Below are 115,343 nucleotides of genomic sequence, written 5' to 3' on the forward strand. Positions count from 1 at the left end.
GCCGGCGCATCACCACGCTTGCCCAACGAGAACATCATCCGCGAAGCCGTATACAGCGCCGAGTTCAGGCAGCTCGTGACCGCCACCAGGACGACGATATCGACGATCAGTTTGGCATTGGGGATGCCCATGCGCTCCAGCACCGTCTGGTAGGAACCGACGCTGGCCAGGATCGGATCGTTCCACGGCACCAGGGCGACGACGATGAAGATGGAGACGAGATAGAACAAGCCAATCCGCCAGATGACCGAGTTGGTCGCCTTGGAAATCTGCTGGCCCGGGTTCTTCGATTCGGCCGCCGCAATGGTCACGATCTCGGTGCCCATGAACGAAAACATGGTGGTCAGGATTGCCCCCAACACCGCGCCCATACCGTTGGGCAGGAAGCCCTGGGTGTCGAACAGGTGCGAAACACCGCTGACCTGGCTGGTGGGCAGCAAGCCGAAGATCGCCATCGCACCCAGGCCAATGAAGCCGATGATCGCCACCACCTTGACCAGGGCGAACCAGAATTCGAATTCCCCGTAATTCTTCACGCTGAACAGGTTGGTGACCGTCAGCAGCAGGGTAATGACCAAGGTGAAGGCCCAGATTGCCACGTTCGGAAACCAGGCATGCAGGATCGTCGCGGCGGCGTTGGCCTCCAGCGGAATCACCAGGACCCAGAACCACCAGTAGAGCCAGCCGATGGTGAAACCGGCCCAATGACCAATCGCACGGTCAGCATAGGTCGAGAAGGAACCGGTGTCCGGCGATGCCACCGCCATTTCACCCAGCATCCGCATCACCAGTACCACCAGGGCACCCGCGGCAGCGTAAGCCAGCAGCACGGCTGGACCGGCCGCTGCGATAGCGTGGCCGGAGCCAACGAAAAGGCCAGCGCCGATGACGCCGGCGATGGATAGCATCGTCACATGCCGGGGTTTGAGCCCTTGCTCCAGATGATTGGAAGTTTGCGTACCGCTCATTGAGACTACCCTTGGTGTTGGATTTATTCGTGTCACCTCGTACCCACCGTTCCCCTGTCAATTTAAAGAAACGATGTGTAATTTATTTAACACGCAAGTTCTGCGCCAGAAAATCTGAGGCCCCGTTATCCGGGGCTCTCACCCAATTCCTAACCTATTGAGCATGAAGGCTTTGTGCCAAGGTGTTACCGAGTTACCCCGTTTTTTATCCACAGGCCTGAAAAGGGTGCACGTTTTTCAAACGTAAAAAAAAGCCAACGCATAAGCGTTGGCTTTTTTTTGGAGCGGTGCTGCTGAAGGGATCAGAAATCCAGGTTGGATACCGCCAACGCATTGCTCTCGATGAAGTCACGACGAGGCTCGACCGCATCACCCATCAGGGTGTTGAAGATCTGGTCCGCGCCAATGGCGTCTTCGATGGTGACTTTCAGCATCCGGCGCGAGCCTGGATCCATGGTGGTTTCCCACAGCTGATCCGGGTTCATCTCGCCAAGACCTTTGTATCGCTGGATGGTGTGGCGCTTGGTGCTTTCGGCCATCAGCCACTCAAGGGCTTCCTTGAACTCGGTCACGGCCTTCTTGCGTTCACCACGTTGGATGTACGCACCTTCGTCCAGCAGCGTGCTCAGTTGCGCGCCGAGGGATACGACGGTCTTGTAGTCGTTGCTGCCGAAGAAGTCGCGGTTGAAGGTGACGTAGTTCGACAGGCCGTGGGAGATCAGTTCGACCTCCGGCAGCCAGACGTTACGTTCACGGTCTTCACGCAGGCTGGCTTTGTAGACCAGGCCGGATTTCTCGACAGTGCGCAAGCGCACTTCGTACTGGGCCAGCCAATCCTGCATCGCTGCGTGATCGGACAGTTGCTCCAGGCTCACGGCTGGCAGGTAGATGAAGTGCTCGGTCAGTTCCTGTGGGTACAGGCGCGACAGACGCTTGAGGGTCTTCATCACCAGGCGGAAGTCATTCACCAGGCGCTCAAGGGCTTCACCGGAAATGCCTGGGGCATCTTCGTTCAGGTGCAGGCTCGCGTCTTCCAGGGCCGACTGCGTCATGTACTCTTCCATGGCGTCGTCGTCTTTGATGTATTGCTCTTGCTTGCCTTTCTTGACCTTGTACAGCGGCGGCTGGGCGATGTAGATGTAGCCGCGCTCGATCAACTCCGGCAACTGACGGAAGAAGAATGTCAGCAGCAGCGTACGGATGTGCGAACCGTCGACGTCAGCATCGGTCATGATGATGATGTTGTGATAGCGCAGCTTGTCGATGTTGTACTCTTCGCGGCCAATACCGCAGCCCAACGCCGTGATCAAGGTGCCGACTTCCTGGGAGGAAATCATCTTGTCGAAGCGCGCCTTCTCGACGTTCAGGATCTTGCCCTTGAGCGGCAGGATGGCCTGGGTGCGGCGGTTGCGACCCTGCTTGGCGGAACCGCCAGCAGAGTCACCTTCCACCAGATACAGCTCGGACAGGGCAGGGTCCTTTTCCTGGCAGTCGGCCAGTTTGCCCGGCAAGCCGGCGATGTCCAGCGCGCCTTTGCGGCGGGTCATCTCACGGGCCTTGCGCGCCGCTTCACGGGCACGGGCGGCGTCGATCATCTTGCCGACCACCAGCTTGGCTTCGTTCGGGTTTTCCAGCAGGAAGTCGGAGAAGTACTTGCCCATCTCCTGTTCAACTGCGGTCTTCACTTCGGAAGACACCAGCTTGTCCTTGGTCTGGGAGCTGAACTTCGGATCCGGCACCTTCACCGAGATAATCGCGGTCAGGCCTTCACGGGCATCGTCACCGGTGGTGGCGACTTTATGCTTCTTCGCCAGGCCTTCCTGTTCGATGTAGTTGTTCAAGTTGCGGGTCAGCGCCGAACGGAAGCCCACCAGGTGGGTGCCGCCGTCGCGCTGCGGGATGTTGTTGGTGAAGCACAACAGGTTCTCGTTGAAGCTGTCGTTCCACTGCAGGGCGATTTCCACGCCGATGCCGTCTTCACGCTGGACGTTGAAATGGAACACCTGGTTGACCGGGGTCTTGTTGGTGTTCAGGTACTCAACGAACGCACGCAGGCCGCCTTCGTACTTGAACAGCTCTTCCTTGCCGCTGCGCTCGTCCTTGAGGACGATGCCGACACCGGAGTTGAGGAAGGACAGTTCACGAATCCGCTTGGCCAGGATGTCCCAGCTGAAGTGGATGTTCTTGAAGGTTTCGCTCGAAGCCTTGAAGTGGATCTGGGTGCCTGTGCTTTCGCTGTCGCCAACGATCGCCATCGGTGCCTGGGGCACGCCGTGGATGTAGGTCTGCTCCCAGATCTTGCCGCTGCGGCGAACGGTCAGGACCAGTTGTTCGGACAGCGCGTTCACTACCGATACACCTACGCCGTGCAGACCGCCGGATACCTTGTAGGAGTTGTCGTCGAACTTACCGCCTGCGTGGAGGACGGTCATGATGACCTCGGCGGCGGAAACGCCTTCCTCTTTATGCACGTCTACCGGGATGCCACGGCCGTTGTCGCGAACGGTGATGGACTCATCCGGGTGGATGATGATGCTGATGTCGTCGCAATGGCCGGCGAGGGCTTCGTCGATGGAGTTGTCGACCACCTCGAACACCATGTGGTGCAGGCCGCTACCATCGTCGGTGTCACCAATGTACATACCGGGACGTTTGCGTACGGCATCCAGGCCTTTCAGCACTTTAATGCTCGTTGAGTCGTACGTATTTTCTTCGCTCAATGCCTTCACTCCCGATGGTCGTGGGTCTGGGTGATACGGCCCTGTTCCACGTGGAACAGAGCGACTGGCGTTTCCGTCTGCCAGCCTTCCCTCAATAATTCGTGGTCTACACAGGTGATGAACACCTGGCAGCGTAAGTCTTCCAGCAAGCGGCATAGCGCGCGGCGGTGGGCTTCGTCCAGCTCGGACGGCAAGTCATCCACCAGATAAATACACTGACCACGGCGGGCCTGGCTGACCAGATGCCCCTGGGCTATGCGCAAGGCACACACCACCAACTTCTGCTGCCCCCGGGACAAGATGTCCGCGGCGTTATGTGCGCCCAATCTGAGACGCAAGTCAGCACGTTGTGGTCCGGCCTGGGTATGGCCCATCTGCTGGTCCCGCTGCAGCGAGCCAGCCAACACGGTGCTCAGTTCCCGGTCCTTGTCCCAGCCTCGGTAATAGCTGAGCGTCAGGCCCTCAAGCTCAACCAGCTCGCTCAAGGTCTGCTCGAAGACCGGTTTCAAGGCTTTGATGTAAGCGCGGCGGTATTCATCGATTTCAGCGCTGGCCTGGCACAGTTCCCTGTCCCAAACCGCTTGCGAAACGGCGTCAAGTGTACCATGTCGCAGCCAAGAGTTTCGCTGGCGCAGCGCCTTCTGCAGGCGTTGCCAAGTCGTCATGAAACGCGGTTCCACGTGGAACACGCCCCAATCGAGAAATTGCCGACGAATCTTCGGTGCCCCCTCCAACAGACGGAAGCTGTCCGGGTTGATCAACTGCAATGGCAGGATCTCGGCCAGCTGTGCCGCGCTACGGGCGTTCTGCCCATCGATGCGGATCTGGAACTCGCCTTGCCGGTCCCGCGATATCCCCAGGGCACTATGGCCGCCTTCTGCCAGTTCCACCTGCCCGAACACGGTGCATGCCAGTTGATCGTACTGGATGACTGGTAATAGGCGGGTGCTGCGAAACGAACGGGCAAGCCCGAGCAGGTGCACGGCTTCCAGGACGCTGGTTTTGCCGCTGCCGTTGGCGCCGTAAAGGATATTGATGCGGGGGGAGGGGGAGAAGGTCACCGGGTGCAGATTGCGCACCGCGGTGACCGAGACGCGACTTAAGGACATCTAGCTTCTGCTGGGCATGATTACAGACGCATCGGCATGACAACGTAAGCCGAATCGTCGTTATCGGACTCTTGCACCAGCGCACTGCTGTTGGAGTCGGACAGGATCAGACGCACTTGCTCGGTGGTCATCACGCCAAGCACGTCGAGCAGGTAGCTGACGTTGAAGCCGATTTCCAGGGAGCCGCCGTTGTACTCAACGCCTACTTCTTCTTCCGCTTCTTCCTGCTCCGGGTTGTTCGCCTGGATCTTCAGCTGACCATTGGCCAGTTGCAGGCGGATGCCACGGTACTTCTCGTTGGAGAGAATCGCGGTACGGCTGAAAGCTTCGCGCAGCGCCTGGCGATCGCCCAGGACCAGCTTGTCGCCACCTTTTGGCAGCACGCGCTCGTAGTCAGGGAATTTGCCGTCTACCAGCTTCGACGTGAAGGTGAACTCGCCGGTGGTGGCGCGGATGTGGTGCTGGCCCAGCACGATGCTGACGTTGCCGTCCGGCTCGGTCAGCAGGCGGGCCAACTCTAGGATACCTTTGCGCGGCACGATCACCTGGTGGCGATCCGGCTGACCAATATCGGCCTGCATCGAGCACATGGCCAGGCGGTGGCCGTCGGTGGCGACGGCGCGGATGACGCCAGCCGACACTTCCAGGAGCATGCCGTTGAGGTAATAACGCACGTCCTGCTGGGCCATGGCGAAACTGGTGCGTTCGATCAGGCGACGCAATTTGCTCTGGTCCAGGCTGCAGGTCAGCGAACCCGGGCCTTCTTCCACAGTCGGGAAATCGTTGGCTGGCAGCGTGGACAAGGTGAAACGGCTGCGACCGGCCTTGACCACGAGCTTCTGCTCATCGACCTTGATGTCGATCAGCGCGTCGTTGGGCAGGCTCTTGCAGATGTCCATCAGCTTGCGCGCCGGCACGGTGATGGAACCCGGATCGGCCGGTTCTTCAAGTTGCACACGACCGACCAGCTCGACTTCCAGGTCGGTACCGGTCAGCGACAGTTGCTGGCCTTCGACAACCAGCAGCACGTTGGAAAGTACCGGCAAGGTCTGGCGGCGTTCGACGACGCCTGCGACCAGTTGCAGGGGTTTCAACAGGGCTTCGCGTTGAATGGTGAAATGCATGGTCTAGTCCCTTGCCTTAATAAGCTGCGCTGGTGGTCATCAAGTGGTCAGTGTACGCAGCAGGTTCTTGTAGTCCTCGCGGATGTCCGCGTCGGATTCCTTAAGTTCGTTGATCTTGCGGCAGGCGTGCAGCACGGTGGTATGGTCGCGTCCGCCAAACACATCGCCGATTTCCGGCAGGCTGTGGTTGGTCAGTTCCTTGGACAGGGCCATCGCCACCTGACGCGGACGTGCTACCGAACGCGAACGGCGTTTGGACAGCAGGTCGGAAATCTTGATTTTGTAGTATTCCGCAACGGTTCGCTGAATGTTATCCACAGAAACCAATTTGTCCTGAAGTGCCAACAGATCCTTCAAGGATTCGCGAATCAACTCGATGGTAATGTCGCGACCCATGAAGTGCGAGTGAGCGATCACCCGCTTGAGGGCACCTTCGAGCTCACGCACGTTGGAGCGAATACGCTGAGCGATGAAGAACGCGGCGTCGTGAGGCAGCTCGACCTTGGCCTGGTCGGCTTTCTTCATCAGGATCGCGACCCGGGTTTCCAGCTCGGGCGGCTCGACGGCCACCGTCAAGCCCCAGCCGAAACGCGACTTGAGGCGTTCTTCAAGGCCTTCGATTTCTTTCGGGTAGCGGTCACTGGTGAGAATGACCTGCTGCCCGCCTTCAAGCAACGCGTTGAAGGTGTGGAAAAACTCTTCCTGGGAACGCTCCTTGCGGGCGAAGAACTGAATATCGTCGATCAGCAAGGCGTCCACCGAACGGTAGAAACGCTTGAACTCGTTGATCGCGTTCAGCTGCAGCGCCTTGACCATGTCGGCCACGAAACGCTCGGAATGCAGGTACACGACCTTGGCATTCGGGTTCTTCTTTAATAGATGGTTGCCCACCGCGTGCATCAAGTGGGTCTTACCCAAGCCTACGCCACCATAAAGGAACAGCGGGTTGTAGCCGTGCTTGGGATTATCCGCGACCTGCCAGGCTGCCGCGCGGGCCAGTTGGTTGGATTTACCTTCGACGAAATTCTCGAAGGTAAAGGTCCGGTTCAGGTAGCTGGTGTGCTTGAGCGCACCTTCGACCTGGACGGTGCGCTGTTCGGCCCGCACTGGCGCCTGCTGGGAGCTGGCACCGGCCATCGGGTCGAAGCTGTCCCGGGAGGGTTCTTCGCTGACCTCGGCGACCTTTTGTGCGTTGCGTTTGCTCGGGGCGGGCGCGGGTGCCGGGGCAGCATGGTTGTTAACCGGTGCCGTTGCAGCCTGCTGGGCCTGTGACGCCGCGGCGGCCAGCGGCGCGTTGGGTGCGGCGCGCGGTGCCGAGCTGCGCTTGCTGCCTATTAATAAGGACAACGCAGGCGCCATGCCATTGCCATGCTCGTCGAGCAGTTCCATGACCCGGCCCAGGTACTTTTCGTTGACCCAGTCGAGAACGAAACGGTTCGGTGCATAGACACGCAACTCGTCGCCTTCGGCTTCGACCTGTAGTGGACGGATCCAAGTGTTGAATTGTTGGGCAGGCAGCTCATCGCGCAAAAGCTCCACGCACTGCTGCCAAAGTTCCACTGACACGGATATCCCCTAAGTTGAAAGCCGGTGAGGCAAAAACAAGCGGCCATTGTAGCGATCAGACGCCCACTTATCCACATGCAGCTTGCTGATCGCCCATGATTTATCAATGCGTTAACTGCAAGAAAGACGACGGGCGGTCGGTGGATAAGCTCTGTGGATAACCGGGTCTGAGGTCGTTGCACAAGTGGGGGCGAAAGTCGGTGGATAACCGGCCTGTGGATAACCACCCATTCCACACACAGCTTATCCGACAGCGCAGCACAGGCTGGCCACTGCTTTCCCCTGTAGTTGTCATTCTCTGTACATGGCGGATTACAAGGCCTGAGCATGGTTATCCACAGACAGATGGCTGCCTTGCTTTTATAAGCTTTACAGAAAAGCTTTAAATAATTCCCTTCTTTATTTCTATATCTAGCGTCGTGTGATGAATCCGCCCAAGCGCCTGGATATCTATTTAAAGGAAACGCTGGTTGGAAATTGACCTAGAGGCTTGCTTTCTCTAGAATCCCCGGTCTCTTAAAACGGGGGCCATTCCGGCCCGTTGTGGACGAACCAGGTAACACGACATGAAACGTACTTTCCAACCAAGCACTATCAAACGCGCTCGTACCCACGGTTTCCGTGCTCGCATGGCTACCAAGAACGGTCGTGCCGTCCTGTCGCGTCGTCGCGCCAAAGGTCGTGCGCGTCTGGCAGTTTGATAATCCGGCACTGGAGGTGAGTCAGGACTTCAGTCGGGAAAAGCGTCTGCTTACACCCCGGCATTTCAAGGCAGTCTTTGACTCCCCTACCGGCAAGGTTCCGGGGAAAAATCTCCTGCTCCTTGCGCGCAGTAACGATCTCGATCACCCCCGACTAGGGCTGGTTATCGGGAAAAAGAGCGTCAAGCTCTCTGTTCAGCGCAATCGCCTCAAACGTCTGATGCGCGAATCGTTTCGCCTTAACCAGGATTCACTGGTTGGATGGGACATTGTTATCGTCGCGCGCAAAGGTTTGGGTGACGTAGAAAACCCCGAATTGATTCAGCATTTCGGCAAGCTCTGGAAGCGTCTGGCCCGCAACAAGCCAGTACCAGCAGTCAACACCGAAACTGTAGGGGTAGACAGTCCTGATGCGTAAACTGGCACTCGTTCCGATCCAGTTTTACCGCTATGCCATTAGTCCTTTGATGGCCAGTCACTGTCGTTTCTACCCCAGTTGTTCCTGCTACGCGTACGAAGCCATAGAAAATCATGGCCTACTGCGCGGTGGCTGGCTGACCTTTCGTCGTTTAGGTCGCTGTCATCCGTGGAATCCCGGCGGTTATGACCCGGTTCCGCCTATCCCTACCTCCCGTTCTTCTTCGATGGCCGAGTAATCATGGATATCAAACGCACGATCCTGATCGTCGCCCTGGCAATCGTGTCCTACGTCATGGTCCTTAAATGGAACCAGGACTATGGCCAGGCTGCCCTGCCGACTCAGAATGTTGCAGCCAGCAATACCGCACCGAGCCTGCCGGATGCCCCAGTTGGCAACAACGCTGCCAGCAATGACGACATCCCGCGCGCGGCAAGCGATACCAGCGCTCCCGCCGAAGCCCCCGTGGCCGTAAGCAAAGATCTCATCCAGATCAAGACGGACGTGCTCGAGCTGGCAATCGATCCACAAGGTGGTGACGTCGCCCAGCTGAAGCTGCCGCTGTACCCGCGTCGCCAGGATCATCCGGAAATCCCGTTCCAGTTGTTCGACAACGGTAACGAGCGTACCTATCTGGCCCAAAGTGGCCTGATCGGTACCAACGGCCCGGATTCGAACCCGGCCGGTCGCCCGATCTACTCCGCCGAGAAGAAGACTTATCAACTGGCTGACGGTCAGGACCAATTGGTCGTGGACCTGAAGTTCAGCAAGGATGGCGTCAATTACATCAAGCGTTTCACCTTGAAACGTGGCCTGTATGACGTAACCGTCTCTTACCTGATCGACAACCAGAGCGCACAGCCCTGGTCTGGTGCGATGTTCGCGCAATTGAAGCGTGACGCCAGCTCCGATCCTTCTTCGAGCACTGCCACCGGCACCGCGACTTACCTGGGCGCCGCCCTGTGGACAAGTTCGGAGCCGTACAAGAAAGTGTCGATGAAGGACATGGACAAGGGCCCGCTCAAGGAAACCGTCCAAGGTGGCTGGGTTGCCTGGCTGCAGCACTACTTTGTAACAGCCTGGATCCCGCAGAAAGGCGACAGCAACGTCGTCCAGACGCGGAAAGACAGCAAAGGCAACTTCATCATCGGTTACACCGGCCCGACATTGACTGCCGCGCCAGGTGCGAAAGCCGAAACCAGCGCCATTCTGTATGCCGGTCCTAAAAGCCAGGCCGTGCTGAAAGAGTTGTCCCCAGGTCTGGAACTGACTGTGGACTACGGTTTCCTGTGGTTCATTGCCCAGCCGATCTTCTGGCTGCTGCAACATATCCACAGCATCGTCGGTAACTGGGGCTGGTCGATCATTTTCCTGACCATGCTGATCAAGGGTCTGTTCTTCCCATTGTCGGCCGCCAGCTACAAATCCATGGCTCGCATGCGCGCTGTGGCCCCGAAACTGGCCGCGCTGAAAGAGCAACATGGCGATGACCGGCAGAAAATGTCCCAGTCCATGATGGAGTTGTACAAGAAAGAGAAGATCAACCCGCTGGGTGGATGCTTGCCGATTCTTGTACAGATGCCCGTGTTCCTGTCGCTGTACTGGGTGTTGCTGGAAAGCGTGGAGATGCGTCAGGCACCGTTCATGCTGTGGATTACCGACCTGTCGATCAAGGATCCGTTCTTCATCCTGCCGATCATCATGGGCGCGACCATGTTCATCCAGCAGCAGCTGAACCCAACGCCTCCGGATCCGATGCAGGCGAAGGTCATGAAAATGATGCCAATCATCTTCACCTTCTTCTTCCTGTGGTTCCCGGCTGGTCTTGTGCTGTACTGGGTTGTGAACAACGTGTTGTCCATCACTCAGCAGTGGTACATCACGCGTAAGATCGAAGCGGCTACGAAAAAAGCCGAGGCGTAACTTGCTCTGTGGATAACCACACAAAACGCCCCCTAGTGGGGCGTTTTGCTATCTGCCACTTTTGTCTGGATATCGCTTTATGAGCGCACCGCGTGAAACCATCGCCGCCGTTGCCACTGCCCAAGGTCGCGGCGGTGTCGGCATCGTCCGTATTTCGGGGCCCTTGGCCAGTGTTGCGGCCAAGGCAATCAGCGGTCGTGAACTCAAGCCGCGGTTTGCTCATTACGGTCCGTTTTTCAGTGATGACCAGCAGGTCCTCGACGAGGGGCTGGCCTTGTATTTCCCTGGGCCGAATTCGTTCACCGGCGAAGACGTACTGGAACTGCAAGGGCATGGCGGCCCCGTCGTGCTGGACATGCTGCTCAAGCGTTGCCTGGAACTGGGCTGTCGCCTGGCGCGGCCGGGTGAATTCAGTGAACGGGCATTCCTCAACGACAAGCTCGACCTGGCCCAGGCCGAGGCGATCGCCGATTTGATCGAAGCCAGTTCTGCGCAGGCGGCACGCAACGCATTGCGTTCCTTGCAGGGCGCGTTTTCCCTGCGTGTGCATAACCTCACCGAACAGTTGATCGGCCTGCGGATCTACGTCGAGGCCGCGATTGATTTCCCGGAAGAAGAAATCGACTTCCTAGCCGATGGCCACGTGCTGAGCATGCTGGATAAAGTGCGCGATGAGTTATCCACAGTACTGCGCGAAGCCGGGCAGGGTGCCTTGTTGCGCGATGGGATGACCGTGGTGATCGCTGGGCGGCCGAATGCCGGCAAGTCCAGCCTGTTGAATGCCCTGGCCGGTCGTGAAGCGGCGATTGTCACCGAGATCGCCGGCACCACCCGGGACATCCTGCGTGAACATATCCACATCGACGGCATGCCGCTGCACGTAGTGGATACCGCAGGTTTGCGCGACACCGAGGACCAGGTGGAAAAGATCGGCGTTGAACGGGCGCTCAAGGCCATCGGTGAAGCCGATCGGGTCCTGCTGGTGGTGGATGCCACCGCACCGGAAGCGGACGATCCATTTGCCCTGTGGCCTGAATTCCTCGAAGTCCGCCCGGATCCGGCAAAAGTCACCTTGATCCGCAACAAGGCCGACCTGACCGGGGAAGCGATTGTCCTTGAGGTCAGCAACGACGGCCATGTGACCATCAGCCTGAGCGCGAAGGCGGCTGGCGAAGGCCTGGAATTGCTGCGTGAACACCTCAAGGCCTGCATGGGTTACGAGCAGACCTCGGAAAGCAGCTTCAGCGCCCGCAGGCGGCATCTTGAAGCCTTGCGCCATGCCAGTGCCGCCCTGGAACACGGTCGCGCGCAGCTGACCTTGGCGGGGGCGGGTGAATTGTTGGCCGAAGACCTTCGCCAGGCCCAACATTCCCTTGGGGAAATTACCGGGGCCTTCAGCTCCGATGACTTGCTGGGGCGGATCTTTTCCAGCTTCTGCATCGGTAAATAACCCCGCCTTTCAAACCGGGTTTGCCCTCGAAGCCTCTCGAGTCCAACGCAAACCCGGTTCCTCTCCTCTGTTTTTGACACGATTGCCCTTGATGGCGGCTTGCCTGTGGACGCTGCGGCGGTCCATCGCTGCGGTTTTCTGTGGATTAAGCCCTGTGAATAACTGCCATTGAGGTCGGTTGATAAACCCCCTTCAAAACTGAAGATAACCGCCTCTGTGGATAACAGGCCCATTCATCCACAGGCTTACACCGGTTATCCAAGCCCCTCATTGCCACCTGACCACAGGGTTTTGAATCTCTGTACATATTGAAAATAAAGGCCTGTGCAACGTTATCCACAGATAGGTGGCTCAGTAAGAATAAACATAAAAACAAAGATTTTATAAATTTCTTTCTTTTTAATTTCTTTAACCGCGAGTTTTCCACAGCTGGTTAAATTTTGTGCAAAGGGTTCTTTAGGAAAGGGGAAGTCCCTATACTTGCCGACCTGGCTCGAAAAACGCTCTGGCCAGGCTCAAGACCTATTTCCGAATTACCTGAATTAAGCAGGCACGAGGTGCGTGGTGGATTTCCCTTCCCGTTTTGAAGTGATCGTCATCGGCGGCGGTCATGCCGGTACCGAGGCAGCACTTGCATCAGCACGCATGGGGGCAAAAACCCTGTTGCTGACGCATAACGTGGAAACCCTCGGTGCCATGAGTTGCAACCCTGCCATTGGTGGGATCGGCAAAAGCCACCTGGTCAAGGAAATCGATGCCCTAGGTGGCGCGATGGCCATGGCCACCGATAAGGGTGGTATCCAGTTTCGCGTATTGAACAGCCGCAAAGGCCCAGCCGTGCGCGCTACTCGCGCCCAGGCCGACCGAGTCCTGTACAAGGCCGCTGTCCGTGAAATCCTGGAAAACCAGCCGAACCTGTGGATATTTCAACAAGCGGCCGATGACCTGATCGTCGAGCAGGACCAGGTACGTGGTGTCGTCACGCAAATGGGCCTGCGGTTCTTCGCCGATTCCGTGGTATTGACCACCGGGACCTTCCTCGGCGGACTTATCCACATCGGTTTGCAGAATTTTTCCGGCGGTCGCGCCGGTGACCCGCCGTCGATTGCTCTGGCTCACCGTCTGCGTGAGTTGCCATTGCGTGTCGGGCGTCTGAAAACCGGTACGCCACCTCGCATCGACGGCAAGTCCGTGGATTTCTCGGTGATGACCGAACAGCCTGGCGATACGCCGATCCCGGTGATGTCGTTCATGGGCAACAAGGAACAGCATCCACGGCAAGTCAGTTGCTGGATCACCCACACCAACGCCCGCACCCACGAAATCATCGCGGCGAACCTCGATCGTTCGCCGATGTATTCCGCTGCCGGTGAAATCGAAGGTGTCGGCCCGCGCTATTGCCCGTCGATTGAAGACAAGATCCATCGCTTTGCCGACAAGGAAAGCCATCAGGTGTTCATCGAACCGGAAGGTTTGACCACCCATGAGTTGTATCCGAACGGGATATCCACAAGTCTGCCCTTCGACGTGCAATTGCAGATCGTGCAATCGATCCGTGGCATGGAGAACGCGCACATCGTGCGTCCGGGTTATGCGATCGAGTACGACTACTTCGATCCGCGCGATTTGAAGTACAGCCTGGAAACCAAAGCTATCGGCGGTCTGTTCTTCGCCGGGCAGATCAACGGCACCACCGGCTACGAAGAAGCTGGTGCCCAGGGTTTGCTCGCCGGAGCCAACGCCGCACTGCTCGCCAAGGGCAAAGAAGCCTGGTGCCCGCGCCGCGATGAGGCGTACATCGGTGTGCTGGTGGACGACCTGATTACCCTGGGAACCCAGGAACCGTATCGGATGTTCACCTCCCGGGCCGAATATCGCCTGATCCTGCGTGAAGACAACGCCGACCTGCGCTTGACCGAGAAAGGTCGCGAACTGGGGTTGGTGGACGACGCGCGTTGGGCCGCGTTCTGCAAGAAACGCGAGAGTATCGAGCTGGAAGAGCAGCGCCTGAAAAGCACCTGGGTTCGTCCCGGTACCGAGCAGGGCGATGCCATTGCGGCGAAATTCGGCACGCCGCTGACCCACGAATACAACCTGCTCAACCTCTTGAGCCGCCCGGAAATCGACTATGCCGGGCTGGTGGAAGTGACCGGCCAGGGCGCGGAAGATCCACAGGTGGCCGAACAGGTCGAGATCAAGACCAAATACGCCGGTTACATCGACCGCCAGCAGGACGAAATCGCCCGTCTGCGCGCCAGTGAAGACACCAAGCTGCCTGTGGATATCGATTACACCGGCATTTCCGGGTTGTCGAAAGAAATCCAGAGCAAGCTCGGTGCGACCCGTCCAGAGACCCTGGGCCAGGCCTCGCGCATTCCCGGCGTCACGCCGGCGGCGATTTCCCTGTTGATGATTCATTTGAAAAAACGCGGCGCCGGCCGCCAGTTGGAGCAAAGCGCTTGAGTTCGATGGTCACCTCGCAACACGCTGAAGAGTTATCCACAGGTGCCCGTCAGCTCGGCGTCAGCCTGACCGAAGCCCAGCACGCGCAATTGCTGGGTTATCTGGCGTTGTTGATCAAATGGAACAAGGCCTACAACCTGACCGCCGTGCGCGATCCGGACGAAATGGTCTCGCGCCATTTGCTCGACAGCCTCAGTGTCATGTCCTTCGTCGAAAACGGTCGCTGGCTGGATGTCGGCAGTGGCGGTGGCATGCCAGGAATCCCGCTGGCGATACTGTTTCCCGACTCGCAAGTGACCTGCCTGGACAGCAACGGCAAGAAAACCCGCTTCCTGACCCAGGTCAAACTCGAACTCAAACTGGATAACCTGCAAGTTATCCACAGCCGCGTCGAAGCGTTCCAACCTGCCGAGCCGTTCAACGGGATCATCTCCCGGGCGTTCAGCAGCATGGAGAACTTCAGCAACTGGACTCGCCACCTGGGCGACGCCGATACGCGCTGGCTGGCAATGAAGGGCGTTCATCCGGCCGATGAGCTGGTAGCATTGCCGGCAGACTTCCACCTCGATAGCGAACACGCCTTGGCCGTACCCGGTTGCCAAGGCCAACGCCATCTGCTGATACTGCGCCGCACGGCATGATTGGGAACACAAGCAAGAATGGCTAAGGTATTCGCGATAGCGAACCAGAAGGGTGGTGTGGGCAAGACCACCACCTGTATCAACCTCGCAGCATCCCTGGTCGCGACCAAGCGCCGGGTGCTGTTGATCGATCTCGATCCACAGGGCAACGCCACCATGGGTAGCGGTGTGGATAAACATGGCCTGGAAAACTCCATCTACGACGTCCTGATCGGCGAATGCGATCTGGGCCAGGCCATGCACTTCTCCGAACACGGCGGTTATCAACTGCTGCCGGCCAACCGTGACCTGACGGCGGCCGAAGTGGTGCTGCTGGAAATGCAGATGAAGGAAAGCCGTCTGCGCAGCGCCTTGGCGCCGATCCGGGAAAACTACGATTACATCCTGATCGACTGCCCGCCGTCGCTGTCGATGCTGACCCTCAACGCCCTGGTGGCGGCCGATGGGGTAATTATCCCCATGCAGTGCGAGTACTTCGCATTGGAAGGGTTGAGCGACCTTGTGGATAACATCAAGCGCATCGCCGAACTGCTGAACCCGGACCTGAAGGTCGAAGGCCTGCTGCGGACCATGTACGACCCGCGCCTGAGCCTGATGAACGATGTTTCGGCCCAGCTCAAGGAACACTTCGGCGAGCAGCTCTACGACACGGTCATCCCGCGTAACATCCGTCTGGCCGAAGCGCCGAGCTACGGCATGCCGGCCCTGGCCTACGACAAACAATCCCGTGGCGCGCTGGCTTACCTGGCCCTGGCGGGCGAGATGGTTCGCCGTCAGCGCCGCAATCCACGCACCGCTGCAGCCCAGCCAACTTAAGGAAACCCCATGGCCGTCAAGAAACGAGGTCTCGGACGTGGACTGGATGCACTGCTCAGCGGTCCCACTGTCAGCTCGCTGGAAGAGCAGGCCGTCCAGGTCGATCAGCGTGAGTTGCAGCATTTGCCGCTGGACCTGATCCAGCGCGGCAAATATCAGCCGCGCCGGGACATGGATCCGCAGGCGCTGGAAGAATTGGCCCAGTCGATCAAGAGCCAGGGCGTGATGCAGCCGATCGTGGTCCGGCCGATCGCCAATGGGCGCTTCGAGATCATTGCCGGCGAACGTCGCTGGCGCGCCAGCCAGCAGGCCGGCCAGGAAACCATCCCGGCGATGGTCCGCGATGTGCCGGATGAAACGGCCATCGCCATGGCGCTGATCGAGAACATCCAGCGTGAAGACCTCAACCCGATCGAGGAAGCCGTGGCCCTGCAGCGCTTGCAGCAGGAATTCCAGCTGACCCAGCAACAAGTTGCCGAGGCGGTGGGCAAGTCCCGCGTGACCGTGGCCAACCTGCTGCGCCTGATTGCGTTGCCGGAAGTCATCAAGACCATGCTGTCCCATGGCGACCTGGAAATGGGTCATGCCCGTGCATTGCTCGGTTTGCCGGAAAATCAACAGGTTGAAGGGGCGCGACATGTTGTCGCACGCGGTCTGACTGTGCGCCAAACCGAGGCACTGGTTCGCCAGTGGCTGAGCGGCAAACCGGCCCCTGTCGAGGCACCCAAAACCGATCCTGATATCGCTCGCCTGGAACAACGCCTGGCCGAGCGCCTGGGCTCTGCGGTGCAGATCCGCCACGGAAAGAAGGGCAAGGGACAATTGGTGATTGGTTACAACTCCCTCGATGAGCTGCAAGGTGTCCTTGCACACATTCGCTGAAACAATTGCTCTTGTAGCGCGCAGTCGGAAATCACTACCTGACAGTTGAATAGGGGCAGAACCGCCCCTATACTCTGCGCGCATTTTGTCGGCACAAATTATGCCAAGTTATTGAATTATGGCGGCCGACTATTGGAGAGCAAAAGCGATGGAAACCCGCACGCCAAACCGCTTGCCGTTCCATCGTCTGGCAGTTTTCCCGGTTTTGATGGCCCAGTTCACCGTTGTACTGATCGCCGCATTGGCGCTCTGGCAATGGAAAGGAGTCGTCGCCGGATACTCAGGGCTTTGCGGAGGCCTGATAGCCTTGCTTCCCAATATTTACTTTGCTCACAGGGCCTTTCGGTTTTCCGGCGCCCGAGCAGCCCAGGCTATCGTCCGGTCTTTTTATGCCGGTGAGGCGGGGAAACTGATTTTGACGGCAGTGCTGTTTGCATTGACGTTCGCAGGTGTGAAGCCACTGGCGCCGCTGGCTGTATTCAGCGTCTTCGTGCTGACCCAACTGGTTAGCTGGTTCGCTCCCCTGCTAATGAGAACAAGACTTTCGAGACCTTAGGGCGTTTGAGGCAACCATGGCAGAGACAACCGCTTCGGGCTATATCCAGCACCACTTGCAGAACCTGACCTTCGGTCAGCTACCCAACGGCGGCTGGGGCTTTGCCCACACCGCAGCAGAAGCCAAGGAAATGGGTTTCTGGGCTTTCCACGTCGATACCCTCGGCTGGTCGGTCGCATTGGGTCTGATCTTCGTTCTTCTTTTCCGCATGGCGGCAAAGAAGGCGACTTCCGGTCAGCCTGGTGCACTGCAGAACTTCGTTGAAGTACTGGTCGAATTCGTCGATGGCAGCGTGAAAGACAGCTTCCATGGCCGTAGCCCGGTGATCGCACCGCTGGCACTGACCATCTTCGTCTGGGTGTTCCTGATGAACGCCGTCGACCTGGTACCGGTCGACTGGATTCCTCAGCTGGCCATCCTGATCTCCGGCGACCACCACATCCCATTCCGCGCCGTGTCGACCACCGACCCGAACGCGACCCTGGGCATGGCCTTCTCGGTCTTCGCACTGATCATTTTCTATAGCATCAAGGTCAAGGGCATCGGCGGCTTCATCGGCGAACTGACCCTGCACCCGTTCGGCAGCAAGAACATCCTGGTTCAAGCCCTGCTGATCCCGGTGAACTTCCTGCTGGAGTTCGTGACCCTGATCGCCAAACCGATTTCTCTGGCACTGCGTCTGTTCGGCAACATGTATGCCGGCGAACTGGTGTTCATCCTGATCGCTGTGATGTTCGGCAGCGGCCTGCTGTGGCTCAGCGGCCTGGGTGTAGTCCTGCAATGGGCGTGGGCTGTGTTCCACATCCTGATCATCACCCTGCAGGCGTTCATCTTCATGATGCTGACCATCGTCTACCTGTCGATGGCGCACGAAGAAAACCATTAAGGCCAGTCTCGACTAGTCTGATGTCCTTCCCGGTCAAACGGGAAGGAGCCCGAACCGGGCTGAGAAACGATTTGTTTTACCGCTTTAATCTAAAAAACCTAAACCATACGACGTAAAAGTCGGGAGGAAAGATGGAAACTGTAGTTGGTCTAACCGCTATCGCTGTTGCACTGTTGATCGGCCTGGGCGCACTGGGTACCGCAATTGGTTTCGGCCTGTTGGGCGGCAAGTTCCTGGAAGGCGCAGCGCGTCAGCCAGAAATGGTTCCAATGCTGCAAGTCAAAATGTTCATCGTGGCCGGTCTGCTCGACGCCGTGACCATGATCGGTGTTGGTATCGCTCTGTTCTTCACCTTTGCGAACCCGTTCGTTGGTCAAATCGCTGGCTAATTACTCGGATGTCTCGAGTAGATTGGTGTGATGGACAACGTAACTGCGAGGTGTTGGCGTGAACATTAATGCGACCCTGATTGGCCAGTCCGTTGCGTTCCTGATTTTTGTACTGTTCTGCATGAAGTTCGTATGGCCTCCGGTCATTGCGGCATTGCACGAACGTCAAAAGAAGATCGCTGATGGTCTGGACGCTGCCAGCCGTGCAGCTCGCGACCTGGAGTTGGCCCATGAGAAAGTGGGTCAGCAACTGCGCGAAGCGAAAGCTCAGGCAGCTGAAATCATCGAGCAAGCCAAGAAACGCGGTACCCAGATTGTCGACGAAGCCCGTGAACAGGCTCGCGTCGAAGCTGACCGTGTGAAGGCTCAGGCTCAAGCCGAGATCGAACAGGAACTCAACAGTGTCAAAGACGCGCTGCGTGCCCAAGTGGGTGCCCTGGCCGTTGGCGGTGCTTCGAAGATCCTGGGTGCCACAATCGATCAAAACGCGCACGCAGAGCTGGTTAACCAACTGGCTGCTGAAATCTAAGCGAGGGCGATCATGGCAGAACTGACCACGTTGGCCCGACCTTACGCTAAGGCGGCCTTCGAGCACGCTCAGGCCCACCAGCAACTGGCCAATTGGTCAGCCATGCTCGGCCTGGCTGCAGCGGTGTCGCAAGACGACACCATGCAGCGCGTGCTCAAGGCCCCGCGACTGACGAGCGCAGAAAAGGCCGCCACGTTCATTGACGTGTGCGGCGACAAGTTCGATGCCAAGGCACAGAATTTCATTCACGTCGTTGCCGAAAACGACCGTCTCCTGCTTCTGCCGGAGATCGCCACTCTTTTTGACCTGTACAAGGCCGAGCAAGAGAAGTCGGTAGACGTGGAAGTGACCAGTGCTTTCGCATTGAACCAAGAACAGCAAGACAAACTCGCCAAGGTTCTCAGTGCACGACTCAACCGGGAAGTGCGCCTGCAAGTCGAGGAAGACAAGTCCCTGATAGGGGGCGTTGTAATCCGCGCCGGCGACCTGGTTATCGATGGCTCGATTCGCGGCAAAATCGCGAAACTTGCCGAAGCATTGAAATCTTGAGTTTGAAGGGGCAGCAGAGCAATGCAGCAACTCAATCCTTCCGAAATAAGTGAAATTATCAAGGGCCGCATCGACAAGCTCGATGTGACCTCCCAAGCCCGTAACGAAGGCACTGTCGTCAGCGTATCTGACGGTATCGTGCGGATTCACGGTCTGGCCGACGTCATGTACGGCGAGATGATCGAGTTTCCGGGCGGCGTCTACGGTATGGCCCTCAACCTGGAGCAAGACTCCGTAGGTGCCGTTGTACTGGGTTCCTACCAGTCGCTGGCCGAAGGCATGAGCGCCAAGTGCACCGGCCGCATCCTCGAAGTTCCGGTTGGTAAGGAACTGCTGGGTCGCGTTGTCGACGCACTGGGTAACCCTGTTGACGGCAAAGGTCCGCTGAACAACACCGAGACCGACGCGGTCGAGAAAGTTGCTCCTGGCGTGATCTGGCGTAAGTCGGTAGACCAGCCTGTACAGACTGGCTACAAGGCTGTCGATGCCATGATCCCTGTCGGCCGTGGCCAGCGTGAGCTGATCATCGGTGACCGTCAGATCGGTAAGACCGCTCTGGCGATCGACGCGATCATCAACCAGAAGAACAGCGGCATTTTCTGCGTCTACGTAGCCATCGGTCAGAAGCAATCGACCATCGCCAACGTGGTTCGCAAGCTGGAAGAAAACGGCGCCCTGGCCAACACGATCATCGTGGCAGCCAGCGCATCGGAATCTCCTGCGCTGCAGTTCCTGGCACCGTACTCCGGTTGCACCATGGGCGAATACTTCCGCGACCGCGGTGAAGACGCGCTGATCGTTTATGACGATCTGTCCAAGCAGGCAGTGGCTTACCGCCAGATCTCCCTGCTGCTGCGCCGTCCACCAGGCCGTGAAGCCTACCCAGGCGACGTGTTCTATCTCCACTCCCGTCTGCTGGAGCGCGCATCCCGCGTTTCGGAAGAGTACGTAGAGAAGTTCACCAACGGCGCAGTGACCGGCAAGACCGGCTCCCTGACCGCTCTGCCGATCATCGAAACCCAGGCTGGCGACGTTTCCGCGTTCGTTCCGACCAACGTGATTTCCATCACCGACGGTCAGATCTTCCTGGAATCGGCCATGTTCAACTCCGGGATCCGTCCTGCTGTGAACGCCGGTGTTTCGGTATCCCGTGTGGGTGGTGCCGCTCAGACCAAGATCATCAAGAAGCTGTCCGGTGGTATCCGTACCGCCCTGGCCCAGTACCGTGAACTGGCGGCATTCGCCCAGTTCGCTTCTGACCTGGACGAAGCGACCCGTAAGCAACTTGAGCATGGTCAGCGCGTTACCGAGCTGATGAAGCAGAAGCAATACGCACCAATGTCGATCGCTGACATGGCGCTGTCGCTGTATGCCGCTGAGCGTGGGTTCCTGACTGACGTTGAAATCGCCAAGGTCGGCAGCTTTGAACAAGCGCTGATTGCTTACTTCAACCGCGATCACGCCGACTTGTTGGCCAAGATCAACGTGAAGGGTGACTTCAATGACGAAATCGACGCTGGCATGAAAGCCGGTATCGAGAAGTTCAAGGCCACCCAAACCTGGTAAGCCGCAGCGGGAGTCGCAAGGCTCCCGCTTGCTAACCTGATAGGTGTTACATGGCAGGCGCAAAAGAGATTCGCAGTAAGATTGCGAGCATCAAAAGCACGCAAAAAATTACCAGCGCCATGGAAAAAGTGGCGGTCAGCAAAATGCGCAAGGCACAAATGCGCATGGCTGCTAGCCGCCCTTATGCGGAGCGCATCCGCCAGGTTATTGGTCATCTGGCCAACGCCAACCCGGAATATCGCCACCCGTTCATGATCGACCGTGCTATCAAGCGCGTCGGTTACGTCGTGGTGAGCAGTGACCGTGGTCTGTGTGGTGGCTTGAACACCAACCTGTTCAAGGCCCTGGTCAAGGACATGGCTGTAAACCGCGAACAAGGCGTCGAGATCGATCTGTGCGTGATTGGTAGCAAGGGTGCGGCTTTCTTCCGCAACTTCGGCGGCAACGTCGTCGCTGCTATCAGCCACCTGGGTGAAGAGCCGTCGATCAATGATCTGATCGGCAGCGTCAAGGTGATGCTGGATGCTTACCTGGAAGGCCGGATTGACCGCCTGTCCGTGGTATCCAACAAGTTCATCAACACCATGACGCAACAGCCAACCGTGGAGCAGTTGATTCCACTGGTGGCGACCCCGGAACAGGAACTCAAGCACCACTGGGACTATCTCTACGAACCGGATGCCAAGGAGCTGCTTGACGGCTTGATGGTCCGCTACGTGGAGTCGCAGGTCTACCAGGCGGTGGTCGAGAACAACGCAGCTGAACAAGCAGCGCGGATGATCGCGATGAAGAACGCTACCGACAACGCCGGTGATTTGATCAGCGATTTGCAGCTGATCTACAACAAGGCGCGTCAGGCTGCGATCACCCAAGAGATCTCGGAAATCGTCGGCGGCGCTGCCGCGGTTTAACGGTTCAAATATTCAGAGGATCCAGCTATGAGTAGCGGACGTATCGTTCAAATCATCGGCGCCGTTATCGACGTGGAATTTCCACGCGACAGCGTACCGAGCATCTACAACGCGCTGAAAGTACAAGGCGCGGAAACTACCCTGGAAGTTCAGCAGCAGCTGGGCGACGGCATCGTTCGTACCATTGCGATGGGTTCTACCGAAGGCTTGAAGCGCGGTCTGGACGTTATCGACTCTGGCGCTGCCATCTCCGTACCGGTCGGTAAAGCGACCCTGGGCCGGATCATGGACGTACTGGGTAACCCGATCGACGAAGCGGGTCCGATCGACACCGAAGAGCGCTGGGGCATTCACCGTCCTGCGCCATCCTTCGCTGAACAGGCGGGCGGCAACGACCTGCTGGAAACCGGCATCAAGGTTATCGACCTGGTTTGCCCGTTCGCCAAGGGCGGTAAAGTCGGTCTGTTCGGTGGTGCCGGTGTGGGCAAGACCGTAAACATGATGGAACTGATCCGTAACATCGCCATCGAGCACAGCGGTTATTCCGTGTTCGCCGGTGTGGGTGAGCGTACTCGTGAGGGTAACGACTTCTACCACGAGATGAAGGATTCCAACGTTCTGGACAAAGTGGCACTGGTCTACGGCCAGATGAACGAGCCGCCGGGAAACCGTCTGCGCGTAGCCCTGACCGGCCTGACCATGGCCGAGAAGTTCCGTGACGAAGGTAACGACGTTCTGCTGTTCGTCGACAACATCTACCGTTACACCCTGGCCGGTACCGAAGTATCCGCACTGCTGGGCCGTATGCCTTCGGCAGTAGGTTACCAGCCGACCCTGGCTGAAGAGATGGGCGTTCTGCAAGAACGTATCACTTCGACCAAGGAAGGTTCGATCACTTCGATCCAAGCGGTATACGTACCTGCGGATGACTTGACCGACCCGTCGCCAGCGACCACCTTCGCCCACTTGGACGCCACCGTCGTTCTGTCCCGTGACATCGCTTCCCTGGGTATCTACCCAGCGGTTGATCCACTGGACTCGACTTCGCGCCAGCTGGACCCGAACGTGATCGGCCAGGAGCACTACGACACCGCTCGCGGCGTCCAGTACGTGCTGCAGCGCTACAAAGAGCTGAAGGACATCATTGCGATCCTGGGTATGGACGAGCTGTCGGAAGCCGACAAGCAGTTGGTATCCCGCGCTCGTAAGATCCAGCGCTTCTTGTCGCAGCCGTTCTTCGTGGCTGAAGTCTTCACCGGTGCCTCGGGTAAATACGTTTCCCTGAAAGACACCATTGCTGGCTTCAAAGGCATCCTCAACGGTGACTACGACCACCTGCCAGAACAAGCGTTCTACATGGTCGGCGGCATCGAAGAAGCGATCGAGAAAGCCAAGAAACTGTAATCCCGGCGCCCGGCAACGGGCGCTAATTTAGGTTGAGGCAATCAGATGGCTATGACAGTCCATTGCGATATCGTCAGTGCGGAAGGGGAAATCTTCTCCGGTCTGGTCGAGATGGTGATTGCGCATGGTGAGCTGGGTGATCTTGGTATCGCTCTGGGTCACGCACCGCTGATCACTAATCTGAAACCGGGTCCGATCCGCTTGATCAAGCAGGGCGGGGAAGCCGAGGTGTATTACATCTCCGGTGGTTTCCTCGAGGTTCAGCCGAACATGGTCAAGGTCCTTGCCGACACTGTGCAACGTGCTGCCGACCTGGACGAAGCCTCCGCTCAGGAAGCCGTCAAGGCTGCCGAGAAGGCCCTGCACGAGCGAGGCGCGGAGTTCGATTACGGTTCTGCTGCTGCACGTCTGGCCGAGGCCGCAGCCCAGCTGCGTACCGTCCAGCAGATCCGCAAGAAGTTCGGCGGCTAAGCCGTCTGCTTTCTGTGCGATTGATTAAAAAGGGTAGCCTCGGCTACCCTTTTTTCTTTTCCCGACACTCATCATCTGGTCGCAGCCGCTGACCACCCAGGATTGGTAGCCAGTCATGTCTCTTGAAATCGTTATCCTCGCGGCCGGTCAAGGCACTCGCATGCGTTCGGCGCTGCCCAAGGTCTTGCACCCGGTAGCCGGCAACTCCATGCTCGGCCATGTTATCCACAGCGCCCGGCAACTTGATCCACAGCGCATTCACGTGGTGATCGGCCACGGTGCCGATGCGGTGCGCGAACGCCTGGCCGCCGATGACCTGAATTTCGTTCTGCAGGACAAACAACTGGGCACCGGCCATGCAGTGGCCCAGGCCGTGCCGTTCATCACGGCCGATACGGTGCTGATTCTCTACGGCGATGTGCCGCTGATCGAAGTCGACACCTTGCAACGCCTGCTCAAGCATGTCGCGCCACAACAGTTGGGCCTGTTGACCGTCGAGCTCGACGACCCCACCGGTTATGGCCGCATCGTACGTAACGTCGACGGCCAGGTGACCGCCATCGTCGAGCAGAAGGACGCCAACGAAGCCCAGCGCGCGATCACTGAAGGCAACACCGGGATTCTGGCCGTACCGGCCGAGCGCCTGGGTGACTGGATGAGCCGCTTGTCGAACAACAATGCCCAGGGCGAGTACTACCTGACCGATGTGATCGCCATGGCGGTCAGCGACGGGCTGGTGGTCGCCACCGAGCAGCCGCTGGACGCCATGGAAGTGCAAGGTGCCAATGATCGTCGGCAACTGGCCGAACTGGAGCGCCACTATCAATTGCGCGCCGCCCGCCGCCTGATGGCCCAAGGTGTGACCCTGCGCGATCCGGCCCGTTTCGACGTGCGTGGTGAAGTCAGCGTGGGTCGCGACGTGGTCATCGACATCAACGTCATCCTCGAAGGCAAGGTTGTCATCGAAGACGACGTGGTCATCGGCCCGAACTGCGTGATCAAGGACAGCACCCTGCGCAAAGGCGTGGTGATCAAAGCCAACAGCCATCTCGACGGTGCGGTCATGGGAGAGGGCAGCGACGCCGGCCCGTTTGCCCGCCTGCGTCCAGGCTCGGTGCTGGAAGCCCGTGCCCATGTGGGTAACTTCGTTGAACTGAAGAATGCTCATCTGGGCGAAGGCGCCAAGGCCGGGCACCTGACCTACCTCGGTGACACTGAAGTCGGCGCCCGCACCAACATTGGCGCCGGGACCATCACCTGCAACTACGATGGCGCCAACAAGTGGAAAACCGTGTTGGGTGAAGATGTGTTCATCGGCTCGAACAACTCCTTGGTGGCGCCTGTGGATATCTCCAACGGTGCGACCACGGCAGCCGGTTCGACCATTACCCAGAATGTGGATAACGCACAGTTGGCGGTGGGACGAGCGCGGCAGAAGAATATTGATGGCTGGAAGCGCCCGGAGAAAATCAAGAAAAGTTAAGTTATCCACAATCCCCTGTGGGAGCGAGCTTGCTCGCGATAGCGGTGTATCAGGTAAAGCAGCATTGCCTGAACTGGCCCCTTCGCGAGCAAGCTCGCTCCCACAGTAATTTAGGGAGTTTCTGAATTTTTCTTTTCCTGCCTTGACGACATCCCTTCAATAGGTTTTGATTGCTTACGTTATCTTTCGAATCGAAACTTATACCGCCATGTCGAAACGCAACACACCACAACGCCGTCACAACATCCTTGCCTTGCTCCAGGAGCAGGGTGAGGTCAGTGTGGATGAGTTGGCCAAGCGCTTCGAAACCTCGGAAGTTACGATTCGCAAGGATCTCGCCGCCCTGGAAACCAACGGCCTTCTGCTGCGTCGCTACGGTGGCGCGGTCCCGATGCCGCAGGAGTTGGTGGCCGATAACGGGCAAACCGTCTCCAAGTACAAACTGGCCATTGCCCGGGCCGCGGTGAAGCGGATCCGCGAACATGCGCGCATCATCATCGACAGCGGCAGCACCACGGCGGCCATGATTCCGCAACTCGGCCAACAGCCGGGCCTGGTGGTGATGACCAATTCCCTGCACGTCGCCAATGCCTTGAGCGAACTGGAGCACGAGCCGGTGCTGTTGATGACCGGCGGCACCTGGGACCCTCATTCCGAGTCGTTCCAGGGCCAGGTGGCCGAGCAGGTCCTGCGTTCCTACGACTTCGACCAGTTGTTCATCGGCGCCGACGGCATCGATCTGGTTCGAGGTACCACCACCTTCAACGAACTGCTGGGCTTGAGCCGTGTGATGGCTGAGGTTACCCGCGAAGTGATCGTGATGGTGGAGGCCGACAAGATCGGCCGCAAGATCCCCAACCTGGAGCTGCCGTGGAGCAGCGTCCATACCCTCATTACCGATGATCGCCTGCCCGTAGAGGCCCGCGATCAGATTCAGGCCCGCGGCATCACCGTGATCTGCGCGCCTGTCAGCCAGGAGAAATAGCATGTGTGGAATTGTCGGCGCCGTTGCTGAACGCAACATCACAGCAATCTTGCTCGAAGGCCTCAAGCGCCTGGAGTACCGCGGTTATGACAGCGCCGGTGTGGCGGTGTTTACCAACGACGAGAAGCTCGAACGCATGCGTCGTCCGGGCAAGGTCAGCGAGCTGGAGCAGGCGCTGGAAGCCGAACCGCTGCTCGGTCGCCTGGGCATCGCCCACACCCGCTGGGCCACCCATGGCGCGCCGTGCGAGCGTAACGCTCACCCGCATTTTTCCGGCGACCTGGCGGTGGTGCACAACGGCATCATCGAAAACCACGAAGCCCTGCGTGAACAGCTCAAGGCGCTTGGCTATGTGTTCACCTCGGACACCGACACTGAAGTCATTGCCCATCTGCTCAATCACAAGCTCAAGGACCTGTTGGACCTGACCGTCGCCCTCAAGGCCACCGTCAAGGAACTGCACGGTGCCTATGGCCTGGCGGTCATCAGCACGAAACAACCTGATCGCCTGGTGGCAGCCCGCAGCGGCAGCCCATTGGTCATCGGCCTCGGCCTGGGGGAAAACTTCCTGGCTTCCGACCAGTTGGCGCTGCGCCAGGTCACCGACCGCTTCATGTACCTGGAAGAAGGCGATATCGCCGAAATCCGCCGCGACAGCGTGCAGATCTGGGACCTCGATGGCAAAAGTGTAGAGCGTGAGACCGTCCAGTACCGCGACGGTGCCGAAGCCGCTGACAAGGGCGAGTTCCGCCACTTCATGCTCAAGGAAATCCACGAACAACCGGCCGTGGTGCAACGCACCCTGGAAGGCCGCATGAGCCAGAACCAGGTGCTGGTCCAGGCGTTCGGTCCACAGGCGGCCGAGTTGTTCGCCAAGGTCCGCAACGTGCAGATCGTGGCCTGCGGCACCAGTTATCACGCCGGCATGGTCGCCCGTTACTGGTTGGAAGAACTGGCTGGTATTCCGTGCCAGGTCGAAGTCGCCAGCGAGTTCCGCTATCGCAAAGTGGTGGTGCAACCCGATTCGCTGTTCGTCACCATCTCCCAGTCCGGCGAAACCGCCGACACCCTGGCCGCCTTGCGCAACGCCAAGGAACTGGGTTTCCTCGCCAGCCTGGCGATCTGCAACGTGGGCATCAGCTCGCTGGTGCGCGAATCCGACCTGACCCTGCTGACCCAGGCCGGTCGTGAGATCGGCGTGGCGTCGACCAAGGCGTTCACTACGCAACTGGTGGGGTTGCTGTTGCTGACGCTGGCCTTGGGCCAAGTGCGCGGTACGCTGGGCAAGGGCGTCGAGGCCGAACTGGTGGAAGAACTGCGTCGCCTGCCGGCTCGCCTGGGCGAAGCCCTGGCCATGGACGGTACTGTGGAAAAAATCGCCGAGCTGTTCGCCGAGAAGAACCACACCCTGTTCCTGGGCCGTGGCGCGCAATTCCCGGTGGCGATGGAAGGGGCCTTGAAGCTCAAGGAAATCTCCTACATCCACGCCGAGGCCTACCCGGCCGGCGAGCTCAAGCACGGCCCGCTGGCGCTTGTGGATAACGACATGCCGGTGGTCACCGTCGCGCCGAACAACGAGCTGCTGGAAAAGCTCAAGTCCAACCTGCAGGAAGTGCGCGCCCGTGGCGGCCAGTTGATTGTCTTTGCCGACGAAAAGGCTGGCATGACCAATGGCGAAGGCACCCACGTGGTGCACATGCCACACATCCACGACATCCTGTCGCCGATTCTCTACACCATCCCGCTGCAACTGCTGTCGTACTACGTCGCGGTGCTCAAGGGGACTGATGTGGACCAGCCGCGTAACCTGGCGAAATCTGTGACGGTGGAGTGAGTCGCCCACCAGAAGCCTGGCTCTCCTTGGTGATCCTAAGTCATAAGTCTGTTCGGGTTTAGCGCTGCTAAACCCGGTCATTCTTCCCTGACGCATGGCTAGACCTTGATCGTATATCCCCCTTTACCACAGCAGAATACGAACCAGACTTAGCATCTGCGCTAATTGAGCAGCCAGAGGTGGAACTGGAAGGTATTTTTCGATTTTTATCTGAAATATGAAAAAATACTTTCATATTTTTCTCGCTTAGAAGCGAGTGCCTGGAATCTATGTGCTAGTATTTTTTCAAATTCCTGCAGAAATTGAAAAAATACGGCCATGCCTAAAAAAACCGCACCCCTCATGCCGTCAGCCGAGCGGCTCCTGCGCCAGTTTGGCGAACGGATCGAGCTGGCTCGTAAGCGCCGTAAGATAACTGCGGCGCAAATGGCGGCGCGGGCAGGCATGAGCGCCCCCACGTTGAGGGCGCTGGAAAGTGGCAGCCCCGCTGTGACCATCGGAGCCTACGTTTCAGTGTTAGTAGCCTTGGGGTTGGAGAAGGATCTCGAATTGCTTGCACGCACGGATGAGCTAGGCCGTGATCTGCAAGATGCTGAGCTGAAAGGGCGGTCTGCAGTCGAGCACATCAAGCCAAAAGTACGGCTGCCTCAATTTCATTGGGACAACTTGGTCAGCGTCTCAGCAAAAGAAAATAGTTCTACATCACCAGCCGCTGACAGTCGGAGCCAGACAAGCTCTGAACTGGCTAAGAAGCTTCTAGGGGACGACGATGCCTGAAAGGATTTTCGTCTACGCAGACTGGAATGAAACAGCACCGGTACTGCTTGGGACCCTTCATTCCCGCAGATTGGCAGGATCAGAGCGTATGGAGTTTGAATACGCGCGGGCCGTTCTTCAAACCATTCACACTCAGATTGCGATCGACCCTCGGATTCAGCCTTACGAAGGACGGCAATATCCAGCGAGAAATTGCTTTGGGTGCGTATCGGACTCCTCACCTGATCGATGGGGGCGACTGCTGATGGATCGTCGCCTGGAGCGGGATAAAAGAGCAGGAGTCGTACCGCAGGACGCACGGCTATTTGACTCGGACTACCTCATCGGTGTTCACGACGCTTACCGGGTAGGGGGGTTGCGTTTCAAAGTGGAGGAAGAGGGAGCGTTCCTTGACGACCATGTGGAACAGGCCGCCCCACCTATGGCTCGCATGCGGGAGCTTGAAGAGGCTTCGCGTCGATTTGAAGCCGGAGAGGATCGGGGGGCTCAGGGGCAGGACTGGATTCGAATGCTCATTGCTCCAGGTGGCTCTCTGGGCGGAGCGAGGCCCAAGGCAAGCGTAGTCGATGACGATCACGCTCTCTGGATAGGAAAATTCCCCAGTAATAGAGACACCCACGACGTGGGCGGCTGGGAGATGGTCGTCAACACATTGGCCCAAGGCTGTGGACTAAATGTTGCCGAAGGGAGAGCGCAACGATACGCGAGTGATTACCACTGTTTCATGGTTAAGCGCTTTGACAGAACAGCAAAGGGTGGGCGACTTCACTTTGCTTCAGCGATGACCCTGACGGAGCACCAAGATGGTGATGGGCATGAGACGGGGGCGAGTTATCTGGAGATTGCAGAGGTATTGGTGAGGGAGGGTGCCGCTCCCGACTTAGATCTTCGCGAGCTTTGGCGAAGAATTGTCTTCAACATGCTGGTTTCGAATACTGACGATCATCTACGAAACCATGGTTTCCTATTGCAGCCAGGGCGCGGTTGGCGTCTTTCGCCTGCGTATGACATGAACCCTGTCCCTGGAGATACTGGCTTGAGGCTCAACGTTTCAGAGGCAGATAACGCCATGGACCTTGATTTGGCAATGAGCGTGGCAGGCTACTTCCGAGTGTCTGCTGACGATGCCAGACAAACCATCGAGAGGTTTCAGGGCGTCGTCAGGAAATGGCCCAGAGTCGCGCGCTATCTGGGAATCTCAAGCAATGAGCAGGAGCGCATAGCGCCAGCATTCGCGCTTGCCCGCTGACCGCTACTCCAGAAAACAACGATCAAAAAGATAAACGCTGGTCGGCTTGAGATTTTCCACCGTGCGTTGCGGGCGGCCGCCGTCACCGCTTTTTTTGCGACCGGTTTCCTGCAAATAACCCGCCTCGGTCATCTTCAGCAAACGCTGGCGCATGCTGGTCTTGAGTACCGGGCGATCGAGCACCACGGAGAAAATGCCCACCGCTTCCGGCGCGCTGAATTCCGGGCCCAGGAATATCAGCGGCAGGCTGCTATAGAGGGCTTTGGACAACAACCGCTCCTGGACTGCAGCCACCAGGCTGTTGTGGTCGAAAGGAAGTTTGATCGAGGCGTCAGCGACGTCCTTGAGGGGGAAAAATCCCTGGTGTTCGGCGAGCTGGACCGCCTCGCTGACAATCGCCAGGTAGAACGTCGAGGACGACCAGCAGCGCGGATCGCGGAACGCGTCGCCGACGGTGCCGACCTGTTCGATCCAGGCCAGCGGCATGCCGACCTTGTTTGAGTTACGCAGGCGCTCCACGGCGTCGTTCAGCGTGAGATCTTCGACGTCACCATTGACCACGATCCCGGGCAGCGCCCAATGGCCGGCAAACGGCTCGGCTTCCCGTCGGTTCAGGAGGATTTCCAGTGCGTGGGTTTCCCGGCAGAAGCGCAGCACACAGAGGTCGATGGTGTGCAGATAACCGCGCGCGGGGGCTGTGCTAGTGGGCATGTCGATTTCCGTGGGGAGCGTAAAGACCATAGTTTAACGGGTTCATGCCCGGTGCCATCCAGTCGCTGGGAAGCGGTTTGCCCAAAGCCAGTCGGTCGCGAACCACCGTGCTGCGCACGTGGATCCTTTCCTCCACGCAAAGAATGGAAAAACGCTCCAGCAATTCCTGGCCGCGGTAGAAGGTCGGCAGCCGATCCGCAACATCCTGACCCACCACCAACGCAATCCGCTTGCCGTCCAGGGCCAGGCTGTCGGCGAGGTGGGCGAGCAGGGTGTAGCTGTAGATTGCGCCTTCAACGCCACGGGCCACGACCTGTTCCACCCGGCTTGCACGCACTTCGGCGCAGCACAGTGGCTGAACGTTCTCGACGATCGATTCCAGCCAGTTCAGGCGAACCTCATAGTCGACCATTTGCTTGCCGTAGGGATGCCGCAAGCTGGGGACCACCAGCACGCGTCTGGCCTGGCGTGAGGCCTCGATCATCACCTGGGCGTGACCGGCGTGCGGGGGATTGAAGGCGCCGCCATAAAGGGCAATCTCGAACATGGCACATCCTCTTTTGGTACATGACATGTACTCTATCAGCAAAATCTTTTTAGTGAAAACCTGCTTTGTGCTGAACCATAGCCATTAATTAAAGAAGACTCATCAAAAATATTTTCTGCGAGTGGCTTGTTATGAAAGTACACCTTATGTACTCTCACGGCCATGAAGAGGAGAAACCCAGCATGAACAGCCTGACCCGGAAAACAGCTTCCTTCGATGTCGATGCGCAAAAGAGCTTCACGCCGCTATGCCCCGATGAGCTTCCAGTGCCGGGCGGCGACCAGATTGCCGGTGAGCTGAATTTCATCGCGTCCCTGGCCAGCCTCCGCGTCGGCAGCAAGGACGCCCATTCGCCCCTGGCGCCGTGGGTGGTCGCCGATCACGCACAGATGTTCGTGCCGACCGGGCTCGAGCATGCCGATATCACCTGGGTCAGCCACTGCGTTCCCGGCACCGAAGGTTTCGCTTTGCTGGATCAACTGCCGACTCCCTACGACTACGACTATTTCGTCTGGAAGGGCGTCGAGCCGGATTTGCACCCCTACGGCGCCTGCTATCACGACCTGCACGGCAAGCTGTCCACCGGGGTGATCGAGTACCTGAACGGCCTGGGTGTGGAGCAGGTGATAGTTGGCGGGCTGGCGCTGGATTTCTGCGTCAAGACCACCGTTTTGCAACTGGCCGCCGCCGGCTTCAAGGTGATCATTCACCTCCCGGCCTGTCGGGCCATCAGTGAAGAGGGGGCTATTCAAGCCATTCAAGACATGCGGCAAGCGGGCGTCTCGGTTGCCGCGACGCGCGAAGAAACCATCCGCCTGGCAAACGCATAAGGAAGAGCCATGGACAGTGCATTCGATTCAAGCAGCGGCACCATCCAGAGTCTTCTGGATACCGACTACTACACCTTCACCATGATGCAGGCGGTCTTGCACCAGCACCCGAATGTCGAGGTGGAATACCAGTTCATCGTGCGTTCCAAGGAGCGCCTCGGTCACCTGATCCCGGATATTCGTGTCGAGCTTGAGAGGCTCGCCGGGCTGCAGCTGCGCGAGGGGGAGCAGCGGTTTCTGTTCAACAAGCGTTTCCGTGAGTACCTGACACCGGACTTCGAGCAGTTCCTCGGCCTGTTTCGCTTCAATTTGCGCTACATACACGTTTCGGAAGTCGACGGCCAACTGCACATCCGCGTCCGTGGGCCGATGTTGCACTGCATCATGTTCGAGCAGCCGGTATTGGCGATGGTCAGCGAACTGCGCAACCGCGAGAAATACCCCGAGGTCGAGTTGGCCGACGTCACCCGCAAGCTGTACCAGAAGTTCGAATGGCTGGAGAAAAACGCCAGCCGTGAAGAACTCGCCGAGTTTCGCGTTTCAGACTTCTCCACCCGGCGGCGGCTGTCGTTCAGGGCCCAGCGTGAAGTGGTGAATATCATGCGCAGCGATTTTCCTGGGGTCTTTGTCGGCACCAGTAACGCTCACTTGGCTTACGAGTTCGATCTGCCCCTGATAGGCACCATGGCTCACCAATGGCTGATGGTGCATCAACAACTCGGGCGCTTGCGCGAGAGCCAGAACGCGGCGTTGGAAAACTGGGTGCGCGAGTATCGTGGCCGCCTCGGTATCGCCCTGACGGACTGCATCAGCACCGACTTCTTCCTCAAGGATTTCGACCTGTACTTTGCCAAGCTCTATGACGGCCTGCGCCAGGATTCCGGTGACCCTATCGTCTGGGCTGACAAGGTGCTGGGGCGTTACCAGGAACTGGGCATCGACCCGCGCACCAAGGACCTGATGTTCTCCGATGGCCTCAATTTCGAAAAGTGCCTGCCGATCCTGCGTCATATTCGCGGCAAGGCCAAATTCGGTTTTGGCATGGGCACCAGCCTGGCCTGCGATGTCGACGGGGTTGAACCGCTGAGCATCGTCATGAAGCTGGTGCGGGTCCACGGCGAGCCGGTCGTGAAGTTCTCCGACGACCCGATCAAGAACGTCTGCGAGGATGCCTCGTTTCTGCGGTACGCCGCCCAAGTGTTCAACGTTGCCCTGATCAATCCACAGTTGGGAGCCTGATATGACTACGCTTGTGCAAGAACGCATTGCCCGGGAACTGGGCATCGACCGTCAACTCACACGGGGTGGCGAAGCAACCGAGGTTGCCCGCCGCATCGAATTCATCAAGCAGATCTTGCGCGAGTCGGGCTGCAAGTCCCTGGTCCTGGGGATCAGTGGCGGTGTCGACTCTCTCACCGCCGGCCGCCTGTGTCAGTTGGCCGTGGAGCAACTGCGGGGTGAAGACTACGAGGCGCGCTTTATCGCCGTCCGGTTGCCCTACAAGGCTCAGGCCGATGAGCAAGACGCCCAGGCGTCCCTGGACTTCATCCGGCCGGACTTGATCACCACCAGCAACATCGCCGCTGGTGTTGACGGGCTGATGGGCAGTATCGCCATCGATGGCTTGCAGCCTGGCGCCGAGCTCATCGACTTTGCCAAAGGCAACGCCAAGGCCCGGGCCCGGATGCTGGCGCAATACACCATTGCCAATCTGAGCAATGGGTTGGTGGTGGGCACCGATCATGGGGCGGAGGCGGTGATGGGTTTTTTTACCAAGTTTGGCGACGGCGCGTGCGACCTGGCACCGCTGTCCGGGTTGACGAAGACTCAGGTGAGATTGTTGGCCGATGCGATGGGCGCCCCCGCATACCTGGTGTGCAAGGCGCCGACCGCTGATTTGGAAGACCTGGCACCCGGTAAGCTGGATGAGGTGGCGTATGGCTGCAGCTACGAGGAAATCGATGGGTATCTGATGGGCGAAGAGGTGTCGCCGCAGGCGCGACAGATCATTGAACGCGCCTACCTCAAGACGGCCCACAAACGAGCATTGCCCCGCGTCCCGCCTACCCGGTCTGAATGACCCTCAGATCTTGAAGGTGTTGACCATTTGTTGCAGGCGGCGTGACTGGTTTTCCAGTTCTGTGCAGGCCTGCAAGGTGGATTGCAAATTGCCGACCATTTGCTGGTTCAGGTCATTGATGTGGCTGATGTCGCGATCCAGATTGTCCACCACCGAGGTTTGTTCTTCGGTGGCGGTGGCTACCGACAGGTTGATCTCATCGATCTCGCCGATGCCCAGCAGCACGCGATTGAGTCGCTCGCCCGCAAGCCTGGCGGTAGTGACGTTGTCGTCGCTGTGACGCTGGCTTTCGAGCATGGCGCTCACGGCGCTACCGGCACCTGCTTGCAGTTCCTCGATCATGCTGTGGATTTCCTGGGCGGACTGCTGGGTGCGATGGGCGAGCGTACGCACTTCGTCCGAGACCACTGCAAAACCGCGCCCGGCATCTCCGGCACGGGCGGCCTCGATGGCAGCGTTAAGGGCCAGCAAGTTGGTCTGGTCGGAGATGCCTTTGATGACGTCGAGAATACGTCCGATCTTCAGCGTTTTCTCATTCAGGCTTTCGATGTCCTGGCGGGTATTGACCACCTGCGACGAGAGTTGCGACATGGCGCTGATACTGCGCTGCACCACCGACTGACCTTCCTGGGTCTGATCCCTGGTATCAGAGGCGCGGCTTGAGGCATGAGCGGCGCTGCGGGCGATTTCCTGCGCTGCGGCCCCAAGCTCGTTGATAGCCGCGGCGACGTTATGGGTCAGCGCCGCTTGAGTGTCAGAGCTTTCCAGTGACGCGTTTGACGCCTGGCTGACCTGTGCCGCCAATTGGGTGAGCTGGACACTGGACGCCAGGACTTCTCGGATCGACTGCTGGATACGTTCGACGAAGCGGTTGAAGCCCCCGGCCATCATGCCGAACTCGTCCCGGGACAGGCTGTGCAGGCGCTGGGTCAGGTCGCCTTCGCCATCGGCTATGGATTGCATGGCCGAGCCCATGCGGCGTAATGGTCGCATCAGGGCATTGATCAACAGACCGAGCAAACCGACCGTGACCAGCATGGCGATCAATGTGGCGACCAGCGCCGAAGTGCGAAACTCGTGGAGTGCGGCGTAGGCCTTGTCTTTATCCACTGAAAGTCCGATGGACCAGTGCAGCGAGGGCAGGCCGTTGATCGGGGTAAAAGTGACGATCCGCGTTCGGCCATTTTCCTGCACTTCATTCAGGGCGCTGTTGATGCTCGGCGGGCCTTCGGGGAACGCTTGGGCGAGTGTCTTGGTCACTCGTGTGTTGTCCGGGTGCACCAGGATCTTGCCGTCGTCGCTGACCAGGAAGGCATAGCCTATGCCGTTGAGGTCCACGGCATTGATGATTTTCGCGAGTTGCTCCAGGCTCAGGCTCGCACCCAGCACACCCACGGCCTTGCCATTGACCTTGATCGGCGCTGCTTGGGTCATGATCAGATAATCAATACCGGCACCGATGTAGGGTTCGGTCAGCACCGGTTCAAGGCTGCGAGCCGCGTCTTTGTACCAGGCGCGCTGGCGAACATCATACCCGTCGGGCATTACCCGTTCGGGATGGATAAAGAAACGACTGTCTTCAAGGCCGACGTAGCTGGCGATGAAGGTCTTTGCAATGATGTCCTGGGAGAGAATTGCGCCGATGTTCTGCGGGGTGGGATTGGCGGCGATGGTTTCGGCGGCACCTTCGATCAACAGGATCCGGCCTGCCAGCCAACTGTCGAGGTTCGCGCCCAGCAACTGGCCGGTGGCCTGTAGGTTGCGGTGCAGTGCTTCGCGGGTGCTGGCTTGCTGGCGATGGTCGTTGAACAACGAGAAAGACAGGAATACCGCCATCACGATGACGCAGGCCCCCAGAAGAATCTTGTGGCCGAATTTCAGATTGATGCCCATGAGGAATTCTCGTCTGGTTTCTTTTTTATTGATCGAATCCCCGCAGGCTCAGGGCTGGTCGAAGATTTAATGAGCGGGCGGATTTTGTCGAACTAGAAAAAACGATGGGCCATCGTGAGTTTTCTTGTGGGCATGAAAGAGGTGCGAATGGAGTTTTCAAAGGGGACCTCGGGTCCCGAACGGAGTGGGCAAATGACACAGGCAATCGGCATCAAGGATCGCGTACGAATCAAGCACGTCGAAGTCCTCTCGGATAATTGGTACGTGCTGCGCAAGACCACCTACGACTACCTCGGCCGCAACGGCCAATGGCGCGAGCTGACGCGCGAGACCTACGACCGGGGCAACGGCGCCACCATCCTGCTGTACAGCAAGGCCAAGCAGACCGTGGTGTTGACCCGGCAATTCCGCTTCCCGGCCTTCGTCAACGGGCACGACGACCTGTTGATAGAAACCTGCGCTGGCCTGTTGGATAACGACGACCCGCACACCTGCATCCGCAAGGAAACCCAGGAAGAAACCGGCTATATCATCCAGGACGTGCGCAAGGTGTTCGACGCCTTCATGAGCCCGGGTTCGGTGACTGAACGGGTGCATTTTTTCGTCGGCGAGTATTTCGATGAAGACAAGCAGCACGCAGGCGGCGGCCTGGAAGCCGAGGGCGAAGAGATCGAAGTGCTGGAGCTGCCCCTCGACCAGGCCTTGGGCATGATCGAGACCGGGGAGATTTGCGACGGCAAGACCATCATGCTGTTGCAGTACGCCAAGCTGCATCGGCTGCTGGATTAGCCCCAGGCCTCCTCTGGGCGACCCTCACCGCTGCCGAATCTTTCGCGATAGGCGGAGGGCGGCAAACCGATAGCGTTCCTGAACGCGGCCCGGAAACTCTCCACCGACCGATAGCCGCAGGCCTGGGCGATGCCGGCCGTGCTCTGGTCGGTGCTTTCCAGCAGCGCCCGTGCCCGGTTCAAGCGTTCCTGTTGCAGCCAGGTCTTGGGCGGCAGGCCGGTGGTTTCGACGAAGCGGCGCAGGAAGGTGCGCTCGCTCATGGCGACGCGGGCGGCCATGTCGCCGACGCTTAGGGGCTGGTCGAGGTTTTCACGCATCCACTGCAGGACGCGGGTCAGTTCGTTGCGTGGTGACTTGCTCACGGGGGCGATGATGAACTGGGCCTGGCCACCGGTCCGTTGCGGCGCCATGACCAGGCGACGGGCCACCGAGTTGGCGATGTGCGTGCCGAAGTCCCGGGCAATCAGGTGCAGGCAGGCGTCGATGCCGGCGGCGCTGCCGGCGGAGGTGATCAATTGCCCGGAATCGACATACAGCACATTCGGGTCAACCGTGATCAGCGGGAAGCGCTCAGCCAGTTCTGCGCAGAATTGCCAATGGGTGGTCGCGGTCTTGCCGTCGAGCAGCCCGGTGGCAGCCAGGGCAAACACCCCCGAGCAGATCGACAGCAGGCGTGCACCGCGGGCATGGGCGCGGCGCAGTGCTTGTAATAACGCTTCAGGAGGCGGTTCGTGGTGACTGCGCCAGCCGGGGATGATGATGGTTCGCGCGGTAACCAGTGCTTCGAGGCCCGCGTCGACGGCTATCCGAAGGCCTCCCAGCGCATGCATCGGTCCAGCGTCGACGGCGACGATTTGATGGCCATACCACGGTACATCCAGCTCAGGGCGAGGCAGGCCGAAGATCTCCAGGGCGATACCAAACTCGAACACGCAAAGGCCTTCATAAACGAGGATTGCCACGGTTCCGGGATGCGCATGCATTTGGCGTAAATCCACCGTTTATTGTCTTGCGCTGCACTGTAGCGGACGTGCCCGTGTCCCTACAATCGATCGCAGGTAATCGGGAAAACCAAGACGGTTGAGCCTTTGCAAAGGTGGATAAGGGACGCGAAATGAAGAAAGTCGCCGTGGTGGGCTGCACCGGTGCAGTGGGCATGACCATGCTGCAATTGCTTGAAAATACCGATTATGAAGTGGTGTGCATGGCCTCTGGCCGTTCGGCGGGCAAGCGCTTGAAGGTGGGGAAGGGCGAGCACCTGGTCGAAGCCTTTTCGGTCGAGGGTTGTGCCGAGTGCGATATCGTCTTCCTGTGTGTGTCTGGGGCTTTCGCCTTGGAGTATGGCGAGCGTCTGGCTGAGAACGCCTACGTCATTGATAACTCCTCGGCCTTCCGTTACGACCCGGCGATTCCGCTCCTGGTGCCGCCCATCAACGGTCAGCGCTACAAGGGCGAAAAACTGATCGCCAACCCCAATTGTTCCTCGGCTATTGCGCTGATGGTGCTGGGGCCGCTGCATCAGGCCTTCGGGTTGGAGAGCGCGATCATTTCCACTTACCAGGCCGCCAGTGGTGCAGGGCAGCCAGCGATGCTGGAGCTGCGGGAGAAGGCCAAGTCCTTCAGCGATTATGGCGACCGCGATGACAGCGAGCACTTCGCCCATAACCTGGCCTTCAACGTGATTCCCCAGGTCGATTCGTTCGAAGCCAATGGTTACACCCGTGAAGAAATGAAAGTGGTCTGGGAGCTGCGCAAGGTCCTGGATGAGCCGGCGTTGGCTATCAGCACCACGGCGGTGCGGGTGCCGACCCTGCGCTCCCATGCCGAGAGCCTGAGCCTACGGTTCAAAGAGCCTGTCCAGTCATTGGCGCAGGTGCATGAGTTGTTGCGCGCGGCGCCGGGGGTTGAAGTGGTGGATGAGCCGGAGTATGGCGCCTATCCGATGCCCATGACTTCCACCTACAAGCATGCGGTGGAAGTCGGGCGGATTCGCTACAACCTGATCTATGGCGAGCATGGGCTGGACCTGTTCATCAGCGGTGACCAGTTACTGCGGGGGGCGGCATTGAACGCGTTCGAAATCATGCAATTGATCAAGCATTGATCAAGTCCGGCCCCGAACAGTAGAAACGCGCCGCCGTGTTCAAGGGGTGCGCGTTTTTCGTTCAGCTGGATTGGGCCTCGCTGTCTTCCTGCATATCGTCCAGGTATTGCGGCTGGTCGGTCTGGTCCGGCAGTTCGGTCACGACGCTGAAGTCGCTGATCTCGATGGCGCCGACGCCATGACCGAGCAGATGGAAGGAAAACGCCTTGCGCTGCTGCGGATTGTCGAAACGGAGGTTCATCACCAGCGGCTGGTCAGGTGTCACCGCCACGTCTGTCGGCAGGTCCATCGACACATCCTGCTCGAACTCCTTGGCCTTGAGGGAAATGTAGGCGGCATGGTCTGCCTCCACGGCGCGGATGGTCAGGCTGACGCGGGTCTGTGAACCCTTGGGCATTTCCAGGTATTGGGCACCGATCAGGTTGTCGGTCCAGTCGTTGGTGACCTGGGCCGGCAGCGGGATCTTATCCGCACTGCCGAATTGATAATGCTGGTTCAAGGGCGTGCGCAACAGGGTCTGGTCCAGGGCCGTGGCCCGGACGCCGATCAGCCTGGCGCGCTGGCCGCTGTATTGCCCGCCGTAGGTAGCGCGGTCGGCGATGAAGCCGTCGCTGGCGTAGTCACGGCAATGCTGGAGGAAGTCGCACTCGGTAAAGGTGCCCTTGCCGTTGTGATAGCGCAGCTTACCGTTGGTGAACGACATGATTTCCCGGCCCGTCGGGTAGTCCCGGAACATCGAGCGGCCGGACAACGACGTGGGCACCGCAAAGCCGAAGTAGTCGAGGATCGAGGCGGTCAGGTCGACGTGGCCGTAGGTGCCGGACTTGATCCTGGGCAACGGCTCCGGCGCCAGCGTCAGGTTGAACCCCCAGGACGAGGCCAGCCGAACGTCGTCGATGCCATGGGATTCGTCCGAGGTGATGACCACCAGGGTGTTGTCCAGGATGCCCTGGCGTTCCAGGCCCGCCAGGAAGTTTTCCAGGGCGTCGTCCAGGTAACCTACTGCCGCCTGCTTGGCGGTGTCGTAGCGTTGCAGGTAGTCATCCGGTGCCGAGTAGGGTTGGTGCGTGCCCACGGTCAGCAGGGTCAGCATCCAGGGTTTGTCCGCTTGTTGCAGTTGCCCGACGTAGTCCAGCGCGCCCTCGAAGAAGGTCTTGTCGTCCATGCCCCAAGGGAATTGCAGATAGGCCGGTTGGGTGAACCACTCCATGCCCAAGGTTGTGTCGAAGCCGATGTGCGGCATGATCCGGTCCTTGGCCATGAACCGCAGGCCCGCGCCCTGCAGGAAATGCGTGGAAAAGCCGTTCTGGCGCAACTGGGCCGGCAGGCAGGCCTGGTTGCGCTGGGTCTGGTTGAGCATTTCGACGCCTTTGGGCGTGCCGTTGTCGAGCTTGTCGTAGTCGCCACACAGCATCGCGTAGAGGCCGCGAATGGTCTGGTGGCTGTGCAGGACGTAATCGGGTGTGTTCATGCCGCGCTCGGCCCAGGCACTGAGGTGCGGCATCAGGTTCTCCTGATAGCTGCTTTTCAAGGCCTGACGGTTGGCGCCCACGTAGGCCCCGGGAATGCCCTCCAGGGCGATGACCAGGACGTTGCGCGCACGCCCCGGTTCGGCCAGCAATCTGTTGCCATCGAGGTCCAGGCGGGTCAGCCCCTCCATCGGCGGGGCCGGGTCCACCGCATCGCCGTCGAGCCATTGTCGGGCCTGGTCCTGCCCGGCGGCGATACCTGCGGTGACGAGTTGGTGAGGCAGGTTGAACACGCTCCATTGGTCCGCCTCGCTGGGGCGCCAGGCTTGCAACGCGCCGTGGCCCAACAGAAGCAACACGGGCACGGCCCAGGCGTGGCGAGGCAAACGTGGCGCCTGGCGTGGGCGGCTGGTCCATTGAGTCATCAGCCAGAACGCCAGCGCGGACAACTGGATCGCGGCCAGCCAGGGATGGGCGAAGCCGCCGCTGGTGGAATTTTCAACGAACTGTGGGTCGGTCAGATAAAGAATGTCCGAAGGATTGGGCATCCGCCCGACCGCGCTGACCAGCTCGATGCTGGCCAGCATCAACGCGCTCCAGGCCAGCAATACCGGGAACGCCAGCCACCCGGGACGGCGATGGAGCAGCACGATCAGCAACCCGCCGATACCCAGGTCCGAGAGATAACCCAGCGGGTCGGACCAGCCCAGGGCGAGACGCAGGCCCATGGGGACGAGTAGTGCGCAGCCAATCAGGGCGATGAGGGCGGCGCGCGGATGGGTTGAAGCGCGATAAAGAACGTTCACAAAAGCAGGCCTTTCGGTTGAAACCAATCTACTGAACGGACACGACCCCTGTGGGAGCGAGCTTGCTCCCACGGAGGGTTGTTCCTTCGGTCATGAAATTGTCATGAGGAGGGATGGTACCAAGGGCAATCGCCCCTGGCCGAGGCAATGTCCCGGTGTCTGGCTGCGCTACGCTGTGGTTCACTGGCCCAGGCCTCTACAATGGCCGCGTAGCGCTGCTTTGAGACGCGCAGAAAACTTGTATCAGGATTTCTCATCGGGGGATGGATGGACAGGTTCCAGGAAATGCAGGTTTTCCTCGCCGTGGCCCAGGCGTCGGGGTTTTCGGCGGCAGCGCGGCGCCTGGGGTTGTCGGCGGCCAGCGTCACGCGGGCGGTGGCGGCGTTGGAGCAACGCATCGGCACGCCATTGCTGGTGCGCACCACCCGCAACGTGTACTTGAGCGAAGCCGGCCAGCGCTTTCTCGAGGACTGTCGCCGGATCCTGAGCGATTTGCAGGAAGCCGAGGATTCGGCGGCCGGCAGCCACGTCCAGCCTCGTGGGCAGTTGACCATTACCGCGCCGGTGTTGTTCGGTCAGTTGTTCGTCACGCCGCTGCTGGTGGATTACTTGCACCGGTTCCCCGAGGTCAGCATCAACGCCTTGTTGTTGGATCGCACGGTCAGCCTGGTGGAGGAGGGCATCGACGTTGCCCTGCGCATTGGCGAGCTGCCGGACAGCAACTTGCACGCCGTGCGTGTCGGTGAAGTGCGGCGGGTGGTGTGCGGTGCCCCGGATTTCTTCGCGCGCCACGGGCGGCCCCGGCATCCGGAGGACTTGGAGCGAATGCCCGTGGTGGCGTCATCGGCCATTGGCCAGGTCAAAAGCTGGACCTTCATCGATTCAGGCCAACCGTTGGCCGTCCGGCCCGTGCCTCGGCTGGTGGTGACGGCCAACCAGGCGGCGATCACGGCGGCCTGCCAGGGGTTGGGGATGACGCGGGTCCTGTCTTACCAAGTGGCAGGTAACGTGGCGGCCGGGGAACTGGAAATCGTCCTGGCCGATTTTGAATTGCCGCCTCTGCCGATCCATGTGGTGTACCAGGGCGGGCGCAATGCGCCGACGCGGGTCCGCAGTTTTGTCGATTTCGTCGTCGGTGCACTGCGCGAACATCCGGCCTTGAGCGGTTGAAGCATTGTTTCGCTGGCTGAAACAATGGATTGCATTTCTGGGTGATTCTCTTGGTTTTGCCTGGAGCGGAAGATGACCCCATCGACGCCGTTGTGCTGATGGCGTCACTTGCAGCGGAGTCGACCATGAACCCTATCAAGCACTATCACTTCCCGCTTTCCGGCCATTCCCATCGCGTTCAACTGATGCTTTCGTTGCTCGGGCTGCCTGTCGAAGAGGTCTTCGTCGACTTGGCCAAGGGCGCGCACAAACAGGCGGACTTCCTGGCGCTCAATGCGTTTGGCCAGGTACCGGTCATTGACGACGATGGTGTGGTGCTGGCGGACTCCAGCGCGATCCTGGTGTACCTGGCGCACAAATATGGCAAGGGCCGCTGGCTGCCGACCGATCCTGTTGGCGCCGCCCGGGTGCAACGCTGGTTGTCGGTGGCGGCTGGGCCGATCCATGCGGGCCCGGCCACGGCGCGACTGATCACGGTGTTTGGCGCGGCCTACAACGCTGAGGACGTGATTGCCCGTTCCCACAACGTGCTGAAAGTTATTGATCAAGAATTGAGCAACCGTGCTTATCTGGCGGGTGACGCTGCGACTGTCGCGGACATCGCCGGCTACAGCTACATCGCCCACGCACCGGAAGGCAACGTATCGCTGGAGGACTATGCCAATGTGCGGGCCTGGCTGGCGCGGATCGAAGCCTTGCCCGGGTTCGTGGGCATGCCGCGTACGGTTGTCGGGTTGCAAAAGCACGCCTGAAACGGAACTCGGTGGCGAGGAAATTTATCTTCACGGTGGGAGCAAGGCTTGCCCGCGATGAAGGCGCTGCGGTCTTTCAGAGATCGAGGCGCCTGTTTCGCGAGCAAGCTTTGCTCCCACATGACAGAGACAGGTCCCTCACCACAGCAATTGCATCGTTCCAGTAGACCTATGCGTAGGAAAGCGCCTTTTCCTCCAGCAGTTCCTCGTATAGCCGCACCCACTTGCGGCCCATCTCTTCAGACGTGAACAACTGTCGGTAACGGGCTTCGGCTCTGGCGCCCATTGCCTGGGCTTGTGCCGGGTTTTCCCACAGGGTGCGCATCGCCTCGCGAAAAGCTTCGGGATTGCTCGGTGGCACCACCAGGCCGGTTTCTTCGTGGACATTGATGTAGCTGGTGCCGGTGCCGATTTCGCTGGAGATCATCGGTTTGCCGAACATCGCGCCTTCGAGCAGCGAGATGCCGAAGGCTTCGGAGCGCAAGTGCGAAGGGAACACGATGGCATAACTCAGTTCCAGCAGCGCGACCTTGTCTTCGTCCCCCAGGCGTCCGAGGAAATGCAGGTTGCGCAGGCCCAATGCCGCCGCCTGGGCATGCAGTTGTTTTTCCAGCGGGCCGGCACCCACGATGACCACGGGGTAATCCACGCCTTTGAGGGCGTCGAGCAGAATGTGCAGGCCTTTGTAGTACCGCATCACCCCCACGAACAAAAAGAAACGCTCGCCCAGTTTTGCCTTCCACCCCGCCATGCGCTCGGCGTCAGGCTGTGGATAACTGGTCTTGTTCAGGCCGTAGGTGATGATCCGGGTCTTGGTGGGGTATTGCTTGAGCACATCGCTGGTATGAACATAGTTCGGCGACGCCGCGACGATGCGCTCGGCGCCGTCCAGAAAGCGCCGCATCAAGGGGCGATAGAGCTTGAGCAGGTGCCGCTGGCGAACGATGTCCGAATGGTAGGTCACGATGTAGGGTTTTTTCACGCAGGTGAAAAAATGCACCAGGTCCATGAACGGCCAGGGGAAGTGGTAGTTGATCACGTCCGCTTCGGCGGCCAGCTCACGGAATTTCCTGAACACGCTGTAGGAGAAGCCGGTGGACGCCAGTTGGAAGTCCATTCGCGCCTGATGAACGACATGCTGTCGGATCTTGATCGGCTCGGGCGCCGGCTGCCTGCTCAGGGCCAACACGGTGTTATCGATACCCAATCGGTCAGTGCTGTCGCACAGCTGGAAGATGACCTGTTCGATGCCGCCCATGGAGTCTGGCAAATAGGTTTTGTAAAAGTGCAGGACTCGCATTCAACCTCCCAAGACCTGGCGATACGCTTGGGCGGTGACCTTCGCACAGCGTTCCCAGGAAAAAAGCGCCGCTTGTTGCAACCCCGCTTCGCGACACGCTTGCCAGTGCTGGGGATCTTCCATCAACCGGCCCATGGCTTCTCGCATGCCTTGCGGATCGTCCGGCTCGCAATAATTTCCGGCTGGTCCCGCCACCTCGGGCATCGCCGAGCAGCGGGTGGTAATCACCGGTGTACCACTGGCCATGGCTTCAAGCACCGGCAGGCCAAAGCCTTCGTAGTAGGACGGGAAAATCAGTGCCCGTGCCCCCGCCAACAGTTGGGCGACCTGTTCGTCAGGCAGGTAACCCGCCAGACAAACATGACCGCCAGCCAGGGCGCCTTTCAACTCATCATTGAGCTGCGCCTGTTGCCATCCGCTCATTCCTACGATGAACAAAGGAAAGGTCTGACGTACGGATTCAGGAAGCCCGGCGTGGGCACGCAGGGCCAGTGACAGGTTCTTGCGCGGCTCCAGGGTGCCGACACATAGAAAGTAACGACCGTGCTCCAGGCCGTGGGCCTTGAGTACGGCGTCAATGGATGCGGGTTCGCGCGGATGGAAACGCGCCGCCACGCCCAGCGGAGCGACCCGCAGGCGCTCGGTGGGGAGGCCGAAATGCTGTTGCACCTCGTCGGCGATGAACTGCGAAACGGTCATGATCAGTTGCGCCTGCTCCACCGCCCGGGCCAGCCGCCGCTCGATCTCTTTCAGGCGTGCCGGCGGTTGCGTCTCGGGATAACGCACATGTGTCAGGTCATGCAGGGTCATCACCGTCGGGCCGTCAAAGGCCAGCGGCCACAGGCTGGGATCGTGGTACAGGTCGATGGCCTCGGGACGGCCTTGGTCAAAGCGTTTCTGTTCCAGCCAGCGTCGCGCCTGATAGGCACCCGGAACCCGCCGCAACAAGGGACTGAATCTCGAATAGCCAGGCGTGGGCGCTTGTGGCAGCTGCGAGTTCCAGCCCCAGCCGTGGAACAGCGACAACTGCACATCAGGCTCCCGGACCAGGGCAGTGGCCAGTTCCGACACGTATTGGCCGATGCCGGTACGTGGCGCCTGGAGGATGCGTGCGTTGAGGGCTATCCGCATGCTGTTTCCCGGTCGACGATGACTTCGTTAACGTGGCCCTCGATCCGCTCCACCAATTGCGCACTGGCCTGGTGCCAACTCAGCCATTGCCATTGTTCCAGGTTGCGCTTGGCCGGGAATACCCCGGTATGCTCCATGTCGATGACCAGGTTTGCCAGGCTTTGAGGATCGTCGAGATCGAAGTAGGCCATGAACTCACCGCCGATTTCCCGAAACACTTCAATGTCGCTGCCCATCGCCGGCAAGCCGCGCTGCATGGCTTCCACAAGGGGCAGGCCGAAGCCTTCCACATAGGACGGGAACACCAACGCAGTGGCGTGGCGATAGGCGTGTTCCAGGCTTTGGTCCGAGAGATTGTTGAACATGAACAGGCGGCTGTTGAGTTGTGGATGACGCTCGATACGTTCGATCAACGCCTCGCATTTCCAGCCGATCTTCCCGACGACGCACAGCCGCGCCTGGGAGCCGGCAGCCCAGGCCCGATCGAATGCATCGAGCAGATAAGCGTGGTTTTTGCGCGGCTCGATGGTGCTGACCATCAGGAACACCGGCTCGGGGCGCTTGAACAGCCGCAGCAACTTCGTATCGACGGCGTGGGCGGCGTTTATCTGGTCCAGTTCGCTGCCCAGGTGGAAATAGTCGAACCAGCGTTCTTGTACCTGCTGCTCGCCAATGCGCCGGACCATTTCCTGGCGCAGCTGGTCACGGATGGTGGCGGAGATGGCGATGTAGCCGTCGGCGGTGCGGGCAATCCAGTCGAACCAATGATTGAACACCTTGACCAGCCCGGCGTCGCAGAATTGTGGATGAGACAGGGGAATCAGGTCGTAGACCACCGAGATGATCCCGACGCCATCGCGCTTGAGCTGTTCGGCCAGGGGGAAGATATCCGAGTGCCAGGATGAATCGAGCAAGACCAGTTGATCGCCGGCCCGATGCTCCAGCGGTACGCAACGCTTCGGCAGCTCTTGGCCTTTGAGGGCACGGTCGAACAAACGTATCGGTATGCTCAAGAAGCCGAAGGCGAACAGTCGGCAGCCAACGTACAGGAGGCGACGGGCCCACAATGATCGGCTGAAGGGCCACTGCCGTGCGAGCGTCCTGTGCCAGAACCAGAACAGGTTGGCCATCTGTTCCCAGCGGATCCGTAGGCTGACCAGATCCAGTTTATTGGTCGACAGCGGTGCCAGGCTCTTGGCCTCGTACAACTTGCCCTGCAGCATGACCACTGGAATGCATTCACGTTCGCCATCCTTGGCCGGCAGTTCGCGAATCACATTGCGCACGACGCGCTGAATGCCGGAATTGACTTCCGGGTGTTCGAACACATAGGTGCATTCCACCAACAGACGGCTCATGGCAACTCCTTTTGCGGCACCGCTTCGACGACAGGCTGGCTCGAACGCCGGATGCAGGTCTCGGCCTGGAGCCAGGAACAGCCGACGAAATCCTCCTGGCGATTATTGATGACGTGAAACACCAACCCGTAGTCGCGCCATTCGAAATTACGGTCCAGGTGCGAATCCAGCCGCGACAGGCTGAGCGCGACGGAGTAATTGCCCTTGCCCAGGCGCATATCGAAGCTGAAGCGGAAGGTGATCTGTTCGCCGGCCTTGAGGTCGGTCACAGCTTTGTCCTGGCGATGGGTATTGATGCCGTACATGGGCTGGCCAAGACGGTCCTTGATCAAAAAGCCCAGCACCAGCCGCTCGATGTCCTGGCGGATTTCAACCCGCACTTGCAACACCATCGGCTGGCCGATCTCGGCCACTTCCACCGGCTGCCCCTGACTGTTGAGCAGTTGTACATCGATGATGCCGGCTTCGCCGGTGCCGGAAATCGTGCGCACCTGGCCGTTGGCGAGCATTTCCTGGCGGACCACCTGGCCTTCGCGCTGGGCCAGCATCGCGTTGTAATAATCCATCACTTCTTCGGGCTTGCCGCGCATCGCCATGCGCCCGTGCTCCAGCAGGATGGCGGTGTCGCAGATTGACTGGATCGCCGAGCGATCGTGGGACACGATCAGCAGCGTGGTTCCGGCCTTGCGGAAGCTGCGGATGCGCTCGAAGCTCTTGTGCTGGAAGTAGGCGTCGCCCACTGACAGCGCCTCGTCGACGATCAGGATGTCCGGACGCCGGGCGGTGGCGACGCTGAAAGCCAGGCGCATCTGCATGCCGCTGGAATAGGTGCGTACCGGTTGGTCAATGGCCTCGCCGATTTCAGCAAACCCTTCGATCTCGGGCATCAAGGCTTCGATTTCTTCCACCTGCATGCCTAGCAGCTGTCCGGCCATGAACGCGTTCTGGCGGCCGGTGAAGTCTGGATGAAAGCCCATGCCCAGTTCCAGCAGTGCGGCGACACGACCTTGCAACTGGATGTGGCCGCAGGTGGGTTGGGTGGTACCGGTGATCATCTTGAGCAACGTGCTTTTGCCGGCACCGTTGACCCCGACGATGCCGACGGCTTCCCCGGGCTGGATCTCGAAATCCACGCCTTGCAGGATCCAGTGCAACTGATGACGCTGGCGGGAAAAGGGGATCAACCATTCGAACAGCCGGCTCCAGCGGTTCGGATACTGCTTGTAGGCCTTGCCCAGGCCACTGACGCGCAAATGTCCCATCAGAGTTCGTCCACCATTTCACCGCCGCGTCGACGAAACATGCGCAAGCCCAAGGCGCATAACAGCAGGCCGACCACCAGCAACGGCACCAGCGAGCTCCAGACCGGCCATTGGTTGTAGAGAAACAGGTTCTGGTAGCTCTGCATCAGGGCGGTCATGGGATTGAAAGCGAGCAATTGCTGGATCGGCGGCGGCAGGATCGTCATCGGGTAAACGATCGGCGTGAGCCAGAACCAGAATTGCAGGCAAATGCCGAACAACTGCCCGACATCACGGAAAAACACGTTGAGGATCCCCAGCAGCATGCCCAACCCCGCGGCGAACATCACTTGCAGGGCCAGCAGCGGTACCAAGGCCAGCAAGGTAATGCCCGGCCAGCGCCCGGTGATCAACAGGAAACCGAGAAACAGCCCGAGGATGATTGCGAAGTTGATTCCGGCGTTGAACAGCACGATCACCGGCAGGCAGATCCGGGGGAAGCTGATCTTTTTCAGCAGGTTGGCGTTTTCCAGGAACATGCCCTGGCTGCGGGTGGTGATTTCCGCGAACAACCCCCAGGTCAGCAGCCCGGCGCAGAGGTAGACGCTGTAGGCCATGCCGTCTTCCACCCCGGGCAGGCGGGCACGCATGATGTGGGAAAAAATTACTGTGTAGACGAGGATCATCGACAACGGGTTGAGCACCGTCCACAACGCGCCGAACAACGAGTTGCGATACCGCGCCTGGAACTCGCGCTTGACGCTGCCAAGGACGAAGCCGCGATAGCTCCACAATGTGCGTTGCAAGGCCAGCAGCATCAGACGGCCCTGCCATAGTGATCTTCGAAGCGGACGATGTCGTCTTCCCCCAGGTATTCGCCGCTCTGGACCTCGATGATGACCAGGTCGATCACGCCGGGATTCTCCAGGCGATGCTTGTGGCCGGCGGGGATGAAAGTCGATTCGTTCTTGGCGACCAGGTGCGAACCCGAGCCGTTGTTGGTGACCTTGGCCATGCCTTCGACCACCACCCAGTGTTCGTTGCGATGGTGGTGCATTTGCAGCGACAGCGACGCGCCAGGCTTGACCACGATGCGCTTGATCTTGAAGCGTGGGCCCTCTTCGAGCACGGTATAACTGCCCCATGGACGGCTGACCGTGCGGTGCAGGCGATAGGCTTCGTGGTCCTTGTCCTTGAGTTGCCGGGCAACGCGGCGCACATCCTGGGCACGGTCGGCATGGGCCACCAGCACGGCGTCGGCGGTATCGATGACGATCAGGTTTTCCACGCCCAGGGCGGCCACCAGGCGGCCGTCGCTCTGGACGAAGTTGTTCTGGCTGTCGATAAACAGGGCGTCGCCGGTGGTGCGGTTGTTTTGCCCGTCGGCGGGCACCAGGCTGGCGACGGCGCTCCAGGAGCCGATATCGCTCCAATCGAAGGCGGCCGGGATCACCACGACGTTGGCGGAGCGTTCCATCAAGGCGTAGTCGATGGAGATGTCCGGCATTTCGGCGAAATGCGCTGCGGACAATTCCTGCTGCACACACCCTGAGGTTTCCACCGCCGTGCTGGCCGTGACACAGGTTCGCGCCTGTTCCAACAGCTCGGGGGCATGGGCTTGCAGCTCCGTCAGCAGGGTCTTGACCGAGAAGCAGAACATCCCCGAGTTCCACAGGAAACGGCCGCTTTCCAGATATTGCGTGGCGGTCTGCAGGTCGGGTTTTTCGACGAAGCGCACGACCTTGGCCGCGCCCTTGGTATCCAGGGGCTTGCCCCGTTCGATATAGCCGAAGCCGGTTTCCGGCGCCGAGGGCAGTACACCGAAGGTCACCAGGTGGCCGTTTTTGGCCAGTTCCACGGCGTGCGCCACGGAGGTCTGGAAGGCTGCCTCATCCTGGATCAGGTGATCGGCAGGCATGACCACCAGGATCGCATCGTCACCGTGCAGGGCCTGCACCGCAAGGGCGGCCGTAGCAATGGCCGGCGCGGTGTTGCGGCCCGTTGGTTCGAGCACGAAGTGACCGCGATGACGCTCCAGGTGGGCGCTTTGATAGTGGTCGCGGCTCTGGAAGTAGTACTCGCGATTGGTGACGGTGACGATGTCGCCCCGGCCGTCGAACAATCCCGCGGCACGTCGATAGGTCTTGCCCAGCAGCGACTGGCCGTCGGGCAAGAGCATGAAGGGCTTGGGATGGCCCTCGCGGGACACCGGCCACAACCTCGTCCCGGCCCCTCCGGAAAGAATCACGGGAATGAGCATGGCCTACTCCTTGGCGACGCGTTTCATGTCCGCATCCATCATCATGCGGATCAGGGTGTCGAGGTCGGTCCTGGGCTTCCAGCCCAGGACGCGTTGTGCCTTGGCCGGGTTGCCGAGTAGCACTTCGACTTCGGCCGGGCGGAAAAACGCCGGGTCGATCTTGACGAAGTCACGGTAGTCCAGGCCCACGTGTTCGAAGGCAATCCTGCACATCTCGCGCACAGTGGTGGTGACGCCCGTGGCCACTACGTAATCGTCGGGAGTGTCCTGTTGCAACATCAGCCACATGGCCTCGACGTAATCGCCGGCAAAGCCCCAGTCGCGCTTGGCGTCGATATTGCCCAGGCGCAACTCCTGCTGCTTGCCCTGCTTGATGCGTGCTGCAGCGTCGGTGACCTTGCGGGTGACGAACTCGATGCCACGCAGCGGTGACTCGTGGTTGAACAGGATGCCGCTGCTGGCATGCAGGCCGAAGCTTTCCCGGTAGTTGACGGTGATCCAGTGACCGTACAGTTTCGCCACGCCATAGGGGCTGCGTGGGTAAAACGGGGTGTGCTCGTCCTGCTGTTCGGCCTGGATCAGGCCGAACATTTCGCTGGTGGACGCCTGGTAGAAGCGCGTATGCACGCTGAACTGGCGAATGGCTTCGAGCAGGTGGGTGACCCCCAGTCCATCGACAATGCCGGTGGTCACGGGTTGGTCCCAGGAGGCCGCGACGAAACTTTGCGCGGCCAGGTTGTACACCTCGTCCGGTGCCGACTTGATCACGGCCCGTTGCACCGAGCAGGCATCGGCCATGTCACCGTCCAGGTAAACGATGTCCTGTTCGATGCCCATCTCTCGCAGCCGCCAGCGCGAGTCGCTGCTTCGTCGTGCCACCAGGCCGTGGACCTTGTAACCCTTGTCGAGCAGCAACTTGGCCAGATACGCGCCGTCTTGACCGGTGATCCCTGTGATCAATGCACTTTTCATTCTTGTTGTACCCGTATCTCCCAGTCGGACAGGATCGCCCGCAAGGATTGTTGTGTTGTTGTTTCAGGCGTCCATCCGGTGGCCTGTCGTAGCTTGGCTGGGCTACCACAGACGCGACGCTGTTCTGCGCGGCGAAGACGCGCAGGGTCCTGGATCAGTTGCACGTCGATCTGGGCGATATCGCCCAGTTGTTCGATCAGGCTGCGAATGCTCTGCTCGCGGCCCGAGCAGATGTTGTAGACCTGCCCCGGGGCGCCTTTGTCCAGCAGGGCCACGTAGGCCGAAATCACATCGCCGACATCAAGGAAGTCGCGGGTTACGTCGATATCGCCCACTTGCAGCCGAGCCGGTTGCAGGCCCAGCTTGATCCGGCTGATTTGCCGGGCGGCGCTGGCAATGACGAAGCTGTCCTTCTGCCCGGGACCGATGTGATTGAACGGGCGGGCCACCAGCACCGGCCAACCTTCGCTCATGCCCCATTGCAGGCTCAGCAGTTCGGCCGACAGCTTGCTCACGGCATACGGGTTGCGCGGGGAGGGCAGTTGCAGTTCGGTAATCGGCAGGTGGTCTTCGCTGACTTGACCATAGACATCACCGGAGCTGACGTACAGGAACGTCCCGGTGAAACCCCGGGTCTTGAGGGCCTGGAGCAGGTTCAAGGTGCCCAGCAGGTTGATGTGCAGGGTGCGCGCCGGATCGCGGAAGGCTTCAGGAACAAACGTCTGGCCCGCCAGGTGGATCACGGCGTCGGGAATCTCGGGCCAGAGGCCTTCCAGGGTCTTGGCATCCATCAGGTCGTAGCGGGCAGCGACAGGCATCACCTGCCACGCCAAATCATGACCGTTCAGTCGAGATTTGAGGTGACGTCCAACGAAACCGCTGAGGCCCGTAACGAACAGACGTTTTTTCAAGCACCAGCCTCCTTCGACGGTTGCTTCGTCTAGTGCGAACCGAGTGGGAAATTTCCGTAAGATCGGGGAAAAATCACTCAACGATCAGCCTGGAGAAGCGTTTGTTGTAGTTGTTTGGTTGCCAATCTGTGCCAATTTCGACGCAATTTCAACAGCGCAAACCGTGACCGGTCAGTTCTCATATTTATAGCGGGTTTATTCTCGCCGAGCGGTTCACGAACCCTTGGTGGATGTGTTTAGAATGCCCCTCGTCACGTTGCTCCTGGTGCTGATCTTCAAGTCGGATCGCTGGGGCCGGACCACAAAAAAACAAGAACGAGACGGGTAGCAAGACGAACGACACGTGGCGGCCCCGGGCCGGCTCGATGCGTGACTCGACCGTCATGAAGTGGGGCTGCCGGGATGGCGGCGCCATGATGGGATCCCATGAATTTCATTCTTTACTCGGACGTAAACGATCACTCCATCAGCCAGAGCCTCGGCCGCCCTGAGTACAGCTATTACTTCGTGCTCAAGGCCTATCGTCCCGTACTGGAAAGCCTGGGGCCGGTGCATGTGGTGTCGTCGGTCGCCGAGGTCGATCCGCTTTACCAAACGTTGCAGGCGGCCGGGCAGGACTGCTTGTTCCTTTCGTTCTCACCTCCGCACAAGACGCCGCTCGACCTGCTTTGTCCGATGGTCTGCGTGGTGGCCTGGGAGTTCGATTCGATCCCGGCCGAGCACTGGGACGACGACCTGCGCCATGACTGGAGCCGCACGCTGGCCCGTCATGGTCGGGTGATTACGCTGTCCAGCCACACGGCCGAGGCGATCCGTCGAACTTTGGGCGAGGGCTTCCCGGTGTTGGTATTGCCCACGCCGCTGTGGGAGCGTTTCGCGGCGGTTCGTGAGCAACACCCAAGCTTGCCGGTGAACCCGGGTACGACCTTGCAGATCAAGGGCTGCATCATCGACAGCCGGCCCCTCGGGCTTTCGGCGGACGGCTTGATCGCGCCGATCTTCGAAGAGGCGCCGGAGCCAGAACCGGAACCAGAGCCGATCATCGAGCCAGTCATCGAGCCACCACCCCTGACTTGGCGGCGGCGGGCATTCATTTCCCGCCATTACCTGCGTGAAATGATTCGTGCCTTTACCGGCAAGACCGAGCAGGGCCCTGTGTGGCTGTTCAAGCACAGCCTGTTGTGCTGGTATCGAGAAGCGGTCCGCGACTTGATACCGGTGCCGATACGCGTTGCGGTCAGCAGGATCCTGAGGGGGCCGGCACCGCCGCCGGTGATCGTCGAGACCGCTCCAGAGCCTGTTCCAGAACCCATTCCAGAGCCCGCCTCACCGGAACATCCCCAGGCCGTCCTGCCGGACACCAGCCAGGTGGTGGAGACCGACGTCAGCGGGGTGGTGTACGTCAGCGTGTTCAACCCCGATGACGGTCGCAAGAACTGGCATCATTTGATCACCGCATTCTGTTGGGCCCTGCGCGACGTCGAGGACGCCACGCTGGTACTGAAAATGACTCAGAACGACCTGTCGACCTACTACGTCGAGCTGTTGACGCTGCTGTCCCAGCTGTCGCCGTTCAGTTGCCGGGTGGTGGTGATGCACGGTTACCTGGGGGACGAACAATTCGCCCGGCTGTATGGCGCGGCGAGTTTCTACGTCAATGCGTCCCGCTGCGAAGGCCTGTGCCTGCCATTGATGGAGTTCATGTCCTGCGCCCGCCCGGTCATCGCACCGGACCACACGGCGATGCGCGACTACATCGACGACGAGGTGGCCTTCATCGTCAAGTCCAGCCGCGAACCGACCATCTGGCCGGAAGACTCGCGCATCTTGTACCGCACCCTGCGCCATCGGCCCGACTGGGGCTCATTGAAACTCGCCTACCAGCAGAGCTACGCCATGGCGAAGCACCAGCCGCAGGCCTACCAGGCCATGGCCGTTGCCGCGAACGAGCGGATGCGCCGCTATTGCGCGTTCACTCCGGTGCAGCAGCGCCTGGTGGATTTCCTGGCTGTGCCCGGTTGTGACGAAGGGCTGCCGTTGGTGCTCCAGGCAGGTACCGCCTCATGTTGATCATCATTTATTCGGAAACCAACCAGAGCAACATTCTGGAAAACCTCGGCAAGCCCGAGTACAGCTATTACTTCGTGCTCAAGGAGTTTCGCCCGGTGTTGGAGCGGTTGGGACGGGTCGTCGAAGTGACTCGGCCTGATGATGAGGTCGATCAGTTTTACGCCGATTGCCTGGCACGTGGCGAGGATTGCGTATTCCTGTCGTTCTCCCCCCCTCATCGTACCGCTGCCCACTACGCTTGCCCGACAATTGCGGTGTTCGCCTGGGAGTTCAGCACCATTCCTACCGAAAGCTGGCAGGGCGAACCCCGGCACGACTGGCGAGTGGTCCTGGGCGCAACCGGCATGGCGATTACCCACTCCAGCTTCACCGTTAAAACCGTTCGTGAAGTGATGGGAGAGGACTTCCCCATCACTGCCATCGCGGCGCCGGTGTGGGACCGCTTTGCGGCGCGCGGCGCGGTGCTGGCCCAGCGGTCGACAGTGGATCACATGCGCGTGCAATTGCGTGGCCTGTTGATCGACAGCCGCACCACCGACCTGCGGCCTTATGGTCCGCCGGCGCATCAGGCTGGTACGCCGCTGGTGCTGGACGGCCCGGCGCAGGATTGCGAGTTGCTCCTGGACGGTGTGATCTATACCTCCGTGTTCAATCCTTATGACGGCCGCAAGAACTGGAAGGACATGATCAGCGCATTTTGCGCGACGTTCCGCGACGTTTCCGACGCGACTCTAGTGCTCAAGCTGACGCATCACGACGTCACTGCCGCGCTCACCGACATGCTCCATCACGTCTACAAGAACCAGGCGTACCGCTGCCGCATCGTGCTGATACATGGCTACCTGGCGGACGCGGATTACGAGCGGCTGGTGGAAGCCACCCGATATGTGGTCAACAGTTCCTATGGCGAAGGGCAGTGCCTGCCGTTGATGGAGTTCATGTCCTGCGGCCGCCCGGCGATTGCGCCGCTGAACACGGCGATGGCCGACTACATCGACCACGACAATGCGTTTGTGGTGGAGTCGACCGAGGAGTTGACCGCCTGGCCCCACGACCCCCGGGCCGCGTACCGGACCCTGCGTTATGTCACTGATTGGGACTCGCTGTGTTCGGCCTACCGCGCCAGTTATGACGTGGCCAAAAACGACCCTGAGCGTTACCGCCGCATGTCGGCCCACGCCGTGCGCAGCCTGGAGAAGTTCTGCAGCCAGGCCAACGCCGAGCAGCGTTTGCGGGTTTTCTTCGAAGCCATACCTGAGCGGCGCCGGAACGCGCAGGAGTCGTGATCCGCCGATGGCTGGCCGGGCTCAGGCCTGCGGTGGAACCTTCGCCACCGCCGGCGACCGCCGTTTCGCCCCGGAATGCCGGCCTCTACGACGCGATGCTCGACGGCTGGTTTCGCAGTGAAACCGGCGAATTGCTCAAAGGCTTTGCCATCACTGCCGACGACACCTTGCTGGATGTCGGCTGCGGCGAAGGCGTGGCGACCCTGTTTGCAATGCGCCAGGGTGCCTCCGTGATCTTTACCGACAGCGAACAAGACAAGGTGCGCGACCTGGCCCGCCAGGTCGAGGCCCAGGCCGGTGCGCCTTTCCTGGGCCTGGTCAGCAACAGCCTGCCGCTGCCCCTGGCCGATGGCTGTGCGAACAAGATCGTCTGCATGGAGGTGCTCGAGCATATCCATGAGCCGGAGCCGTTCATGGCTGAACTGGTGCGCATGGGCCGGCCAGGGGCGCAGTACTTGCTCAGCGTACCGGCATCGGTGGGCGAGCATTTGCAACAAGGCATCGCGCCGCCGGGCTACTTTCAAGCGCCCAACCATGTGCAGATTTTCAGTGCCGAACGATTTGCCGCGCTGGTGGAGGAGGCCGGGCTGGTAATCGAGCATCGCCAGGCCAGCGGATTTTTCTGGGTCATGGGCATGATTTTCTTCTGGGCCAGCGAACAGGCGGCTGGCCGGGACCTCGAAGGTGCGGTGCGTGACCGTATCCAGGCGCCGTATCCAGCGTTGATGGAGCGCTGGGCGAGCCTCTGGCAGGACTTGCTGATGCAACCTGACGGTTTGGCGATCAAGCAGGTGCTCGACCGGTTCATGCCCAAGAGCCAGGTCATCATCGCGCGTAAACCCGATCCTTTCTCCGGGAGCACTTCATGAGCAGCAAGCGGATCATGGACATCGAGTTGCTGCGCGCCGTTGCGGTGATGGGCGTGTTGTTCCATCACCTGCAAGGCATGCCGTTTCCTGGCGGATGGCCGGGCCTGGCCGCCTTGGCCGACAGCTTCCAACTGTGGTGGGGCGTGGATCTGTTCTTCGCGATATCCGGGTTCGTCATCGGACGCAGCCTGATCCCGCAATTGCGTCGCTGCGACAGCCCTCGGCAATTCTGGATCGTCACCCGGGATTTCTGGATTCGCCGGGCGTTTCGCCTGTTGCCGTCGGCCTGGCTCTGGCTGCTGCTGGTGCTGTTCGCGGTGTTCTTCCTGAACCGTTCCGGCGCGTTCGGCAGCGTGCAGGCCAACCTGCAGGCGACCCTGGCCGGTTTCCTGCAGTTCGCCAACCTGCGTTTTGCCGATGCGTTCATGCACTATGAATACGGCGCAAGTTTCGTGTACTGGACGCTTTCCCTGGAGGAGCAGTTCTATTTGATCCTGCCGTTGCTGGTGTTTGTCTCGCGCCGCTATCTGGTGTGGGTGCTGTTGGCGGTGGTGCTGGTGCAGTTTTTCACCTGGCGGGCGCTGTGGCTGTCGGTGATCCGTACCGATGCCCTGGCGCTGGGTGTGTTGCTGTCGATCTGGAGCCTGCGACCCAGCTACTGGCGCTTCGAGCCCACGTGGTTGCGCCACCCGCCCTTGGGGATGCTGTTGGTGCTGGGCCTGGGCAGCGTGATGGCCTGGATCGCGACCGAGCACTTCAATTTGTCGTTCTACCGCCTCGGGGTCATTGCAGTGCTCAGTGCCGTGCTGGTCTGGGTGGCCTCCTATGATCGGGATTACCTGTTGCCCCGCAGCCGTTTTAAAACGGCGCTGACCTGGGTGGGCAGTCGTTCCTATGGGATCTACCTGATCCACATCCCGGTGTTTTTCCTGTTGCGCGAGTTGTGGTTTCGTTTCGCACCCTTGGGCTCGCCGGATCCGGCAAGCCATCCCTGGCTGGCCCTGGCCTGTGCCTTGTCGCTGATCGGACTGTTGAGCGAACTCAACTACCGCTGGGTCGAAATGCCCATGCGCAATCGTGGCGCTCAACTGGTTGAGCGCCTGGCCGCCGCCCGAACCGTCCTTCCTGTCTCTGGAGCCCCGTCATGCTGAGCCTTTTGAAGAAACTCACCACGGGCACGCCCGCGCCCGCTGAGCCGGTCGCCGACAAGGTCGACCCGTATATGCTCGGGCTGCACGATGCGATGCTCAGCGGCTGGTTCAACCAGCAAACCGGCGAACTGTTCACCGGTTTCCCGGTGACCCCTGAGGACACGCTGCTGGACGTGGGGTGCGGCGATGGCGGCAACGTGCATTTTTGTGCGATGCGCGGGGCGAAGATCATCATCGCCGACATCGACGCGGCCAAGGTCGAGGCCACTCGCCAGCGCTTGAGCGACACCCCCGCGCGCGGCGTCGAGTGCCACGTGACCGACTGCAACCCGCTGCCCATTGCCGACGCCACGGCCACGCGAGTGGTGTCCACGGAAGTCATCGAACATGTCGACGACCCGGCGCAGTTCCTTGCCGAACTGGTACGGGTCGGCCAGCCCGGTGCGCTGTACCTGTTGAGCGTGCCGCATCCCAGCTCCGAAGACCTGCAAAAGGACATCGCCGCGCCGGAGTACTTCCGCAAGCCCAACCACATTCGCATCATCAGCGAAGAGCAGTTCAAGGCGATGGTCAGCGAGGCGGGGCTTACGGTGTTGAGCCACAGCCAATACGGTTTCTACTGGTCGATGTGGATGCTGTTGTTCTGGGAGGCCAAGGTCGATTTCAGCAACGCCGACCACCCGTTGCTCAATCATTGGGCCGACACCTGGCAAGCCGTGCTGAATTCGCCGCGCGGCGCGCAGATCAAGCAGGCGCTGGATGCGGTGGTGGCCAAGAGTCAGGTGATTATTGCGCGCAAGCCTGAGTGATGCCCTCTGTGGGAGCAAGGCTTGCCCGCGATAAATGCGACGCGGTCCTCCGGGAATCGAGGTGCCTGCTTCGCGAGCAAGCTTTGCTCCCACAGCAGGATCAAATCTCCTCTGCACCATTTTCGCTTCGACCCGAGTGGCGGTAATCTGCTGGCCTTTGATGGGTGGTTAAGGCTTCATGACTGTTTTTTTCCGGCTCTCTTTGGCCCTCGCCGTGTTGCTTTTGGGGGGCTGCGAACAACCCCCGGCTCCGGCTCTCGATCAACAGCTGTATATCTGGCAGCGCCAATGGACCAAGGCCCACGAGCCGGCGCTGCGCCAGAGCCGTGGCGATTTCTCCAGCCTGCGGGTGCTGGCGTTGCAGGCTTTTCCCGGGGCGGGCTGGAGCCGTGCGCGGATCGATCCGGCCCTGCTCAAGGCTGACGGCCGCCCGCTGATCGCCGTGATTCGCCTGGACGGCCAGCTCAAGACCCTGGACCAGGATGAGGTGATCGCCCAGATCCAGCAGGTGCTGGGCGATTGGCAAGCCCAAGGCCTGATCCCGGTGGGGGTAGAAATCGACCACGATGCCGGCAACGCACGGTTGCCGGCCTATGGAAAATTCCTCGGCCAACTTCGGCAAGTCCTGCCGGCCAACGTGCGGCTGAGTATTACCGCGCTACCGGCCTGGCTCGACAGCCCTGCCTTGCCGGGATTGTTGGAAACGGCGGACAGCAGCGTGCTGCAGGTCCACGCGGTGAGCGATCCACGGCAGGGATTGTTCGATCCGAAACAGGCCCGGCGCTGGGCACAACGCTGGAACGAGGTCACCAAGAAGCCGTTTTATCTGGCCCTGCCGGCCTACGGTGTCGCGCTGCTGACCCAGGAAAATGGCGCTCCTGTGGTGGAAAGCGAAGTGCCGATCGATCGCGCTGGCGAGCGGCGGGAATTGCTGGCCGATCCGCAACAAGTGGCCGGGCTTGCGGTAGATTTGCGTGCCGATCCGCCGAAACATCTCGCTGGGCTGATCTGGTTTCGCCTGCCGCTGGCCGGCGACCGACGGGCGTGGAGCCTGACCACGCTCGGTGCCGTCGCCCGGGGGGACAACCTGGACAGTCGGCTGGCGTTGCAGTGGGAGGAGCAGGGTGGTTTGTACGATATCCGCCTGGTTAACCAGGGCAATCTCGACAGCCCCTGGCCCCAGCGCCTGACGCTGGCTGTTGGCGCGTGTGACGGCGTCGATGCCTTGGCCGGTTATACGTTGCAACAAACCCCCGGACTGCTTACCTTCACCCGCATTCAGGAAGGCCGCTTGGCTGCTGGCAGCCAACGGGCAATCGGCTGGGCGCGCTGTACGAAAATTGACCAAGGAGGTTTCAATGTTTACCCGTAAGTGGCCTCGTCACCTACTGTGTCTGAGCCTTTGTCTGCCGCTGGGCCCGGCGCTGGCCTGCGGGCCGGATTTCCCGATGCGCCTGCTGGATAACCGCGCCCAGTCGCTGGCCGAATTGCCCGAAGGCAGCTTTCGCTTCGAGGTCAGCCGCCTCGGCCAGGCGATTGCCGGGCTCAAGCCGGCCACCGAGGCGACGCGCAACCCGGACTACAGCTATGACGCCCCGTCTTCCTACGTTGAGCAACGCAACCAGGCCGAGCAGATCGGCCTGACCCCACCGCAGCAAGCGGTGGTGGAGCGCCTGCGAGCCCTGACCGATGTCGACCAGGTGGCAGCCGAAGCGGCCAACCTGCCTGATGAACTGCGCCTGTATGCGATTGGTGCGGCGGCTTTCAACGTCGGTGAGCATCAGCGCGCCGTGGAAGCGTTCCAGCAGTTGCTGGCGTTACCGGCCGACCAACGTCGGTTGCGCAGCACCTGGGCCGCGTACTCCCTCGGACGGGCCTTGTTCGCCGTGAGCACCGAGGCCGGCAGCGGCGACCCTGTGGTTTTGCAGGACCAGGCGCGAGCGGCGTTTCGCCAGGCCCGCGAGTTGAGCATTTCCGGCTTCAGCGATCCGCTGGAACTGGGCATCGCCAGCCTTGGCGAAGAAGCCCGGGTGGCCTACACCGCTGACGATTGGGACAGTGCCATCGGCCTGTATGCGATCCAGAACCTGCAAGGCTCCCCGGTGGGCTACAGCTCGTTGCTGCAATTGGCCGGTGATTTGAGCGCCCAACCGGATGAGCGCTTGAGCGAATTGCTCAAGTCCAAGGCGGTGCAGCGATTGGTCACTGCCTACCTGCTCAGCCGCGTCGGCTGGTGGGACGGTGAAGAACCCTCTGGCGATAAACGGCTGTTCGAACTGTTGCGAGCCAACGCCCGGGACAACCTGGACGATGCCGATCGTTTGGCGGCGGTGAGTTACCAGCACGGCGATTACGCCAGCGCCCAGGCTTTTGTGCAGAAGGCTTCCGACACCGGCCTGGCCTGGTGGGTGCGTGCCAAGCTGGCCTTGCGCGACGGCGACAAAGTGGCCGCAGCGGCGGCTTATGCCAAGGCCGCCCAGGCTTTCCCGAACGATGAGTCATGGGGCGGCCGGCGGACACCGGATTGGAACTTCGAGTCGGTGCAGCCCAAGTGCCGGGTCGAAGGTGAAAGCGCGATCCTGGCCTTGCAGCGCGGCGATTACCTGCAAGCCTTCGATCAGCTCTATCGCGGCCAGAGCAACTATTGGTACGACGCTGCCGCAGTCGCCGAGCGTGTGCTGACGGTGGATGAGCTCAAGCAGTACGTTGACGCCCAAGTCCCGGCGCCACCGGCGTTGAGCCAGGAGGATCGGGACAACTATGTGCCGCTGCCCGTGGCTGCGAGCCTGCGCAATCTGCTGGGTCGTCGCTTGCTGAGGGAAGGGCGCTTTGATGAGGCACCGGCTTATTTCGATAACGCAGACTTGCAGAACAAGGCCCGCGCCTATGGGCAATTGCGCCAGGACGCGGAGTCCAAATGGTGGCCAACCCGACGGGCCGAGGCGTATTTCAATGCGTCCTGGATGGCGCGCAAATGGGGCATGGAGTTGCTCGGCTATGAGATGGCGCCGGATTACGCCAGCCTGGGAGGCAACTACAGCCTGGAACCGGTTGAACTGAAGGTTGGGCCGCTGGTGGCCGAAGGCGAAGTGCAACGCCAGCAGGCCAGCGCGGCGCAGCCGGACATGCGTTATCACTATCGGTTTGTTGCCACGGCGTTGGCGAGTCAGGCGGCGGATCATTTGCCGCATACCAGCCAGGCGTTTGCGGCGGTGTTGTGTAACGCGGTGGGGTACAACTCCAGCCTTGAAGAGCAGAGCGCGTTGTATCAACGGTACGTGAAGGAAGGCCCGTATGTGGATTGGGCATGGAGCTTTGGTTACCAGTGCCCTTATCCAGAGTTCAACAAGGCCGATAAACGCTACGTCACCCAGGCCCTGGACCCGATTCGTTCGATGTTGCGACCTTACAAGGGGTGGCTGCAAATGGGCGGTGTGGTGCTGGTAGTGGCGGTGGCGTTGGGGCTGATCAGCCGCCGCCGGCGCAAGGCGCGGATGTCGGCCTCCTAAGCTGAATAACCCATTGTGGGAGCGAGCTTGCTCGCGATGACGGCATAGCAGACGCTACAAAGGCGTATGTGATTGCCCCATCGCGAGCAAGCTCGCTCCCACAGGGGGGGGTATCGCCAATGGGGCGTGCCCCTACATCTGCGTCGCCATCCCCTCCACATTCATGGCCGCCTGGCGCAACGCCTCCGAGCGGGTAGGGTGTGGGTGGCAGGTCAGGGCGATGTCCTCGGCTGAGGCGCTGAACTCCATGGCCACGCAGTATTCACTGATCATCTCACTGACGCTCGGGCCGACCAGGTGCACGCCAAGGATCTCATCGGTGCGTTCATCGGCCAGGACCTTGGCGAACCCTTCGGTCTCATGGTTGATCTTGGCCCGGCTGTTGGCGGTGAAGGGGAACTTGCCGACCTTGTAGGCACGGCCTTCGGCCTTGAGCTGTTCCTCGGTCTTGCCGACGCTGGCCAGTTCCGGACGGGTGTAGATGACGCTGGGAATCAGCGCATAGTTGACCTCGGCGGCCTTGCCGGCGATCTGTTCGATGCAGACCATGGCTTCGTCCTCGGCCTTGTGGGCCAGCATCGGTCCGGACGTCACATCACCGATGACCCAGACGCCGGGCGCTTCGGTCCGGTGATGCTGGTTGGCGAGCATGCCGCGCTTATCAGGGCTCAGTCCGACGTTCTCCAGCCCCAGTCCTTGCGTGTAAGGCCGACGACCGATGGCGACCAGCACGTAATCGGCGTCCAGGGTCTGTGCTTCGCCGCCCGCCGCCGGTTCGATCTGCAGTTGCACGCCGCTGGCCGAGGGAATGGCTCCGGTGACCTTCGAACTCAACTTGAACTGGATGCCCTGTTTGCCCAAGGCTCGTTGCAGGGTCTTGCCGGCCTCGCCATCTACCCCCGGGCAGATGCGATCGAGGTATTCGACCACGGTCACCTGGGCACCCAGGCGCCGCCAGACTGAACCCAGTTCGAGGCCGATGACGCCGGCGCCGATCACCACCAGATGTCGGGGCACCTCACTCAGGGACAAGGCGCCGGTGGAGTCGAGGATACGCTGGTTATCGATGGTCACGCCTGGCAGGGGCGTGGGTTCCGAGCCGGTGGCGATGACGATGTCCTTGGCGCTGAGTTCGGTCTTGGTGCCATCGTCGCCTGTAACGGTCACCTTGCCCGGCCCGTCGATGTGGCCCCAGCCTTTGATCCAGTCGACCTTGTTCTTGCGAAACAGAAACTCGATGCCCTTGGTCAGGCCGGCCACGCTTTCGTCCTTCTGCTTCATCATCTGCGCAAGGTTGAGGGTGGGGCTGACTTCAATGCCCAGGTTGGCGAATTCCGTTCCCGTGGCGGCTTCGTACAGTTCAGAGGCATGCAGCAAGGCCTTGGAGGGCATGCAGCCGACGTTCAGGCAGGTGCCGCCCAGGGTGGCTCGGCCTTCGACACAGGCGGCTTTCAAGCCCAATTGCCCGGCCCGAATCGCCGCGTTATACCCGCCGGGTCCGCCGCCCAGAATGATCACGTCGTAGTTGCTCATCGTTGTTCTCCCGCTTGGCCTGATGAAAAATTATGGTCGTAATATGAGCGTTTCCAGAGATTTCGGTCAAGGCTTAAGTCAAGAGGTCGGCGCAGGCCTTGTCATGAAGAATTCAAAACGGAAATTTCACAGGAATCGTTATAAGGTAACGGCATATAACGGAGCGTCGGTGGCGTTTGTCCACGGGCCCGGATTTTGATCGCCACGAGTGCTGGGGTGGTATGCAAGTCGATCTTGATGTCGAGGGGGCACAGGTGGCCGAATGGCCACGTTTTCAGCGCGCGTCGTTTCAAGGGCGCCGTTTGAAGCAGATTGCTTTCGCCCTGGGAAGCGTGGCGGGCGTGGGCCTGGTACTGGCGTTTTTTATCGGGGTATTTTCGCCGCAATCGCTTTGGCCGGCGCTGCTGGTCAGCCAAGGTGCGGGACTGCTGGTGCTGGTGGCAGGTTTGCAATCGGCCTGGTGGGTCACGCAATGGCGTAGCAAGGCGCTGCTGCCAGCTGTGGATAACCTGCCGGCGGAAAACGAGCCTGTTGATAACCTGGGTTGGTATGAGCGGCTGCTGGAGCGAATTGGCGCTCGCGGGATCGGCCTGCTGAAACAGATCGGTGCGCCTGCGTTGTGGCTGGCCGGTTGGTCCGTGCTGGTATTGCTGGGCCTGGAGCAAGCCTGGAACTTGCAACTGCCGGCTGCCGCCCTCGGTGTCTCGGCCAGTGTGGGGGCGGTGTTGTCGTTGTTGTTGGCGTTCGGGCTATTGGTGTTCGAGCGGCAGTTGGCCCAGCAATCTCCCGTGGAATGGCCGGAAGCGCCGACGCTGGCGCAGCTGACGCGGGTGGCGATCATCGTGCTGGTGCTTGGCGCTTTGTGCTTGTTGTTCGCCGCAGAAACGTCCATCTGGCCGTTTCGCCTGGCGGTGCTGATGGGGCTGTTGCCGGGCGTGGTGGCGGCGGAGTTTTTGCTGCGCGCCGTGTTGTCGTTGTTCATCCCGCGCCGGAACGCTCTGGAACCGCCGCTGCTGGGCCGGAGTGTCATCGCCGATCTGCTGCGCTGGCCGCCGCAACCGTTGCTGGCCTTGCAGCACGAACTGCACAACCGTTTTGGCATCGACTTGCGGCAGATCTGGGCCTTCAGCTACATGCGCCGGGCTTTTTTACCGGTGTTGGCGCTGGTGTCGCTGGTGGGCTGGTTGTTGACGGGCGTGCACGAAGTGCCGCTGCAGGGACGTGGCATCTATGAGCGTTTTGGCAAACCGGTGGAGGTGTTCGGCCCGGGCTTGCATGTCGCGTTGCCTTGGCCGTGGGGCAGGGTGCTCAACGTCGAGAATGGCGTTGTGCATGAATTGGCGGCCAGCGTCGCGGAGAGTCGGGCAGTGGTCGAGGCTGAACCGGCGGAGGGACCGGCGCCGGCAATCGCCAATCGGTTGTGGGACGCCAGCCATGTGAACGACAAGTCCCAGGTCATTGCCAGTCGTCGTGCCGACCAGCAGAGCTTCCAGATCGTCAACATGGACGTGCGCTTTGTCTATCGCATCGGCCTGACGGACGCCGCGGCATTGGCGGCGACCTACAACAGCGCCGATGTGCCGACGCTGATCCGCAGCACCGCCAGCCGCATCCTGGTGCATGAATTTGCATCGCGCACGCTGGACGGTTTGCTGGGTGCGGACCGTGTCAGCCTCGCCGACGAAATCGGTCGCGCCGTCCAGGCTGATTTGCAATCGCTCGATAGCGGTGTGGAAATCCTGGCGACGGTGGTGGAGGCGATTCATCCGCCGGCCGGTGCGGCCAATGCCTACCACGGCGTACAGGCGGCGCAGATCGGCGCGCAGGCATTGATCGCCCGAGAGCGCGGCGCGGCGGCGGAACAGACCAACCAGGCACAATTGCAAGCCAGCGTCGCCCATGACCAAGCCACGGCCACCGCCCGGGAAATCAACGCGACTGCCCAGGCCGCCGACCTGCGCTTCAATGCCGACCGCAAAGCCTACGCCACGGCGGGGCACGCTTTTGTACTGGAGCATTACCTGAGCCAACTCAGCCAGGGCCTGGCCAATGCCCGGTTGCTGATTCTCGACCATCGCCTGGGCGGCAGCGGCAACGCGCCGACCATCGACTTGCGTACCTTCACGCTGCCGGCAGACCCCGCGTCGCCGCGTAACCCTGTCCCGCCAGGAGCTGCCCATTGAGCCAGTCCTCTTCACACGATCACCACGACCACGCTGGTCACGATCACGGCCATGCCGGTCATCACCATGGCCATCATCACCACCATCATGGCGATCCGCAACAGGCCGGTCCGTTCCCGTGGCGGCGGATGGGTTGGGCGGCGTTGCTGGTGGCGTTTGCCGTTGCGGCCGCAAGCCTGGTGCAAGTGCGCTCGGGGGAGGCCACGGTCATCACTCGTTTCGGTAATCCGGCGCGGGTACTGCTGCAACCTGGCTTGAGTTGGCGCTGGCCGGCGCCGTTCGAGGCGGCGATTCCGGTGGACCTGCGGTTACGCACCACCTCCAGCGGTTTGCAGGATGTCGGCACCCGTGATGGGCTGCGGATCATCGTCCAGGCCTACGTGGCGTGGCAGGTGCAAGGTGATCCGGAAAACGTGCAGCGTTTCATGCGCGCGGTGCAGAACCAACCGGACGAAGCCGCACGGCAGATCCGCACCTTCGTCGGCTCGGCGCTGGAAACCACCGCCGCCAGTTTTGACCTGGCGAATCTGGTCAATACCGATGCCAGCCAGGTGCGCATCGCCGATTTCGAAGCTCAGCTGCGTCAGCAGATCGATCAACAGTTGCTCACCACTTACGGCGTGCGCGTGTTGCAAGTCGGTGTCGAACGCCTGACCTTGCCCTCGGTGACACTGACGGCGACGGTGGATCGCATGCGCGCCGAGCGTGAAACCATCGCCACCGAACGCACCGCCGTCGGCAAGCGCGAAGCGGCGCAGATTCGCTCCGCCGCGGAACGTGATGCACGAGTCATGCAAGCCGATGCCACAGTGAAGGCCGCAGATATCGAAGCGCAGTCGCGGGTAGAAGCGGCTGAGATCTATGGTCGGGCATACGCCGGCTCCCCGCAGCTCTACAACCTGCTCCGTTCGTTGGACACCTTGGGCACCATTGTCAGCCCAGGCACGAAGCTGATTTTGCGCACCGATGCGGCGCCATTTCGTGTTCTGGTGGACGGTCCTGTTTCCGTGGAAGGCAAAGGTGGAACACAACCATGAGTTTGGTTCCACGTGGAACAAACGAGTTATCCAGCCCGTGGATCCAGGCCGGACGCCTGGCATTTCTTGCGCTTTACGCGGTCACGGTGCTGGCGGCGTTGGCCTGGGTCTTTTCCAACGTGCGGCAGATCGATCCGCAGAATCGTGCGGTGGTGCTGCACTTTGGTGCCTTGGATCGCATCCAGAATGCCGGCCTCTTGTTGGCGTGGCCTCGTCCTGTGGAACAAGTGGTCTTGCTGCCCGCTGCGGATCGGGTGCTTGAGCGGCGGGTGGAAAATCTGCTGCGTTCGGATGAGGCCCTGCAAGCCGATCGTGTCGCCAGTTTTGCCACGCCAGTCAGCGATGCGCTGGCCGGTTCTGGTTATTTATTGACCGGTGATGCCGGCGTGGTGCAACTGGATGTGCGGGTGTTCTACAAAGTCACCGACCCTTATTCCTTCGTCTTGCAAGGTGAACATGTCCTGCCGGCACTGGACCGGTTGGCGACCCGCAGTTCCGTGGCCCTGACTGCAGCCCGGGATCTGGACACCATTCTGGTGGCTCGCCCCGAACTGATGGGTAGCGACAACCAGGCGGCCGAGCGCCGCGAACGCTTGCGTGGCGATCTGGTGCAGGGGCTTAACCGACGCCTGGCTGACCTGGCGGCGACAGGGGAGGGGTTGGGTATCGAAGTGGTGCGGGTCGATGTGCAATCGAGTCTGCCGGGGCCGGCGGTGAGTGCCTTCAACGCGGTGCTGACGGCCAGTCAGCAGGCCGATAAAGCCGTGGCCAACGCGCGCACCGAAGCCGAAAAGCTCACCCAGGCCGCCCGCCAAGACGCCGACCGTGCCGTGCAGGTCGCCCATGCCCAGGCCAGCGAACGGCTCGCCAAGGCTTCGGCTGACACGGCGACGGTGCTGGGCCTGGCGAAGACCCAAGTTAGCGATCCGCAAATGCTGCTGCGCCTGTATCGCGAACGCATGCCTACCATCCTTCGCCAGGCCGGTTCAGTGACCACGGTCGATCCGAAAGACGATTCCCGCCTGATTATCCAGGGAGCCGGACAATGACCGCCCAAACCAGCGCTGCACCGATGTTGTCCTCGACGGAACAACGCATCGCCGCCCGACAACTGACCTTGGCGATGCTCGCCCTCGGCTTGCTCGCATTGGGCCTGGCATGGCGCGGTTGGTCGCCAGAGCAGAGCGGTGTCAGCCAACTGCTGTTGGGGTTCGCCTCGCTGTTGGTGGCAGTGCCGGTGATGCGTTCGGCCTGGTACAGCTTGCGTTACCCAAGCCTGCACGGGATTACCGACCAACTTATCGCCCTGGCGATGCTCGGTGCCTGGGCCACCGGCGATCTGCTGACGGCGGCGTTGTTGCCGATCATCATGATCTTCGGGCATGTGCTGGAAGAGCGCAGCGTCATTGGCTCCCAGGAGGCGATCCATGCCCTTGGCCAACTGACCCGCAGCCAAGGTCGCAAGGTGCAGGCCGACGGATCGATCATCGATGTCGACAACGCGACGCTCCAGCCTGGCGATGTCGTGGAGGTGCGCGCGGGCGATCGGGTGCCGGCCGATGGTTGTGTGTTGTCCGGCCAAGCCAGCCTCGACACCGCGCCCATCACGGGTGAGTCGGTGCCGTTGGAGGCTGTGGTCGGCACTGAGGTCTTTGGTGGCGCGATCAACCTGGATGGTCTGCTGCGCCTGGAAGTGACCCGGACCGGCGAAGAATCCACCTTGGGCAAGGTCATTGCCCTGATGCAAAACGCCGAACGCTCCAAGCCGCCCATCACTCGCTTGCTGGAACGCTACGCCGGCAGTTACCTGGTACTGGTGTTGTTGCTGGCGGCGGTGACCTGGTTCGTGACCAACGATGCCCAGGCGATGCTGGCAGTATTGGTCGCCGCTTGCCCTTGTGCGTTGGTGCTGTCGGCGCCGGCCACCGCCATTGCCGGGATCGCGGTGGCGGCGCGCCATGGGATCCTGATCCGCAGCTCGGCCTTCCTGGAAGAACTGGCGGACCTGACGTCGTTGGTTGTCGACAAGACCGGCACCCTGACCTACGGCGTCCTGCGCCTGCAATCCATCGAATATGCCCAGGATGCTCCCTCATCGTTGCTGCTACCTTTGGCTGCCAGCCTCGGTTCGGCCAGCAGCCATCCGGTCAGTCGTGCGTTGGCGGGGTTGGTGGAGCAGGAAGACTGCCTGGCGCTGACGGACATCCATGAGCGCCAGGGCCTGGGGGTGGTCGCGATGACCGCCCAGGGCGAAGCGGCGCTCGGCCGGCCGGAGTTGTTTGCACAGCTGGGCATTCAAACGTCTGCGGTCCCGGAGCACGACGGCCCGATTGCCGGCCTGGCCCTGGACGGGCAGTTCCTCGCCTGGCTGTTGTTGGCCGACAGCGTCAAGCCGGAGGCACGGATGGCCATGGCCGAGCTGCGCGAGCTGGGCCTGGGGCGGCAGCTGCTGTTGACCGGCGACCGCCAGAGCGTGGCCACGACCCTGGCCCGGGATGTCGGCATCGGCGACTTGCAAGCCCAGGCCCTACCGGAAGACAAACTCAAGCGAGTCATGGCCGAAATCGACCATGGATTCCGCCCCATGGTAGTGGGCGATGGCATCAACGATTCCCTGGCGCTCAAGGCCGGGGTGGTCGGCGTTGCAATGGGCGCCGGCGGCGCAGATATCGCCCTGGCGTCGGCAGACATCGTGCTGATCGGCAGCGATTTGCGTCGCCTGGGCACTTGCGTGCGATTGAGCCGCCAATGCAGGCGCACGTTGCAGGTCAACGTGATCATTGGCCTGGGCTGGACGCTGGCAATCGTCGCCTTTGCCGCCTTCGGTTGGCTCGGCGCGGCAGGGGCGATGATCGCTGCGCTGCTGCATAATCTCAGTACCCTGCTAGTGTTAGGTAATGCGGGGCGATTGCTGCGGTTCCAGGAGCCACTCCTGAAAATTCAAGCGAAGGGAGCCGTTGGATAACCCTTGGCGAACTGTGCGTCACCCTTGCAGTCTCTGTTGGAGAGGGCGCACCCATACTGGCAGTACCCGGCACAAGGAGTGAATTTGGGACGGTGATAGAAAAAGGCTATAAATTCGATAGCCTGCTATTTTTCTATGATGGTCTACCCTCATTTTCAGACGTCTGAAACAAGGGGGATTTTTCATGCTCGCGCAACTTCCACCGGCCTTACAGAATCTGCACCTACCGCTTCGGTTGCGGCTCTGGGATGGCCATGAGTTTTCACTGGGTGACGACCCCAGTGTCACGATCGTGGTCAAGGACCCACAAATGGTCGCGCAATTCACCCATCCCAGCCTGGATGCGCTAGGAGCGGCATTCGTCGAAGGCAAACTGGAACTCGAAGGTTCGATTCACGAAGTCATTCGTGTCTGCGATGAATGGAGCCAGGCCTTGGTCGAGGATGACGCCGACAACCCGCCGGTTAGATCACTCCACGACAAGGAAACCGACGCCAAGGCGATCTCCTATCACTACGATCTTTCCAACGCGTTCTATCAGCTGTGGCTCGACAGTGACATGGCCTATTCCTGTGCCTATTTCGAGACGGGCAGTGAAACCCTCGAACAGGCCCAGCAAGCCAAATTCCGCCACTTGTGCCGCAAGCTGCGATTACAGCCGGGTGACTACCTGCTGGATGTCGGATGTGGGTGGGGCGGCCTGGCCCGTTACGCTGCGCGCGAGTTCGGTGCCAAAGTCTTCGGGATTACCCTGAGCAAGGCGCAGCTGACACTGGCTAGGGAACGGGTCAAGGCAGAGGGCCTGGAGGATCTGGTCGAGTTGCAATTGCTGGACTACCGCGACCTGCCCCAGGACGGTCGTTTCGACAAAGTGGTCAGCGTTGGCATGTTCGAGCATGTTGGCCACGCCAACCTCGAGCAGTACTGCAAGACGCTGTTCGGCGCGGTGCGTGAGGGCGGGTTGGTGATGAACCATGGCATCACCGCCAAGCACACCGACGGTCGTCCAGTCGGTCGCGGCGCCGGTGAATTCATCGAGAAGTATGTATTCCCCAACGGCGAACTGCCGCACCTGTCGATGATCTCTGCCGAGATCAGCGAAGCGGGGCTGGAAATCGTCGACGTGGAAAGCCTGCGCCTGCATTACGCGCGCACGCTCGATCACTGGAGTGAACGCCTGGAGGACAATCTCGAGGCCGCCGCGAAGGAAGTGCCGGAACAGGCGTTGCGGATCTGGCGTCTGTACCTGGCCGGCTGTGCCTACGCGTTCGCCAAGGGCTGGATCAATCTGCACCAGATCCTGGCGGTGAAGGCCCACGCCGACGGTAGCCATGAGTTGCCCTGGACCCGCGACGACATCTACACCCCTTAGAGAATCGGGGAAATGAGCCGGGCGACCCGCATGCCGATCTTCTGCAGGCGGTGGGTCTCCCGGCTTTCCTGTTTGTCGATTTCCACGGCTTGGGCGAAGTCCTGCTCAAGCATCTGCTCGACCTCGGTGGCGAAAGGGATATCCACCGTGAGCAGCATGACTTCGAAATTCAGGCGGAACGAACGGTTGTCCAGGTTCGCACTGCCGATTGCGCTGATTTCCCGGTCGATCAGCACCACTTTCTGATGCAGGAAACCCGGCGTATAGCGGAACATCCGCACACCGGCCCGCACCGCTTCAAACGCATAAAGGCTGGACGCGGCATAGACAATCTTGTGGTCCGGCCGCGAGGGCAGCAGGATGCGCACATCCACCCCGCGCAGCACCGCCAGGCGCAAGGCGGCGAACACCGCTTCGTCAGGGATGAAGTAAGGCGTTGTGATCCAGACTCGCTCACTGGCCGCATGGATAGCCTCGACGAAAAACAGCGAACAGGTTTCGTAGGCATCGGCCGGGCCGCTGGTCAGCAATTGGCAGAGCACACCGTCGTCCGGGTAGGTGTCTGGCAGGATCAGCGGTGGCAGCGAACGGGCCGCCCAGAACCAGTCCTCGGCAAACGACTCTTGCATACTCCCCACCACCGGGCCGCAGACTTCGACATGAGTGTCGCGCCACGGCGCCAGCGGCGGCTTTTCGCCCATGTACTCATCGCCCACGTTGTGTCCGCCAACGAAGCCTAGAACGCCATCCACCGCCACGATCTTGCGGTGGTTGCGAAAGTTGACCTGGAACCGATTGAGCCAGCCGCTGCGGGTGGCGAAGGCTTTCACGTGGACACCACCGTCGCGCAGCGCCTGGACGTAGCGGTGGGGCAGGGAGTGGCTACCAATGCGGTCATAAAGCAGATACACCGCCACGCCTTCGGCGGCTTTTTTCAGGAGCAGTGTCTGCAGGCGTAGGCCGAGGCGGTCATCGTGGATGATGAAAAATTGAATCAGCACGGCCTGCCGCGCGTTATCGATGGCCTGGAAGATTGCCTCGAACGTGGCCTGCCCATTGACGAGCAAGCGCACCTGATTGTTCGCCAGGCAAGGTGTGCGCCCCAGCTTGGGCATGGCCCGCAGCGAGTCGTAGGCCTGGGACGCGCGAGCGGTCAAAGCCTCTTCGACCCACGGCCGCCAGTTCAACTCGGAGATCGCCTTGCGCATCTCTTCGTTGGCTTGTCGGCGCGCCTTGATGTAGCCATCAAAAGTGCTGCGCCCGAAAACCAGGTAAGGGATCAATGTCAGGTAGGGAATAAACAGCAGCGACAGGGCCCAGGCAATCGAGCCTTGGGCCGTGCGCACCGTCAATACGGCGTGGACGGCGGCAATGGAACCCAGGGTGTGGAGCAGCGCGATCAGGTAACCGAAAACATGCGGGCCGAAATAATCCATGGGGGCATTCTTGCTCCGGAAGTTTCAATGCTTAACAGACCATGTTCCATGGCGAATGTCGCTATTTAATTCACTTGTCCCGGGCTTGAACCGAAGCCTGTGGGCGGCGTCTAACGGCCACTTGTCCTCTGGAGTTTATGCAATGAATGTTCGTCTGCTGGGTGTGGCCTTGGCAATGGGGTTGTCGGTTCCGATGGCGGCTCAGGCGCAGATGCTCCAGCCGGGTTTGTGGGAGCTGACCACCAGCAACATGAAGGTCGATAACCAGAACCTGCCAGACCTGCAACTGATCCTGGGCCAGGTGCAGAACCAGATGACTCCGGAACAACGGGCGATGCTGGAAAAGCAGGGCATCACCATGGGCGGTAAAGGCATCCGTGTCTGCCTGACCCCGGCGCAGGTGCAAACCAATGACATTCCGCTGCAAGACCCGCAATCGGGTTGCAAGCAGCAGATCACCGAGCGCACCGGCAATCAGTGGAAGTTTCGCTTCAGTTGCCCGAAAGCCCAGGGTAATGGCGTTGCGACGTTCCAGAGCGATCGTGAATTCACCACCAAGGTCAACGGCACGTTCAATGCCACCGGCATCCAGCAGAACGGCAGTCTCGACACTCGCGCGGTGTGGCTGGGGCAGGATTGCGGGACGGTCAAGCCGAGGGCTTGAAGCGGGTATGAAGTAATCGTTTGGAGAATCTGTGGGAGCAAAGCTTGCTCGCGACGCAAACAACTCGGTACATCGCCAGGGGCGTCACCGTTCATCGCAGGCAAGCCTTGCTCCGACAAATGCTCTCAAGGCCGACTCAGCGCCTCATACAACGTATTGAGGTTGTATTCGAACAGACCAGTAAAGGTGCTGGCCGGTCCGCTGGCCGCGAGTGCATCGGAATACAGCGTGCCGCCGATGTGCGCGCCGCTCTCGTCGGCGATCTGCTTGAGCAGGCGTGCGTCCTTGATGTTTTCCATGAACACCGCTTTGACCTTCGCCTGACGGATCTGGGTAATCAGTGCCGCGACTTCTGCTGCCGACGGTTCACGCTCTGTGGATAAACCCTGGGGCGCCATGAACTCGATGCCATAGGCTTGGCCCAGGTAACCGAATGCATCGTGGGAGGTCACGATCTTGCGATTGCCTGGTGGCAATGCACCGAGCTTGGCCTTGGCTACGGCGAGCAGGGCGTAGATTTTCTTCAGGTACGCCTGGCTGTTGCGTTCGTAATCGGCCTTGTTGGCCGGGTCAGCAGCTTCCAATGCCTTGGTGATGTTGCTGACATACAGCTCGGCATTCGCCAGGTTGTGCCATGCGTGCGGGTCGGGGATGGTCTCGCCATCCTCATCCAGTGAGCGGGGGATGACGCCGCGGCTGGCGCTGATCACCGGAGCAGTGGTTTCAGTGCTGGTCACCAGGCGATCCAACCATGGCTCGAAGCCCAGTCCATTCTTGATGATCAGTTTTGCCTTGAGCAGTGCCTTGGCGTCGTCTGGCGTGGGTTCGTAGGTGTGTGCATCAGCGTCCGGGCCGACCATGTTGGTGATGTGGATATGCTCACCGCCGACCTGTCGGGTCATGTCGGCGAGGATGCTGAAGCTCGTCACCACCTGGAGCTTTTCGGCGGCGGACAGGGACATGGACAGCATCAGACTGAATAGCACGAGCAGAACGCGCATCGGAAACACCTCATTGGGATGTGAGCAAAGGCGGGCGGCGCAGCAAACCGTGCACCGGACCGAATACCACCGACAACAGATACAACGCGCCCGCCACCAGTACGATGGACGGCCCGCTGGGCAGTGAGTAATAGAAAGACAGCAACAGGCCAAGCCACACCGAGAGGCAGCCAAGCAGCGCCGCGATCAGCATCAGCAGTGGCAGGCGACGGCTCCAGAATCGCGATGCGGCGGCAGGCAACATCATCAGGCCGACCACCATCAGCGCACCGATGGCCTGGAAGCCGATCACCAGGTTCAACACCACCAGGGTCAGGAACACACCATGGGCCAACGGGCCGAGACGACTGACGGTTTGCAGGAACAGTGGGTCCAGCGTATCGAGCAGCAACGGTCGGTAAATCAACGCCATCGCCAACAGGCTGGCACCGGATACCCAGAGCATGCCGGTAAGTGTCGGGCCGTCTACCGCCAGCGCCGAGCCGAACAGCAAGTGAAGCAAGTCTAGGCGTTTACCGGCCATGCCGAGGATCAACACGCCGGCCGCCAGGGAAATGGGATAAATCGCCGCGAGGCTGGCGTCTTCCCGTAGGCCGGTGCGCCGGGTAATCCAGGCGGCGAGTCCGGCCATGCTCAGGCCCGCGCCCAGGCCGCCAATGGTCAGGGCTGGCAGGCTCAGCCCGGCGAACCAGAAACCCAGGGCGGCGCCAGGCAGAATGCCGTGCGCTACGGCGTCACCAATCAAGCTCATGCGCCGAAGAATCAGGAACACGCCCAACGGTGCCGTACTGCACGCCAGCACCAGGCCGCCGAGCAAGGCCCTGCGCATGAAGACAAACTCTTGAAACGGTTGCCAGAGATGAGTGGCCGCAAGCATCAGGCCACCCACGTGTGGGGTTGTTGAGCGATCAAGTCGACGCTGCGGCCCAGCACGCAGCCGGTGTTGCTGATCAGCAGCGTATGGGGGATATGTTGGCGGACCGCTGCCAGATCATGGCATACCACCACGACGGTTCGGCCCTGGGCGTGCCAGTGATGGAGGTGTTTCCACAGCAGCGCCTGGCCCTGTTCGTCGAGGGCGGCGTGGGGTTCGTCGAGCAACAGCAGTGGCGCTTCGGCCAGGCTCAGGCGAGCGAGCAGGGCGCGTTGCAGCTCGCCCCCAGACAGCGCCATTAGCGGACGATGTTCGAGGCCGGTCAGCGCCCAGTCGGCCAGTACGGTCTGGAGCAACTGCCTTCGCATGGCTGGCGTATGTCGATTACCCCAGGAACCGGCGGCCACCAACTCTTGCAAACTGATGGGAAATTGCCGATCCAGATGTTGCTGCTGCGGCATGAACGAAACCCCACCACGGCGTGGAACATCCAAGGTGACTTTGCCGGAGAGCGGTTTTTGCAGCCCCGCGAGCACTTTCAATAGGCTACTTTTGCCCGAGCCGTTGGCACCGATGATGGCGGTAAGACTGCCGGCCGATCGCTGCATCGCGAGCGGCGGTGTGAGGGGTTGTCCGGGTGCGCCCCAGCGCAGTGCTTGGCAGTTGATCATGATGCCTCCCGCGTCCAGCTGCTTTGCGCCACGGCGTCATGGGCGTGCAGGCTTTCGGCGTGAACGACGCGCACATTCAACGCAACGATGTCGGGTGACCGCCTCAGGACCGTGCTTAATCGCCGCGCAGCGTCTTCGCAGAACATCAGGTTTTGGCCGTTGGCCAGGGCGAAGGCCTGTTCATCGGCGCGCTTGACGGCGGTTTGCACAGCGGTGCCGAGGGCTGCTTCGGCTTCGTTGATGAAAGACTGCAGCGGTAAATCGTCGGCATCGGCATTCAGGTGTAGGGTCAGGCTCGCCGTACTGCGTTGGCTATGAGGGGTGGCGACAATGCCATTCGATGAACCTAGCCAGGCCAGGATCTCGGCGTGCTCAAGTTTCTTGTTAGCGAAGTCATCGACGAATTGCTGTTGGATCAATTGCCGGGCAAGTGCGGCCGAACAAGGGCAGGTGGAGGAATAGGGAATCTGGATTTTCAGTTCCACGTGGAACACTGCGTTTTTCAAGTGGGCTTCGATGCTCACCGGGTAGCGTTTCCAACCCTCAAGCGGGCTGATGAGTGCCGGACGCTTGAGCAGCAGATCGGTATACACACTGAGCGATGCCGCGTGGGACAAACCTTCATGGCTATCGAGAAATTGCTGAAGGATTCGACGCAATAACGCCGGCGAAAGCGTCGTCTCTTCGAGCAGCTCTAGCGCCAGGTATAAGCGTGACATGTGAATGCCGCGCGCCTCACCGTCATCAAGGCTGACACCTGCGTCGGCCATTGCACTGAGACGTTGGCCGTCAATCAACACCGGTGTTGCGATGCCGCACATACCCACCCAATCAAGGGGCAGGGTTTGACGTGAAGCCTGCGCTGCGATGTCGGGCAGGGTTAACGCGTTCATGGTCAAGGTCCATCGAAGGTTCAGAATTAGATGTTATAGTATAACAACTAATTTAGAGAAACCTTTTCCATGAAAGGAGTTTCATCTCCCTAAACGTTTACGTTCCACGTGAAACATCAGCGCGATGAATCCTGGCAACCGTTCATGCGTCCGCATACAAATGCACCCGCACTACCACCAGAACTCGAGAAACGATTGAGGGTCGTCCAGCCCACACGCCGGCTGTATCCGACCCAACTTTCTCCATCCGATGCCAAACCAGTAAAGAAGGTGAGCTGACCGTAACGGCTATTGGTTTGCGCCCAATAACGACGACTGGCCGTTTCAAAACCTCGTAAATAAATGGTGTTTCCCGCCGTTGCGACGCTGTAGGCATTGCCCTGAATGTCCACGCACGCCAGCAGATTTGCACTACGGGTGCAGTTCGCCAGGAGAGGGGTTTGGGCCGAAGCGCTTAACCCCCACAGCAACAACAGGCTCGCTAATACGAATTTCAGATGGTTGCGCATGGAGTGATCTCAGGCCAATGAGGGATGGCGGGGGCTGGTTGAATTGTGTTGTTATACTATAACATAAAACACCGTGACCCTGACCCCAGCCAAACCTGGAAACGAGCCGTAGTCGAAGCGGCCGCCCGATGAGGATATACCTGATGCCCAATCGTCTTCCCGTAACCGTGCTTTCCGGATTCCTCGGTGCCGGTAAAAGTACGCTGCTCAACCACGTTTTGCGTAATCGCGACAATCTGCGGGTTGCGGTGATCGTCAACGATATGAGCGAGATCAACATTGATGGCAGCGAAGTCCAGCGAGATGTCACCCTGAGTCGTTCCGAAGAAAAGCTAGTGGAAATGAGCAACGGCTGCATCTGCTGCACGTTGCGCGAGGACTTGCTCGAAGAAGTCGGGCAACTCGCCAGGGAAGGGCGTTTCGATTATCTGTTGATCGAATCCACAGGCATCTCCGAACCGTTGCCAGTGGCAGAAACGTTCACTTTTCGTGACGAAGAAGGTCGAAGCCTTGCCGATGTTGCGCGGCTCGACACCATGGTGACGGTGGTCGATGGGGTGAATTTCCTGCTGGATTACCAGGCCGCTGAAAGTCTTGCGTCACGGGGTGAAACCCTGGGTGAGGACGATGAACGCTCGATCACTGACCTGCTGATCGAACAGATCGAGTTTGCCGACGTGATTCTGATCAGCAAAATTGACCTGATCAGCCAGCATGATCGGGAAGAATTGATCGCAATTGTGCAACGTCTCAACGCCCAGGCGCAGATCCTCCCCATGGTCATGGGGCAGGTGCCGCTGGGCAGAATCCTCGACACGGGCCTTTTCGACTTCGAACGCGCCGCCCAGGCCCCTGGCTGGCTACAGGAACTGCGTGGCGAGCACGTGCCAGAAACCGAGGAATATGGCATCGCCTCGACCGCCTACCGAGCACGCCGGCCGTTTCATCCCGAGCGCTTCTTCAATTTCATCGACCGTCCCTGGCCTAATGGCAAACTCCTGCGCTCCAAGGGTTTCTTCTGGCTGGCCAGCAAACCTGAGGAAGCGGGCAGTTGGTCCCAGGCCGGAGGCTTGATGCGGCATGGCTTCGCCGGGCGCTGGTGGCGGTTCGTGCCGAAAAACCAATGGCCGCAAGATGAGGAAAGTACAGCGGCGATCATGAAGAACTGGCTTGCTGCCACAGGCGATTGCCGCCAGGAGCTGGTCTTCATTGGTCAAGACATCGACTTCAGCCAGCTCACCGCCGAACTGGACGCTTGCTTGCTCACCGACGCGGAAATGGCCCTCGGTGTTGAAAGTTGGCGCCTGTTGCCGGATCCGTTCGGTCCATGGCATGAAGAGGTCGCGGCGTGATGCTGGCGCCCAATCTGAAAAGGGCAGCGCAGGCACGACAGGTCAAAGGTGATACGCCAGGAGTATTCATGCAGATCCTGGACGACGGCACTAACCTGGCGGTCTGGCAGCGCCGGCTTCCTGCACACATCAGCGATTTTGCGACCATGGTGCTGGCGATGGACCAGTCGCTGGCCGAATCACGTGTGCTTGAGTTGCCGGAGGATGACACGCAGCCGGCGTTGCAAGGCCTGGCTGCAGGTTTCAGCGACCTGCAAGGCTATGAAGGCTTTATCGCCGATGTCTCCTGGCTCGTCAGTGCATTTGCCTGCCTATTGGGTGCCCAACGTGTCGGTCTGCGCCTGCGCACGCTGGACAAGGCGATGTGCCCGCGCTTTCACGTCGACCACGTGCCGGTGCGGTTGCTGACCACCTATGCAGGCGTCGGCAGCCAGTGGCTCGAGGAAGGTGTCATGGACCGTCGACGACTTTCCGAGCCTGAGGCTGAGCCCAGTGATCCGTGCGTGATCCAGCAGTTTCGTTGCGGTGATGTGGGTTTGCTTAAAGGCGAAAAATGGCACGGTAACGAAGGCCTTGGCCTGATCCATCGCTCGCCGGAACCCGCGCCGGGAGAGCGTCGACTGATTCTCACGCTGGATTGGCTGGCTTAAGGCTTAAGCCAGGTACCCTGGCTTTTTCCTTCGCAAAATGGCTGCAGATAAGCGGTATCGGTCGCCACGCCGTAATAGTGAATATCCTGGCGGTAAGGCATATTGGCGACTTGGGCGTTGCTGCAGATGCCGAACGCGCCGCCAGGGCATTGATCGACGTATTGCACCTCGACTTTCTGACCGGCAAGGTTTGGCTGGCAGAAACCGTCGGCAAACAGCTTCTGCGGGATGTTGCGGTTCTGCTGGCAGACTTTCACATCCAGCCGTTCCGCCTGGCTGTGGACCACACAAGCCTGGGCCAATGCCTGGTTCGAAGTCAGTGCCAGTAACAACCAACCGATCATTCGCATATTCACCTCCATCGAAAGCCGTCGATTATGTTGCAGCACATTCCCACCCATGTCATCGCCGGTCCCTTGGGCGCCGGCAAGACCAGCCTGATCAGGCATCTGCTGGCGCAGCGACCGGCCAATGAACGCTGGGCGGTGCTGATCAATGAGTTCGGTCAGATCGGCCTGGATGCCGCGTTGCTGACCCAGGCTGGCGATGGTATCGCACTGGGCGAAGTGGCCGGTGGCTGCTTGTGCTGCGTCAACGGCGCGCCGTTTCAGATCGGTCTTGGGCGTTTGCTGCGCAAGGCCAGGCCGGATCGGCTATTCATCGAGCCCTCGGGCCTGGGGCATCCGGCGCAGTTGATGCGCCAGCTGAGCGAAGCGCCATGGCTCGGCGTGCTGGCGGTGCAACCCTGTGTGCTGGTGTTGGATGCCCGGGCGATGGTGGACGGCAAGCCTTTGCCCGACGCGCAGCAACAAACCCTGGCGGATGCCGGACTGCTGGTGCTGAACAAGTCCGAGACCCTCACACAAGCCGATCGCCAACGGCTGGAGGCGCAACTCTCAGGGCGTGCGTTGTACTGGACACAGCAGGCTGCGCTGCCGATCGATCGATTACCAGGCCTTGCGGCTCGGGGCAGTGGGGTTGTGGATAACTTGAATCTACCGAGGAGCTTGGGCCAGATACCGGCCATCTGGTCCGACCCGACGCTGCCGATCTGCCTGTATCAGCAGCAGGAAGGTGGCTGGAGTATTGGTTGGCGCTGGCACCCCAGCCAGCAATTCGACGCAGCGGCACTGGAGCGATGGCTACAAGGCCAAGACTGGAGACGGGCGAAGATGGTTATCCACAGCGTCGACGGCTGGGTTTCAGCCAATGCGCTGGAGGGGGCGGCGCTGGGCTGGCAAGCCAGTGAGTGGCGCCAGGATTCTCGGATCGAGCTGATTTTCGATCAGGCGCAAGACGTTGATGGTCTGCAAGCCGGGCTGGCGAATTGTCGGTGTCGCTGAGTCAGCCCTGTTTCAAGGCTTCCACTTGTTGTGTTCCTGGCGCCACTGGCTCAACTCGATGACTTCAGCCCTGGGCCTGGTGTGGATCGGTTCAATGGGGGGGGGCGGTGTTTCTTCGAAGGGCATCGGGTAGGGCGCCAGTTCGATGTGTGCGCTGTGGGCGCCAAACTGGGTGATGGTGCCTGAATGGCGGCTTTCACCGGTGACGGTGAATTCGAAGGTGTAGACGCGTGCCAGGCGTCGTCGTCCGCTGGCGTCCTTCACGAAACCGATTTTTTTCGGCGCCACGTTGCCGTCCAGCAGCTCGATCTTGAGGTTGGCGCAATGCTGCATGACCCTCGCCAACGCCCGTTCGCGCAAGCCATGGTTGTGCCACAGCCAGGCGCCGCCGGTAGCCAGCAGCATCAGCACGAAAATGTTTCCAAGGGTCAGCATGAACGAAGTGCTCCAACAAGTTGCTGCCAGCTTAACTGTCTCGCCGGTCTGTCGTATAGGCTGCGTTTAGTCGCATACTGCGCGGCTTGAATTTCAATCGTTTTACGGAAACTTCCCGCATGAAACGTACGCCTCATCTGCTTGCCATTCAGTCCCACGTGGTATTCGGACACGCCGGCAATAGCGCCGCAGTGTTTCCGATGCAGCGGATTGGCGTGAACGTTTGGCCGCTCAACACCGTGCAGTTTTCCAATCACACCCAGTACGGCCAATGGGCCGGTGAAGTGCTGGCCCCAGAGCAGATACCGATATTGGTAGAAGGCATTGCGGCCATCGGTGAGCTGGGTAACTGCGATGCGGTGCTGTCCGGTTACCTGGGTAGCGCGGCCCAGGGGCGGGCGATTCTGACGGGCGTGGCGCGGATCAAGGCCGCCAATCCGAAGGCGCTGTACCTGTGTGATCCGGTCATGGGACATCCAGAGAAAGGCTGCATCGTGGCGCCCGAGGTGAGTGAGTTTCTCCTGGAAGAAGCCGCCGCCGTGGCGGACCTCATGTGCCCGAACCAACTGGAACTGGACAGTTTTTCGGGACGCAAGGCGCAGTCTTTGCTCGACTGCCTGGCCATGGCCCGGGCGTTGCTGGCCCGTGGACCGAAGGCGGTGCTGGTCAAGCACCTGGCCTACCCTGGCAAGCCGGATGACAGCTTCGAAATGCTGTTGGTGACCGCCGATGGCAGTTGGCACCTGCGCCGTCCACTGCTGGCTTTCCCGCGCCAACCGGTGGGCGTGGGTGACCTGACCTCGGGGTTGTTCCTGGCACGGATACTGTTGGGGGACAGCCTGGTGGCGGCGCTCGAATTCACCGCCGCGGCGGTGCATGAAGTACTACTGGAAACCCAGGTTTGCACCAGCTATGAACTGGAACTGGTCCGCGCCCAAGACCGGATCGCCCATCCACGGGTGCGGTTCGAGGCTGTGCCGATCAGCCTCTGATCGCACCGTGGAAATGCTGCAAAATCCCTGTGGGAGCGAGCTTGCTCGCGATAGCGGTGTGTCAGTCAGCATCAATATTGGCTGATCGATCGCCATCGCGAGCAAGCTCGCTCCCACAGTTGAATCTTCGGCGGTCGGTCAAGGCCCGTCTGCCTTGATGTCCTGATAACGCTTTTCCAGCTCCTGGCGAATCTGCCGACGTTGCTGGGCTTGTTCGTAGCGGCGTTTTTCTTCGCTGTTTTGCGGCTGCAAGGGCGGCACGGCTGCGGGTTTACGCAGGTCATCCACCGCAACCATGGTGAAGAAGCAACTGTTGGTGTGGCGCACCGAGCGTTCGCGAATATTTTCAGTCACGACTTTGATGCCCACTTCCATCGACGTGTTGCCGGTGTAGTTCACCGATGCCAGGAAGGTCACCAGTTCGCCGACATGAATCGGCTCGCGAAAGATGACCTGGTCAACCGACAGGGTCACCACGTAGCGCCCGGCGTAGCGGCTGGCGCAGGCGTAGGCGACTTCGTCGAGGTATTTGAGCAAGGTGCCGCCATGGACATTGCCAGAGAAGTTGGCCATATCGGGGGTCATCAACACCGTCATCGACAGCTGGGCGTTTCCGGGTTCCATAACGTACTCACGGTTCAAGGCAGCAATTCGGGGGTGCACCTCTGCGGGTGCTGGTGGGTGGCCTGCAAACAGGTCACCAGGTTTTAAAAACCACCGATATCGGGACGCTGCGCCTGTGGTTGCCGTCACGCGCCGATGGATCTGTTTCCATATATTGCACCGTCTTTTTGTCGGAAGTCGCGGTGTTACCCTTCAAAAGCCTGTTGTGAGGGCAATTCCTACAGAGGAAATGGATTTCTCCAGCTCTGCGATGAGTCATTTGAACAGGGAGCTCCGACATGCATGCCATCAGTTTCATTCAAGACTTGGCAATCATCATGATGGCAGCGGGGCTGGTGACCGTGCTCTTTCATCGTTTCAAGCAACCGGTGGTATTGGGCTACATCGTGGCGGGCTTCATCATTGGCCCGCATACGCCACCGTTCGGTTTTATCCATGACGAAGACACGATCAAGACCCTGGCCGAGCTTGGGGTGATCTTCCTGATGTTTTGCCTGGGCCTGGAGTTCAGCCTGCGCAAACTGTTCAAGGTTGGGGCCACGGCCTTCATCGCGGCGTTCCTCGAAATCGTGCTGATGATCTGGATCGGCTATGAAATCGGCCGCTGGTTCGAGTGGAGCACCATGGACTCGCTGTTCCTCGGCGCGATCCTGGCCATTTCCTCCACCACCATCATCGTCAAGGCCCTCAACGACCTGAAGATGAAGAACGAGCGCTTCGCGCAGCTGATTTTCGGGGTGTTGATCGTCGAGGACATTCTGGGCATTGGCATCATCGCCTTGCTGTCGAGCATTGCTGTCAGCGGCACCGTGAGCTCCGGCGAGGTATTTTCCACGGTGGGCAAGTTGTCGTTGTTCATGATCGTCGCGTTGGTCGTCGGCATTCTGTTGGTGCCGAGGGTACTGGCCTACGTCGCGAAGTTCGACAGCAACGAAATGCTGCTGATTACCGTGTTGGGCTTGTGTTTCGGCTTCTGCCTGCTGGTGGTGAAGCTGGAATACAGCATGGTGCTCGGGGCGTTTCTGATCGGTGCGATCATGGCTGAGTCCCGGCAACTGCTGAAAATCGAGCGGCTGGTGGAGCCGGTGCGCGATCTGTTCAGCGCGATCTTCTTTGTCGCCATCGGGCTGATGCTCGACCCGGCGATCTTGCTGCAATACGCCTGGCCGATTGCGGTGATCACGGGCGCAGTGGTGCTCGGCAAGATGTTGTCCTGCGGCCTCGGTGCCTTTATCGCCGGCAACGACGGACGCACCTCGCTGCGCGTTGGGATGGGCCTTTCGCAGATCGGCGAATTCTCTTTCATCATCGCGTCGTTGGGGATGACCCTGCAGGTCACCAGCGATTTCCTCTATCCGGTTGCGGTCGCCGTCTCGGTGTTGACTACTCTGCTGACGCCGTACCTGATCCGGGCCGCCGACCCGCTGTCCGTCAAGTTGGCGACGGTCATGCCGCAACGGTTGACGCGGGTGCTGGGGATGTATGGCGAATGGCTGCGCAGCATCCAGCCCCACGGAGAGGGGGCGGTGGTGGCCTCGATGATCAGGCGGATTTTGCTGCAGGTCGGGGTCAACCTGGCGCTGGTCATCGCGATTTTTGTTTCGGGTGGTTTTTTCGCCGAGCGGATGTCGGCGTACCTGCAAGCGTGGATCAGCGACCCGAGCTGGCAGAAGGCATTGATCTGGGGCGGGGCGTTGCTGCTGTCGCTACCGTTCCTGATCGCCGCCTATCGCAAGCTCAAGGCGCTGTCGATGCTGCTGGCGGAGATGGGCGTGAAGCCGGAGATGGCTGGCCGCCACACCCAGCGCGTGCGTCGGGTGATCGCCGAAGTGATCCCGATTCTCTCGTTGCTGGTGATTTTCCTGCTATTGGCAGCCTTGTCGGCCAGCATTCTGCCGACCAACAAGTTGCTCGTACTGATCGCCGTGGTGGCGACTGCCGTGGCGGCATTGCTCTGGCGCTGGTTCATCCGCCTGCATACGCGCATGCAGGTGGCCTTGCTTGAAACCCTGGACAATCACAAGGAGTCGTCCGGGCATTGACCGGCCGTGGGGCTCAGCTTTCCAGCCAGACGTCCCGCGCCCAGTGCCAGACTGATTCCCAGGTTTCTTCGGCGATCAGTTCTTCTTCGGCCTGCCACAGCACCACAGTGCCGTCTTCTTCGACGCAATAATAATCGTCGCCGTCCTGGCAGATCGGGATCAGGCTGCGGTCGACACCGGCATCCCAGGCATTGGCGGCCACATCCGGCAGGTAGGTGTGGGATTGTGGATCGGTGACGGTCACCGGTTCCAGGCTGCCATAGACGACATCGCTGACGGTCAGCAAAAACTCCCTGAAGACGAATGGGATATCGATGAACAGCTGCTCTTCGATCTCTACCAGCAAGTCTTCGTCGGGCAACTCCAGCGGGACCGGTACGGGCTCGTTGGCTTCACGCAATTGTTCGATGATTTCTTCCACGTCCGGGGATCCTCTTTCTCGATGGCGCGGTTTTATATGGAGCGGTTTATACAGTAGCTCGCTATAGATGCAACCGCGAAATAGAAAACCCCGGCCTGAGCCGGGGTTCTTTTATTTCAACATGCAAAACGGGCAAAGGTTCAACCGTTCTGGCGAATACCGGCCACCAGCCAAGGCTGGTCATCGCCCTGGACACGTTCCATGTTCCAGCTTTCGCTGAACGCTTCGCCCTTGTCGAAGCGAGAATCCTTCGACACACCGCTGAAGGTCAGGGTGGCGATGGTCTTGTCGGCGCGATCGTCGACGCCGTCCAGCTGCACGTGCAGGTTATCGATGTAGGTGGACTGGAAGCCATCACCCAGTTCGGCCCGCTCGCGCTTGAGGAACTCCAGCAGTTGCGGGGTCACGAATTCGGCGATCTTGTCCATTTCGTTCGCGTCCCAATGCTGCTGCAGGGACATGAAGTGGCTGCGCGCGGCTTCGATGAAGCGTTGTTCGTTGAACCAGGCCGGCGCATTGATGACCGGACGGGCGGCCACAGGCGCTGCCGAACCACCGAAGATCGAACCGCTGGCAGGCTGCTGGTTGAACACTTCACGCTGCATCGGCGCGTGGCCGGCTGGAGCGAATTGCTCCTGCTGCTTGCGACGACGGGCGGCAATGAAGCGGAAGACCAGGAAGGCGATGACCGCCATGATCAGGATGTCGAAGATCTGCATGCCCTGGAAGCCGTCGCCCATGAACATGGAGGCAAGCAAGCCACCGGCGGCGATGCCGGCCAGGGGGCCGAGCCAGCGCGAAGCACCGCTGGCCTTGGTGGCAGCGCCCGCGGCACCGGCAGCGCCTGCGGTGGCAGCGGTAGAACCGGCGGCAGAGGACGGTGCCATCTGGCTGGTTTGGTGAGTCGGGGCAGCGCCCGAGCTTTTACCACCGCCAAAGCGCTTGGCGGCATTGGCGTCGATGGCCATCGTCAGGCCAATGCACAGCGCCATGGCGATGCTAAGAAAACGTTTCATATAAAGGCATTCCCATTTGTGGATAGCACGCGCGCCATGTTGCACAGCTGAACTGTTGCTGGCTAGCGACAGAGTGTTTCGGGCTTTTGCGTGACAGCTTAGGTTCAGCTTGGGCTGTGCAAGAAGGCTTGTTCGCTTTGGGCTGTAGGAAAAGTAAATAAGTTCGGTCGGAAACTAATGTGGGATAGGGAGAGATACCTGTGGGAGCAAGGTGCTTCTTACGAAATTTTTAGATCGCTTCCAGCTTGGCATACCCCAGCATCAGCCACTTGCTGCCTTCGCTGAAGTTCACCTGCACCCGCGCCTGGGCGCCAGCGCCCTCGAAGTTGAGGATCACGCCGTCGCCGAATACCGAATGCCGTACGGTCTGGCCCAGGCTGAAGCCGGTTTCCGGGATGTCGCTGCCGCCGAACAGGCTGCTGGTGCTTTGCTGCTGGCCGCCACCGAACGGACGGCTGACACTGTTGGACAGCCGCACTTCCTGGATCAGGCCTTTCGGTACTTCGCGTACGAAGCGCGACACCTTGTTGTAGGTCTCGCTGCCATACAAACGTCGGGTTTCGGCGTAGGTCAGCACCAGATTCTGCATGGCACGGGTGATACCAACGTAGGCCAGGCGCCGTTCCTCTTCCAGGCGTCCCGGTTCTTCCAGGCTCATCTTGTGGGGGAACAGGCCTTCTTCCATGCCCACGAGGAACACGTAGGGGAATTCCAGGCCCTTGGCGCTGTGCAGGGTCATCAGCTGGATGCTGTCTTCGTGTTCGTCGGCCTGGGTGTCACCGGCCTCCAGGGAGGCGTGACCGAGGAAGGCCGACAGCGGCGTCAGGTCTTCGTCTTCTTCGGTACTTTCGAAGTTGCGCGCAGCGCTGACCAGTTCCTCAAGGTTTTCCACCCGAGCCTGGCCTTTCTCGCCTTTTTCCGCTTCGTGGTAGGCGATCAGGCCGGACTGCTCGATGACGGTCTGGGTCATCAAGTGCAGAGGCATTTCCCCGCACTTGGCGGCCAGGTCTTCGATCAGGTCCATGAAGGCCTTCAGGGCGCCAGCGGCGCGACCGGTCATGCCTTTGTTGGCGACCAGTTGGTGCATGGCTTCCCACATGGACACATGGCAGTGGCGCGCGTGATCGCGAATCGCTTCGACGGTTTTCTCACCGATGCCCCGCGTTGGCACGTTGATCACCCGTTCCAGGGCGGCGTCGTTGCCGCGTCCTTCGATCAGGCGCAGGTAGGCCATGGCATTCTTGATTTCAGCACGCTCGAAGAAGCGCTGGCCGCCGTAGATGCGGTAGGGGATTCGCTCGCGCAGCAAGGCCTCTTCCAGCACCCGCGACTGGGCGTTGGAACGGTACAGGATGGCGATATCGCTGCGGGCCAGGCCGGTTTTCAGCGCGCTTTCGATGGTTTCCACCACGTAGCGGGCTTCATCGTGTTCGTTGAAGGCGGCGTAGAGATTGATCGCTTCGCCTTCGCCGCCGTCGGTCCACAATTCCTTGCCCAGGCGTCCGGTATTGTTGGCGATCAGGGCGTTGGCGGCCTTGAGGATGCCGGCGGTGGAGCGGTAGTTCTGTTCCAGGCGGATGACTTCGGCGTCGGGAAAATCCGCCGAATACTGGTGAATGTTCTCGATCTTGGCGCCGCGCCAGCCGTAGATTGACTGGTCATCGTCACCCACCACCATCAGGCTGTCACCGCCCTTGGCGAGCAGGCGCAACCAGGCGTATTGCACGGCGTTGGTGTCCTGGAATTCGTCCACCAGTACATGCCGGAAGCGCTTCTGGTAATGGGCCAGCAGGCCTGGGTGGTCGCGCCACAGGTCCAGCGCCCGCAGCAGCAGCTCGGAGAAGTCGATGACCCCGGCGCGCTGGCACGCCGCCTCGTAGGCTTCGTAGATGCTGCGCATGGTCGCCAGGAACAGGTCGCCGCTGGCCTGGATGTGCTGCGGGCGCAGGCCTTCGTCTTTCTGGCCGTTGATGAACCATTGGGCCTGGCGGGCCGGCCAGCGCTGCTCGTCCAGGCCCAGCTCGCGGATCACCCGCTTGACCAGGCGTTGCTGGTCGTCGCTGTCCAGGATCTGGAAGGTCTGGCTCAGCCCGGCCTCTTGCCAATGCGCACGCAACAAGCGGTGCGCCAGGCCGTGGAAGGTGCCGACCCACATGCCGGCAGGGTTGATGCCCATCAGTTGTTCGATGCGATGGCGCATCTCGGCCGCGGCCTTGTTGGTGAACGTCACCGACAGGATCGAATGGGGCGAGGCGTTCTCGACCTGGATCAACCAGGCGATACGGTGCACCAGCACTCGGGTTTTACCGGAGCCGGCACCGGCCAGGACCAACTGACGACCCACGGAGGCTGCTACGGCCTGACGTTGGGCATCGTTGAGGGAGTTCAGCAGAAGGGAGAGATCATCGCGCATCGGGGCATTCTAGGGTGCGGCGTCACCCCGGGCAAACCGAGCTTTGCATCAGCCGATAAAAGACCGCTTGATGATGACCGGCGGGTCACAGGCTACAGGCGTTGGCGGGACTCGCTCGAAAGGGTCGCCACCCAATGAAACAGCGACTTTTTTCCGTGTTTTTATGAGCTGGGGCAGTGTGGGATGCCCCGTGGCTTGTGTATGCTCGGTGTTTGTTTCGGGTTCTCCACGCTCCACTGAATAAGAACAAAAACAGTGCCAATGACCCTCAATTCCGATCCGGCGGGCCCCTGTGTGGAGCCGCGGGTCATCTGCAAGCAGTACGCCATGGAGATGGCGGTCGAGCGCACACGTCTGCTGTATCAAGGCTCGCTGCTGCCTACGTTGTTCATGTTGCTCAATGGTCTGGTCTGCGCCGCCCTGTTATGGGAGCCGCGGCGCTATTTCCTGGTCAGCGTCTGGCTCGTCTGGTTGTTGTCGCTGGTGGCCTTGCGGGTGATCCAGGTGGCGGCCTTCGATTCGGCGATGCCGAGCCGCCAGGCACACCCGATCTGGTTGCGTATGTTTTTGCTCGGCTCGGCGATGACCGGCCTGACGCTGGCTGGGGCCGGTATCGCGCTGGTCCCGGCTGACAGTTTCCAGCAACAGGCCTGGGTATTCGGCCTGATTGGCGCGGCGGCCCTGTCGGCCAGCGTGGCCTACGCGGTGAGCCTTCCCGCATTCCTGTCCTTTACCTTGCCGTGCCTGTTACCGGCCATCGGCTACCTCTTCTGGGGCGGCGACGAGCAGCAACGCGGGTGGGGCTGGCTTGGGCTGATCGTGCTGGTCTCGCTGAGCGTGGTCGCCTGGCAAGTCAACCGCTTGATCCAAAGCGGCCTGTTGCGACGCTTCCAGAACCAGGCACTGATCGAGCATCTGCAGCAAGCACAAACCCGCGGCGCCCAGCTCAACGACGCGCTGGCCCGGGAGGTCGAACAACGCCGTTCTGCGGAGGAAAAACTACGGGCGGCCCAGGTTGGCCTGGAAGCGCGGGTAGCGCAGCGCAGTCTTGAACTGGAGGTCGCCAGCCAGGCGTTGAGCAAGAGTGAGGCGCGTCTGGCCCTGGCGCTCAAAGCCAGCGAGCTGGGGTTGTGGGACTGGAATCTACAGACTGACGAAGTCCATCACACTCAGCTCAAGGAACTCTTCGGCCTGGAACCCGAATACATCACGGCGATGCTCACTCATCTCACCCCGCGTCTGCATCCGCAGGACCTGCCGGCGCTCAAGCGGGCCTTGGTCGAACACCTCAAGGGCCGCAGCGAGGATTACCAGATCGAATACCGTGTGCGCCACGGCGATGGCCACTGGGTCTGGATCGAAGACCGCGGCCGGGCCGTGGAGCGCAGCGTGAGCGGACGGGTGCTGCGTATGGTCGGCACCCGGCGAGACATCAGCGCCAGCAAGGAACTCGAGCAGCAACGGCAACTGGCGGCCACGGTGTTCGAAGCCGCCAGCGAAGGTATCGTGATTTTCGACCCCCACTACGTGCTACTCGCTGCCAATCAGGCGTTCACGCGGGTCACCGGTTTCAATATCGATGAGATGCTCGGGCGCAATGTGGTGGACCTACCGTGCAGTCGCGATGCACGCCGGCATTACCCCATCATTCGCCAAGCGCTCAAGCAACACGGCACCTGGCAGGGTGAGTTGGTGGAGGCGCGGGCCAACGGCGAGTTGTATCCGCAATGGCTGCAACTGAACGTCGTGCGCAATGCTCGGGGAAATGTCAGCCATATCGTGGGCTTCTTCGCCGATCTTTCGGCGCGACGCGAATCCGAAGAGCGGATGCGCTACCTGACCCATTACGACGAATTGACCGGGCTGGCCAATCGCTCGCTGTTTCGCGAACGCCTGCACGAAGCTCATCAGCGTGTGCGCCAAGGCGGACGGCGCAGCCTGGCGTTGCTGCATATCAACCTGGACCGTTTCAAGTTGCTCAACGACAGCCTCGGCCATGACATCGCCGACCAGTTGTTGCAGAAAATGGCACGACGCCTGATCAATGCGCTGCCCGAGGCGGATACCATCGCCCGGCTATCGGGCGATGAGTTTGCGGTGTTGTTCGATGCCTATGGCAACCTTTCGAGCCTGGCGCGGGTGGCGACTCGGCTGGCCGCCAAGCTGCGTGTGCCACTGACCATAGAAGGCCATGAACTGGTGCTCAGTGCCTCGATCGGCATCAGCCTGTTGCCCGACAACACGCGGGAAGTTGCCATGCTGGTCAGCCAGGCGAACATGGCTATGCAACATGCCAAGCATTTGGGGGGCAACAATTTCCAGTTCTACACCGACAGCCTCCAGGCCAGCACGCTGGAGCGCCTGCAACTGGAGAATCAGTTGCGCAAGGCCTTGGAAGAGCAACAACTGAAGGTTTTTTATCAGCCAAAACTGTGCCTGGCGACCGGTCGCCTGAACGCTGCCGAGGCGTTGGTGCGTTGGGATCATCCGGCCATGGGTCGTGTTCCACCTGGGGATTTCATTGGCCTGGCCGAAGAGACCGGGTTGATTGGGCCGATTGGTGAATTCGTATTGCGCCAGGCTTGTTGGCAGGCATGCGAATGGCAGCGCCAGGGGCTCGCGCCGATCAGGGTGTCCGTCAATCTGTCGGTGCATCAATTGCGCCAGGGCAAGCTGGTCAGCCTGGTGCGGCAGGTGTTGGAGGAAACCGGCCTGGCGCCCCAGTATCTGGAGCTGGAGTTGACCGAGAGCCAGTTGCTCGACAGCGTCGAACACATCATCGCCACGTTCCAGCAATTGCGTGACCTTGGAGTCAAGCTGGCGATCGACGATTTCGGCACCGGCTACTCATCCCTGAGTTACCTCAAACGCATCCCGGTGGATTACGTGAAGATCGACCAGGCGTTCATTCGCGGGTTGGGTGAGGGCAGCGTGGATGCGGCAATTACCCGGGCAATCATTGCAATGGCCCATGGGTTGTCGCTCAAGGTCGTGGCCGAAGGCGTTGAGCGGCAGGAGCAGCTCGAATTCCTCAGGAATGAACGTTGCGATGAGGTTCAAGGGTATCTGATCAGCCGGCCGGTGGAGGCTGAGGGGCTGGCGGGGTTGTTGCGGGCGCAACACCTGGTTGAATGAGCCTGGGCCACGACGATAACTTCCCCTCAGGCAACGAATTCGTCTCACGGGAAGTCATGGGAGCAAGTTATTGGGTGATTGGCTAATGACCAATAGACGATTTCCCCCGGGTTGGAAGCTCAGGACTGGCCTGGATATCAGCGGATCGGCAGCGTTGAAGGTTTGCGCTACGGCACAAGCTGCTACATCGGCGGATCCTCGGCCAAAACAAAGGGGCAGCGAGGCAATCCAGTTACGTTTTGGACGGGCAAAAAGCCAATTCTTGTAGTATAACTACAAGCTTGCTACATCCCGGCATCTGCCCATAACAAGAGTCCAGCCCCTTGAACCTGTTGCAACACATCGCCCAGTCACGCCACTTGCTACGCAAGTCGGAGCTGAAAGTCGCCGATCACGTACTGCTTGATCCTGCGGCCGTGATGCATAGCTCCATGGCCGATCTTGCCCACAGCGTCGGCATCAGCGAACCGACCATCGTGCGTTTCTGCCGGGCCATCGGTTGCTCGGGTTTCCAGGACCTGAAACTCAAACTGGCGCAAAGCCTGGCCGCCGGCGCGAGCTTCGGTCAGTTTGCGATCCATGAAGACGATTCCGTTGCTGACTACAGCCTGAAAATCTTCGACACGACCCTGCATACGCTGATGGAGGTTCGCGAGAAGCTCGACCCGGTGGCGTTGCAAAAAGCCGTCACGGCCATGTCCCAGGCCCAGCGTGTCGAGTTTTATGGCTTCGGCGCCTCCGGCGCGGTGGCAGCCGATGCCCAGCACAAGTTCTTCCGGTTGCTGCTGACGGCAGCGGCCTATTCCGACCCGCACATGCAGGCCATGTCAGCGGTGACCTTGAAACCTACCGATGTGGCGATCTGCATTTCCCAGTCCGGGCGTTCCAAGGACTTGCTGATCACCGCGAACCTGGTGCGCGAAAGCGGTGCCTCGCTGATTACCTTGTGCCCGAGCCAGACGCCATTGGCGGAACTGTCCACGGTAAACCTGGCCATCGACGTGCATGAAGACACCGAGATCTACACGCCGCTGACCTCGCGCATCGCCCACCTGGTGGTGATCGACGTGCTGGCAATGGGGGTCGCCATGGCCCGTGGTCCAAGCCTGGTCAACCACCTCAAGAGCGTGAAGCGCAGCCTTCGCAGCTTGCGGCTGTCGCCCAAGTCGGTGAAGGCGCTGGACGACTGAGTCCCAATCCCAGAGGTCGAGGGGGGCTTTTGTGCAAGGGAGCTTGCTCCCTCACCACAGGTGGCGTCTGCCCAAATTCATCGTCTTGTAATCTTCGCGCCGCCAAACCGTCATCCCGCTCCGTCATCGTAAAGCTCCCGTATACGTCTTGGGAGTCTCGACATGACCCAGTCCTACGAAGAACGCAGCGCCGTCAAAACCCGTCGTCAGCAGGAAGACCAGCGCCGCATGGCGTTTCGTCGTGCCATCGAAGACCGCTATGAACAGCGCCAGCTCCTGGCCGAAATCAGCGAATTTCCTGACGCGGCAGAGTTCAGTTACTGGCAGGCAGCGCCGGCGACTTCCCGTCGAAACGCTCAACCAGGCCAATGATCTGAGCGCGCTCACCGCGAACGAATGCCAGGAAGGCATGAGCCACCGGTGACAGGCGTTTGGCCCGGGCCTGAACCAGGCACCAGCTGCGGTACAGCGGTAACTCCTCCACCGGCAGCTCGATGAGTGCGCCGGACGACAATTCCCGGCTCACGGCGTGGCGCGTCAACAGTGCCACGCCCAGCCCGGCCACCACGCACTCGCGCTGGGCCTCCGCCGACGCCACCTCCAGCGTCTGGGTGAAATGCACCCGTTTCTCCTTGAAGTACTCCTCGCAGGCCAGTCGCGTGCCGGACCCCGGTTCGCGCAACAGTAGCGTATAGGGCTCCAGGTCCTGCAAGCGCAGCGGGCCCATGTGGCACAACGGATGATCGGGCGGCGCCACGGCGACGATTGGATTGTTGAGAAATGGCAGGAATTCCAGGCCCATGTCCTGGGGAACCATGGACATGATCACCAAGTCGTCACGGTTGTCCGAGAGCCGGCGGATGACCTGGCCGCGATTGACCACCGTGAGGTTCAGGTTGACCTCCGGATGCTGGCGCTTGAACGCGGCGAACAGGTGCGGGACGAAGTACTTGGCGCTGGACTCCACCGCCAGCTTCAATTGGCCTTGCAGCGAACCCTGCATGTCCGAGAGCTGCATATCGAGGTTTTCCAGGCGTCCGAAGATGTCCCGGCTGGCACGTTGCAGGGCTTCGGCGGCTTCGGTCATGTAGAGTTTTTTGCCGACATACTCAAATAACGGTTGGCCAATCAGCTCTTCCAGGGAACGAATCTGTAGGCTAACGGCCGGTTGTGTGAGAGACATTTCATCAGCGGCACGGCTGTAGGACCTCAGGTCGCACACCTCGTTGAAAATCTGCAATTGACGCAATGTCATACGCATCAATGACTTACGCATTTTCTAAGCACCCTGGGCCGAGACGAATAGCTCAACTATAAGTCTTTGCTTATGCACGACCCAATAAATATTCATTTTTGTTAATCAACAGCCAGGACTAGTGTGGGGCTGCGACCAATTGTTACATCTGGTCACGCGTCGGCCTGGATCCCAGGCCGTGGTATCACCGGCTCAAGGGAACCTCCAATTGATAACAAAGATCCTGATCGCCAACCGTGGTGAGATTGCCGTCCGCATCGTGCGCGCTTGCGCCGAAATGGGCATTCGCTCGGTCGCGGTCTACTCCGACGCGGATCGCCATGCGTTGCATGTCAAACGTGCGGACGAGGCCCACAGCATTGGCGCCGATCCGCTGGCCGGCTATCTGAACCCGCGCAAACTGGTGAACCTGGCGGTGGAAACCGGCTGTGATGCCTTGCACCCCGGCTACGGTTTTCTCTCGGAAAACGCCGAACTGGCAGACATCTGCGCTGAACGCGGAATCAAATTCATTGGCCCTTCGGCAGAAGTCATTCGCCGCATGGGCGACAAGACCGAAGCGCGCCGCAGCATGATCAAGGCCGGTGTGCCGGTCACGCCGGGCACCGAAGGCAACGTATCGGGCATTGAAGAAGCGCTGACCGAAGGTGATCGGATCGGTTACCCGGTGATGCTCAAGGCCACGTCCGGTGGCGGCGGTCGTGGTATCCGTCGCTGCAACAGCCGCGAAGAACTCGAACAGGCCTTCCCGCGGGTCATTTCCGAAGCCACCAAGGCATTCGGTTCGGCGGAAGTGTTCCTGGAAAAATGCATCGTCAATCCCAAGCACATCGAAGCGCAGATCCTGGGCGACAGTTTCGGCAACGTGGTGCACCTGTTCGAACGTGACTGCTCGATCCAGCGCCGCAACCAGAAGTTGATCGAAATTGCCCCGAGCCCGCAGCTGACCCCCGAGCAGCGTGCCTACATCGGTGATCTGTCGGTGCGTGCCGCCAAGGCCGTGGGCTACGAAAATGCCGGCACCGTGGAGTTCCTGCTCGCCGAAGGCGAGGTGTACTTCATGGAGATGAACACCCGGGTGCAGGTGGAACACACCATCACCGAAGAAATCACCGGTATCGACATCGTTCGCGAACAGATCCGCATCGCCTCCGGGCTGCCGCTGTCGGTCAAGCAGGAAGACATCCAGCACCGTGGTTTTGCGTTGCAGTTCCGCATCAACGCCGAGGACCCGAAAAACAACTTCCTGCCCAGCTTCGGCAAGATCACCCGCTATTACGCCCCTGGCGGCCCGGGTGTGCGCACCGACACGGCGATCTACACCGGCTACACCATTCCGCCGTTCTACGATTCGATGTGCCTGAAACTGGTGGTCTGGGCGTTGACCTGGGAAGAAGCAATGGACCGTGGCCTGCGGGCCCTGGATGACATGCGCCTGCAGGGGGTCAAGACCACCGCCGCGTATTACCAGGAGATTCTGCGCAATCCGGAATTCCGCAGCGGCCAGTTCAATACCAGCTTCGTTGAAAGCCACCCTGAACTGACCAACTACTCGATCAAGCGCAAACCCGAAGAGCTGGCCCTGGCCATCGCCGCCGCCATTGCCGCCCACGCAGGCCTGTAAGGAAGTATGACCATGTCCAAGAAGATCTTTGTTACCGACACAATCCTGCGCGACGCCCACCAATCGCTGCTCGCCACCCGCATGCGCACCGAAGACATGCTGCCGATCTGCGACAAGCTCGACAAAGTCGGCTATTGGTCGCTGGAAGTGTGGGGCGGCGCGACATTCGACGCCTGCGTGCGCTTCCTGAAAGAAGACCCGTGGGAACGCCTGCGCCAACTGCGCGCTGCGCTGCCCAACACCCGTCTGCAAATGCTCCTGCGCGGCCAGAACCTGCTGGGCTACCGCCATTACAGCGATGACGTGGTCAAGGCGTTCGTGGCCAAGGCTGCGGTCAACGGCATCGACGTGTTCCGTATTTTCGATGCAATGAACGACGTGCGTAACCTGAAAGTCGCCATCGAAGCGGTGAAGGCCGCCGGCAAGCACGCTCAGGGCACCATCGCCTACACCACCAGCCCGGTGCACACCATCGACGCGTTCGTGGCCCAGGCCAAGCAAATGGAAGCCATGGGTTGCGACTCTGTGGCGATCAAGGACATGGCCGGCCTGCTGACCCCATACGCCACTGGCGAGCTGGTGAAAGCGCTGAAAGCCGAGCAATCGTTGCCGGTGTTCATCCACTCCCACGACACCGCCGGCCTGGCTGCGATGTGCCAACTCAAGGCCATCGAAAACGGTGCCGATCACATCGACACCGCGATCTCCAGCTTCGCCTGGGGCACCAGCCATCCGGGCACCGAGTCGATGGTCGCGGCCCTCAAGGGCAGTGAGTTCGACACCGGCCTGAGCCTGGAACTGCTCCAGGAAATCGGCCTGTACTTCTACGCCGTGCGCAAGAAATACCACCAGTTCGAAAGCGAGTTCACCGCCGTGGACACCCGCGTCCAGGTCAACCAGGTGCCGGGCGGGATGATCTCCAACCTCGCCAACCAGTTGAAAGAGCAGGGCGCACTGAACCGCATGAACGAAGTGTTGGCGGAGATCCCGCGCGTGCGCGAAGACCTCGGCTTCCCGCCGCTGGTGACCCCGACTTCGCAGATCGTCGGTACCCAGGCGTTCTTCAACGTGTTGGCCGGTGAGCGCTACAAGACCATCACCAACGAAGTGAAGCTCTATCTGCAGGGCGGTTACGGCAAGGCGCCAGGTTCGGTGAACGAGAAGCTGCGTCGCCAGGCCATCGGCAGCGAAGAGGTGATCGACGTGCGTCCGGCCGATTTGCTCAAGCCGGAAATGACCAAGCTGCGCGGTGAAATCGGTGCGCTGGCCAAGTCCGAAGAGGACGTACTGACCTACGCCATGTTCCCGGACATCGGTCGCAAATTCCTCGAAGAACGCGAAGCCGGCACCCTGACCCCGGAAGTGCTGCTGCCAATCCCTGAGGCGGGCAGCGTGAGCTCGGCGGGCGGCGAAGGCGTGCCGACCGAGTTCGTCATCGACGTCCACGGCGAAACCTATCGCGTCGATATCACCGGTGTGGGCGTCAAGGCCGAAGGCAAGCGTCACTTCTACCTGTCCATCGATGGCATGCCGGAAGAGGTCGTGTTCGAACCGCTCAATGAATTTGTCGGCGGTGGCAGCAGCAAGCGCAAGCAAGCCACTGCACCAGGCCATGTCAGCACCACCATGCCGGGCAACATCGTTGATGTGCTGGTCAAGGAAGGCGACGTAGTGAAGGCCGGTCAAGCAGTGCTGATTACCGAAGCCATGAAAATGGAAACCGAAGTGCAGGCGGCCATCGCCGGCAAGGTCACCGCGATTCATGTAGCCAAGGGCGACCGGGTCAACCCGGGCGAGATCCTGATCGAGATCGAAGGCTGAATAAACAGCCTCGATACAACGTTTTAACCTCGGGGGGGCATGTGCTCCCCTTTTTTTTGCCCGTCAGAACATCATTCGCCACTGGCCCATCAGTGCACCGTTGCGGTTGTCCTGCCCCGTTTCACCGCGATAGTTCAGCCCTAGCGTGTGCCGTGGTGAAACGGCCAGGTCCAGCCCGGCTTCCAGGAGCAGGCTGTCACGGTCCAACTCGATACCTTCGACGGTATAGGTCGTGCCGGCGCTGACCAGGCGTTGATGGGCGCGGCCCCTGACCTCGCCGTAGAGGTGTTTCCAGCCCAGATTCAAGCGGGGTGTCAGGCGCATGCCTTGGTCAAGCGGGAAGGGGCGGGCGAGGCGCAGGCCCAGGTCACTGTGGTAATGATCCTGAGTGCGAGCATCGAACTGCAACGCGGCATCTCCTCCTTTCTCGGTGTACCGATCACGCTGATAGCGTTGATAGCCCAGTTGGACATAGGGCTCGATAGCGAAATGACCGGCGTCCAGGTTGTAGCCGATTTGCCCAAAGACCTGTTGCGTGTTGGCATCGTAACGACCCTTGAGGCGATCGCTGAAACCGTTGTACGCCACGTGGCGCTTGGTGCTGCCGTCATGACGGCCATAAACGGCGCCCAGGCGCAGCGCCAGCGGCCCGTCCTGGCGCAAGGCATAGGCACCTACCAGCCAGCTGTCGAGTTGGCCGTCGAATTGACGGCTGTCCAACCGGGTTTGCGTTTTGCTGCCGAGTATTCCCAAGCGCCAAGCAGGGCTGACAGCCCAGTCGGTGCCTAGCATCAAACCCTTGGTTGAATGTTTCAGGGAATAACTTCCCAATTGCCTACCGATGCTGCCGCTGTTACCGATGGCCTGGACCCAGACTTGGCCGTCGCCCCGTGCGCCCCCGGGCTTTGTCGAGTCCATGGCCGAGAGTATTCCAGTGCTGATCGGCGCGACGCTGCTTAGGGTGGCGTTGCCCAGGTCGGCGGTGTTGTAGCCGCTCAATTGGTCGAGGGCGTTGGCGGCGGTGATCAGGTTGCTGCCGAGTAGGGCGTTGATGGCGGCGTTGGGTTTGGGAGTAGGTTTGGCCGGTTGCGGTTTTTCGATGCTGTCTGCAACTGCGCGAGCAGGATCAGAAGTTGCTGCCGTCTTGAGCGGAACATCGTTGCGCGCGTAGGTTAGGCTGACCTGCGTCTCGGTGGGGTGCAATGTCGCCGTCATGAATTCCAGCTCGCTGACTACCGACCCGAACTCCCCGACGATCTGCCCTGCTTTGATGACGGTATGCTCTTTTGCCTCAATGTACTCGCCGGATACACCGACGATCCTTAGCGTTGCGTTGTTCAAGGTTGCGGTATTTTCAACGTTGATCGTTGAGCTATGGCCATCAGCATCGACGCCGTAGGTCATTACGGCGGTTGGGGAAAACGATAAGTCCTTGGCAAAGGGTGCACCTATTTCAGGACCTACCTCCAATTGCCCCTCGACGTTCAGGAAGCCCACTGTCCCGGTACCGCTGAATGTTGCGCCTTCTCGCACATCCACACGACCGGTCACTGTTCCAGCGTTCGTCATGCGAGCACCTGGCTCGACAATCGCGTTATTTGCAACATCTCCCTTGTTGTCAAACTCACCGAGAACTCCGATCTGTCCGTCGATAAGGCCGGTGTTGATTAATTTGGTTTTTGGCTCGATCACTCCCCAGCCAGTGAAGCTCCCGGTGTGCTCCCATTCGCCTTTCGTGACGTGCAAGGCCAGGAAATTACGGGTTTTAGCCAATTTAGAGTGCGCGGCGTCGTCCAATCGCAACACGTTGGCTCCGCCACCTCCATCAACCATTCCGCCGAACGCACCATTTGCGCTGATGTTGACCAAGTCGTTGGCCTTGGTCAGTTTCATGCCGGTTTTTCGAGGTTTGTCGACATTGTGATGTTTGGTATCTGGAGCTTCTGCGAGCGCCTTGAGACGCTCCTGCAGCTCGGCAGTCGTGGGGATATCGGCAGGTTGTTGAGCCATCGAAACATCCACGCAGCCAAGGGCCAAGGCGATTGCCAGAGCAAGATGTTGGGGCAGGTATAAGTGTTGGGTCGGCATTGAGTGCGGCCTCTCATGAAGGAGGTCGAACTTTAAAAATTTCACCCTGGGCGGCGATGCCAGCTATCTCCTCGCCATTGGAAAGATTCGGCGGATGAAATTTGTAGGCTGCTCGTGCTGCGATCAGTGTGTTGTCTCGTTGGCACTCATGGTTCGAAGCTTTGCCCTACAACCCTTTCAGAAATGGTAAGCGCCGTTTGTGGGGGGCGGATTGGCTGGTGTGTATATCCGTTACCGCAGCAATGGATATACGCACTGTCCTCGAAGGCACCTCGGAACAGCTCAGCGATTATTCAGATAAGCCTTCCCATAATGCCGCTCCATCCGCGCCTGAATCAGCTCCAACGCAATGGACATCAACCAGTAAATAATCGCCGCCGTAGTCAGCATCTCGATATAGCGATAACTGGAACGACCATAAGACTGCGCCAAAAACATCACCTCCCAAACCCCCATCACCGAGATCAGCGAAGAGTCCTTGAGCATGGAGATGAATTGGTTGGTGGTCGGCGGGATGATGGTGCGCATCGCCTGGGGCAGGGTGACGCGCCAGAAGATCACGGTTTCGCTCAGGCCCAGGGCGAGGGAAGCTTCACGTTGGCCATTGGGGACGCCGAGGATACCGGCGCGGAAGATTTCGCTCAGGTAGGCGCCGTAGTTCAGCGACAGGGCGATGATCCCGGCGGCGATGGCGCCCGGGACTACGCCCAGCTGGGGCAGGCCCAGGTAGATCAGCAGGATTTGGATCAGCAGCGGCGTGCCGCGAAAGAACGACGCATAGAAACTGGCGATACCGAACGCCACCGCACTGCTGGACAGCCGCGCCAGGGCGGTGATGAAGCCCAGCAATGACGAAGCGACGATCGAGCACAGGCACAGGAACAACGTCAGCACCGCGCCTTGCAAAAAGCCATTGGGCGCCAGATGCATGCCCAGCAGGTTCGGCAGTTTGTCGAGGATGATGGAGAACTTCAGGTCGAAGCTCAGGAAGAAACTCGCGAACAGCACCAGCATGGCCGCCCAGGTCAGGTACAGCCGGGTGCGAAAACCGAAGATTTTCTGCAAGCGTGACTCAGCCACCGGTGGCGGTGGCTGAGGGGGTGGAAAAGAAGTCATTGGGTAATGTCGGCGCCGATCCATTTTTGCGAGAGTTTGCTCAAGGTGCCGTCCTGTTTCAACTGGGCAAAGACTTCACGCACCTTGTTGTCCCACTGGGCGTCGCCCTTTTCGATGGCCACCGAGTTCGGCTCGGAGTAGAGCACCTCGCCGGCCAGCTTGAAGCGCTTGTCTTCGGTCAGGCGCGGCTGTGCGGTCACCAGGTTGGTCAGCACCGCGTCCAGTCGCACCCCGGCGCCCAGGCCCAGATCCTGGAAAGCCACGTTGTCGGTGTCGTACGGGGCAATCTGCACGTCCTCGAACGGATAGCTCAGTTGAGTATCCTCGGCGCCTTCGATCACCAGGTTCTTGTTCAGGTAGCTCTCGTAGCTGGAAGCGCTGGTCAGGCCGACCTTCTTGCCGCTCAGGTCTTTGGCGCCGTGGATACGGTCGTCCTTGGCGTTGACCACGATCACCGCTGGCGAAGCGTAGTACTGCACCGGGAAATCGAACACTTCGGCGCGTGCCTTGCTCGGCGTCATGGAGCAGATGCAGATGTCATAGCGCCCGCTCCAGTGACCGGCCGCGATCACGTCCCAGGAAGGAGTTTCCAGGCGCAGCTTCACACCCAGTTTCTGCGCCACCGCCTTGGCGACGTCCACGTCAAAACCGTCGAGCTGGTTCTGATCGTTAAGGAACGAGAAGGGCGGATAGCTTTCCATCAGCACGCCGACCAGTTCTTTTTTCTGTTCGACGCGATCCAGCGTGGCGCCGGCGAACGCTTGCGAAGAGGCAGCCAGCAGAGTCAGGCCCAGGGCCAGCAGTGGTTGTAATTTCATGTGAGGGCCCTGATAGAAAAATAAGTTGTAGTTCACCGAATGGTGCGTATTAAATAGTTATAAGAACAACTCCGGTAGTGAGTATTTTTCATAAGCTTATGAGTGAATCGCATATGGGCTCAGCAACGACAGTCATTCTCGATGGCGGCATGGGCCGCGAACTGCAACGCCGGGGCGCGCCGTTCCGACAGCCCGAGTGGTCGGCGCTGGCCTTGAGCGAAGCGCCCCAGGCGGTAGAAGCCGTGCACGCGGCCTACATTGCCAGCGGCGCCAACGTGATCACCAGCAACAGCTATGCGGTGGTGCCGTTTCATATTGGCGAGGCGCGTTTCGCCGAAGAAGGCCAGGCCCTGGCCGCGCTCGCGGGCGAGTTGGCGCAGCGGGCAGTGCGCGCTTCGGGTAAAGCGGTGCAAGTGGCCGGGTCGCTGCCGCCCTTGTTCGGCTCCTATCGGCCGGATCTGTTCGACGCTTCCCGCGCCAGTGAATTGCTCGCGCCCCTGGTGAACGGCCTGGCGCCCCATGTCGACTTGTGGCTGGCCGAGACCCAAAGCTCCACGGTCGAAGCGCGGGCGATTCACGCCGGGTTGCCGAAGGACGGCAAGCCGTTCTGGCTGTCGTTCACCCTCAAAGACGAAGACACTGATGAAGTGCCACGCCTGCGTTCCGGCGAACCGGTGGCGGACGCCGCTGCGGTGGCGGCTGAGCTGGGCGTCGAGGTGCTGTTGTTCAACTGCAGCCAGCCAGAAGTGATCGGCGCGGCCATCGATGCCGCGCGGGACACCTTCGCGCGCCTGGGTGTGAAGATCCACATCGGTGCCTACGCCAACGCCTTCCCGCCGCAACCGAAGGAAGCGACGGCCAACGATGGGCTCGATCCGCTGCGCGAAGACCTTGATCCGCCAGGCTATCTCCAGTGGGCGGCGGACTGGCAAAAACGCGGGGCCAGCCACCTGGGCGGCTGCTGCGGGATCGGGCCGGAGCATATTGCGGTGTTGGCGCAAAAGCTGGTCTAAGGGGTTGGCGGTCGGAGGGTAATAAATACATTGGCTGTTCGACCGCCATCGCGAGCAAGCTCGCTCCCACAATAATGCAGAACCTGTGGGAGCGAGCTTGCTCGCGATGGCTAACGCTCAGCCGCCGCATCCTTTCAAGCGTGCAATCCCGCCGCCGCAAACATCGGCTTACGCTTTTCTCCACAGCCCGTCCCCACACCTATACATATGTACGTCATTCCCGCTGAAACGGCGCGATAGGGTCCCAGCCCTACTCATCACCGGGACACCTGAATGACTGTCTTCCCTGAAAATGCACCTGGCGTGACGCCGCATGCTGCCGGCGTACTGCTCAGACCCATCAGCCTGTTACCCCACGGTATTCGATTTCAACCCCATGAATTCGCCGATCAATGGCTAAATCAATGGGGCCTTATTGGCGATACGCGGGTACAGGCCACTTATCAAGAGGTCGAGACAGTCGATTCGGCCGCTCAAAGAAAAACCTCATGGGTGCCTCTGCGTGACGCTGTGACACGAGGTTTTTTGATTGCCCATCAAAGCAGGGCGACCGCTGAGCCTTCTGCGCGCGAGGGTTGGGTTTATCCCCACCGAAGTCATATGTCCCTGGGCTTCCCCTCACTGCGGGTCAACGGTAAAGGCCTTTCAGCAGACGTTTTGCAGCAATTGCACGCCGGCATTGCGCCCGGCTACCAGGGCATTGGGCAGCCCGTCATTACTGAGGTGGACGCCCAAGGCAATCTGCTCAGCCCCCGTGAAAAAGAACAGATCAGGCAACTGGGGCACCTGGATGCCAATCAGGTGAAACTGGCGCGTCTGTTCGCCGCTTTGCCAACGTTCGACACCGTGCTCAAGCGTCTGCTGGTCAGCCGCATCAAGGCAAAGATCCCTGAGCGGAAATTCCGCGCCTCACTGCTCCAGGGCATCGACCCGGATCACTGGTATGTGAACCACTTTGATGTGGACTCGCTCGGTGGTCGTTCATTGACCGCCTCACAGTGCTTTACCGACGTGATGTTGGGCTGTTTAGCGACGGATACACCGCCCACTTACTCGCGCGGTGGTGTGGGCTTCTACACCCGTCCGGATTCGGTGGAAGAGGTCGACAGCGTATTCGTCAGCCCGCTGGGCGCGAAAATTCCAGCGATCATGGAGTCCGTGTTCTATATCGCCGACCCCGTAACCAATGACAGCTTGAAGCAGCAGTTCCGTGACGATCTCAGCGCCTTTCGCCACGACAGAAACGGTGCAGATGCGTTCGATACGTCGACCACTGAAGCGGCACTTGCTCATCTGCTGTGCCGACGATTCCTGCATCTTTTCGACTTGTACAAAGTCGACCGGGATCCGGCCACCCCGTTAACCCAAAGTGCGCGAACCCTGCAGGATGAAGAAGATCGCCTGCTGGACCTCATCACCACTCACCCTTCGATGGCGGACAGAAGCCGTTTGCTGCGTGCGCCCATTCCCCATGTCTATGCCGTCATGCTCGACATGGGCGCCGCGAAGCCACAGAAATGGCCCGCTGCGATGGTGATCAAGCGCACGGATCAGTCTTCGCTGTTCCTGTACTCCCTGGAAGGGGGAATACAGCGCTTTCGCTCTTTCCAGGACCTGGTCAATCACGTCAGCCCGACCTACGCGGGACAGAAGCGTGGGATCCGGGATATTGCTTCTGAACTGTCCGAGTCTGTTTTTGCCGTGGCGGCGGACGACCTGCTGCGGCACCAAGGCGCCGCGCTGGAGGCGGTCCTGAATGCCTCGGGCAACGAGACACTTACTTTGGCGGCTTATGCGCTGAAGGCTGAAGATGCACTGGGGTTGCCCATGTTGTCGCTGGCCGGGCCGCTGGCGGTGCGCCGGGAAACCCTGGTTGAAAACAACCGCGCCGATTTTTATACAACCGCAACACGTGCGGAAAAATCGAACTACCGCAGCCTGGAGACGCAGGTATTGGAAGCCGCCTACACACTGGCGGGTAGCGATATCCCGACGTTGTTGCAGTTCACCCGCCAGAAGATCAAGCAGTACCTGCAACACACGGTGCATCCCGGCGTCGATCCCGACCCGGACAAGACCCTGGTCACGCTCTCCTATGGCAAAGGCGCCAACCCAAGGCAGTCACGTATCGCCAGCCTGACCGAGTTGATGCTCGATAACCTGCGCCCGACTCAATACCCGAACGCGATGAGAGAAGTGCTGGCCGTCTACCTTGCCGATCAAGATGGCCAGCGTATCCGGCATCCGGCCAACGGCTTCCTGATCACGTTGACGGGCGGTGAGCTTGCCAGGATGGCGACGCACATTGATGCTGGCGGCCGTTATGAAACCCTGCTCCGGAAGGAAATGAATAAACCTGACTACAAAGCAGCCTGGCAGGCGGCCTACCTGGCCAATATGAAATTCAAAGGCCATGAGGCCGGGCTCAGGGGCGATGAAGTCTTCAAGACCACCGTGCTCGATAGGGCCTTCCATCCACCGAAGCCCAAGAAGTTGATTGCTCTCTGGCTGCAGGCTGTTCTGCAATCGTCCGTTGCCGAGACACGTGCGCTGGTCCAGGGACGAAGGGTGCAGGTCTATGGGCTTGTGCTGGGTGGAAGTGTCGGGGCTGGTGGGCAGCATGGGACGATGGGCAATGCGAGCAGCATTGATGGCGTGCTGGTTTTTTCCGATCAGGACGGGCCGGACATCAAGGGAACCGTGGGGGTCTATTTTCCGGACAGCCCCGAGGGTGATGACTTCCATGAGTTTTCCAGTCTGGGCGAGGGGGTGGCGGGGCTGTTGCAGCAAGAGCAATGGCAGGGATATTTCCGCTCACGCATTTGCACCCTTGATCCCGAAGAGATAAAGCGCACGTTGGGGCAACAACGTGGCCGACCGTTGATCCGCGGTGCGTTGATCCCTGGCAATCTTCTCGAGACCCTCCACCGCGCGCACGTCAATTTCCATAGCGCTTATGGCGATCACCGCTCCAACAGCAACCGGGATGTTCATCGCCAGACGGCTGCCAGGCTGGTGATGATGTCGATGGAAACGTTCATGGACCTGGCCGGTATCCTCCTGGTTCCTGGTTTGCAACTGCTCAAGAGCGCCATCAAGACCGGCTGGTTGATGGTCAGGACCGGCGCTGTTCCAGCGAACCTGACCACCTTGGTCTTTGTCCACAGAGTGGCCAATTATGGCGGACGAGGGTTGGCGGGTGGCGTGAGTGTTCCAGTACGGGGACAGTCCTCTTTCCTGGCCGTGACGGCGCGCCAGAGCCGGGGCGAAACATTGGCAGGCCTGCCTTTGGAAGACGCGCTTTACCGCCGTTATGCCGTGGCGGATACCTCGTTGCTACAAGGGCTGGTCGCCGATGCCCAGGGCTTTTATCGCCCCGCGCTCAATAACAGCGTCACGCGTCCCGTGTACGTGCGACAACCCGATGGGACGGTGTTCCGGGTGCACGACCATACGAAGTTGACGGCGACCGAGGCCACCCTTGTCGACCCTGCTACCGGGTTGAGTATCCGTTCCAGTGGCGTGATGAGAAGTACCGTGGCGCGGATGCCCAATGGCGAGTGGCGCGCTATAGGGTTTGGTCGGGGTGGTGGGAAGCGTCCGGCACCGGCTGAACCGGGTCCCTCGAAACCCAAGGTGCCTGCTCCGTCGCCGGCGTCTGTTTCCGGTTTGATCCGCACACCAGGCGTCTGGAATACTCAAGTCATGGAGCTGGTCCCGGCCATCATCACGCGCCTTGCGAGCTGGCCGCAAAACCGCAGCTTGCTGATCATCGATGAGATCACGGCAGAGCGTAGTTGGTCTGTGCGCTTTACCCCGGGCGAGGTGGAAAGTGTCTATCCGATGAGCAACCACCCAGGACAGTCGAGCACCGATATTGTCTTGAGACGAACGGCCCAGAACCATTACAGCCTGGTGCTGGGAGACCGTGTCGAGGAGATCCCTGGCGACGGTGATTGTTTTTTCGATGCCGTTGCCCGTGGGCTGAATGAAGGGCAAGCGCAGGAGACTTTCTCGATGCAGGGGCTGCGTAATGCAGCGGCCGACTATGTCGATCAACATCCGGAATTGAATCAGTACATGGTGTCGCGAGCCTCCGGGGTCCGACAAGCGCTCTTTGAAAATGCCCCCTGGCTGGAAAACCTGCTGGACGAGGAGGCATTGTCCGATCTCAGCCGGATCATCTACGGGGCCCCCAACCCGTATCGCTTGTTTCAACCGACTCAGGATTACCTGCGGCTATACGCAAACAGCGTAGGTCGCCGGACGCTGTTTGCGGCGCGAGAGGCCGACCTGCCACCGGAGGTGCTGCAGGAAATCGGGCGTTACTTATCGCCCCGTTCCCCAGAGCAACTGATGCCCAGCAGCGCACCGTATTACACCCGGGAGAACCAGACCCTGCGGCAGTTTTTCCAAGATACCCTGCTGGGTCCTGTCGAGGATTTGCACCTCACCGAACTGCTCAATAATGAATTCCTCCGGCTGTCCCAAGGCGTGATCCATATCATGCTGGAATACGGAGTCAGGGCCCGGCAACTGACCGACCATCACCCCAGGAATCAATTGGCCTACGTCAAGTTCGACCAGGCCAGGCATGGTCGTCTTGATGATAACCAGCTTGAACAATTGCTCGACGGTGCCTACCTGGTGGACCGCGACGACCTGGCTCAGGTGAAATTGAGATTCGAGCGTGAAACGGGCCGGGTAATCGATGACGACTCAGAACTGATGGAGCAGTACATTTATTACGATCGGGCTGAAAGCACCCGTGATCTGCTCATCGCGTCCCTCGAACGTTTCCCCGATTTGTTGAGGCGGGCGAATCTCCTCCTGAGGTCTGCGGTTATTTCATCCAACCTGGACGGCATGTTGCCTGTGAACGTAGTTGCAAGATGGCTGCGTAATCCGGCGCTCTCCGAGCGGCGACTGCGAGTCATCTCTGAATATGCCGATACGCGTTACAAAGAAGTGGTGAGGCACGGCGATATCGATATCCACTGGATGCGATTGTTCGATGACAGCAATCTGCAGAATATCGTCACCCACCAACGGGTACTGACGGCGTTTTGGGATTACCTGGAAAGGCCGCCGGTGAAGGCTGGCGAGGTCGACCAGGCGCCTGTCATCCGGTTATTCAGCGCACCGGGGCAATTGCCCTCCAATACCCGAGTGAACATTTTGTTCAATACCCCAAATCTATGGAGCTCGCTGCAGCGTCTCCCCAGGCATCACGCCGTGCAGATCTGGGACGATCTGACTGGATCTCAATTTAGCGACTCCGTGATTCAATTCACGCTCGAGCGCCCCGGCGTGCTTCGTTCCGCGCTGGATTTTGTGCTCGCATTAAGAGGCAATCTACGTGCGAACCGGATTGTCAGGGAGCTGTTCAGCGTCGCCCAAAGCCGCGCCCAACAATATCTGAACAACTTTGATTTCCCGGTCAATCGCTTGGGGCACAGCCTTTTGGACTTCGTGACGTATCTGGAAAGCCACATGGCCGTGCCGGACTGGGCCTGGCAGTACCTGAAGAGAGGGGTGACACCCGAATCGCTCAAGACTTTTGGAGAGATGAAACCGAAACCGGAGTGATCGGGCGGTTGGCAGCCAATGAGTTCATTGCCTATTAATCGCCATCGCGAGCAAGCTCGCTCCCACAGTCAATCTGTGATGATCACTTAATCCAGGTCCACAACAGATCCACTGTGGGAGCGAGCTTGCTCGCGATGGCGGAGCGTCAGGCACCGATAGCTATGCCCGACACTCCACCAACCCACGCACCTGCCCACCCTCGCGCTGATTGTCCTCACTCAACCAGCGCTCGAAGCCCGCGGCTATCGCCGGCCATTCCGAGTCCAGTATCGAGTACCACGCGGTGTCGCGGTTCTGGCCCTTGACCACCATGTGCTGGCGAAACACCCCTTCAAACGTGAACCCCAGCCGTTCGGCCGCATATTTGGAGCGGGCATTGCCGTTGTTGCATTTCCACTCCAGCCGGCGATAACCCAGGGCGAAAGACTCCTTGGCCAGCAGATAGACCGCCTCAGTGCTTTTCGGCGAACGCTGCATCGGCGCGCCGAAGGTCACGTGGCCGATCTCGATGCGGCCCTGGGCCGGGACGATGGACATCAGGCTGAGAATGCCCTGCACCTCGCCACTGGCGCGGTCGATCACGCTGAAGAAATACGGGTCGGTATTGGCCGCATGGTTGTTCAACCAGGCATCGAACGCGACGCGATCCGTGAACGGGCCATAGGGCAAGTAATCCCAGAGTTTAGGGTCGGCACCGGGGCCTTCGAGGGCTTGCCAGAGGCCATCGGCATGCCGCGCCGGATCGAGTTTTTCCAGGCGGATGAAACGCCCTTCGAGCACCTGTGCAGAGGGCGCCGGGACACCTTTCCAATCGGCGAGTGAAGTCGACATGCTGCGCTCCTTAAAGGGCTTTGCGAAATTGAATGAAGCCTGGGCGCTCGGCGATGCGCTCGTACAGCTGGATCGCCGTGGCGTTGGTTTCGTGGGTCAACCAGTGCACCTTGCAGCAACCATCGGCCTTGGCGGTGGCATAGACGAATTCGATGAGCTGGCGGCCCACCCCTGTGCCACGGCTCTGTTCCGTTACCAGCAGGTCTTGCAAGTAGCAGGAGTTCTCGATGCTCCAGTTCGAACGGTGATAGATGAAGTGCACCAGGCCTACCGCCGTGTCGCCATCCCAGGCGAGGGCAGCATGGGTTGGTTCACGCTCATCGAGCAAGCGCTGCCAGGTGCTTTGGCTCACGGCGTCCGGCAATTCGGTTTTATAGAACCGCAGGTAGGCCTGCCACAGCGGCAGCCAGGCGGCGTGATCGTCGGCGCTGACGAGGCGGACTTCAGGTTGGCTCATGTTCACTCCTTGGACGATTGTTCAGGCATCAGGTGGGCGAGCGCCCGGTCCTGCGGGTCGGGGCTGGCGGCGAGGCCGTTGCGTACGCCGGCGACATCCGCGGGGCTACGGTTCTGGCTGAGCTTGCGCTTGCCTTCCAGGCGCTGGATGGGCAGGGCGAAGCCGACGATGGCCTTGAGCATGCTGTCGATGTACTCGGGCGGCGCATCATCGATCTTCCACGACTGCTCGCGACCGGTTTCGTGGCGGTCGGTGAGGGCGCCCACCAGGTTGCGCAGGCGATGAGCGTCGCTGAACACCTCGGCGCTGCCGTAGGCGTGTACGGCCACGTAGTTCCAGGTCGGCACGACCTTGCCGTGTTCGGCCTTGCTGGCGTACAACCCTGGGCTGACGTAGGCATCGGCCCCGGCGAATATCACCAGGGCTTCGGCGCCGGCTTCCAGGTCGCGCCATTGTGGATTGGCCCGGGCCATGTGGCCGTAGAGGCTTCCGTTCGGCCCTTGTTGCGTGTCCAGCAACAGCGGCAAATGACTGGCCTGCAAACCGTGTTCACCCTGGGTGACCAATACGGCCAGGCGGCAATCGCCGATCATCTGGTGCAGTTCGGGCAGGTCTTCGACGGCAAAGGCTTTGGGGTTGTACATGATGATTTTCCTTGGCGAATGCGAGCATCCTAGGCAGGCTATTGGTCTGTTGTAAGAGCCACTTCTGGCCAATTCGATAGGTCCATTCGTGAGGGCTGTCATGCACAACGCCGCGCCGCCATTGTCATTCAACCCCGCAGGCATTGAGCTGGACCGCCGCCAGGGGCTCAGCCGCCAGCTTTACCAGGCATTGCGTACCCGGGTGCTCGATGGGCGCCTGGCCAGCGGCACGCGCCTGCCGGCCAGCCGTGACCTGGCGGCGGCCTTGTCGATTTCGCGTAACAGCGTGGTGCGGGCCTATGACCAGCTCTACGCCGAGGGTTTCATCGAAGGGCGGGTCGGTGACGGTACATATGTGGCGAAACTGTCCTCGACGACGTTGCCGCTGAAAAACATATCCACAAAAGTATCCACAGGGTTTTCAACAGGCTTACCCACAGCCTTATCCACAGATTGGCTCGATTTGCCTGTAGGTCCATCCAGTAAAGTTATCCACAGCGACGCGCTGAACCGCGTCGAAAAACATCATTTGGCCCAACCGCCCAGCGGCCCGCCGCGAGCGTTTCGGGTCGGTGTACCGGCTTTCGATCTGTTCCCTTTCGACGTCTGGGCCAAGCTGAATGCGGCTTTCTGGCGCAAGCCGGATCTGCAGCAGCTGTGTTATGGCGATTCCCAGGGCGATGCGCGCTTGCGCGGGCTGATCGCCGCGTACTTGCGCAGCTCCCGGGGGCTGCACTGCACGGCTGAACAAATTGTGATCACCAGTGGCGCACAGCAGGGCATCAGCCTTTGTGCACAGCTGTTGGTCGACCCGGGCGACGTCGTGGCGGTGGAAAATCCCGGCTATCGCGCGGCCGGGCACGCGTTCGCCGTTGCCGGTGCCGACGTCAGGGGCGTGCCAGTGGATGGCGATGGCTTGGATTGCGCCGCGCTGGGCGCGTTGAGCCACTGTCGGCTGACCTATGTCACACCGTCCCATCAATACCCGACCGGGGTGGTCATGAGCCTGCCACGGCGGTTGGAACTGCTGGCCTGGGCCGAACGCAACGACGGCTGGATCGTCGAGGATGACTACGATGGCGAGTACCGCTACAGCGGCGCGCCACTGGCGCCCTTGGCGGCACTGGATCGCCAGGGGCGGGTGCTTTACGTCGGCACGTTCGGCAAAGTGGCGTTCCCGGCCCTGCGCCTGGGCTACCTGGTGCTGCCGCCGGGCTTGGTCAACGCCTTCGCCCGACGGCGCGCCGTGGACGTGCGCCACTCCGAAGTCAGCACCCAGGCGGTGATGGCCGAGTTCATGGCCGCCGGGCATTTCCAGCGGCATATCCGGCGTATGCGCAGGGCCGCCCTGGTTCGGCGTGATGCGTTGCTGGCGGGCTGGCCCACGGCGGTTGCGGGTGTCGGAGCCCTGCCCACTGTCGTGGCCGGGCTGCATCTCACGGTCCCGGTGGAGAGCATCGAGCGCGAGCGCGAACTGATCGCCCAAGCGACGAATGTGGGTGTGGAAATCAATGGCCTGAGCAGTTATTGGTTGCCCACCACCCCGTCGCAAGTGCGCGCCGGGCTGGTGCTCGGGTTTGCGGCGGTCCCGCCAGCGGCGATTGGCACCGCGCTGGCGAACCTGTCGAAGGCCTGGAAACCCTGAGGGCGCGCCGTCGGGGCATCGGCAGCGGCCCTGGTTTTATGGCCGTTCCTTTGGAAAAAAAACCTGCTGGGCGTGGTCCATGGCAATTTCGCTACGGTAATGATTGATCAACTGACGCTGGCTAAAGCCTTTTGTAGAGACATCAGCTATCCCCAGAACCACCTGCTCCACTGTTTTCAGGCGTGCCGAAAGGAACGTACGGGCAGGCACCCAGTTCGTGGAGTAGTGAAAGTCGGCGAACCAGAGCGTCTTGTTGGTCTTCCTGTCCTTGATTTCATACCTGTCGAGGTAACCATGTGTGCGGCCCTTGATGCGTTGGCGGTTTATCCGTTTGGTGATGGAAATACGGTTTCGGTCTTTCAGCCAGATCACGCCGCTCATGGTCGGAGGGCTCTGCTTGATGATGTTCAATACGGTTTCGAATTCCTGTTCATAGAGCGACTTCGATTCTCTTTTGAGGCGCAATCGCAAGGATTCGGCCGAGCGCTGCTGCGCCTCTGATATTTCAATCGTTTCGTTGGTGGCAACGCCTTGTGCCTGGTCGAGTGCCTTCCTGATCGCGATGCCGACCTTCTCCATCCTGCTGGCGTGGGCATTGAGGATCATTGCCACACCGGCCGGTGTCCGGCCTGGCTTTTTCAAGTCTTGTTCGATTTGCGCCTTGAACGCGGTCAGTCCGTCAATCAGGGTTTGGCCTTTGCGAACGCTCGTGTCCAGTGAAGGGACTGCCAGGGGAGGCGGGTCGGACATCACGTGGGGCGCCCATTCGCCGGTTTCCTTGCGGTGGAACGAGACGATGATTTCCTCCGAGAACGGATTCTTCACATCGACCCAATCCGTTTCCTCGTGCAGCTGCGATAAGCGAGGCTCGCCACTGATGACGCCCCAGAAGCGTGCCCTGATGAATTTTTTCCTGGCCCGCGGACGTGGCTCATGAGGGCTGCCTGACCTGCGCCGGTTGCTTCGCTCATCAAGGGCTTGCGCCAACTGCTCCAACGCTCGTCTTTTACATTCGCCCATCTGTTTGACCAGTCGAGTGAGTTGTACAGGGTTGGTGCTGCCTCGGTATTCGCTGCCCATGTACTCGAGATGTTCTTCGATGGCGGCGAACTGTTCCGTCAGGCTGCCGAGCGCATCGATTTGTTCATCCAGCCGGATCATGCTTCGCTCATCCATGGCGTCGCGCAGGCTTTGGAAGGCCACCGTGGCGTTGTCGACAATACGGTTAATTTCCACCCAGCCTTCAGGCATCGTCTCGACGCTTTCAAGAGACAGGCAGAGGTGGCGGTACATATCCACCTGGATAAGTCGCAGATCGTCACTTTTGTAGACCGGCATCTTTGCGCGGTACTGACGGACAAACTCAAAGCCTTCGCGCCCCATCTCCTTGAGCCTGGAAAAACGTGTCTCCATGTAGTCCAGGCGCTCGATCATGTCGTGACCGGCGTTGATCATGGTGTTGGCAGCATCGATGTGTTGTTGCTCCAGCACCTTGACCTCGGACGTGATCATGCCCATGGCATCGGTCAGGGCAGGCGTAAAGCGCTCTCGCAATACATCCATTTCCGCGAAGGTGAAATTCACTTGCGCATTCAGGTAACCAAGGCTGACGCGAGGGTAATCGGGGCGTGACTGAAAGACCGGCCATTCAATCAGGGTCTTCAGCGCTTTTTCATAGTTCTCCCGCTGGGCTTCCAGGGTCGTCAGATACGCCACACGCTTGGTTTCCCGCGCTGCGCCGGATGCCTGGTTCATTTCCTGCGCGTCCATGGTCAGCAACTTCTGGTTCGCCGGTTTCTGTTCTTCAAACTGGTTGAGTTCGGCCAGCAGCTCCACGCTGCGGCGTCGTGCCTCGGCGACGACCCTCTGCCGGGCACCTTTTGAGCCGCCGCCGCGTAAGCGCAAGCGGGTATCGATCTGCCACTGGCCGCGCGCATCATGGATCACCGGAGGGCCGGAACGGGCTCCGTCGATGATGCAGATCTGGTCGCCCTCTACGGTGACCTCGAACCATTTTCCCGACATCTTTGCGTACCACTTCCCACCCTTCGCATAGAGGCCCCTGAGCGCGCCTTCGGTCCTGGGTTGTCCAGGGGAATCGGGAGCCGCGATGCTGAAGCTATCGAGCAGATTGGCGCGCTTGCTCGACCTGCCCATCAACGCACCGCTGGTATGAACGACCTCGTAGTGCTCTTGCGGCAGCTCTGTCTTGGTGAGCGGCGCGAGCGTTTCGATAATGAGCTTGGGTTTGAGCACTGGCGGGATTTGTGGTGGGGCAATCTCCGGGGCCTCTGTCGGACGACTACCTTTGCTCGCCCTGGTGCGGTCAATCACGTAATGGATGATCCCCAAGGAGACGTTCAACAACACATCGACAAAGAGCGCCCACTTGGCCTGGCTACTGGTTTCTTCGTCACTCTGCGTCAGCTGTTCAAGGTCGTTCAGGATCTGCCAGAGCCAGGTCGTGGTGGCCACCGTGGTGCCGAGGTAGGGCAGCGCCAAATTGAAAATCAGCCAACCGGCCTGCTTGAAAGACTCCCAACGGCTTTCGCGATTGGAGACCGACTGATGATCGGCGAGCGTGACCAAGGCATTGGCGTTGGCCCGGAACAACAGTGGCAGGAAGTCGTCGCCCAGGGTCTCGTCGCCAAGGCTGACAGGACCATTATTGGACAAGGTCTCCAGCGGGGCTGCCACGAACTCCACGATGGTCCAGGGCGAGGGCAGGGCGCCTGGAAAGACATCGCGGCCATAGGTTTCGCGTACCCCATCGGGCAGCCACGCCAGTACCGATTGGCGCAAGGGAGCGTTTTGCCTGATGGTGTACAGCAAGTTGCTGAACGACGGGAACTGCCACAGCTGCGGTTCAAGCAACGGTCGATAAAGCAGGCAGGGGCCGGCACTTGGCGTCTGCGGGCCGATCACGAACATGTTGGCGACTATGTCCTCCGAAAGCCCCAACTGCAGCTCGGGCACGAAAGCCAGTTTGCGCAGGACGATGGTTTGCCCGTCTACCTTGCGGTCGTCTTCCTGGGGCTCCATCAGCGCCGCGACATAACGGCAACCGCGCTCATCGATATTGCCCCGCCCACGCAGTTTGCCCTCCAGCGCAAGCATGGGCAGCTGTATGCGCAACTGCGAGGTGTACAGGTTTTCGCGGCGGAACGACTCCGCCGGGTCATTCAGCAGTTTGCGCTTGATCAGGTCGGGATAAACACGACCGATATCGACTTGGGTGATGAGCTTCTCGACGTAGTCCACCGTCAACCACGCGGGCAACACGGTCGTGTCGAGAGACCTCAC

General features: G+C 60.2%; 95 protein-coding genes (2 of these 95 only partly in view). 56 read left to right on the plus strand and 39 right to left on the minus strand.

What is annotated here, in order from left to right:
• The 5 genes from gabP to dnaA form a co-directional block, all read right to left on the minus strand.
• Window positions 1–968, minus strand: the 5' portion of a protein-coding gene (gene gabP / locus F7R20_RS06570; protein ID WP_003196152.1) for a GABA permease. 427 nt of this gene lie to the left of the window's left edge; 968 of the gene's 1,395 nt are visible here — the first part of the coding sequence; it begins with the start codon at window positions 966–968; its stop codon lies off the left edge, out of view.
• Between the two features lie 302 nt (window positions 969–1,270).
• Window positions 1,271–3,688, minus strand: coding sequence for a DNA topoisomerase (ATP-hydrolyzing) subunit B (gene gyrB, locus F7R20_RS06575; protein ID WP_027912872.1), 2,418 nt, complete (start codon window positions 3,686–3,688; stop codon window positions 1,271–1,273).
• 5 nt (window positions 3,689–3,693) lie between these two features.
• Window positions 3,694–4,797, minus strand: a complete 1,104-nt coding sequence (gene recF / locus F7R20_RS06580; RefSeq protein ID WP_003196148.1) for a DNA replication/repair protein RecF — start codon at window positions 4,795–4,797, stop codon at window positions 3,694–3,696.
• 20 nt (window positions 4,798–4,817) lie between these two features.
• The gene (gene dnaN, locus F7R20_RS06585) at window positions 4,818–5,921 is read right to left on the minus strand and encodes a DNA polymerase III subunit beta (protein ID WP_003196145.1); all 1,104 of its coding nucleotides are present in this window, start codon (window positions 5,919–5,921) and stop codon (window positions 4,818–4,820) included.
• A 39-nt stretch (window positions 5,922–5,960) separates the two neighbouring features.
• Window positions 5,961–7,487: a chromosomal replication initiator protein DnaA gene (dnaA, locus tag F7R20_RS06590; protein ID WP_003196144.1), complete on the minus strand. Its 1,527-nt coding sequence runs from the start codon at window positions 7,485–7,487 to the stop codon at window positions 5,961–5,963.
• Between the two features lie 566 nt (window positions 7,488–8,053).
• On the opposite strand from dnaA, the gene rpmH reads away from it, so the two are divergent.
• The 23 genes from rpmH (at window position 8,054) to F7R20_RS06710 (ending at window position 30,370) form a co-directional block, all read left to right on the plus strand.
• Window positions 8,054–8,188 (plus strand): 50S ribosomal protein L34, encoded by a 135-nt coding sequence (gene rpmH / locus F7R20_RS06595; RefSeq protein WP_003213577.1) that lies wholly within the window; start codon window positions 8,054–8,056, stop codon window positions 8,186–8,188.
• 16 nt (window positions 8,189–8,204) lie between these two features.
• Window positions 8,205–8,606 carry a ribonuclease P protein component gene (gene rnpA, locus F7R20_RS06600; RefSeq protein ID WP_003207107.1) on the plus strand — a complete coding sequence of 134 codons (402 nt, stop codon included), beginning with the start codon at window positions 8,205–8,207 and terminating at the stop codon, window positions 8,604–8,606.
• A complete protein-coding gene (gene yidD / locus F7R20_RS06605) occupies window positions 8,599–8,844 on the plus strand; it encodes a membrane protein insertion efficiency factor YidD (RefSeq protein ID WP_010465488.1) in 246 nt (81 codons plus the stop codon). The genes rnpA and yidD overlap by 8 nt, the downstream gene beginning before the upstream one ends.
• Window positions 8,845–8,846: 2 nt before the next feature.
• Window positions 8,847–10,529 (plus strand): membrane protein insertase YidC, encoded by a 1,683-nt coding sequence (gene yidC, locus F7R20_RS06610; protein ID WP_003207105.1) that lies wholly within the window; start codon window positions 8,847–8,849, stop codon window positions 10,527–10,529.
• Window positions 10,530–10,608: 79 nt separating this feature from the next.
• Window positions 10,609–11,979 carry a tRNA uridine-5-carboxymethylaminomethyl(34) synthesis GTPase MnmE gene (gene mnmE, locus F7R20_RS06615; protein ID WP_003207104.1) on the plus strand — a complete coding sequence of 457 codons (1,371 nt, stop codon included), beginning with the start codon at window positions 10,609–10,611 and terminating at the stop codon, window positions 11,977–11,979.
• A gap of 564 nt (window positions 11,980–12,543) precedes the next feature.
• Entirely contained in the window at window positions 12,544–14,442 is a 1,899-nt protein-coding gene (gene mnmG, locus F7R20_RS06625; RefSeq protein WP_003207103.1) for a tRNA uridine-5-carboxymethylaminomethyl(34) synthesis enzyme MnmG, read from the plus strand.
• A 5-nt stretch (window positions 14,443–14,447) separates the two neighbouring features.
• Window positions 14,448–15,083: a 16S rRNA (guanine(527)-N(7))-methyltransferase RsmG gene (rsmG, locus tag F7R20_RS06630; RefSeq protein ID WP_013694637.1), complete on the plus strand. Its 636-nt coding sequence runs from the start codon at window positions 14,448–14,450 to the stop codon at window positions 15,081–15,083.
• Between the two features lie 18 nt (window positions 15,084–15,101).
• A complete protein-coding gene (locus tag F7R20_RS06635) occupies window positions 15,102–15,899 on the plus strand; it encodes a ParA family protein (protein WP_003207100.1) in 798 nt (265 codons plus the stop codon).
• 9 nt (window positions 15,900–15,908) lie between these two features.
• Window positions 15,909–16,781 carry a ParB/RepB/Spo0J family partition protein gene (locus F7R20_RS06640; protein WP_003207098.1) on the plus strand — a complete coding sequence of 291 codons (873 nt, stop codon included), beginning with the start codon at window positions 15,909–15,911 and terminating at the stop codon, window positions 16,779–16,781.
• Between the two features lie 148 nt (window positions 16,782–16,929).
• Window positions 16,930–17,337 (plus strand): F0F1 ATP synthase subunit I, encoded by a 408-nt coding sequence (locus tag F7R20_RS06645; RefSeq protein ID WP_013694636.1) that lies wholly within the window; start codon window positions 16,930–16,932, stop codon window positions 17,335–17,337.
• A gap of 16 nt (window positions 17,338–17,353) precedes the next feature.
• A complete protein-coding gene (gene atpB, locus F7R20_RS06650; protein WP_003207096.1) occupies window positions 17,354–18,223 on the plus strand; it encodes a F0F1 ATP synthase subunit A in 870 nt (289 codons plus the stop codon).
• Window positions 18,224–18,354: 131 nt separating this feature from the next.
• Entirely contained in the window at window positions 18,355–18,612 is a 258-nt protein-coding gene (gene atpE, locus F7R20_RS06655) for a F0F1 ATP synthase subunit C (RefSeq protein ID WP_003097235.1), read from the plus strand.
• 58 nt (window positions 18,613–18,670) lie between these two features.
• Window positions 18,671–19,141: a F0F1 ATP synthase subunit B gene (locus F7R20_RS06660; protein ID WP_003187193.1), complete on the plus strand. Its 471-nt coding sequence runs from the start codon at window positions 18,671–18,673 to the stop codon at window positions 19,139–19,141.
• A gap of 12 nt (window positions 19,142–19,153) precedes the next feature.
• Entirely contained in the window at window positions 19,154–19,690 is a 537-nt protein-coding gene (locus F7R20_RS06665) for a F0F1 ATP synthase subunit delta (protein ID WP_003207094.1), read from the plus strand.
• Window positions 19,691–19,711: 21 nt separating this feature from the next.
• The gene (gene atpA, locus F7R20_RS06670) at window positions 19,712–21,256 is read left to right on the plus strand and encodes a F0F1 ATP synthase subunit alpha (RefSeq protein ID WP_003207093.1); all 1,545 of its coding nucleotides are present in this window, start codon (window positions 19,712–19,714) and stop codon (window positions 21,254–21,256) included.
• 50 nt (window positions 21,257–21,306) lie between these two features.
• The gene (gene atpG, locus F7R20_RS06675) at window positions 21,307–22,167 is read left to right on the plus strand and encodes a F0F1 ATP synthase subunit gamma (RefSeq protein WP_003207090.1); all 861 of its coding nucleotides are present in this window, start codon (window positions 21,307–21,309) and stop codon (window positions 22,165–22,167) included.
• Window positions 22,168–22,194: 27 nt separating this feature from the next.
• Window positions 22,195–23,571 (plus strand): F0F1 ATP synthase subunit beta, encoded by a 1,377-nt coding sequence (atpD, locus tag F7R20_RS06680; protein WP_003207089.1) that lies wholly within the window; start codon window positions 22,195–22,197, stop codon window positions 23,569–23,571.
• Window positions 23,572–23,616: 45 nt separating this feature from the next.
• Window positions 23,617–24,042 (plus strand): F0F1 ATP synthase subunit epsilon, encoded by a 426-nt coding sequence (locus F7R20_RS06685; protein WP_003207087.1) that lies wholly within the window; start codon window positions 23,617–23,619, stop codon window positions 24,040–24,042.
• 115 nt (window positions 24,043–24,157) lie between these two features.
• Window positions 24,158–25,525: a bifunctional UDP-N-acetylglucosamine diphosphorylase/glucosamine-1-phosphate N-acetyltransferase GlmU gene (gene glmU / locus F7R20_RS06690; RefSeq protein WP_003207085.1), complete on the plus strand. Its 1,368-nt coding sequence runs from the start codon at window positions 24,158–24,160 to the stop codon at window positions 25,523–25,525.
• A gap of 208 nt (window positions 25,526–25,733) precedes the next feature.
• The gene (locus F7R20_RS06695) at window positions 25,734–26,510 is read left to right on the plus strand and encodes a DeoR/GlpR family DNA-binding transcription regulator (protein WP_003207082.1); all 777 of its coding nucleotides are present in this window, start codon (window positions 25,734–25,736) and stop codon (window positions 26,508–26,510) included.
• 1 nt (window position 26,511) lies between these two features.
• A complete protein-coding gene (gene glmS / locus F7R20_RS06700; RefSeq protein ID WP_003207080.1) occupies window positions 26,512–28,344 on the plus strand; it encodes a glutamine--fructose-6-phosphate transaminase (isomerizing) in 1,833 nt (610 codons plus the stop codon).
• Window positions 28,345–28,662: 318 nt separating this feature from the next.
• On the plus strand, window positions 28,663–29,121 hold the full coding sequence (locus F7R20_RS06705) for a helix-turn-helix domain-containing protein (RefSeq protein ID WP_013694633.1): 459 nt from the start codon (window positions 28,663–28,665) through the stop codon (window positions 29,119–29,121).
• Complete coding sequence (locus tag F7R20_RS06710) at window positions 29,114–30,370, plus strand: type II toxin-antitoxin system HipA family toxin (protein ID WP_003207078.1); 1,257 nt, start codon at window positions 29,114–29,116, stop codon at window positions 30,368–30,370. Before F7R20_RS06705 ends, F7R20_RS06710 begins: the two co-directional genes overlap by 8 nt.
• Window positions 30,371–30,373: 3 nt before the next feature.
• On the opposite strand, the gene F7R20_RS06715 is transcribed toward F7R20_RS06710, so the two are convergent.
• A complete protein-coding gene (locus F7R20_RS06715; protein WP_081352596.1) occupies window positions 30,374–31,081 on the minus strand; it encodes an NUDIX hydrolase in 708 nt (235 codons plus the stop codon).
• Entirely contained in the window at window positions 31,071–31,628 is a 558-nt protein-coding gene (locus tag F7R20_RS06720; protein ID WP_003207075.1) for an adenylyltransferase/cytidyltransferase family protein, read from the minus strand. Before F7R20_RS06720 ends, F7R20_RS06715 begins: the two co-directional genes overlap by 11 nt.
• 182 nt (window positions 31,629–31,810) lie before the next feature.
• On the opposite strand from F7R20_RS06720, the gene F7R20_RS06725 reads away from it, so the two are divergent.
• Genes F7R20_RS06725 through nadE form a run of 3 tightly spaced genes read left to right on the plus strand, consistent with a single transcriptional unit; the run spans window position 31,811 to window position 34,538 of the window.
• Window positions 31,811–32,458: a nicotinamidase gene (locus F7R20_RS06725; protein WP_003207073.1), complete on the plus strand. Its 648-nt coding sequence runs from the start codon at window positions 31,811–31,813 to the stop codon at window positions 32,456–32,458.
• A gap of 9 nt (window positions 32,459–32,467) precedes the next feature.
• Complete coding sequence (pncB, locus tag F7R20_RS06730) at window positions 32,468–33,697, plus strand: nicotinate phosphoribosyltransferase (RefSeq protein WP_003207071.1); 1,230 nt, start codon at window positions 32,468–32,470, stop codon at window positions 33,695–33,697.
• Window position 33,698: 1 nt separating this feature from the next.
• Entirely contained in the window at window positions 33,699–34,538 is an 840-nt protein-coding gene (nadE, locus tag F7R20_RS06735) for an ammonia-dependent NAD(+) synthetase (protein ID WP_003207069.1), read from the plus strand.
• A 3-nt stretch (window positions 34,539–34,541) separates the two neighbouring features.
• Here the strand turns inward: nadE and F7R20_RS06740 are convergent, their stop codons facing one another.
• Window positions 34,542–36,431 (minus strand): methyl-accepting chemotaxis protein, encoded by a 1,890-nt coding sequence (locus F7R20_RS06740; RefSeq protein WP_003207067.1) that lies wholly within the window; start codon window positions 36,429–36,431, stop codon window positions 34,542–34,544.
• Between the two features lie 192 nt (window positions 36,432–36,623).
• On the opposite strand from F7R20_RS06740, the gene nudK reads away from it, so the two are divergent.
• Window positions 36,624–37,220: a GDP-mannose pyrophosphatase NudK gene (gene nudK, locus F7R20_RS06745; protein ID WP_003207065.1), complete on the plus strand. Its 597-nt coding sequence runs from the start codon at window positions 36,624–36,626 to the stop codon at window positions 37,218–37,220.
• On the opposite strand, the gene ftrA is transcribed toward nudK, so the two are convergent.
• Window positions 37,217–38,203: a transcriptional regulator FtrA gene (gene ftrA, locus F7R20_RS06750; RefSeq protein ID WP_003207058.1), complete on the minus strand. Its 987-nt coding sequence runs from the start codon at window positions 38,201–38,203 to the stop codon at window positions 37,217–37,219. The genes nudK and ftrA overlap by 4 nt on opposite strands.
• 131 nt (window positions 38,204–38,334) lie before the next feature.
• Between ftrA and F7R20_RS06755 the strand changes: the two genes are divergently transcribed.
• Window positions 38,335–39,324 carry an aspartate-semialdehyde dehydrogenase gene (locus F7R20_RS06755; RefSeq protein ID WP_003207057.1) on the plus strand — a complete coding sequence of 330 codons (990 nt, stop codon included), beginning with the start codon at window positions 38,335–38,337 and terminating at the stop codon, window positions 39,322–39,324.
• 61 nt (window positions 39,325–39,385) lie between these two features.
• Here F7R20_RS06755 and F7R20_RS06760 read toward each other — a convergent pair whose 3' ends face one another.
• Window positions 39,386–41,599 (minus strand): LTA synthase family protein, encoded by a 2,214-nt coding sequence (locus F7R20_RS06760; protein ID WP_003207056.1) that lies wholly within the window; start codon window positions 41,597–41,599, stop codon window positions 39,386–39,388.
• Between the two features lie 267 nt (window positions 41,600–41,866).
• Here F7R20_RS06760 and F7R20_RS06765 point away from each other — a divergent pair, with 267 nt between their 5' ends.
• Both F7R20_RS06765 and F7R20_RS06770 read left to right on the plus strand, forming a co-directional pair.
• Entirely contained in the window at window positions 41,867–42,769 is a 903-nt protein-coding gene (locus tag F7R20_RS06765) for a LysR family transcriptional regulator (protein ID WP_003207055.1), read from the plus strand.
• Window positions 42,770–42,894: 125 nt separating this feature from the next.
• Window positions 42,895–43,521 carry a glutathione S-transferase family protein gene (locus tag F7R20_RS06770; RefSeq protein WP_003207054.1) on the plus strand — a complete coding sequence of 209 codons (627 nt, stop codon included), beginning with the start codon at window positions 42,895–42,897 and terminating at the stop codon, window positions 43,519–43,521.
• Between the two features lie 169 nt (window positions 43,522–43,690).
• Here the strand turns inward: F7R20_RS06770 and F7R20_RS06780 are convergent, their stop codons facing one another.
• Genes F7R20_RS06780 through F7R20_RS06815 form a run of 8 tightly spaced genes read right to left on the minus strand, consistent with a single transcriptional unit; the run spans window position 43,691 to window position 52,694 of the window.
• Window positions 43,691–44,821 (minus strand): glycosyltransferase family 4 protein, encoded by a 1,131-nt coding sequence (locus F7R20_RS06780; RefSeq protein WP_003207053.1) that lies wholly within the window; start codon window positions 44,819–44,821, stop codon window positions 43,691–43,693.
• Entirely contained in the window at window positions 44,822–45,952 is a 1,131-nt protein-coding gene (locus F7R20_RS06785) for a glycosyltransferase family 4 protein (RefSeq protein ID WP_003207052.1), read from the minus strand.
• Window positions 45,943–47,310: a glycosyltransferase family 4 protein gene (locus F7R20_RS06790; protein ID WP_003207051.1), complete on the minus strand. Its 1,368-nt coding sequence runs from the start codon at window positions 47,308–47,310 to the stop codon at window positions 45,943–45,945. Before F7R20_RS06790 ends, F7R20_RS06785 begins: the two co-directional genes overlap by 10 nt.
• Complete coding sequence (locus tag F7R20_RS06795; protein ID WP_003207050.1) at window positions 47,307–48,572, minus strand: ABC transporter ATP-binding protein; 1,266 nt, start codon at window positions 48,570–48,572, stop codon at window positions 47,307–47,309. Before F7R20_RS06795 ends, F7R20_RS06790 begins: the two co-directional genes overlap by 4 nt.
• On the minus strand, window positions 48,572–49,369 hold the full coding sequence (locus tag F7R20_RS06800) for an ABC transporter permease (RefSeq protein ID WP_003207049.1): 798 nt from the start codon (window positions 49,367–49,369) through the stop codon (window positions 48,572–48,574). The genes F7R20_RS06795 and F7R20_RS06800 overlap by 1 nt, the downstream gene beginning before the upstream one ends.
• The gene (locus tag F7R20_RS06805; protein WP_003207048.1) at window positions 49,369–50,811 is read right to left on the minus strand and encodes a mannose-1-phosphate guanylyltransferase/mannose-6-phosphate isomerase; all 1,443 of its coding nucleotides are present in this window, start codon (window positions 50,809–50,811) and stop codon (window positions 49,369–49,371) included. The genes F7R20_RS06800 and F7R20_RS06805 overlap by 1 nt, the downstream gene beginning before the upstream one ends.
• A 3-nt stretch (window positions 50,812–50,814) precedes the next feature.
• On the minus strand, window positions 50,815–51,783 hold the full coding sequence (gene gmd / locus F7R20_RS06810; protein WP_003207047.1) for a GDP-mannose 4,6-dehydratase: 969 nt from the start codon (window positions 51,781–51,783) through the stop codon (window positions 50,815–50,817).
• Window positions 51,780–52,694, minus strand: coding sequence for a GDP-mannose 4,6-dehydratase (locus tag F7R20_RS06815; RefSeq protein ID WP_003207046.1), 915 nt, complete (start codon window positions 52,692–52,694; stop codon window positions 51,780–51,782). The genes gmd and F7R20_RS06815 overlap by 4 nt, the downstream gene beginning before the upstream one ends.
• Before the next feature lie 426 nt (window positions 52,695–53,120).
• On the opposite strand from F7R20_RS06815, the gene F7R20_RS06820 reads away from it, so the two are divergent.
• From F7R20_RS06820 to F7R20_RS06850, 7 genes are all read left to right on the plus strand, one after another.
• Complete coding sequence (locus F7R20_RS06820; RefSeq protein ID WP_003207045.1) at window positions 53,121–54,764, plus strand: glycosyltransferase; 1,644 nt, start codon at window positions 53,121–53,123, stop codon at window positions 54,762–54,764.
• Entirely contained in the window at window positions 54,758–56,050 is a 1,293-nt protein-coding gene (locus tag F7R20_RS06825) for a glycosyltransferase (RefSeq protein ID WP_003207044.1), read from the plus strand. Before F7R20_RS06820 ends, F7R20_RS06825 begins: the two co-directional genes overlap by 7 nt.
• Complete coding sequence (locus F7R20_RS06830) at window positions 56,047–56,919, plus strand: class I SAM-dependent methyltransferase (RefSeq protein WP_003207043.1); 873 nt, start codon at window positions 56,047–56,049, stop codon at window positions 56,917–56,919. Before F7R20_RS06825 ends, F7R20_RS06830 begins: the two co-directional genes overlap by 4 nt.
• Window positions 56,916–58,070, plus strand: a complete 1,155-nt coding sequence (locus tag F7R20_RS06835) for an acyltransferase family protein (protein WP_003207041.1) — start codon at window positions 56,916–56,918, stop codon at window positions 58,068–58,070. The genes F7R20_RS06830 and F7R20_RS06835 overlap by 4 nt, the downstream gene beginning before the upstream one ends.
• Complete coding sequence (locus F7R20_RS06840) at window positions 58,064–58,879, plus strand: class I SAM-dependent methyltransferase (RefSeq protein WP_003207038.1); 816 nt, start codon at window positions 58,064–58,066, stop codon at window positions 58,877–58,879. Before F7R20_RS06835 ends, F7R20_RS06840 begins: the two co-directional genes overlap by 7 nt.
• A gap of 178 nt (window positions 58,880–59,057) precedes the next feature.
• Window positions 59,058–60,251, plus strand: a complete 1,194-nt coding sequence (locus F7R20_RS06845; protein ID WP_003207036.1) for a DUF3142 domain-containing protein — start codon at window positions 59,058–59,060, stop codon at window positions 60,249–60,251.
• A complete protein-coding gene (locus F7R20_RS06850) occupies window positions 60,238–62,388 on the plus strand; it encodes a tetratricopeptide repeat protein (RefSeq protein WP_003207034.1) in 2,151 nt (716 codons plus the stop codon). The genes F7R20_RS06845 and F7R20_RS06850 overlap by 14 nt, the downstream gene beginning before the upstream one ends.
• 132 nt (window positions 62,389–62,520) lie before the next feature.
• On the opposite strand, the gene lpdA is transcribed toward F7R20_RS06850, so the two are convergent.
• Window positions 62,521–63,921 (minus strand): dihydrolipoyl dehydrogenase, encoded by a 1,401-nt coding sequence (gene lpdA / locus F7R20_RS06855; RefSeq protein WP_003207032.1) that lies wholly within the window; start codon window positions 63,919–63,921, stop codon window positions 62,521–62,523.
• 221 nt (window positions 63,922–64,142) lie between these two features.
• On the opposite strand from lpdA, the gene F7R20_RS06860 reads away from it, so the two are divergent.
• The 5 genes from F7R20_RS06860 to cfaB all read left to right on the plus strand — a co-directional run bounded on the left by F7R20_RS06860 (window position 64,143) and on the right by cfaB (window position 71,478).
• Window positions 64,143–66,104 (plus strand): protease modulator HflK, encoded by a 1,962-nt coding sequence (locus F7R20_RS06860; protein ID WP_003207030.1) that lies wholly within the window; start codon window positions 64,143–64,145, stop codon window positions 66,102–66,104.
• A complete protein-coding gene (hflC, locus tag F7R20_RS06865; protein WP_003207028.1) occupies window positions 66,101–67,141 on the plus strand; it encodes a protease modulator HflC in 1,041 nt (346 codons plus the stop codon). Before F7R20_RS06860 ends, hflC begins: the two co-directional genes overlap by 4 nt.
• Entirely contained in the window at window positions 67,138–68,190 is a 1,053-nt protein-coding gene (gene hflK, locus F7R20_RS06870; RefSeq protein ID WP_003207022.1) for a protease modulator HflK, read from the plus strand. The genes hflC and hflK overlap by 4 nt, the downstream gene beginning before the upstream one ends.
• Complete coding sequence (locus tag F7R20_RS06875; protein ID WP_003207020.1) at window positions 68,187–70,106, plus strand: heavy metal translocating P-type ATPase; 1,920 nt, start codon at window positions 68,187–68,189, stop codon at window positions 70,104–70,106. Before hflK ends, F7R20_RS06875 begins: the two co-directional genes overlap by 4 nt.
• Window positions 70,107–70,290: 184 nt before the next feature.
• Window positions 70,291–71,478, plus strand: coding sequence for a C17 cyclopropane fatty acid synthase CfaB (gene cfaB / locus F7R20_RS06880; protein WP_003207018.1), 1,188 nt, complete (start codon window positions 70,291–70,293; stop codon window positions 71,476–71,478).
• Here the strand turns inward: cfaB and cls are convergent.
• A complete protein-coding gene (cls, locus tag F7R20_RS06885; RefSeq protein WP_003207017.1) occupies window positions 71,475–72,914 on the minus strand; it encodes a cardiolipin synthase in 1,440 nt (479 codons plus the stop codon). The two genes, cfaB and cls, sit on opposite strands and share 4 nt — an antisense overlap.
• Window positions 72,915–73,056: 142 nt before the next feature.
• Between cls and F7R20_RS06890 the strand changes: the two genes are divergently transcribed.
• Window positions 73,057–73,578: a DUF3617 domain-containing protein gene (locus F7R20_RS06890; RefSeq protein ID WP_003207015.1), complete on the plus strand. Its 522-nt coding sequence runs from the start codon at window positions 73,057–73,059 to the stop codon at window positions 73,576–73,578.
• Between the two features lie 125 nt (window positions 73,579–73,703).
• Here F7R20_RS06890 and F7R20_RS06895 read toward each other — a convergent pair whose 3' ends face one another.
• The 5 genes from F7R20_RS06895 to F7R20_RS06915 all read right to left on the minus strand — a co-directional run bounded on the left by F7R20_RS06895 (window position 73,704) and on the right by F7R20_RS06915 (window position 77,526).
• Window positions 73,704–74,579, minus strand: a complete 876-nt coding sequence (locus F7R20_RS06895; protein ID WP_003207014.1) for a metal ABC transporter substrate-binding protein — start codon at window positions 74,577–74,579, stop codon at window positions 73,704–73,706.
• A gap of 10 nt (window positions 74,580–74,589) precedes the next feature.
• Window positions 74,590–75,456, minus strand: a complete 867-nt coding sequence (locus F7R20_RS06900) for a metal ABC transporter permease (RefSeq protein WP_003207012.1) — start codon at window positions 75,454–75,456, stop codon at window positions 74,590–74,592.
• Window positions 75,456–76,124: a metal ABC transporter ATP-binding protein gene (locus F7R20_RS06905; protein WP_003207009.1), complete on the minus strand. Its 669-nt coding sequence runs from the start codon at window positions 76,122–76,124 to the stop codon at window positions 75,456–75,458. Before F7R20_RS06905 ends, F7R20_RS06900 begins: the two co-directional genes overlap by 1 nt.
• Window positions 76,121–77,017 carry a GTP cyclohydrolase FolE2 gene (gene folE2, locus F7R20_RS06910; RefSeq protein ID WP_003207007.1) on the minus strand — a complete coding sequence of 299 codons (897 nt, stop codon included), beginning with the start codon at window positions 77,015–77,017 and terminating at the stop codon, window positions 76,121–76,123. The genes F7R20_RS06905 and folE2 overlap by 4 nt, the downstream gene beginning before the upstream one ends.
• 116 nt (window positions 77,018–77,133) lie before the next feature.
• Window positions 77,134–77,526, minus strand: a complete 393-nt coding sequence (locus tag F7R20_RS06915; protein ID WP_080684748.1) for a glutamine synthetase — start codon at window positions 77,524–77,526, stop codon at window positions 77,134–77,136.
• Between the two features lie 143 nt (window positions 77,527–77,669).
• Here F7R20_RS06915 and zigA point away from each other — a divergent pair, with 143 nt between their 5' ends.
• Complete coding sequence (gene zigA / locus F7R20_RS06920) at window positions 77,670–78,878, plus strand: zinc metallochaperone GTPase ZigA (protein ID WP_003207005.1); 1,209 nt, start codon at window positions 77,670–77,672, stop codon at window positions 78,876–78,878.
• Window positions 78,878–79,528, plus strand: coding sequence for a DUF1826 domain-containing protein (locus F7R20_RS06925; RefSeq protein WP_033028165.1), 651 nt, complete (start codon window positions 78,878–78,880; stop codon window positions 79,526–79,528). Before zigA ends, F7R20_RS06925 begins: the two co-directional genes overlap by 1 nt.
• Here the strand turns inward: F7R20_RS06925 and F7R20_RS06930 are convergent.
• Complete coding sequence (locus F7R20_RS06930; RefSeq protein ID WP_003207001.1) at window positions 79,525–79,878, minus strand: hypothetical protein; 354 nt, start codon at window positions 79,876–79,878, stop codon at window positions 79,525–79,527. The two genes, F7R20_RS06925 and F7R20_RS06930, sit on opposite strands and share 4 nt — an antisense overlap.
• A 27-nt stretch (window positions 79,879–79,905) precedes the next feature.
• Between F7R20_RS06930 and F7R20_RS06935 the strand changes: the two genes are divergently transcribed.
• Window positions 79,906–80,871 carry a CobW family GTP-binding protein gene (locus tag F7R20_RS06935; RefSeq protein WP_003207000.1) on the plus strand — a complete coding sequence of 322 codons (966 nt, stop codon included), beginning with the start codon at window positions 79,906–79,908 and terminating at the stop codon, window positions 80,869–80,871.
• A 12-nt stretch (window positions 80,872–80,883) separates the two neighbouring features.
• Here the strand turns inward: F7R20_RS06935 and F7R20_RS06940 are convergent, their stop codons facing one another.
• Window positions 80,884–81,306, minus strand: a complete 423-nt coding sequence (locus tag F7R20_RS06940; RefSeq protein ID WP_003206997.1) for a DUF3301 domain-containing protein — start codon at window positions 81,304–81,306, stop codon at window positions 80,884–80,886.
• A 119-nt stretch (window positions 81,307–81,425) separates the two neighbouring features.
• Here F7R20_RS06940 and pdxY point away from each other — a divergent pair, with 119 nt between their 5' ends.
• Window positions 81,426–82,298 (plus strand): pyridoxal kinase PdxY, encoded by an 873-nt coding sequence (gene pdxY, locus F7R20_RS06945; protein ID WP_003206995.1) that lies wholly within the window; start codon window positions 81,426–81,428, stop codon window positions 82,296–82,298.
• Between the two features lie 138 nt (window positions 82,299–82,436).
• Here the strand turns inward: pdxY and F7R20_RS06955 are convergent, their stop codons facing one another.
• Window positions 82,437–82,922: an acyl-CoA thioesterase gene (locus F7R20_RS06955; RefSeq protein ID WP_003206993.1), complete on the minus strand. Its 486-nt coding sequence runs from the start codon at window positions 82,920–82,922 to the stop codon at window positions 82,437–82,439.
• Between the two features lie 278 nt (window positions 82,923–83,200).
• On the opposite strand from F7R20_RS06955, the gene F7R20_RS06960 reads away from it, so the two are divergent.
• A complete protein-coding gene (locus F7R20_RS06960; RefSeq protein ID WP_003206991.1) occupies window positions 83,201–84,964 on the plus strand; it encodes a cation:proton antiporter in 1,764 nt (587 codons plus the stop codon).
• Window positions 84,965–84,977: 13 nt separating this feature from the next.
• On the opposite strand, the gene F7R20_RS06965 is transcribed toward F7R20_RS06960, so the two are convergent.
• The 3 genes from F7R20_RS06965 to uvrD all read right to left on the minus strand — a co-directional run bounded on the left by F7R20_RS06965 (window position 84,978) and on the right by uvrD (window position 88,814).
• A complete protein-coding gene (locus F7R20_RS06965; protein ID WP_003187120.1) occupies window positions 84,978–85,385 on the minus strand; it encodes an SMI1/KNR4 family protein in 408 nt (135 codons plus the stop codon).
• 140 nt (window positions 85,386–85,525) lie between these two features.
• Window positions 85,526–86,401, minus strand: coding sequence for a Tim44 domain-containing protein (locus tag F7R20_RS06970; protein ID WP_003206990.1), 876 nt, complete (start codon window positions 86,399–86,401; stop codon window positions 85,526–85,528).
• Between the two features lie 229 nt (window positions 86,402–86,630).
• Complete coding sequence (uvrD, locus tag F7R20_RS06975; RefSeq protein WP_003206988.1) at window positions 86,631–88,814, minus strand: DNA helicase II; 2,184 nt, start codon at window positions 88,812–88,814, stop codon at window positions 86,631–86,633.
• Window positions 88,815–89,075: 261 nt separating this feature from the next.
• Here uvrD and F7R20_RS06980 point away from each other — a divergent pair, with 261 nt between their 5' ends.
• The 3 genes from F7R20_RS06980 to F7R20_RS06990 all read left to right on the plus strand — a co-directional run bounded on the left by F7R20_RS06980 (window position 89,076) and on the right by F7R20_RS06990 (window position 93,511).
• A complete protein-coding gene (locus F7R20_RS06980; protein ID WP_027912848.1) occupies window positions 89,076–91,949 on the plus strand; it encodes an EAL domain-containing protein in 2,874 nt (957 codons plus the stop codon).
• A 323-nt stretch (window positions 91,950–92,272) separates the two neighbouring features.
• On the plus strand, window positions 92,273–93,139 hold the full coding sequence (gene hexR, locus F7R20_RS06985; RefSeq protein ID WP_003187110.1) for a transcriptional regulator HexR: 867 nt from the start codon (window positions 92,273–92,275) through the stop codon (window positions 93,137–93,139).
• 162 nt (window positions 93,140–93,301) lie between these two features.
• Window positions 93,302–93,511: a PA3496 family putative envelope integrity protein gene (locus F7R20_RS06990; protein WP_033028164.1), complete on the plus strand. Its 210-nt coding sequence runs from the start codon at window positions 93,302–93,304 to the stop codon at window positions 93,509–93,511.
• On the opposite strand, the gene F7R20_RS06995 is transcribed toward F7R20_RS06990, so the two are convergent.
• Entirely contained in the window at window positions 93,453–94,415 is a 963-nt protein-coding gene (locus tag F7R20_RS06995; RefSeq protein ID WP_033028163.1) for a LysR family transcriptional regulator, read from the minus strand. The genes F7R20_RS06990 and F7R20_RS06995 overlap by 59 nt on opposite strands.
• Window positions 94,416–94,602: 187 nt before the next feature.
• On the opposite strand from F7R20_RS06995, the gene F7R20_RS07000 reads away from it, so the two are divergent.
• Together F7R20_RS07000 and oadA are read left to right on the plus strand one after the other, a co-directional pair.
• Window positions 94,603–96,018, plus strand: a complete 1,416-nt coding sequence (locus F7R20_RS07000) for an acetyl-CoA carboxylase biotin carboxylase subunit (protein ID WP_003206982.1) — start codon at window positions 94,603–94,605, stop codon at window positions 96,016–96,018.
• Between the two features lie 12 nt (window positions 96,019–96,030).
• Window positions 96,031–97,839 (plus strand): sodium-extruding oxaloacetate decarboxylase subunit alpha, encoded by a 1,809-nt coding sequence (oadA, locus tag F7R20_RS07005; protein ID WP_003206980.1) that lies wholly within the window; start codon window positions 96,031–96,033, stop codon window positions 97,837–97,839.
• Window positions 97,840–97,902: 63 nt separating this feature from the next.
• Here oadA and F7R20_RS07010 read toward each other — a convergent pair whose 3' ends face one another.
• The 3 genes from F7R20_RS07010 to F7R20_RS07020 form a co-directional block, all read right to left on the minus strand.
• Window positions 97,903–99,927 carry an autotransporter outer membrane beta-barrel domain-containing protein gene (locus F7R20_RS07010; protein ID WP_003206978.1) on the minus strand — a complete coding sequence of 675 codons (2,025 nt, stop codon included), beginning with the start codon at window positions 99,925–99,927 and terminating at the stop codon, window positions 97,903–97,905.
• Window positions 99,928–100,209: 282 nt separating this feature from the next.
• Window positions 100,210–101,043, minus strand: coding sequence for an amino acid ABC transporter permease (locus tag F7R20_RS07015; protein ID WP_003206976.1), 834 nt, complete (start codon window positions 101,041–101,043; stop codon window positions 100,210–100,212).
• Window positions 101,040–101,861, minus strand: a complete 822-nt coding sequence (locus F7R20_RS07020) for an ABC transporter substrate-binding protein (RefSeq protein WP_003206974.1) — start codon at window positions 101,859–101,861, stop codon at window positions 101,040–101,042. Before F7R20_RS07020 ends, F7R20_RS07015 begins: the two co-directional genes overlap by 4 nt.
• A gap of 113 nt (window positions 101,862–101,974) precedes the next feature.
• Here F7R20_RS07020 and F7R20_RS07025 point away from each other — a divergent pair, with 113 nt between their 5' ends.
• Both F7R20_RS07025 and F7R20_RS07030 read left to right on the plus strand, forming a co-directional pair.
• On the plus strand, window positions 101,975–102,874 hold the full coding sequence (locus F7R20_RS07025) for a homocysteine S-methyltransferase family protein (RefSeq protein WP_003206973.1): 900 nt from the start codon (window positions 101,975–101,977) through the stop codon (window positions 102,872–102,874).
• Window positions 102,875–103,147: 273 nt separating this feature from the next.
• Entirely contained in the window at window positions 103,148–108,463 is a 5,316-nt protein-coding gene (locus tag F7R20_RS07030; protein ID WP_081352595.1) for an OTU domain-containing protein, read from the plus strand.
• A gap of 159 nt (window positions 108,464–108,622) precedes the next feature.
• On the opposite strand, the gene F7R20_RS07035 is transcribed toward F7R20_RS07030, so the two are convergent.
• The 3 genes from F7R20_RS07035 to F7R20_RS07045 are packed head-to-tail and all read right to left on the minus strand — an operon-like array spanning window position 108,623 to window position 110,395.
• A complete protein-coding gene (locus tag F7R20_RS07035) occupies window positions 108,623–109,294 on the minus strand; it encodes a GNAT family N-acetyltransferase (protein ID WP_003206968.1) in 672 nt (223 codons plus the stop codon).
• Between the two features lie 10 nt (window positions 109,295–109,304).
• Window positions 109,305–109,751, minus strand: coding sequence for a GNAT family N-acetyltransferase (locus F7R20_RS07040; protein WP_003206966.1), 447 nt, complete (start codon window positions 109,749–109,751; stop codon window positions 109,305–109,307).
• 2 nt (window positions 109,752–109,753) lie between these two features.
• Window positions 109,754–110,395, minus strand: a complete 642-nt coding sequence (locus F7R20_RS07045) for an FMN-binding negative transcriptional regulator (protein WP_003206964.1) — start codon at window positions 110,393–110,395, stop codon at window positions 109,754–109,756.
• A 100-nt stretch (window positions 110,396–110,495) separates the two neighbouring features.
• Between F7R20_RS07045 and pdxR the strand changes: the two genes are divergently transcribed.
• Entirely contained in the window at window positions 110,496–112,040 is a 1,545-nt protein-coding gene (gene pdxR, locus F7R20_RS07050) for a MocR-like pyridoxine biosynthesis transcription factor PdxR (RefSeq protein ID WP_003206962.1), read from the plus strand.
• Window positions 112,041–112,076: 36 nt separating this feature from the next.
• On the opposite strand, the gene F7R20_RS07055 is transcribed toward pdxR, so the two are convergent.
• Window positions 112,077–115,343, minus strand: partial view of a dermonecrotic toxin domain-containing protein gene (locus F7R20_RS07055; RefSeq protein WP_003206961.1) — the 3' portion only. It continues 1,335 nt past the right edge of the window; only the last 3,267 of its 4,602 coding nucleotides appear in the window; its start codon lies beyond the right edge, outside the window — the gene reads right to left on this strand; its stop codon occupies window positions 112,077–112,079.

Source organism: Pseudomonas brassicacearum subsp. brassicacearum (assembly GCF_008801605.1).
In the GTDB taxonomy this organism is placed as follows: Bacteria; Pseudomonadota; Gammaproteobacteria; order Pseudomonadales; family Pseudomonadaceae; genus Aquipseudomonas; species Aquipseudomonas brassicacearum.

Excerpts from the sequence above, each read along its gene's own strand:
- F7R20_RS07025 (WP_003206973.1), top strand. The coding sequence starts at position 101,975 with ATGGGCTCAGCAACGACAGTCATTCTCGATGGCGGCATGGGCCGCGAA.
- F7R20_RS06725 (WP_003207073.1), top strand. The coding sequence starts at position 31,811 with ATGAACAGCCTGACCCGGAAAACAGCTTCCTTCGATGTCGATGCGCAA.
- F7R20_RS06710 (WP_003207078.1), top strand. The coding sequence starts at position 29,114 with ATGCCTGAAAGGATTTTCGTCTACGCAGACTGGAATGAAACAGCACCG.
- yidC (WP_003207105.1), top strand. The coding sequence starts at position 8,847 with ATGGATATCAAACGCACGATCCTGATCGTCGCCCTGGCAATCGTGTCC.
- lpdA (WP_003207032.1), bottom strand. The coding sequence starts at position 63,921 with ATGAGCAACTACGACGTGATCATTCTGGGCGGCGGACCCGGCGGGTAT.
- F7R20_RS07035 (WP_003206968.1), bottom strand. The coding sequence starts at position 109,294 with ATGTCGACTTCACTCGCCGATTGGAAAGGTGTCCCGGCGCCCTCTGCA.
- F7R20_RS06645 (WP_013694636.1), top strand. The coding sequence starts at position 16,930 with ATGGAAACCCGCACGCCAAACCGCTTGCCGTTCCATCGTCTGGCAGTT.
- F7R20_RS06665 (WP_003207094.1), top strand. The coding sequence starts at position 19,154 with ATGGCAGAACTGACCACGTTGGCCCGACCTTACGCTAAGGCGGCCTTC.
- gmd (WP_003207047.1), bottom strand. The coding sequence starts at position 51,783 with ATGAAAAGTGCATTGATCACAGGGATCACCGGTCAAGACGGCGCGTAT.
- F7R20_RS06850 (WP_003207034.1), top strand. The coding sequence starts at position 60,238 with ATGTTTACCCGTAAGTGGCCTCGTCACCTACTGTGTCTGAGCCTTTGT.
- dnaN (WP_003196145.1), bottom strand. The coding sequence starts at position 5,921 with ATGCATTTCACCATTCAACGCGAAGCCCTGTTGAAACCCCTGCAACTG.
- F7R20_RS06930 (WP_003207001.1), bottom strand. The coding sequence starts at position 79,878 with ATGCGAATGATCGGTTGGTTGTTACTGGCACTGACTTCGAACCAGGCA.
- zigA (WP_003207005.1), top strand. The coding sequence starts at position 77,670 with ATGCCCAATCGTCTTCCCGTAACCGTGCTTTCCGGATTCCTCGGTGCC.
- ftrA (WP_003207058.1), bottom strand. The coding sequence starts at position 38,203 with ATGCATGCGCATCCCGGAACCGTGGCAATCCTCGTTTATGAAGGCCTT.
- F7R20_RS06790 (WP_003207051.1), bottom strand. The coding sequence starts at position 47,310 with ATGAGCCGTCTGTTGGTGGAATGCACCTATGTGTTCGAACACCCGGAA.
- hflK (WP_003207022.1), top strand. The coding sequence starts at position 67,138 with ATGAGTTTGGTTCCACGTGGAACAAACGAGTTATCCAGCCCGTGGATC.
- F7R20_RS06825 (WP_003207044.1), top strand. The coding sequence starts at position 54,758 with ATGTTGATCATCATTTATTCGGAAACCAACCAGAGCAACATTCTGGAA.
- glmU (WP_003207085.1), top strand. The coding sequence starts at position 24,158 with ATGTCTCTTGAAATCGTTATCCTCGCGGCCGGTCAAGGCACTCGCATG.
- F7R20_RS06960 (WP_003206991.1), top strand. The coding sequence starts at position 83,201 with ATGCATGCCATCAGTTTCATTCAAGACTTGGCAATCATCATGATGGCA.
- F7R20_RS06915 (WP_080684748.1), bottom strand. The coding sequence starts at position 77,526 with ATGCGCAACCATCTGAAATTCGTATTAGCGAGCCTGTTGTTGCTGTGG.
- F7R20_RS07045 (WP_003206964.1), bottom strand. The coding sequence starts at position 110,395 with ATGTACAACCCCAAAGCCTTTGCCGTCGAAGACCTGCCCGAACTGCAC.
- F7R20_RS06740 (WP_003207067.1), bottom strand. The coding sequence starts at position 36,431 with ATGGGCATCAATCTGAAATTCGGCCACAAGATTCTTCTGGGGGCCTGC.
- F7R20_RS06895 (WP_003207014.1), bottom strand. The coding sequence starts at position 74,579 with ATGCGCGTTCTGCTCGTGCTATTCAGTCTGATGCTGTCCATGTCCCTG.
- yidD (WP_010465488.1), top strand. The coding sequence starts at position 8,599 with ATGCGTAAACTGGCACTCGTTCCGATCCAGTTTTACCGCTATGCCATT.
- cfaB (WP_003207018.1), top strand. The coding sequence starts at position 70,291 with ATGCTCGCGCAACTTCCACCGGCCTTACAGAATCTGCACCTACCGCTT.
- F7R20_RS07040 (WP_003206966.1), bottom strand. The coding sequence starts at position 109,751 with ATGAGCCAACCTGAAGTCCGCCTCGTCAGCGCCGACGATCACGCCGCC.
- rsmG (WP_013694637.1), top strand. The coding sequence starts at position 14,448 with ATGGTCACCTCGCAACACGCTGAAGAGTTATCCACAGGTGCCCGTCAG.
- atpA (WP_003207093.1), top strand. The coding sequence starts at position 19,712 with ATGCAGCAACTCAATCCTTCCGAAATAAGTGAAATTATCAAGGGCCGC.
- F7R20_RS07010 (WP_003206978.1), bottom strand. The coding sequence starts at position 99,927 with ATGCCGACCCAACACTTATACCTGCCCCAACATCTTGCTCTGGCAATC.
- F7R20_RS07030 (WP_081352595.1), top strand. The coding sequence starts at position 103,148 with ATGACTGTCTTCCCTGAAAATGCACCTGGCGTGACGCCGCATGCTGCC.
- F7R20_RS06935 (WP_003207000.1), top strand. The coding sequence starts at position 79,906 with ATGTTGCAGCACATTCCCACCCATGTCATCGCCGGTCCCTTGGGCGCC.
- F7R20_RS06685 (WP_003207087.1), top strand. The coding sequence starts at position 23,617 with ATGGCTATGACAGTCCATTGCGATATCGTCAGTGCGGAAGGGGAAATC.
- F7R20_RS06635 (WP_003207100.1), top strand. The coding sequence starts at position 15,102 with ATGGCTAAGGTATTCGCGATAGCGAACCAGAAGGGTGGTGTGGGCAAG.
- cls (WP_003207017.1), bottom strand. The coding sequence starts at position 72,914 with ATGGATTATTTCGGCCCGCATGTTTTCGGTTACCTGATCGCGCTGCTC.
- F7R20_RS06940 (WP_003206997.1), bottom strand. The coding sequence starts at position 81,306 with ATGCTGACCCTTGGAAACATTTTCGTGCTGATGCTGCTGGCTACCGGC.
- F7R20_RS06805 (WP_003207048.1), bottom strand. The coding sequence starts at position 50,811 with ATGCTCATTCCCGTGATTCTTTCCGGAGGGGCCGGGACGAGGTTGTGG.
- F7R20_RS07015 (WP_003206976.1), bottom strand. The coding sequence starts at position 101,043 with ATGACTTCTTTTCCACCCCCTCAGCCACCGCCACCGGTGGCTGAGTCA.
- F7R20_RS06890 (WP_003207015.1), top strand. The coding sequence starts at position 73,057 with ATGAATGTTCGTCTGCTGGGTGTGGCCTTGGCAATGGGGTTGTCGGTT.
- atpE (WP_003097235.1), top strand. The coding sequence starts at position 18,355 with ATGGAAACTGTAGTTGGTCTAACCGCTATCGCTGTTGCACTGTTGATC.
- oadA (WP_003206980.1), top strand. The coding sequence starts at position 96,031 with ATGTCCAAGAAGATCTTTGTTACCGACACAATCCTGCGCGACGCCCAC.
- F7R20_RS06715 (WP_081352596.1), bottom strand. The coding sequence starts at position 31,081 with ATGCCCACTAGCACAGCCCCCGCGCGCGGTTATCTGCACACCATCGAC.
- F7R20_RS06955 (WP_003206993.1), bottom strand. The coding sequence starts at position 82,922 with ATGGAACCCGGAAACGCCCAGCTGTCGATGACGGTGTTGATGACCCCC.
- F7R20_RS06795 (WP_003207050.1), bottom strand. The coding sequence starts at position 48,572 with ATGGGACATTTGCGCGTCAGTGGCCTGGGCAAGGCCTACAAGCAGTAT.
- recF (WP_003196148.1), bottom strand. The coding sequence starts at position 4,797 with ATGTCCTTAAGTCGCGTCTCGGTCACCGCGGTGCGCAATCTGCACCCG.
- F7R20_RS06755 (WP_003207057.1), top strand. The coding sequence starts at position 38,335 with ATGAAGAAAGTCGCCGTGGTGGGCTGCACCGGTGCAGTGGGCATGACC.
- F7R20_RS06640 (WP_003207098.1), top strand. The coding sequence starts at position 15,909 with ATGGCCGTCAAGAAACGAGGTCTCGGACGTGGACTGGATGCACTGCTC.
- F7R20_RS06780 (WP_003207053.1), bottom strand. The coding sequence starts at position 44,821 with ATGCGAGTCCTGCACTTTTACAAAACCTATTTGCCAGACTCCATGGGC.
- F7R20_RS06995 (WP_033028163.1), bottom strand. The coding sequence starts at position 94,415 with ATGCGTAAGTCATTGATGCGTATGACATTGCGTCAATTGCAGATTTTC.
- F7R20_RS06785 (WP_003207052.1), bottom strand. The coding sequence starts at position 45,952 with ATGCGGATAGCCCTCAACGCACGCATCCTCCAGGCGCCACGTACCGGC.
- F7R20_RS06800 (WP_003207049.1), bottom strand. The coding sequence starts at position 49,369 with ATGCTGCTGGCCTTGCAACGCACATTGTGGAGCTATCGCGGCTTCGTC.
- pdxR (WP_003206962.1), top strand. The coding sequence starts at position 110,496 with ATGCACAACGCCGCGCCGCCATTGTCATTCAACCCCGCAGGCATTGAG.
- F7R20_RS06875 (WP_003207020.1), top strand. The coding sequence starts at position 68,187 with ATGACCGCCCAAACCAGCGCTGCACCGATGTTGTCCTCGACGGAACAA.
- folE2 (WP_003207007.1), bottom strand. The coding sequence starts at position 77,017 with ATGAACGCGTTAACCCTGCCCGACATCGCAGCGCAGGCTTCACGTCAA.
- F7R20_RS06720 (WP_003207075.1), bottom strand. The coding sequence starts at position 31,628 with ATGTTCGAGATTGCCCTTTATGGCGGCGCCTTCAATCCCCCGCACGCC.
- F7R20_RS06845 (WP_003207036.1), top strand. The coding sequence starts at position 59,058 with ATGACTGTTTTTTTCCGGCTCTCTTTGGCCCTCGCCGTGTTGCTTTTG.
- pncB (WP_003207071.1), top strand. The coding sequence starts at position 32,468 with ATGGACAGTGCATTCGATTCAAGCAGCGGCACCATCCAGAGTCTTCTG.
- nudK (WP_003207065.1), top strand. The coding sequence starts at position 36,624 with ATGACACAGGCAATCGGCATCAAGGATCGCGTACGAATCAAGCACGTC.
- F7R20_RS06990 (WP_033028164.1), top strand. The coding sequence starts at position 93,302 with ATGACCCAGTCCTACGAAGAACGCAGCGCCGTCAAAACCCGTCGTCAG.
- F7R20_RS06980 (WP_027912848.1), top strand. The coding sequence starts at position 89,076 with ATGACCCTCAATTCCGATCCGGCGGGCCCCTGTGTGGAGCCGCGGGTC.
- F7R20_RS06900 (WP_003207012.1), bottom strand. The coding sequence starts at position 75,456 with ATGCTTGCGGCCACTCATCTCTGGCAACCGTTTCAAGAGTTTGTCTTC.
- F7R20_RS06840 (WP_003207038.1), top strand. The coding sequence starts at position 58,064 with ATGCTGAGCCTTTTGAAGAAACTCACCACGGGCACGCCCGCGCCCGCT.
- glmS (WP_003207080.1), top strand. The coding sequence starts at position 26,512 with ATGTGTGGAATTGTCGGCGCCGTTGCTGAACGCAACATCACAGCAATC.
- F7R20_RS06970 (WP_003206990.1), bottom strand. The coding sequence starts at position 86,401 with ATGAAACGTTTTCTTAGCATCGCCATGGCGCTGTGCATTGGCCTGACG.
- rpmH (WP_003213577.1), top strand. The coding sequence starts at position 8,054 with ATGAAACGTACTTTCCAACCAAGCACTATCAAACGCGCTCGTACCCAC.
- mnmE (WP_003207104.1), top strand. The coding sequence starts at position 10,609 with ATGAGCGCACCGCGTGAAACCATCGCCGCCGTTGCCACTGCCCAAGGT.
- F7R20_RS06765 (WP_003207055.1), top strand. The coding sequence starts at position 41,867 with ATGGACAGGTTCCAGGAAATGCAGGTTTTCCTCGCCGTGGCCCAGGCG.
- F7R20_RS06905 (WP_003207009.1), bottom strand. The coding sequence starts at position 76,124 with ATGATCAACTGCCAAGCACTGCGCTGGGGCGCACCCGGACAACCCCTC.
- F7R20_RS06820 (WP_003207045.1), top strand. The coding sequence starts at position 53,121 with ATGAATTTCATTCTTTACTCGGACGTAAACGATCACTCCATCAGCCAG.
- F7R20_RS06705 (WP_013694633.1), top strand. The coding sequence starts at position 28,663 with ATGCCTAAAAAAACCGCACCCCTCATGCCGTCAGCCGAGCGGCTCCTG.
- F7R20_RS06835 (WP_003207041.1), top strand. The coding sequence starts at position 56,916 with ATGAGCAGCAAGCGGATCATGGACATCGAGTTGCTGCGCGCCGTTGCG.
- atpG (WP_003207090.1), top strand. The coding sequence starts at position 21,307 with ATGGCAGGCGCAAAAGAGATTCGCAGTAAGATTGCGAGCATCAAAAGC.
- F7R20_RS06770 (WP_003207054.1), top strand. The coding sequence starts at position 42,895 with ATGAACCCTATCAAGCACTATCACTTCCCGCTTTCCGGCCATTCCCAT.
- nadE (WP_003207069.1), top strand. The coding sequence starts at position 33,699 with ATGACTACGCTTGTGCAAGAACGCATTGCCCGGGAACTGGGCATCGAC.
- pdxY (WP_003206995.1), top strand. The coding sequence starts at position 81,426 with ATGAAACGTACGCCTCATCTGCTTGCCATTCAGTCCCACGTGGTATTC.
- atpD (WP_003207089.1), top strand. The coding sequence starts at position 22,195 with ATGAGTAGCGGACGTATCGTTCAAATCATCGGCGCCGTTATCGACGTG.
- F7R20_RS06695 (WP_003207082.1), top strand. The coding sequence starts at position 25,734 with ATGTCGAAACGCAACACACCACAACGCCGTCACAACATCCTTGCCTTG.
- F7R20_RS06860 (WP_003207030.1), top strand. The coding sequence starts at position 64,143 with ATGCAAGTCGATCTTGATGTCGAGGGGGCACAGGTGGCCGAATGGCCA.
- atpB (WP_003207096.1), top strand. The coding sequence starts at position 17,354 with ATGGCAGAGACAACCGCTTCGGGCTATATCCAGCACCACTTGCAGAAC.
- uvrD (WP_003206988.1), bottom strand. The coding sequence starts at position 88,814 with ATGCGCGATGATCTCTCCCTTCTGCTGAACTCCCTCAACGATGCCCAA.
- F7R20_RS06925 (WP_033028165.1), top strand. The coding sequence starts at position 78,878 with ATGCTGGCGCCCAATCTGAAAAGGGCAGCGCAGGCACGACAGGTCAAA.
- F7R20_RS07020 (WP_003206974.1), bottom strand. The coding sequence starts at position 101,861 with ATGAAATTACAACCACTGCTGGCCCTGGGCCTGACTCTGCTGGCTGCC.